This window comes from Brevibacillus schisleri, from assembly GCF_055685845.1.
Genome location: NZ_JBVNDM010000001.1, coordinates 793,015 through 908,357, shown reverse-complemented (window position 1 = coordinate 908,357; position 115,343 = coordinate 793,015). Strand labels below are relative to the sequence as shown.

99 protein-coding genes and 2 pseudogenes (2 of these 101 only partly in view) are annotated in these 115,343 nt (G+C 45.3%); 29 read left to right on the top strand and 72 right to left on the bottom strand.

Annotated elements, in window-relative coordinates; genetic code table 11:
- From ACUUHJ_RS04570 to ACUUHJ_RS04555, 4 genes are all read right to left on the bottom strand, one after another.
- Positions 1 to 459: the 5' end (the start) of an ABC transporter substrate-binding protein gene (locus ACUUHJ_RS04570; protein ID WP_472298360.1), read on the bottom strand. 567 nt of this gene lie to the left of the window's left edge; only the first 459 of its 1,026 coding nucleotides appear in the window; its start codon is at positions 457 to 459; the stop codon falls past the left edge of the window.
- A 117-nt stretch (positions 460 to 576) separates the two neighbouring features.
- Complete coding sequence (locus ACUUHJ_RS04565) at positions 577 to 2,157, bottom strand: helix-turn-helix domain-containing protein (RefSeq protein ID WP_472298359.1); 1,581 nt, start codon at positions 2,155 to 2,157, stop codon at positions 577 to 579.
- A 94-nt stretch (positions 2,158 to 2,251) separates the two neighbouring features.
- Complete coding sequence (fhuB, locus tag ACUUHJ_RS04560) at positions 2,252 to 4,312, bottom strand: Fe(3+)-hydroxamate ABC transporter permease FhuB (RefSeq protein ID WP_472301141.1); 2,061 nt, start codon at positions 4,310 to 4,312, stop codon at positions 2,252 to 2,254.
- 20 nt (positions 4,313 to 4,332) lie between these two features.
- Positions 4,333 to 5,352, bottom strand: coding sequence for an ABC transporter substrate-binding protein (locus ACUUHJ_RS04555; RefSeq protein ID WP_472298358.1), 1,020 nt, complete (start codon positions 5,350 to 5,352; stop codon positions 4,333 to 4,335).
- A 466-nt stretch (positions 5,353 to 5,818) separates the two neighbouring features.
- Between ACUUHJ_RS04555 and ACUUHJ_RS04550 the strand changes: the two genes are divergently transcribed.
- Positions 5,819 to 6,634, top strand: coding sequence for a DUF4097 family beta strand repeat-containing protein (locus ACUUHJ_RS04550; protein ID WP_472298357.1), 816 nt, complete (start codon positions 5,819 to 5,821; stop codon positions 6,632 to 6,634).
- A 213-nt stretch (positions 6,635 to 6,847) separates the two neighbouring features.
- On the opposite strand, the gene ACUUHJ_RS04545 is transcribed toward ACUUHJ_RS04550, so the two are convergent.
- The 8 genes from ACUUHJ_RS04545 to ACUUHJ_RS04510 form a co-directional block, all read right to left on the bottom strand.
- Positions 6,848 to 7,471, bottom strand: coding sequence for a hypothetical protein (locus tag ACUUHJ_RS04545; protein WP_472298356.1), 624 nt, complete (start codon positions 7,469 to 7,471; stop codon positions 6,848 to 6,850).
- Between the two features lie 222 nt (positions 7,472 to 7,693).
- Positions 7,694 to 9,571, bottom strand: a complete 1,878-nt coding sequence (locus ACUUHJ_RS04540) for an FtsX-like permease family protein (protein WP_472298355.1) — start codon at positions 9,569 to 9,571, stop codon at positions 7,694 to 7,696.
- A 13-nt stretch (positions 9,572 to 9,584) separates the two neighbouring features.
- A complete protein-coding gene (locus ACUUHJ_RS04535) occupies positions 9,585 to 10,352 on the bottom strand; it encodes an ABC transporter ATP-binding protein (RefSeq protein WP_289676185.1) in 768 nt (255 codons plus the stop codon).
- 146 nt (positions 10,353 to 10,498) lie between these two features.
- Positions 10,499 to 11,536, bottom strand: coding sequence for an ABC transporter substrate-binding protein (locus ACUUHJ_RS04530; RefSeq protein WP_472298354.1), 1,038 nt, complete (start codon positions 11,534 to 11,536; stop codon positions 10,499 to 10,501).
- Between the two features lie 159 nt (positions 11,537 to 11,695).
- Positions 11,696 to 13,147: a polysaccharide deacetylase family protein gene (locus ACUUHJ_RS04525; protein ID WP_472298353.1), complete on the bottom strand. Its 1,452-nt coding sequence runs from the start codon at positions 13,145 to 13,147 to the stop codon at positions 11,696 to 11,698.
- 144 nt (positions 13,148 to 13,291) lie between these two features.
- Positions 13,292 to 14,521, bottom strand: a complete 1,230-nt coding sequence (locus ACUUHJ_RS04520; RefSeq protein ID WP_289676182.1) for an efflux RND transporter periplasmic adaptor subunit — start codon at positions 14,519 to 14,521, stop codon at positions 13,292 to 13,294.
- A 20-nt stretch (positions 14,522 to 14,541) separates the two neighbouring features.
- Positions 14,542 to 17,673: an efflux RND transporter permease subunit gene (locus ACUUHJ_RS04515; RefSeq protein WP_472298352.1), complete on the bottom strand. Its 3,132-nt coding sequence runs from the start codon at positions 17,671 to 17,673 to the stop codon at positions 14,542 to 14,544.
- A 38-nt stretch (positions 17,674 to 17,711) separates the two neighbouring features.
- Positions 17,712 to 18,095 (bottom strand): MarR family winged helix-turn-helix transcriptional regulator, encoded by a 384-nt coding sequence (locus ACUUHJ_RS04510; protein WP_173610552.1) that lies wholly within the window; start codon positions 18,093 to 18,095, stop codon positions 17,712 to 17,714.
- 228 nt (positions 18,096 to 18,323) lie between these two features.
- On the opposite strand from ACUUHJ_RS04510, the gene ACUUHJ_RS04505 reads away from it, so the two are divergent.
- Positions 18,324 to 19,487: a sensor histidine kinase gene (locus ACUUHJ_RS04505; protein ID WP_289676180.1), complete on the top strand. Its 1,164-nt coding sequence runs from the start codon at positions 18,324 to 18,326 to the stop codon at positions 19,485 to 19,487.
- Between the two features lie 34 nt (positions 19,488 to 19,521).
- Entirely contained in the window at positions 19,522 to 20,229 is a 708-nt protein-coding gene (locus ACUUHJ_RS04500; protein ID WP_087350744.1) for a response regulator transcription factor, read from the top strand.
- A gap of 69 nt (positions 20,230 to 20,298) precedes the next feature.
- On the opposite strand, the gene ACUUHJ_RS04495 is transcribed toward ACUUHJ_RS04500, so the two are convergent.
- The 3 genes from ACUUHJ_RS04495 to ACUUHJ_RS04485 all read right to left on the bottom strand — a co-directional run bounded on the left by ACUUHJ_RS04495 (position 20,299) and on the right by ACUUHJ_RS04485 (position 22,104).
- Positions 20,299 to 20,775, bottom strand: a complete 477-nt coding sequence (locus ACUUHJ_RS04495) for a GNAT family N-acetyltransferase (RefSeq protein ID WP_472298351.1) — start codon at positions 20,773 to 20,775, stop codon at positions 20,299 to 20,301.
- Entirely contained in the window at positions 20,756 to 21,466 is a 711-nt protein-coding gene (locus ACUUHJ_RS04490) for an MBL fold metallo-hydrolase (protein ID WP_472301139.1), read from the bottom strand. The genes ACUUHJ_RS04495 and ACUUHJ_RS04490 overlap by 20 nt, the downstream gene beginning before the upstream one ends.
- A gap of 182 nt (positions 21,467 to 21,648) precedes the next feature.
- A complete protein-coding gene (locus ACUUHJ_RS04485) occupies positions 21,649 to 22,104 on the bottom strand; it encodes an SMI1/KNR4 family protein (RefSeq protein ID WP_472298350.1) in 456 nt (151 codons plus the stop codon).
- A 258-nt stretch (positions 22,105 to 22,362) separates the two neighbouring features.
- Between ACUUHJ_RS04485 and ACUUHJ_RS04480 the strand changes: the two genes are divergently transcribed.
- Positions 22,363 to 23,693, top strand: a protein-coding gene (locus ACUUHJ_RS04480) for an IS3 family transposase (protein ID WP_472298349.1) whose coding sequence is annotated in 2 segments (ribosomal slippage) — positions 22,363 to 22,750 and positions 22,750 to 23,693 — 1,332 coding nt in all. Because the reading frame shifts where the segments join, the coding sequence is not laid out codon by codon here.
- Between the two features lie 155 nt (positions 23,694 to 23,848).
- Here the strand turns inward: ACUUHJ_RS04480 and ACUUHJ_RS04475 are convergent.
- Positions 23,849 to 25,570 (bottom strand): amidohydrolase, encoded by a 1,722-nt coding sequence (locus ACUUHJ_RS04475; protein WP_472298348.1) that lies wholly within the window; start codon positions 25,568 to 25,570, stop codon positions 23,849 to 23,851.
- A 274-nt stretch (positions 25,571 to 25,844) separates the two neighbouring features.
- On the opposite strand from ACUUHJ_RS04475, the gene ACUUHJ_RS04470 reads away from it, so the two are divergent.
- Together ACUUHJ_RS04470 and ACUUHJ_RS04465 are read left to right on the top strand one after the other, a co-directional pair.
- Complete coding sequence (locus ACUUHJ_RS04470; RefSeq protein ID WP_289676173.1) at positions 25,845 to 26,279, top strand: MarR family winged helix-turn-helix transcriptional regulator; 435 nt, start codon at positions 25,845 to 25,847, stop codon at positions 26,277 to 26,279.
- Positions 26,280 to 26,281: 2 nt separating this feature from the next.
- Positions 26,282 to 27,898 (top strand): MDR family MFS transporter, encoded by a 1,617-nt coding sequence (locus tag ACUUHJ_RS04465; protein ID WP_199928713.1) that lies wholly within the window; start codon positions 26,282 to 26,284, stop codon positions 27,896 to 27,898.
- Positions 27,899 to 28,014: 116 nt separating this feature from the next.
- On the opposite strand, the gene ACUUHJ_RS04460 is transcribed toward ACUUHJ_RS04465, so the two are convergent.
- The 3 genes from ACUUHJ_RS04460 to ACUUHJ_RS04450 form a co-directional block, all read right to left on the bottom strand.
- Positions 28,015 to 29,345 (bottom strand): IS1182 family transposase gene (locus tag ACUUHJ_RS04460; protein ID WP_472301122.1). Its coding sequence is split into 2 segments (ribosomal slippage): positions 28,015 to 28,805 and positions 28,805 to 29,345, totalling 1,332 coding nucleotides; the frame shifts between segments, so codons are not numbered across the junction.
- 168 nt (positions 29,346 to 29,513) lie between these two features.
- Entirely contained in the window at positions 29,514 to 29,987 is a 474-nt protein-coding gene (locus ACUUHJ_RS04455; protein ID WP_472298347.1) for a pentapeptide repeat-containing protein, read from the bottom strand.
- A 51-nt stretch (positions 29,988 to 30,038) separates the two neighbouring features.
- On the bottom strand, positions 30,039 to 30,794 hold the full coding sequence (locus ACUUHJ_RS04450; RefSeq protein ID WP_289676169.1) for a metallophosphoesterase family protein: 756 nt from the start codon (positions 30,792 to 30,794) through the stop codon (positions 30,039 to 30,041).
- A gap of 321 nt (positions 30,795 to 31,115) precedes the next feature.
- On the opposite strand from ACUUHJ_RS04450, the gene ACUUHJ_RS04445 reads away from it, so the two are divergent.
- The gene (locus ACUUHJ_RS04445; protein WP_472298346.1) at positions 31,116 to 31,673 is read left to right on the top strand and encodes an RNA polymerase sigma factor; all 558 of its coding nucleotides are present in this window, start codon (positions 31,116 to 31,118) and stop codon (positions 31,671 to 31,673) included.
- On the top strand, positions 31,670 to 33,415 hold the full coding sequence (locus ACUUHJ_RS04440; RefSeq protein ID WP_472298345.1) for a DUF4179 domain-containing protein: 1,746 nt from the start codon (positions 31,670 to 31,672) through the stop codon (positions 33,413 to 33,415). Before ACUUHJ_RS04445 ends, ACUUHJ_RS04440 begins: the two co-directional genes overlap by 4 nt.
- A gap of 54 nt (positions 33,416 to 33,469) precedes the next feature.
- Here the strand turns inward: ACUUHJ_RS04440 and ACUUHJ_RS04435 are convergent, their stop codons facing one another.
- From ACUUHJ_RS04435 to ACUUHJ_RS04395, 9 genes are all read right to left on the bottom strand, one after another.
- On the bottom strand, positions 33,470 to 34,003 hold the full coding sequence (locus tag ACUUHJ_RS04435) for a GNAT family N-acetyltransferase (protein WP_289676166.1): 534 nt from the start codon (positions 34,001 to 34,003) through the stop codon (positions 33,470 to 33,472).
- An 11-nt stretch (positions 34,004 to 34,014) separates the two neighbouring features.
- Complete coding sequence (locus ACUUHJ_RS04430) at positions 34,015 to 34,632, bottom strand: TetR/AcrR family transcriptional regulator (RefSeq protein ID WP_289676165.1); 618 nt, start codon at positions 34,630 to 34,632, stop codon at positions 34,015 to 34,017.
- A gap of 157 nt (positions 34,633 to 34,789) precedes the next feature.
- A complete protein-coding gene (locus tag ACUUHJ_RS04425) occupies positions 34,790 to 35,314 on the bottom strand; it encodes a DUF6933 domain-containing protein (protein ID WP_289676163.1) in 525 nt (174 codons plus the stop codon).
- On the bottom strand, positions 35,311 to 38,502 hold the full coding sequence (locus tag ACUUHJ_RS04420) for a hybrid sensor histidine kinase/response regulator (protein ID WP_472298344.1): 3,192 nt from the start codon (positions 38,500 to 38,502) through the stop codon (positions 35,311 to 35,313). The genes ACUUHJ_RS04425 and ACUUHJ_RS04420 overlap by 4 nt, the downstream gene beginning before the upstream one ends.
- A gap of 58 nt (positions 38,503 to 38,560) precedes the next feature.
- A complete protein-coding gene (locus ACUUHJ_RS04415) occupies positions 38,561 to 39,709 on the bottom strand; it encodes an ABC transporter permease (protein ID WP_289676161.1) in 1,149 nt (382 codons plus the stop codon).
- Entirely contained in the window at positions 39,706 to 40,836 is a 1,131-nt protein-coding gene (locus tag ACUUHJ_RS04410; protein ID WP_472298343.1) for an ABC transporter permease, read from the bottom strand. Before ACUUHJ_RS04410 ends, ACUUHJ_RS04415 begins: the two co-directional genes overlap by 4 nt.
- A gap of 15 nt (positions 40,837 to 40,851) precedes the next feature.
- Positions 40,852 to 41,790, bottom strand: a complete 939-nt coding sequence (locus tag ACUUHJ_RS04405; protein ID WP_048031181.1) for an ABC transporter ATP-binding protein — start codon at positions 41,788 to 41,790, stop codon at positions 40,852 to 40,854.
- Between the two features lie 118 nt (positions 41,791 to 41,908).
- Complete coding sequence (locus ACUUHJ_RS04400) at positions 41,909 to 43,024, bottom strand: sensor histidine kinase (protein ID WP_472298342.1); 1,116 nt, start codon at positions 43,022 to 43,024, stop codon at positions 41,909 to 41,911.
- Positions 43,025 to 43,040: 16 nt separating this feature from the next.
- Positions 43,041 to 43,742 carry a response regulator transcription factor gene (locus tag ACUUHJ_RS04395; protein ID WP_289676157.1) on the bottom strand — a complete coding sequence of 234 codons (702 nt, stop codon included), beginning with the start codon at positions 43,740 to 43,742 and terminating at the stop codon, positions 43,041 to 43,043.
- A 265-nt stretch (positions 43,743 to 44,007) separates the two neighbouring features.
- On the opposite strand from ACUUHJ_RS04395, the gene ACUUHJ_RS04390 reads away from it, so the two are divergent.
- The 4 genes from ACUUHJ_RS04390 to ACUUHJ_RS04375 all read left to right on the top strand — a co-directional run bounded on the left by ACUUHJ_RS04390 (position 44,008) and on the right by ACUUHJ_RS04375 (position 47,834).
- On the top strand, positions 44,008 to 44,793 hold the full coding sequence (locus ACUUHJ_RS04390) for a class I SAM-dependent methyltransferase (RefSeq protein ID WP_472298341.1): 786 nt from the start codon (positions 44,008 to 44,010) through the stop codon (positions 44,791 to 44,793).
- Positions 44,794 to 44,939: 146 nt separating this feature from the next.
- Positions 44,940 to 45,551, top strand: coding sequence for a TetR/AcrR family transcriptional regulator (locus ACUUHJ_RS04385; protein ID WP_289676154.1), 612 nt, complete (start codon positions 44,940 to 44,942; stop codon positions 45,549 to 45,551).
- Positions 45,552 to 45,573: 22 nt separating this feature from the next.
- Positions 45,574 to 46,878, top strand: coding sequence for an MFS transporter (locus tag ACUUHJ_RS04380; protein ID WP_472298340.1), 1,305 nt, complete (start codon positions 45,574 to 45,576; stop codon positions 46,876 to 46,878).
- A gap of 95 nt (positions 46,879 to 46,973) precedes the next feature.
- The gene (locus tag ACUUHJ_RS04375) at positions 46,974 to 47,834 is read left to right on the top strand and encodes a copper amine oxidase N-terminal domain-containing protein (RefSeq protein ID WP_472298339.1); all 861 of its coding nucleotides are present in this window, start codon (positions 46,974 to 46,976) and stop codon (positions 47,832 to 47,834) included.
- Positions 47,835 to 48,138: 304 nt separating this feature from the next.
- Here the strand turns inward: ACUUHJ_RS04375 and ACUUHJ_RS04370 are convergent, their stop codons facing one another.
- The 6 genes from ACUUHJ_RS04370 to trpB all read right to left on the bottom strand — a co-directional run bounded on the left by ACUUHJ_RS04370 (position 48,139) and on the right by trpB (position 53,331).
- Entirely contained in the window at positions 48,139 to 48,381 is a 243-nt protein-coding gene (locus ACUUHJ_RS04370) for a hypothetical protein (RefSeq protein ID WP_472298338.1), read from the bottom strand.
- A complete protein-coding gene (locus tag ACUUHJ_RS04365) occupies positions 48,371 to 49,246 on the bottom strand; it encodes a radical SAM/SPASM domain-containing protein (RefSeq protein WP_289676149.1) in 876 nt (291 codons plus the stop codon). Before ACUUHJ_RS04365 ends, ACUUHJ_RS04370 begins: the two co-directional genes overlap by 11 nt.
- A 103-nt stretch (positions 49,247 to 49,349) precedes the next feature.
- The gene (locus tag ACUUHJ_RS04360; RefSeq protein ID WP_472298337.1) at positions 49,350 to 49,925 is read right to left on the bottom strand and encodes a GNAT family N-acetyltransferase; all 576 of its coding nucleotides are present in this window, start codon (positions 49,923 to 49,925) and stop codon (positions 49,350 to 49,352) included.
- A 119-nt stretch (positions 49,926 to 50,044) separates the two neighbouring features.
- Positions 50,045 to 50,707, bottom strand: coding sequence for a CPBP family intramembrane glutamic endopeptidase (locus ACUUHJ_RS04355; RefSeq protein ID WP_289676148.1), 663 nt, complete (start codon positions 50,705 to 50,707; stop codon positions 50,045 to 50,047).
- 71 nt (positions 50,708 to 50,778) lie between these two features.
- Complete coding sequence (locus ACUUHJ_RS04350) at positions 50,779 to 51,921, bottom strand: NupC/NupG family nucleoside CNT transporter (RefSeq protein WP_472298336.1); 1,143 nt, start codon at positions 51,919 to 51,921, stop codon at positions 50,779 to 50,781.
- 243 nt (positions 51,922 to 52,164) lie between these two features.
- Positions 52,165 to 53,331, bottom strand: coding sequence for a tryptophan synthase subunit beta (gene trpB, locus ACUUHJ_RS04345; RefSeq protein ID WP_289676146.1), 1,167 nt, complete (start codon positions 53,329 to 53,331; stop codon positions 52,165 to 52,167).
- 222 nt (positions 53,332 to 53,553) lie between these two features.
- Between trpB and ACUUHJ_RS04340 the strand changes: the two genes are divergently transcribed.
- Positions 53,554 to 54,879 carry an esterase-like activity of phytase family protein gene (locus ACUUHJ_RS04340; protein ID WP_472298335.1) on the top strand — a complete coding sequence of 442 codons (1,326 nt, stop codon included), beginning with the start codon at positions 53,554 to 53,556 and terminating at the stop codon, positions 54,877 to 54,879.
- A 201-nt stretch (positions 54,880 to 55,080) separates the two neighbouring features.
- Here ACUUHJ_RS04340 and ACUUHJ_RS04335 read toward each other — a convergent pair whose 3' ends face one another.
- The 4 genes from ACUUHJ_RS04335 to ACUUHJ_RS04320 form a co-directional block, all read right to left on the bottom strand.
- Positions 55,081 to 56,295, bottom strand: coding sequence for an IS256 family transposase (locus ACUUHJ_RS04335; protein WP_289673754.1), 1,215 nt, complete (start codon positions 56,293 to 56,295; stop codon positions 55,081 to 55,083).
- A gap of 115 nt (positions 56,296 to 56,410) precedes the next feature.
- Positions 56,411 to 56,845, bottom strand: coding sequence for a HEAT repeat domain-containing protein (locus tag ACUUHJ_RS04330; RefSeq protein WP_472298334.1), 435 nt, complete (start codon positions 56,843 to 56,845; stop codon positions 56,411 to 56,413).
- Positions 56,846 to 57,011: 166 nt separating this feature from the next.
- Positions 57,012 to 58,229, bottom strand: a complete 1,218-nt coding sequence (locus ACUUHJ_RS04325) for a macrolide family glycosyltransferase (RefSeq protein WP_472298333.1) — start codon at positions 58,227 to 58,229, stop codon at positions 57,012 to 57,014.
- A 281-nt stretch (positions 58,230 to 58,510) separates the two neighbouring features.
- Positions 58,511 to 59,305, bottom strand: a complete 795-nt coding sequence (locus tag ACUUHJ_RS04320) for a glycosyltransferase family 8 protein (RefSeq protein WP_173605867.1) — start codon at positions 59,303 to 59,305, stop codon at positions 58,511 to 58,513.
- Between the two features lie 326 nt (positions 59,306 to 59,631).
- Between ACUUHJ_RS04320 and ACUUHJ_RS04315 the strand changes: the two genes are divergently transcribed.
- Positions 59,632 to 60,717, top strand: coding sequence for a hypothetical protein (locus ACUUHJ_RS04315; protein WP_289676142.1), 1,086 nt, complete (start codon positions 59,632 to 59,634; stop codon positions 60,715 to 60,717).
- 107 nt (positions 60,718 to 60,824) lie between these two features.
- On the opposite strand, the gene ACUUHJ_RS04310 is transcribed toward ACUUHJ_RS04315, so the two are convergent.
- Positions 60,825 to 61,115 (bottom strand): immunity 53 family protein, encoded by a 291-nt coding sequence (locus tag ACUUHJ_RS04310; RefSeq protein ID WP_289676141.1) that lies wholly within the window; start codon positions 61,113 to 61,115, stop codon positions 60,825 to 60,827.
- Positions 61,116 to 61,285: 170 nt separating this feature from the next.
- Between ACUUHJ_RS04310 and ACUUHJ_RS04305 the strand changes: the two genes are divergently transcribed.
- The 5 genes from ACUUHJ_RS04305 to ACUUHJ_RS04285 all read left to right on the top strand — a co-directional run bounded on the left by ACUUHJ_RS04305 (position 61,286) and on the right by ACUUHJ_RS04285 (position 65,617).
- Positions 61,286 to 61,837: a hypothetical protein gene (locus tag ACUUHJ_RS04305; RefSeq protein WP_472298332.1), complete on the top strand. Its 552-nt coding sequence runs from the start codon at positions 61,286 to 61,288 to the stop codon at positions 61,835 to 61,837.
- A gap of 414 nt (positions 61,838 to 62,251) precedes the next feature.
- Positions 62,252 to 62,569, top strand: a complete 318-nt coding sequence (locus ACUUHJ_RS04300; RefSeq protein ID WP_472298331.1) for a hypothetical protein — start codon at positions 62,252 to 62,254, stop codon at positions 62,567 to 62,569.
- An 86-nt stretch (positions 62,570 to 62,655) separates the two neighbouring features.
- Positions 62,656 to 63,099, top strand: a complete 444-nt coding sequence (locus tag ACUUHJ_RS04295; protein ID WP_289676138.1) for a cell wall hydrolase — start codon at positions 62,656 to 62,658, stop codon at positions 63,097 to 63,099.
- A 171-nt stretch (positions 63,100 to 63,270) separates the two neighbouring features.
- Positions 63,271 to 63,573 carry a hypothetical protein gene (locus ACUUHJ_RS04290; protein WP_012684471.1) on the top strand — a complete coding sequence of 101 codons (303 nt, stop codon included), beginning with the start codon at positions 63,271 to 63,273 and terminating at the stop codon, positions 63,571 to 63,573.
- A gap of 508 nt (positions 63,574 to 64,081) precedes the next feature.
- On the top strand, positions 64,082 to 65,617 hold the full coding sequence (locus ACUUHJ_RS04285) for a thiol-activated cytolysin family protein (RefSeq protein ID WP_472298330.1): 1,536 nt from the start codon (positions 64,082 to 64,084) through the stop codon (positions 65,615 to 65,617).
- Between the two features lie 177 nt (positions 65,618 to 65,794).
- Here the strand turns inward: ACUUHJ_RS04285 and ACUUHJ_RS04280 are convergent, their stop codons facing one another.
- The 5 genes from ACUUHJ_RS04280 to ACUUHJ_RS04260 all read right to left on the bottom strand — a co-directional run bounded on the left by ACUUHJ_RS04280 (position 65,795) and on the right by ACUUHJ_RS04260 (position 71,700).
- Entirely contained in the window at positions 65,795 to 67,990 is a 2,196-nt protein-coding gene (locus ACUUHJ_RS04280; protein WP_472298329.1) for a tetratricopeptide repeat protein, read from the bottom strand.
- Between the two features lie 6 nt (positions 67,991 to 67,996).
- Entirely contained in the window at positions 67,997 to 69,193 is a 1,197-nt protein-coding gene (locus ACUUHJ_RS04275) for a hypothetical protein (protein WP_289676134.1), read from the bottom strand.
- Between the two features lie 172 nt (positions 69,194 to 69,365).
- Entirely contained in the window at positions 69,366 to 69,590 is a 225-nt protein-coding gene (locus ACUUHJ_RS04270; RefSeq protein WP_472298328.1) for a hypothetical protein, read from the bottom strand.
- A 257-nt stretch (positions 69,591 to 69,847) separates the two neighbouring features.
- Positions 69,848 to 70,501, bottom strand: a complete 654-nt coding sequence (locus ACUUHJ_RS04265; RefSeq protein WP_472298327.1) for a lysozyme inhibitor LprI family protein — start codon at positions 70,499 to 70,501, stop codon at positions 69,848 to 69,850.
- A 506-nt stretch (positions 70,502 to 71,007) separates the two neighbouring features.
- Positions 71,008 to 71,700 carry a hypothetical protein gene (locus ACUUHJ_RS04260; RefSeq protein WP_472298326.1) on the bottom strand — a complete coding sequence of 231 codons (693 nt, stop codon included), beginning with the start codon at positions 71,698 to 71,700 and terminating at the stop codon, positions 71,008 to 71,010.
- A gap of 67 nt (positions 71,701 to 71,767) precedes the next feature.
- On the opposite strand from ACUUHJ_RS04260, the gene istA reads away from it, so the two are divergent.
- Positions 71,768 to 73,270, top strand: a complete 1,503-nt coding sequence (gene istA, locus ACUUHJ_RS04255) for an IS21 family transposase (RefSeq protein ID WP_472298126.1) — start codon at positions 71,768 to 71,770, stop codon at positions 73,268 to 73,270.
- Positions 73,267 to 73,986 (top strand): IS21-like element helper ATPase IstB, encoded by a 720-nt coding sequence (gene istB, locus ACUUHJ_RS04250; RefSeq protein WP_092272886.1) that lies wholly within the window; start codon positions 73,267 to 73,269, stop codon positions 73,984 to 73,986. The genes istA and istB overlap by 4 nt, the downstream gene beginning before the upstream one ends.
- Here istB and ACUUHJ_RS04245 read toward each other — a convergent pair.
- Positions 73,983 to 74,729 carry a helix-turn-helix domain-containing protein gene (locus ACUUHJ_RS04245; RefSeq protein WP_472298325.1) on the bottom strand — a complete coding sequence of 249 codons (747 nt, stop codon included), beginning with the start codon at positions 74,727 to 74,729 and terminating at the stop codon, positions 73,983 to 73,985. The two genes, istB and ACUUHJ_RS04245, sit on opposite strands and share 4 nt — an antisense overlap.
- A 227-nt stretch (positions 74,730 to 74,956) precedes the next feature.
- Between ACUUHJ_RS04245 and ACUUHJ_RS04240 the strand changes: the two genes are divergently transcribed.
- The 3 genes from ACUUHJ_RS04240 (at position 74,957) to ACUUHJ_RS04230 (ending at position 77,078) form a co-directional block, all read left to right on the top strand.
- Positions 74,957 to 75,154, top strand: coding sequence for an aspartyl-phosphate phosphatase Spo0E family protein (locus tag ACUUHJ_RS04240; RefSeq protein WP_012684464.1), 198 nt, complete (start codon positions 74,957 to 74,959; stop codon positions 75,152 to 75,154).
- Positions 75,155 to 75,402: 248 nt separating this feature from the next.
- Positions 75,403 to 76,503 carry an HNH endonuclease gene (locus ACUUHJ_RS04235; RefSeq protein WP_472298324.1) on the top strand — a complete coding sequence of 367 codons (1,101 nt, stop codon included), beginning with the start codon at positions 75,403 to 75,405 and terminating at the stop codon, positions 76,501 to 76,503.
- Positions 76,504 to 76,568: 65 nt separating this feature from the next.
- Positions 76,569 to 77,078, top strand: coding sequence for an SMI1/KNR4 family protein (locus ACUUHJ_RS04230; protein ID WP_012684462.1), 510 nt, complete (start codon positions 76,569 to 76,571; stop codon positions 77,076 to 77,078).
- 867 nt (positions 77,079 to 77,945) lie between these two features.
- Here ACUUHJ_RS04230 and ACUUHJ_RS04225 read toward each other — a convergent pair.
- Positions 77,946 to 78,069 (bottom strand): annotated as a pseudogene (locus ACUUHJ_RS04225) (IS256 family transposase); the annotation flags it as partial.
- 418 nt (positions 78,070 to 78,487) lie between these two features.
- On the opposite strand from ACUUHJ_RS04225, the gene ACUUHJ_RS04220 reads away from it, so the two are divergent.
- Positions 78,488 to 79,000: an SMI1/KNR4 family protein gene (locus ACUUHJ_RS04220; RefSeq protein ID WP_472298323.1), complete on the top strand. Its 513-nt coding sequence runs from the start codon at positions 78,488 to 78,490 to the stop codon at positions 78,998 to 79,000.
- Between the two features lie 463 nt (positions 79,001 to 79,463).
- Here ACUUHJ_RS04220 and ACUUHJ_RS04215 read toward each other — a convergent pair whose 3' ends face one another.
- From ACUUHJ_RS04215 to ACUUHJ_RS04195, 5 genes and pseudogenes are all read right to left on the bottom strand, one after another.
- Positions 79,464 to 79,709: a hypothetical protein gene (locus ACUUHJ_RS04215; RefSeq protein ID WP_472298322.1), complete on the bottom strand. Its 246-nt coding sequence runs from the start codon at positions 79,707 to 79,709 to the stop codon at positions 79,464 to 79,466.
- A gap of 84 nt (positions 79,710 to 79,793) precedes the next feature.
- Complete coding sequence (locus ACUUHJ_RS04210) at positions 79,794 to 80,444, bottom strand: hypothetical protein (RefSeq protein ID WP_472298321.1); 651 nt, start codon at positions 80,442 to 80,444, stop codon at positions 79,794 to 79,796.
- Between the two features lie 1,327 nt (positions 80,445 to 81,771).
- Positions 81,772 to 82,590 (bottom strand): annotated as a pseudogene (locus ACUUHJ_RS04205) (IS3 family transposase).
- A 167-nt stretch (positions 82,591 to 82,757) separates the two neighbouring features.
- Complete coding sequence (gene rlmD, locus ACUUHJ_RS04200) at positions 82,758 to 84,215, bottom strand: 23S rRNA (uracil(1939)-C(5))-methyltransferase RlmD (RefSeq protein ID WP_472298320.1); 1,458 nt, start codon at positions 84,213 to 84,215, stop codon at positions 82,758 to 82,760.
- Positions 84,216 to 84,333: 118 nt separating this feature from the next.
- Positions 84,334 to 85,224 (bottom strand): diacylglycerol kinase, encoded by an 891-nt coding sequence (locus tag ACUUHJ_RS04195; RefSeq protein WP_173605884.1) that lies wholly within the window; start codon positions 85,222 to 85,224, stop codon positions 84,334 to 84,336.
- A gap of 141 nt (positions 85,225 to 85,365) precedes the next feature.
- Between ACUUHJ_RS04195 and ACUUHJ_RS04190 the strand changes: the two genes are divergently transcribed.
- On the top strand, positions 85,366 to 86,340 hold the full coding sequence (locus ACUUHJ_RS04190; RefSeq protein WP_472298319.1) for an ROK family glucokinase: 975 nt from the start codon (positions 85,366 to 85,368) through the stop codon (positions 86,338 to 86,340).
- 72 nt (positions 86,341 to 86,412) lie between these two features.
- Here ACUUHJ_RS04190 and ACUUHJ_RS04185 read toward each other — a convergent pair whose 3' ends face one another.
- The 7 genes from ACUUHJ_RS04185 to ACUUHJ_RS04155 form a co-directional block, all read right to left on the bottom strand.
- Positions 86,413 to 87,315: a DMT family transporter gene (locus tag ACUUHJ_RS04185; RefSeq protein WP_472298318.1), complete on the bottom strand. Its 903-nt coding sequence runs from the start codon at positions 87,313 to 87,315 to the stop codon at positions 86,413 to 86,415.
- A 67-nt stretch (positions 87,316 to 87,382) separates the two neighbouring features.
- The gene (locus ACUUHJ_RS04180) at positions 87,383 to 88,564 is read right to left on the bottom strand and encodes an ABC transporter permease (RefSeq protein WP_472298317.1); all 1,182 of its coding nucleotides are present in this window, start codon (positions 88,562 to 88,564) and stop codon (positions 87,383 to 87,385) included.
- Positions 88,564 to 89,292, bottom strand: a complete 729-nt coding sequence (locus tag ACUUHJ_RS04175) for an ABC transporter ATP-binding protein (protein WP_472298316.1) — start codon at positions 89,290 to 89,292, stop codon at positions 88,564 to 88,566. The genes ACUUHJ_RS04180 and ACUUHJ_RS04175 overlap by 1 nt, the downstream gene beginning before the upstream one ends.
- Before the next feature lie 28 nt (positions 89,293 to 89,320).
- Positions 89,321 to 89,791, bottom strand: a complete 471-nt coding sequence (locus ACUUHJ_RS04170; protein WP_472298315.1) for a hypothetical protein — start codon at positions 89,789 to 89,791, stop codon at positions 89,321 to 89,323.
- A 111-nt stretch (positions 89,792 to 89,902) separates the two neighbouring features.
- On the bottom strand, positions 89,903 to 90,241 hold the full coding sequence (locus ACUUHJ_RS04165; RefSeq protein WP_221866830.1) for a hypothetical protein: 339 nt from the start codon (positions 90,239 to 90,241) through the stop codon (positions 89,903 to 89,905).
- A 247-nt stretch (positions 90,242 to 90,488) separates the two neighbouring features.
- Positions 90,489 to 91,103 (bottom strand): SH3 domain-containing protein, encoded by a 615-nt coding sequence (locus ACUUHJ_RS04160; protein ID WP_472298314.1) that lies wholly within the window; start codon positions 91,101 to 91,103, stop codon positions 90,489 to 90,491.
- Positions 91,104 to 91,444: 341 nt separating this feature from the next.
- Positions 91,445 to 91,957: a hypothetical protein gene (locus ACUUHJ_RS04155; RefSeq protein ID WP_289676122.1), complete on the bottom strand. Its 513-nt coding sequence runs from the start codon at positions 91,955 to 91,957 to the stop codon at positions 91,445 to 91,447.
- Between the two features lie 319 nt (positions 91,958 to 92,276).
- Between ACUUHJ_RS04155 and ACUUHJ_RS04150 the strand changes: the two genes are divergently transcribed.
- On the top strand, positions 92,277 to 94,037 hold the full coding sequence (locus ACUUHJ_RS04150; protein ID WP_472298313.1) for an RNA polymerase sigma factor: 1,761 nt from the start codon (positions 92,277 to 92,279) through the stop codon (positions 94,035 to 94,037).
- 53 nt (positions 94,038 to 94,090) lie between these two features.
- Here the strand turns inward: ACUUHJ_RS04150 and ACUUHJ_RS04145 are convergent, their stop codons facing one another.
- The 6 genes from ACUUHJ_RS04145 to asd form a co-directional block, all read right to left on the bottom strand.
- Positions 94,091 to 95,752 (bottom strand): YcdB/YcdC domain-containing protein, encoded by a 1,662-nt coding sequence (locus tag ACUUHJ_RS04145; protein WP_472298312.1) that lies wholly within the window; start codon positions 95,750 to 95,752, stop codon positions 94,091 to 94,093.
- 19 nt (positions 95,753 to 95,771) lie between these two features.
- Positions 95,772 to 97,343, bottom strand: a complete 1,572-nt coding sequence (locus tag ACUUHJ_RS04140) for a YcdB/YcdC domain-containing protein (protein WP_472298311.1) — start codon at positions 97,341 to 97,343, stop codon at positions 95,772 to 95,774.
- A 133-nt stretch (positions 97,344 to 97,476) separates the two neighbouring features.
- Positions 97,477 to 98,913 carry an Asp-tRNA(Asn)/Glu-tRNA(Gln) amidotransferase subunit GatB gene (gene gatB / locus ACUUHJ_RS04135; RefSeq protein WP_016741203.1) on the bottom strand — a complete coding sequence of 479 codons (1,437 nt, stop codon included), beginning with the start codon at positions 98,911 to 98,913 and terminating at the stop codon, positions 97,477 to 97,479.
- 4 nt (positions 98,914 to 98,917) lie between these two features.
- Positions 98,918 to 100,390, bottom strand: coding sequence for an Asp-tRNA(Asn)/Glu-tRNA(Gln) amidotransferase subunit GatA (gatA, locus tag ACUUHJ_RS04130; RefSeq protein ID WP_472298310.1), 1,473 nt, complete (start codon positions 100,388 to 100,390; stop codon positions 98,918 to 98,920).
- 32 nt (positions 100,391 to 100,422) lie between these two features.
- Positions 100,423 to 100,713 carry an Asp-tRNA(Asn)/Glu-tRNA(Gln) amidotransferase subunit GatC gene (gatC, locus tag ACUUHJ_RS04125; RefSeq protein WP_007717539.1) on the bottom strand — a complete coding sequence of 97 codons (291 nt, stop codon included), beginning with the start codon at positions 100,711 to 100,713 and terminating at the stop codon, positions 100,423 to 100,425.
- Between the two features lie 714 nt (positions 100,714 to 101,427).
- Positions 101,428 to 102,273 carry an archaetidylserine decarboxylase gene (gene asd / locus ACUUHJ_RS04120; protein ID WP_472298309.1) on the bottom strand — a complete coding sequence of 282 codons (846 nt, stop codon included), beginning with the start codon at positions 102,271 to 102,273 and terminating at the stop codon, positions 101,428 to 101,430.
- Between the two features lie 156 nt (positions 102,274 to 102,429).
- Here asd and ACUUHJ_RS04115 point away from each other — a divergent pair, with 156 nt between their 5' ends.
- A complete protein-coding gene (locus tag ACUUHJ_RS04115) occupies positions 102,430 to 103,350 on the top strand; it encodes a PAS domain-containing protein (RefSeq protein ID WP_472298308.1) in 921 nt (306 codons plus the stop codon).
- Here ACUUHJ_RS04115 and ACUUHJ_RS04110 read toward each other — a convergent pair whose 3' ends face one another.
- From ACUUHJ_RS04110 to ACUUHJ_RS04080, 7 genes are all read right to left on the bottom strand, one after another.
- Positions 103,351 to 104,256, bottom strand: a complete 906-nt coding sequence (locus ACUUHJ_RS04110; protein ID WP_289676112.1) for an MraY family glycosyltransferase — start codon at positions 104,254 to 104,256, stop codon at positions 103,351 to 103,353. It lies immediately after the preceding gene.
- 154 nt (positions 104,257 to 104,410) lie between these two features.
- Complete coding sequence (pruA, locus tag ACUUHJ_RS04105; protein ID WP_012684430.1) at positions 104,411 to 105,958, bottom strand: L-glutamate gamma-semialdehyde dehydrogenase; 1,548 nt, start codon at positions 105,956 to 105,958, stop codon at positions 104,411 to 104,413.
- 276 nt (positions 105,959 to 106,234) lie between these two features.
- Positions 106,235 to 107,302 (bottom strand): CamS family sex pheromone protein, encoded by a 1,068-nt coding sequence (locus tag ACUUHJ_RS04100; RefSeq protein WP_472298307.1) that lies wholly within the window; start codon positions 107,300 to 107,302, stop codon positions 106,235 to 106,237.
- 41 nt (positions 107,303 to 107,343) lie between these two features.
- A complete protein-coding gene (locus ACUUHJ_RS04095) occupies positions 107,344 to 108,270 on the bottom strand; it encodes a WD40/YVTN/BNR-like repeat-containing protein (protein WP_289676110.1) in 927 nt (308 codons plus the stop codon).
- Positions 108,271 to 108,290: 20 nt separating this feature from the next.
- Entirely contained in the window at positions 108,291 to 110,306 is a 2,016-nt protein-coding gene (ligA, locus tag ACUUHJ_RS04090; protein ID WP_289676109.1) for an NAD-dependent DNA ligase LigA, read from the bottom strand.
- 48 nt (positions 110,307 to 110,354) lie between these two features.
- Complete coding sequence (pcrA, locus tag ACUUHJ_RS04085) at positions 110,355 to 112,703, bottom strand: DNA helicase PcrA (protein WP_472298306.1); 2,349 nt, start codon at positions 112,701 to 112,703, stop codon at positions 110,355 to 110,357.
- 101 nt (positions 112,704 to 112,804) lie between these two features.
- The gene (locus ACUUHJ_RS04080; RefSeq protein WP_289676107.1) at positions 112,805 to 113,605 is read right to left on the bottom strand and encodes a VanW family protein; all 801 of its coding nucleotides are present in this window, start codon (positions 113,603 to 113,605) and stop codon (positions 112,805 to 112,807) included.
- A 195-nt stretch (positions 113,606 to 113,800) separates the two neighbouring features.
- On the opposite strand from ACUUHJ_RS04080, the gene ACUUHJ_RS04075 reads away from it, so the two are divergent.
- Positions 113,801 to 114,850, top strand: coding sequence for a DUF418 domain-containing protein (locus ACUUHJ_RS04075; protein WP_289676106.1), 1,050 nt, complete (start codon positions 113,801 to 113,803; stop codon positions 114,848 to 114,850).
- Positions 114,851 to 114,908: 58 nt separating this feature from the next.
- Here the strand turns inward: ACUUHJ_RS04075 and mglC are convergent, their stop codons facing one another.
- On the bottom strand, positions 114,909 to 115,343 hold the end of the coding sequence (gene mglC / locus ACUUHJ_RS04070) for a galactose/methyl galactoside ABC transporter permease MglC (RefSeq protein WP_016741215.1). It continues 585 nt past the right edge of the window; 435 of the gene's 1,020 nt are visible here — the last part of the coding sequence; its start codon lies beyond the right edge, outside the window; it ends in the stop codon at positions 114,909 to 114,911.

Here is a 115,343-nt window from a genome sequence, read left to right as displayed (position 1 = left end):
AATCTTTTCATGACGTACTTTGTTCCCGATGATCAAATCAGGGCTCAGGCTTACAATCGCTTCGAGATTCGGCTGGTCTTCGAAGCCCAACACTTCTACACCTGTCATCTCATCCTTGATGTGAGGATACCAAGGATCTTCATCCCATGACTGTACAGCAGCGATTGGCTTAACGCCAAGTGCAAGCAAGGCTTCGGTACCTTCATTTGTTAAAATGACCACGCGTTCTGGTGTTCCCTTGATCGGAGTGGTACCCATTGCGTGTTTCACTTCACGTACTTCATTGGAATCGGCTGGTGCTGATGTTGGAGTAGCCTTAGTCGTCGTGCCCGATGCAGCTGGCGCTTGTTGAGCTTGGTTGGCATTGCCTCCACAACCGGCAAGGACAACCAGCAAGCACAGTGCGAAGAAGCTGGTCATGATGTGGCGCATGGTACGTAAACTGGTCTTACTTTTCATATCGAGAATGCCCCCACTTCTACTTATCAACTTAGTGATAATAATTATCAATTGATAGTATATAGAGACTCCTCTTCCTTTTCTATGGACGTGATTGTCTAATTCCCATGGACCAGATTACCCCTGTGCGACCTGGAGAAAATACGCTTTGCTCCTTTGAATCGTATGCTCCCTGCCAAACGGTCCCCATGGGTCCCATTCGTGATTGGCGGGATGGTACACTTTGTTCTCCCTCACCGCACGCATGTCTCTCCACAACGGGTTATTCCACAGTGCTGCCACATGCTCCCGTTCACTCCAGAACACGATGATTCGCTCCGGGTTTAATTCGATCAGGTCGTTGAGTGCATTTGGTTTATAGGCCGCGTGGGTCACATTCGGATCAGGCGCAAATCCAAGCTTGTGATAAAACAAATCAGCAAGGGCGTGCCCCTCTACACCATATAGGCGCACCTCATCCGCAAGGACGCGAATCATCGTCCATTCACCCTTGCGTGTAACCGGCAACAGTGCATCTCTTGCTTGTTTTTCCACGTTGTCGATGTGCTTGATGATTTTCTCTGCCTGACTCTCTTTCTTGAAGAGCGTCGCCAATCTGGTTTGGTAGTCAATCCAATTCGGATAACCGTCAAAAAAGACCGTTCCTCTTATTTTCTCCCAGTCTCCTGCCTCCCGATTGTGGAAAAAATTCATCCTGACAATCACATCAGGGGACAACGTTAAAATTTCTTTCGGATCGATCAACTGCTCTGCATTCAATGCTTTTGTCCCGCGCAGCTTTTGCTGTAAATAAGAAGGAAAGCCCGTCCTCGTTTCAAAGTAGTTCGGAAAGGAGGGGGCAGCAATCGGCTGAATTCCCATCGCAAGAAAATGATCCTGCAAAAACAGCTTGCTGACCACGACTACCCGCTGGTCACTTTGCTTCATATAAATTTGCGGCGACAATCCTTCGCGTTTTTTGAAGAGTCTACTAAAATACAGCTCATCGGTATAACCTACGTTACGAGCTACATCCTTCACGCTTCCTCCAGAATGGGCAAGCAGCTCCTTGGCATGCTCCATCCGCAGCCCAGTCAAATACTCCCCGGGTGTCATTCCCGTCACACGTTTGAAAGCACGGCAATAAGAGCTGGGGGTCAACCCCGCAAGACTCGGCAAGCTTCCCAATTCCAGTGACTCGCGGTAGTGTTTTTGCATGTAGACGATGGTCTCCTCAATCGCTCCAATGCCCTTTTCCTCTTTCTTTTTCTGTTCATCATAAACAACACCAAGCAGCTCGTAGAGCAACGCTTGGCTCCGCAAAAAAGAAGAGTAATCCCGTTTTCGTGTCAATTGCGAGAGCTCCTCCATTACCGTAAGAAATGAGGCGGGTGTAGAGACAGCCAAAACCTCGACTTCTTTCCTCGCAGGAGCGCTCTCGTGCTGATCGTGTCTTGCTTCCTCGTAATGCAGCCTGTATATGTGCAACGGCCCTGATTGGCACCGCAATTCTTCTATCTTCGTCGTCGGACGCAACAACAAGAGCTTTCCGGCGTCGAGCACCTGTTTTTGACCATCAACCGACATCTCTGCACTTCCTTCTGCCACATAGCAAAGGACATGGGTGTTTACCTCCACATGACGCAGGTGAAAATTTTTCAATCGCTGTTTGCGAAAAGCGGTCATCAAAAAGCCAGGATAATTTTGATTAATCGTCACAGACTCACATCCTTCTATCACCGGAAAATAGCAAGAAAAAGTAGACAAGCTGATTGCCAGAATCAGCCTGTATTTGACAAGTACTTGCCTACGTCTATTGTGAGGAACGATTCGAACGGAACATCAGCAAGAACAGATAGGGCGCCCCTAGCAACGCCACCACGACCCCCGCCGGAATATCTTTCGGAATCATGACGATCCTTCCTAGCAAATCAGAAGCAGCCAACAATACAGCTCCAAGCATGGCTGAAACGACAACTGCACGGCGATGATGGGGTCCAACCAGCATACGTGCTGCATGTGGAGCGAGAAGACCGATAAATCCTACGGCTCCGACACTGGCAACTGCCGCTGAAGCGAGCAACACGGCAATGACTGCCACAGACAACCTCGTCACCCGCACCTTTAACCCCAATCCAGTCGAGCTCTCGTCGTTAAATGACAAGAGGTCCACACGACGTCCTAACCACCACGCGATCGGTGCTAAAACGAGGATCGCAGGCAACAGGCGGCCTACTTCCATCCATCCCCGCCCGTATGTACTTCCTGCAAGCCAAGTGAGTGCAGGCGCTGCCAAGATCATGGAATGTACGATCAAGATATTGATCAAGGCGGCACCTGCGGCTGAAACCGCAATTCCTACTAGCGTCAAGATGATTGGATTGAGTCCCCTTCTCCAAGAAACTGCATACACAATCGCAGCAGAGATAATTCCCCCTGCAACAGCCCCAAGCGGCATCCAAGCCGAGAATTGAGGAAGCACGAGGAGCACGATAATCGCCCCTACACCCGCACCACTCGTGACACCGACAATCTGCGGATCAGCCAGTGGATTACGTACTGCACTCTGCATGAGACTTCCGCTGATCGCGAGTGCCACACCTGCCAACATCGCAGTCAACAGTCGCGGCATCCGAAGCTCCAACACCAATTGACTGTACATCTCGTTTCCTTGTCCCATGAAAATGGCGATGATCTCCGTCCAGGGCAGGTACAAGTTTCCGCTAGACAAGCTGAGCATCCAAACAACCACGAGCAGCACAGCAAGCATAGACACAATCAGCGGATACGAAACTTTGCGTTGTGCTCCACCGACACTCATCGAGCCTCCAGTCCCAGCAGTCATACTGCGCGAGACACGCAAAGCCAGCCAGATCAACCATGGGCCACCAATAGCAGCCGTGATGGCTCCTGCCGGAAGTTCACCATAATGATTGATGAACATACGTGCAATCGTATCAGAAGCCACAAGCAGCGCTGCCCCCCAGATGGCACATAGCGGCAGCAGCCATCTATGCTGGGTGACGCCTGACAATCGCACTAGATGCGGAGCCACGAGTCCGATGAAACCGATTGGACCGACCACACTGACACTAACGCACGTAACCAAGATCGCAATAAACATGGTAAAAAGCCGTGTTTTTTCCACCTTTTGCCCCAATGACCTCGCCGTTTCTTCATTAAGACTAAGTACATCAAGCTGCCTGGCCATGAAAAAGCTGACCAAAATCCCCGCTACAATCCAAGGCCAACTGAATTCTACACCCGACCAGTCATTTTGCTTCAGGGAGCCCGAGCCCCAGAGGAAAATGCCATTTGTCGTTTCTTCGTTAAACAAGATGATGGCACTCGTCAAGGAGGAGTACACCAAGGTGACGATCATCCCGGATAATGCCACACGCACAGGCGTGCCTTTTCGCCCGCCAGACATGAAGTATACGGTAACGGCTGCGAGTATTCCGCCCGCCATCGCAAATGGAAGCGGGTAGTCATGCAAGAATGATGGCCAAAAAACCATCCCGAACACCACGAAGAAATAGGCACCCGCATTTACGCCCAATGTCGTTTCCGAAGCGAGCGGGTTTCGTGTCACTGTCTGCATCATGGCTCCGGCAATCGCCAATGCTGCACCAGACAAAAGCCCCATGACCGTTCTCGGAAGCCTGACACCTTGTATCATATGGTGATCGGAAATGTCCTGCGGAGCAATAATAGCCTGTACAACAGAACGCAGAGAAATGTCTGCCATCCCCTGTGTCAAACTGACAAATGTAAGCACTAACAGAGCGACAAGTCCACTCCCTAACATCAAGAACAATCTCCAGCCCCCTCTTGGTGAGGAAGTGGCTGGAGTGATGTCAGTTCGTGTGAACATTTTATTTTTGGCTAAACTCATTATTTTACCAACAGATCAACAGCTTTATTCGCGAGAATCTTTGCAGACATGGTGCCACCATACGGCCACAGATCTCCGCCCAGCGCATAGACGCGATTTTCTTTCACAAAAGTAAGGCCGTTCCAAACTGGGTTGTTTTTCAATTGATTCTCAATCACGTTGTCATCATTTTGAATGATATGGAGGAAATTCGCATCCTGCAACGCTGGAAGTGCCTCCACATCTGCCAGTGTCATTCCTGTTTGCTCAAATTTCTTAGGCTTATACTTATTTGTCAGGCCAATATTTATCAAGATGCTTGCTGCTGTAGAGTTATCCGTAGACAAACGGAATTCTACCGCATTTTGGCTGCTGTAGCCCATCGCGAGGACAAATGGAACTTTATCTGCACCAGCTTTGGTTAGCTTTTCTTTTGCTTCCGCATAAGTCTTGTCGAGATCTTTCAAAGCGGCTTCGGCTTCTGCATTTTTACCCGTAATATCCGCAATTTGCTTGAAGATCTCGATCATTCGATCATACTGTGATCCCTGACCTTCAGCAGGATTCGTATCAAAAGCAATCGTTGGCGCAATTTTGCTCATTTCGTCGTAATTGGCCTCTACATTTCGTTTAATACCGATAATCAAATCTGGCTTCAACATCATGATCGATTCCAGGTTCGGGGAAGTACGACTCCCTACATCCACTACTTCTGGGGCAATCTCCACCGGGAGTTTGACCCATTTTTTCATATTTGGAATATCTGCAATCCCTACAGGCTGAATACCAAGAGCCAACAAATGCTCTGCTGAGCTCCATTCCAATGCAACGATACGCTTAGGAGTGCCTTTGATAGTCGACTCTCCCATCATGTGCTTCACTGTACGCACTTGCTCTTCTGCCGGTTTCGCGGCGTCAGGCTGAGCTGTAGCAGCTTGGTTGGAACCAGATTGTGCAGTTGACCCCGCATTGCCGCAAGCAGCGAGTAGCAGCATCGCAGACATAAATACAAGCATCACTGGTAGTTTTATAAGACGCATGAAAAAATTCCCCCTTACTTTTCTAGGTGTTACATCGAATGAAAAAGGATGATGGACATGATTTCCAATCAACCATTGATTATGATAATGATTATCATTATCTTTGTCAACGATGAGATGTGTTCAAAGTCTTAAAAAAATCTCCAGACTCAGAAAAATTAGTTTTAGACTAAACCGAATAATAATGAAACAGCAGCGACCTAAGACCTGAAAACCTCATGAAGTTGCTTAAAGTTGCTAACGGGAATCGTTAGAAATACGATGATTAATCATATTGCCATACGAGCTGTCCTTTTGGCGCTCTAGGTTTAAAGGCGGAGGCTCTTCTAGACTTAAGTCCAGTTCTTATTCAAGCCAAAGTCCGTTACCAAATCTTTCTGACCACTATACGATTAATGTACAAACGGATCACGTAATTTGAAATGACGATCTGTTTAGCATATGCAGAAGAAAGGAAGATAAACGTTTGAACAACAACATGAAGTTAGCAATGATTCTCCTGGCCGCTGCCAGTATCGGAATCGCTGGATGTACGAATGAATCCTCCGTCACTAGCACACAAAGTTCGTCCCAGCAAAACGCTTCTATACCGACGAACGCAATTGCAAATTCAGAAACATCGGACATTAAGAATGTCTCGAATGCAGTAAATGGGGATATTTCTCAAATAGATGTAACTAGCATTCATTCCCTAAAAATTCAGAGTAACGCAGCTATAGTTAAAGTCATAGGAGACAAACAAATCAATCAAGCAAAATGGGAGTTATCCAAGGGCAATTCAAAAGGAATGGATACCAACGTGACTACGTCAATCCAAGATGGAACATTACAGATTATGCTTAAACAGGAACAAAAGAAGTTCATAAATACGGATCCATTGCCATCCTTAACGATCCATCTTCCTTATAAAGACTTCAAATCCCTTGAGATAGATAATGAAGTTGGCGACATATTCATTGAGTCAGAATTGTCGGTCCAACATTTAAATGTGAGCAGCAATGCTGGCAATATCACCGTAACGGATGTCATTGGCAAGGAAAGCAGTAACATATCTACTAACCTTGGAAACGTCGAATTCGCTCTACCGGATCAATTAGCACCTCTATATGTAAGTTTATCAACAGAAATGGGAAATATCGATAATCAGGTTAATCTTGAAAAAGCAACAAATACCACATCGGTTGTTTCCAAAGAACTCCATGGATATGTGGGTGAGGCTCAATCCGAGAATGCAACGCTTAACATTTCCACACAAGTGGGCGAAATTCTATTCAAAAATTAAGTGTCATCATCGTACCAGGCTTGTCATAATCATGATCAGGCCTGGTATTGTTAGCATCCATTTTTAGATCAACGGACAGATGTTCATTGATCATAGAGTTTTAGACTGACTCATTGAACCCGTAATATCAAACCGCTGACTGTACGGATGAATAAACACTTCGTACTGAATCCGACGTTCTTCATGTGACTGCCTTATCTACAACACTATTTCCTAGAGCTCTTGCTTCTTCGTAGGAATAATCTCTCCCGTTTTCACATCTATTCCAATAGTGATAGATTGTTTGGGATCTTTTCCAGTAAACGTAAGGTTATATCTGCTAAATTTGCCTACAAAGTTGTCTACAATATTGGCACTTGAAATCACATAAGATTTTGCTTCTGGATGTGAGGCATAGAATTTATCTACCCCGGATTTTACATTTGGGTATGATAGAACTGTAGCAGCATCCAATGATTGTATGGTATAGCTAAGGTTCCCCGTTTTCGAATCTATTGCAAAGTGAAAAAAGTCTTTTGAATCTTTATCAAGTCTAATAACATACTTATCATACTCACCTTTTGAAACCACATCTTGATAAGCAATGATCTCATAAGATTTTGTTTCTGGAAACTGTACATAGACTTGATCGATTGCTGCTTTCACAGCCTTGTCGGCAAGAGCTTCGGAAGCTGAGAGCTTTTTGTAAGTTCCTGCATACAATTCTTGGTTTTGAGTTACAGTCTTTTGAGTTGGGGTTTCATTTGCACTTACTACTAAAGCACCAGATAGGGAAATCGCAGTAGCCAATCCTAAAGCTGCCAAACGTACGGATGTTTTTTTAAGGTTTATTTTCATACCAATTCTCCTTCACGTTTATGATTTCTTTCCTAGGTATAAGTTAGAAAAAACTTCTAAAATATATAGTGGGATAAACTTAAAATTTTTATTAAAGTTCTTTGGTCATGTAGCTTATCCCATGTTTTTGTCCCTTTAGCAAGTTTAATGGTCCTTTGCTTATAACGGTCCGTTTAGAAGACAAAAAATCCCCCTCTAATGAGGAGGATTTTTTCCTTAAAGCTACGCTTCTTTTGGCAACACAATTCCACGATAAAGCTGAACCGTAATGTAATAATAAATCGCATAGATCACAACGAAAATCAGCGTTGGAATCCAGATGTTCAGGTACGGATCCAAAAGGATGAACGAGAACATCTCCATACCGATCAATACGTGCATCAGACCGATGATCGCCGGGAAAATGAATACCATGAACAGCTCTTTATAGATCGAACCTACGAGCAACGATTGACGTACGCCGATTTTTCTCAGCATACTGTAACGATCTTTGTCACGGGAAGCACCGGACAAGATTTTGAACATCAGGCAGCTCGCCATCATCGCCAGGAATGCAATTCCGAGGAAGAAGCCCATGAACATCGTTCCGCTTGTGAAAATATACATCCCCGCATACGTGCTGTATTTGGAAGAAGTGTATACGTCTTTCGCTTCCACATTTGTGATAGACCCAATCAGTTGCTTTTGACGTTCATCCATTGCTTTTAATTCCTGCGTGTATTTCAAATAGTCGTCAACCTGAGCAAGGAGAACCTTGTGTTCACTTCCAGCAGTTTGCTCATACGTTGCCTGATCCACAACCAGAACAGATTTACCCTCAATCATCTGGTAGTTGATAAAGTTGGTGAATATCGCTTTGTCCCAATCCTCAGGAATAGCATCGTATTTACCTTTGTCATCTTTTGACGAACTAACGATATACGTCTCTTTCGGAATCGGATCAGTCACAAGTTTTGGCTTGTTGTCAGCAGAGTAATTTTGAATGCTGTTCGTGGAAAGCAACAACGGATTTGCCAACAAGTCTTCCTTCAAGTAGTAATACGCCTTGTCGTCGACTTTGTATCGATACGTATTTTGCTCCAGGACGTTCATTTTTTTCAGTGCCTCATAATCCGCTTCAACCGGATCATGCAGATTCACGTCATACACATGGAACACCGTGGTAAACAAATTGACGTTTTGCTGAAAGGCCAAGCCCCCTGCCATCGCCCCGACACCAAGCCCGATCAGCATGGCTACTGTACCGAGGATTTTGGTCAGGTTGTTCACCCGAAAACGCAGCTGAGCAAAGGTGAATGCGTTCAGCTTGCTGTCATTCAGCTTTTTATTTTTCTTCAAAGCCTGTACAAGAACTGGCAACAGCGAGATGAAAATCAAGTACGTCCCGATGGTGCATGAAATCGCCCCTACAATAAAGCCGAGTGCTTGCAGGTACATAAGCAAGTGCAAGCATGTATAGCCCAGAGCCAACAGGATCACGCCAAGGATAGCGATCAAAATCGCTCCGATTCCTTTTGACTTGATTTTGTCATTTTGTTGCTCAGCACGGATGAGAGCCAGCTCAGTTGCACGAGCCAAACGAGCCGCATTGATCGTAGATGTGATGATAAACAGAATGAGGAAGAATCCCCATGTCACCCAAACCGCTGGCAGATAAAAAGGATAGTACCCATCTGTCGAAATCTCCAGCAGATTCATGAGCAGGACGCCGATGCCGCTTGCAAGTGCAATACCAACCAAACTACCGATCACCAAGGAAATGATCCCCATTGTCAATGTTTCCAGGAACAAAATTTGGCTGATTTTCCCCTTCTTCGCCCCTAAGACCATGTACATTCCGAGCTCTTTGCGCCGTAGCGAGAGTAGGAATGAGTTTGCATAAAAAATATAGAAAATCGTGATAAACGCCAGCAGGAATGCCCCTACATTGAAAACGATCTGAATCGAAGAAATCATCGCGTTGTTTTTCGTGTAATCAGAATTGAGGGCAAGCGTCTGGAACATGTAAAAAATCGAAATGGAGATGACCAGACCCACGAGCAGAACCAAATAGTCCTTCATCATCTTCCGCATACTGGACAAGGATAGCTTGAAAAGCATGAAACGTTACCTCCTAGCGTACATCATGTGATGCACCTAGCTCGGCCAGTACATCCAGAATTTGTTTGAAAAATTGCTGACGATCTCCCGTACGTTGAATCTCGGTGTACAGCTTGCCGTCCTGAATGAACAAGATCCGTTTGCAATAACTCGCAGAAAAGGCGTCGTGCGTAACCATCATGATTGATACTTGGTGGTTCTCGTTCAAATCTGTCATCGTTTCCAGCAAGCTTTTCGCATTCTTCGAGTCGAGGGCGCCTGTCGGTTCGTCCGCCAGCAAAATCGCAGGATCATGCACAAGTGCGCGTGCTGCCGCGGCGCGTTGTTTTTGTCCCCCGGAAATTTGAACCGGATATTTTTGCAAAATCTCTTCGATCCCGAGTGTTTGTGCTACTTTACTTACTTTGGTGCTGATCTCTTTGGAAGGGACACCTTGCAGAGACAGCGGCAATGCAATGTTCTCATACACGGACAAATTCTCTAGCAGGTTGAAATCTTGAAAAATGAAGCCGAGCTTTTGCGAACGAAAATCTGCGAGCTGATTACGCTTCATCTGTGTAATGTTCGTTCCCGCAATTTCAATAAAGCCTTCTGTTGGACGATCCAGTGTGGAAATCACGTTGAGCAAAGTCGTCTTACCCGAACCGGATGGCCCCATGATTCCCACGAACTCACCTGTGTCTATGGTCATCGATACGCCTTTTAAGGCATGCGATTGGCTTTCACCTTTTGTCCCATATATTTTTTGAACGTCTTTCACTTCTAGTACAGCAGTACTCATTCTTACGTTCCTCCATTCTATCTATTGGCTAGCGCTCGTTATTTCTGTCGCTATTAACTGTAACCAAATTCCAGAATAGGAGCTATTGATGTTCCTTACAGTTTTCTTTACATTTTGTAAGGTTTATTACGTGAGACGAAAAAAAGTCATCCGGCGAGGGATGACTTTTCTTGTGATCTATTTTTTGCTTTGTTCTCTTCGTATCTTTTGATCAGCATATCTACGAACATATCAATCTGTGCTGTGATCGCGATTGGATCATAGCGATAGAATGTATCGTAATCGTTGTAGAAAATCTGATTGTTTTTCGCAGCAGGTGTGGCATTCCAGACTGCGGACTCCTGTAAGGTTTTCAAGGCTTCGCTATTTTTTTCCGGATTGTAGAAAGTCACGAACATGTAATCCGCAGCGTATTCTGGCAAGGTTTCCATGGACAGCTGTAAGGTTTGCTCTTTGGATTTGTCAGCGTGCGGCATTTTCAGCTTCAATGCATTGTACACGGTTTGACCACCGCGCCCTGCGTGATCGCCGAAGATCCACAAATCTCCTTTGTTCGTCAGCTCGTAGAGACCAACCGTTGCATTCTCATCCACGATGCCTTTCAGCTTTTCGCGCCCCTCGGCAGCCTTCTTGTCAAACTCTGCAATGAACTTGTCTGCCTTTTCTTTATCGCCAACCACTTCTCCGAACAATTTGAGGGTATCATAAATGTTTGTCGCCGTACCGTACGGAAGATAAACGGTTGGAGCGATTTTGGACAAGGCTTCATAATTGTCATCATACATGACAACGATGAGGTCAGGAGCCAGCTCTAATGTTTTCTCCACATTGATCCGCGGGCTACCCACGTCCTGCGCATTTTTTAATGGTTCAACGGTAAACGGGCTTTTAAAAGCTTCCGTCTCTGCACCGATTACATTTCCGCCTACTGCAATCAACTCACCTGCGTAGTAATCCGTCACAATACGTTGTGGCTTGTCAGGAATTTGAATCGTCCCTTTTGGTGTTTCGATGCTGCGCATTTTGTTCTCAGTAGGGACTGCTGTTGACTTGTCAGCTGGCTTGGAAGCAGAATCCGTTGCGGGTGCTTGCGTTGCCGTATTTGCTCCACTGCATGCCGTCAAAAAAAGCGAGAACACCAAAATGACAGCAAAGACAGCCTTTACTGTTTGGTTCATAAGCATAATGAGCCTCCCTTATGTACATTTGTAAGATAGATGTAAGTAACGTCATAATCGATATTGATTATCATTATCGATAAAACTATAACAAACAGTATTTTTACTGTCAATCGCCCGAGCTTTGCGAAAAAAAGCAAAAAAAATCCCTTTCTGAGAAAGGGATTAGTTGCCGGAGCGTCTTTGTTTGATCATATCGTCCATCTTTACAAAGGTGTATCCTTTGCTTTTTAGGCTTTCCAGTACAATTGGGAGTGCTTCAATCGTGTGGATGTCATCGAGCATATGCAGCAAAATGACACTGCCATTTTTCGTCTTGCTCATGACGCCATTTACGATATCTTGAGCGCTGTTTTTATTGTCCCAATCTAATGTGGTGACATCGTACAACGCAATGACCTTGTATCCCGTAGCTGCAATCACTTTGGCTGTGTGATCGTCTACTACGCCCGTCGGCGGACGGAACAGCATGACAGGCTGCTGTTGGATCGCTTCGGTAATGACCTGGTGTGCTTTGACCACGTCCTTCTGCAATTCTTCCGATGTCAGCGTCGTTATGACCGGATGGCTATACGAATGGTTGGCCACATCATGACCACTCTCCACCATCGCTCTCGCCAAATTCGGATTGTTCTCCACCCCTTTTGCCCGCAAGAAGAACGTTGCTTTCACATCATGCTCTGCCAAGATGTCTAATAGTTTCGTTACGGTTTTGTCGCTTCCCCAGTCGTCAAAGGTGAGCGCGATCTGCTTTTTATTTGTATCGACCTGAGAGATGATCTCGTACTCGGCATTTTCGAATTGTGGATTCAGTTTTGCTGCGTCAAAGCCTGGTATTTGTTCCAGCGGCTTGCGTTCACCGCCGTTTTTCACCATCTCACTGAGCGGGACAAACTGGTAGCCGATATCCGCTGCTGCCTTGGCGATCAACGGAATGGACGGAATCACCTCAGGATTGATGTCTGTATTGAGTGAGATAATGCTGCCTCTGGACATGTAGCGAGTTATGTAATCTCCAATGGTTTTGGCGTCTTTTTGCAAATCACGGTCCTTCGGGTTGATGCTGTAGCTGACGACCGCTTCCATCCCGAGATGGGCGGCTGCCAAACGAACGTCATCCGTCACATCACCAGATTTAGTTCTCACATAGCGAGGGGAAATACCCGTCTCGCGTTTGATTACTTCATTACTCAACTGGATCTCCTGATAAATTTGCTCGTAGCTGAGCTTGCTCATATCCAGTTGATTCAATGTGTTGTTCTGGATTTCATGACCGTGAGCCAAAATATCCTTGGCTATGCTTGGCTCCTCGGCGACACGCATACCCGGCAGAAAAAATGTTGCTTTGATCTTATGGGCATCTAGCTGCTCCAAAAGACTTTTCATCATCTTATCGTCGCCCATGCCGTTAAACGTCAGGGCCAGTTCCTTGCGCCCCGTGTATACATAAGGCAGCACCTTGCTTTTTTCACCCGTGTAACGAGTGATAGTCTGTTTCTTCTCTGTCTTCTGGCGCTCTGTGGATTCATATTTGCTCGCAAACATCGAGCATCCAGAGACGAGCACGACTGTCATGAGCAGTGCAATTCTTTTGCACAGTTTTGCAGATATAATCATGTATGACTCCTTATCCCCTCATTGCTCCCAATTGATCTTAGCTAAAATTATACTCTGTTTGGCATTTTTGGTAGAGTAGATTTTCTTTCCATTTCATAACAAAAAGAAGCGGATCTGCTCCGCCTCTTTTTCTTCCCTATTTTCTTACTCCTGAATACTCACCTTGCCGCCATCTGCAAGCAGCGTCTGTCCTTTTACCACGACTTTATCTCCATTCGCTAGGCCGGATACTACTTCAATCAACTCGCTTGTCGAGTTGCCCGTTGACACTTCCACTTGCTTGGCTATTTCCCCTTCCAGCTTGAACACGTATTGTCTGCCTTCACGCTCAAATACGGCCTTGCGAGGAATAACCAGTGACTTCGCTCCATCTGAGCTTTGCGGGAAGGTAACATTCACGACCATATCCGACTTCAATTCATGAGAAGCATTCGGGATTGTGATTTCTACTGGATAGGCTTTGAGCTGCGAATCCATGACCGGACTAATCGCCGTTACATTTGCATCAATCGTTTTACCTGTAGACTGCACGTTTACTTTGACGACTGTTCCTACTTTTACTTTCGTCACATCTGCTTCAGACAAATTCGCTTTGACCACAAGTGGATTCGTTTTAACGACGGTCACAATAGGTTGCTGGCCTGCCATCTGCCCTACTGCTCCGGTCACGCTTGCGACAAATCCGTCGATGGGGGAGACAACCTTTGCATTCGCCAGTTGCTCACGAGCATTTTGCAGTCTGACCTCGGACTCAGTGACACTCGCTGCCGATACTTGCACACCCGTTTTTTGTTTCGCGCCTTGCAGCTTCTGCTTTGCGTTATCATACGAAATCTGGGCTTTTGTGAGTGTTGTATTTACCTCTTCCATTTTCTCAGTAGCAATCGCTCCCTCTGCGAGCAGTTTCTGATTACGCTGTTGATTCAGTTTGGCGTCAGCAAGCGCTCGTTCTGCTTCCGTCAAATCATTTTGTGCTTCCACCAAGCTCTGGTTAGAGGTGCTGCCTGCTTGGGTTAAGTTCGCTTTTGCCACACGGAGAGCTGCTTCTTGCTCTCTTACACTGTTAGACAACTCATTCGTATCGAGTGTAAACAATAATTGTCCTTTTGTTACGGCCTGACCCAGCTTTACTGGGAGTGATGCAATTTTCCCGCTAGTTTTTGGTGACATTTGGACTTCTTCACTTGGTGCCAATTTTGCAGTCAGTCCAGCCTCCGATGTGACCACGCCTTGTGCGACCGTTGCAACCTGTACAGGGGTAACCGTTTCTGCTGGTGGGGCAGCAGTCGTCGCTGCATCCTCCTGGCTTGCGCAGCCTGTGATCAAGGTTAGGGAAAGTAACGCCACAATCGCGATTCTTTTATTTATGATCATGAATGGTTCCTCCTCTTTTCTCATGCATTTGTCGATTCTAACGTGGTAGTAATTTTCTTTTCCTGCTTTTGCTTGCGCTTGTTGCGTCTCTTTTGTCCCATCTCATCAAACCATACGGTAACCACAGGTACGAGTATGAGCGTGATCATGGTGGAGAAAATCAAGCCATACATGACGGTAGTAGCCATGGGCGCTTGCAGTTCTAAACCAGACCCAGCAGCAACGGAAAGCGGAGCAATGGCCATAATCGTCGTGAGGGTTGTCATCAAAATCGGACGCAGACGAGCAGGTCCTGCATGTAAAATCGCTTCATGTAGCTCCCAACCTTTTGCACGCAACTGATTGATCAAATCGATTAACACAATTGCATTGTTCACGACCAGACCGATCAGCAAAATGTACCCAATCAAAACAGATACGGTAATAGGTGTTCCTGTAAACAAAAGCCCCAATATGACCCCAGTAAGACTCGGAGGAACCGAGAACATGATGATAAATGGACTGAAAAGTGATTCAAACTGAGCAGCCATGACCATGTACACAAGCACGACGGACAAGATGATCGCGAGACCCAGATTCACAAAAGAATTTCCCATATCCTCGCTCTGTCCGCCCATTTCGATGGTGTAGCCGTCCGGAACATTCAGCTTATTGATGATATTCGTAACCTCCGTCGCGGCCGCTTGCAGGTTATCCCCGATAAAATCGCTTGTGACATTCACTTCGCGCGTCATGTTTTTGCGCTCAATCGATGGTGGTACTTCGACTTTGCTAATGGTCGCTACGGAAGTGAGGCTAATTTGAGCACCCGTTGGCGTGGAGATGCGCAGGTTCTTCAAGTAATTGATATCTTCCTTATAGTCTTTAGGCAGCTTGAGATTGATATCAATTTCATCTTCGCCCGTACGATACTGGGTAACCGTTTGACCTTGGAAAGAAGTTCGCACAGCAGAAAGAATTTCATTTGTTGTCAATCCGTACAAGCTCGCCTTCTCTGTATTGACCTTCACATCGAACTCCTGACTCATTTCCTGAACACTGGTAGATACGTTCATCGTTCCCGGTACCTTGGCTACTTCTCCTTTCACAATCTCGCTCAGTTCCGTTAAGACGTCCAGATCATCTCCGCGAATTTCAATCGAGATGGCTGCTCCGCCCCCCATACCACCGGAAAGGGATTTCACCTTGATATCTGCTCCTGCTATATGCTTGACTTGCTCTTGCAGGCCCACAGCAATTGCCTCTGTCGATCGCTGTCTCGTAGTAATCTCTCCTACGTGCAGTTCGATCGTTGCGTTATGAGAAGTAGATGCACCACTCTCTGAAATACCGTCGCCACCCCCGACCGAGGACTTGACCAATTTCTTTTCTGGCACTTGATTGACCACTTCTTCTACTTGCTTCATTACTTTTTCTGTTTCCGTCAAGACAGTACCCTTCGGCAGCTTGATCTCTACTTGGATTACTCCTTGGTCCATATCCGGGAAAAATCCTGCTCCGAGAGTGGGAACTAGCATCAATGAGCCAATCAACATGGCAAAAGCAGATCCAATCACGGTTTTTCGATGACCCAATGCCCATTTGAGAACCCTTTGATAGCCCTTTTCCACCTTATGGAATCCGATGTTAAACCAGGTTAGTGGATTGAAGCCTCGATAGTTTTCATGATTTGTATGCTCAGGGACAGTTTTTAACAGGCGAGCACTCATCATTGGAACCAGCAAGAAGGTGAAAACGAGTGCTGCGATGTGTGAGAAAACGACCGTCAATGCCAACGGTGCGAAAAGCTCAGCAACAATACCCTCTGTCAGTGCAATCGGTAAGAATACGCAAATTTGTGCCAATGCGGATGCCATCACCGCGGTTCCTACCTCTTTGGAACCAACCAATGCCGCTTCCATCATGCCTTTGCCTTGTTCCCGCTGACGGAAAATGTTTTCCAGCATAACAACCGCGAAGTCCACTAATGATCCCAATCCGAGCGTGAGACCTGCCAGGGAAATCAGGTTGATTGTTTGACCTGTCATATACATCAAGAGGAAGGTTGAGATGATCGATACAGGCAGGACAATGACCGCGATTAGCATAGACGACAGACTGCCCAAGAAGAAGAACAGCATGAGTACGCCAATCGCACCACCTGCCAAAGCATGTACTACCGTGTTGTCCACGGAACTCTGGATATAGGTAGAGGTATCGAAAACGATACTTGTTTCTACATTTGCTGGAAGCGTGCTATTAATCTTCTCCAGCTCAGCCTTTACGTCTTTTGCGATTTTGATTGTATTGCCGCCTGTGCCTTTCATCACGGAAATTCCCAGGCTTGGCTTTCCATCAATGTAGCTCAGATTGGTCACTTCTTTGATGGTGTCTGTTACGTTGGCAATATCACTCAATCGGATGAAGCTACCACCGACAGAGATCGGCGTGAGTGCAATGGTGTCCACATTGGTGAATTCTCCTTGCACGCGAATACTGGTCTTTGCGTCACCTTCCCGTATCGCACCAGCTGATCCGGATACATTGCTGTTTTCTAATGCTGCCTTTATTTGATCCAATGTCAGTCCATAGGCTGCTAGTTTGGCTGGGTCCACGATGATATCGACAATTCGCTCTTGCCCACCAGTGACCGTGACAGAAGCAACACCGTTAATTCGTTCCAAGCGGGCCTTAATTACATCATCCGCGATTTTTTTCAGTTTGTTGACATCTTGATCGCCAGTTACAGCCAGATCAATGATCGGTTGGCTTGTCGGATCAAATTTCAACACCCTTGGTGAACCAGCTGATTCAGGCAAGCTCCCTCGGACTAAATCTACTTTATCTCGCATATTCAGTGTGGCTTGATCCATGTCTGTTCCCCACTTGAAGTGGAGGATGACCGAGGAGGAGCCGTTCACAGAGGTTGATGTGACCTTGTCTAAATTCGGAACCGTGCCTAGTGCATTTTCGATCGGCTTGGTAACCAGCTTCTCTACCTCAGCTGGAGCCGCCCCCTCCACAGAGGTAACAACTACGGCGACCGGAGAAGTCAGCGATGGCATCAATTCAATAGCCAAGCGAGGAAAGGTAACCAAACCAAAAATGAAGATGGCTACGGATATCATAATCATCGTGACCGGACGTTTAATGGACAGTTCTGATAGATTCAAAATTTTCTCACCTCTTCGTTTGTAAGGAGCTCAGCGTATCAGCTCAGTATTTCCTTCTCCAAAATAAGCTCGCGCAAGGAATGCAGCGAAGCAGGTGTGCAAGCACTTCCTTCTTGACACGTCCAATTCGCTGGTACACGCTCCGTCAATGCTGCCCACACAATTCTCCGATCCGATTTATCACGAAATCTGCGCACCAAGTTCATCTGTTCCAGCCGACTAATTAAACCTGAGGTCGTACTATAGGAAAGATCAATCGCCTTGCTGATTTCTCCCATTGTTTTCGGGCTGATCGCAATTTGCTCCAGAATGAGAACTTGTTGCCAGGTGATATCACTTGAATCCAATGCTTGCATGGAAAGCGTGGAAAATACGGTGCTCGTTTCTCTTAGAATCTTCGCTAACTGAAACAGTTCGTTCATAAAAGCCTCCTACCCATTCTCTATTTTTCGGACTATCGTTTGGGATGTTCCCCTCCATAGATCAAATTGTACTTATACGATTCGTCCCCGAAGTCTATCAGGTAGTCAAAATGTGGAATTTGATTTTATCTATCCAGAGATAGAAGACCGTACACCCGGAGATAGACGACAGCGCATGCTAAAATGAAACTATAATGGGTACGTATACCAAGAAAGGAGGTTGTCTTCTTGAACGCTTCAGCTGCATCTTTCCGCTCCCGTTTCCTGCTCATTTGTTTTTTTGTATTGATCTCATTTTTTCTTATTCCAAGTGCATACATTCATGAGCCCACCATTCCATTTATCATCTCGATGATCATCATCTTCTGCTTCCTGCTGATGTTTCTCAGACCCAAAAAGAATTGGAAACCATTTCAAAAAGACATCGCCATTATCGTTATTGGTACCGTGTCATTTATAAAGGTTCTATATGTAGGGCAAGAGGTCGGTCTATCCTTGCCATTGGTAGCATTTATTGGATTCCATATCCTTGAACGCCGAGCATTGTACTATGCGATTTTTTTTGGTGCATGCTCCTTTTCTTACATGTTCTTTCAAAAAGACTATATGTTTGAGGAGGTTATCGGCTATGTCGTGACCTATGTCGGATGGTATCTCGGCGCACGAGGACTATCTCTTCAAAATCAAGCAAAGGAATCGAGTCAGCAGCATCTGAAACAATTGCAAGAGGCGCATGTTGGACTCCAGGAAGCTCATTCTGAACTTCAAGAGGCCTCTGTGAATACACTTCGTGCCGCTGTCCTTGAGGAGAGGACCCGAATCGCCCGCGATGTTCACGACGCCTTGGGACACAGTCTCACATCGTTAATCGTTCAATTGAATGCTTTGAAATACATGCTGCAAGGAGGACCGAGTGACGCACAGGAGGCTGTCCGAGACATGCTTACGGTATCTAAGCAAAGCCTCGATGATATACGCTCGTCTGTACATACATTGGCTGCAGACAAATCCTCTCTGGGAATCACACCACTGCGTATACTCTTATCACGAGCCCAGCAGCATACTGACATCAAAATGCAGCTGATCAGTCCCAATCCAGACATTCCTCTCTCTCAGCAGATGACTATTACGCTTTACCGGATTCTCCAAGAAGCGATTACCAATTCCATACGACATTCTGATGCAACAGAAATTTTCATCACGATTGAAAAAAAGCAAAACTACCTATTCCTGGCCATTTGGGACAATGGGAATATGACGAATCATCATCAAATCAAGCTCGGCTCTGGTTTAACAGGTATCGTAGAACAAACCAAGGAATTAAACGGAGACCTTTCCTATTCCATTCGAGAGCCCCACGGCTTTCAAATTGACATCAGCTTTCCGCTTTGATAAACAAATAGCGATAATACGGAGGAATGCCAGCATGGAAAATCAAAACAAAAAAGAGACCATTCGTGTGGTCCTGGTCGATGACCAAACGATGATCCGCCAAGGATTGGGATATGTCATCAAAATGCAGAAGGATATGGAAGTAAGCGGGGAGGCTTCCAATGGAGAAGAAGCCGTGAAGATCGTAGGGGAAATCATTCCTGATGTAGTCTTAATGGATGTACAAATGCCGAATATGTCAGGAATCGATGCAACACGCGAAATCACTCGACTCCATCCTTCTATAAAAGTATTAATCCTCACTACATTTGACACGTACGATTACATCGTAGACGGTATTCGCGCTGGTGCTGTCGGCTATATGCTAAAGGATTCCGATTCACAGGATATGCTGGACCTCATTCGTAGGGCCCATCAGGGAGAGGCACTGTTCTACACGGCTACAGCTGCCAAGGCTCTCGCGGAGGTTCTACAGTTTCAACAAAAGAATCACGAGCCTGACTCTGATGCTGACTGTGACTCTGCGCTTCCACCTCTTGTCATGTTTGATCAGCTGACCGATCGAGAGCGGGACGTACTTGAGCAGCTATCCTACGGTAAACGGAACGATCAAATTGCGCAGCACCTGCTTATCTCAGGTGGAACCGTCAAGACGCATATTCATCGGATTTTACAGAAAATGGGCGTAGAAGATCGTACACAGGCAGTTGCCAAGGCGATCCGGTATAAAATCGTGAAATAAGGAAGGAAGCGCAAAAAGCCCAAGCATTTTACATGCTTGAGCGTCGCTGCTACTCGGAATAGACTGCAGCTATTCTACACTCCGTTCCTTTTCGATTTCTACTTCCAACAACGGCAATGTTCTGCCCGGGAAAACGGTAGATGCGATTTCTCCTACGCGCTTTGCCCCTCTCGACAAGTAAAACGGTTCTGCGTACGGGTCGCTGTGGATGGTGATGACTGGGATATCCAGCTTTTGTGCCACCTCCACCATATACTGCCACAGAGCCTTTCCGTAACCTTTTCCAACTGCCTCCGGTTCCATGAACAAATAGCCTAATAGCCACTGCTCTTGCTCTGCATCCTTTTCCAAACTCATGAAGCCTTTGATGCTACCCTCGTCCTCTAACACATATACTTCCTGCGTCTCGATATAGGCAGATGATAGTGTCAGGTCATCGCGACAGGCCTTCATGAATTCATCACTGTACCCCCAATAAGCTTTGGAGCGATAGGCTAGCTCACTCAGTTCGCTTGCTTCTTGTCCTTTACCTCTGCGGATGTTCATCTGAATCCATGCCCTCCTTTGCTACGATTTCCGCTAGCCGTTGTTTGATACCCCCTGTACAAACGCCGCCGTGATAGGCAATCACTGTCTCTATATCGAACTCGAGCAGTTTGCGGATCGATTGCAGAGCTGTCGGTTGATCTGGCGTGAATTCGGGATTGAAGGGCATCAGTACCCCATCTTGTGCTGTAAGGGCGTCTCCTGAAATCAACGTCTTGCTGGGAATATGATACAAAGAGATGTGATCGGGGGAATGACCAGGCGTATAAATAACACGGATACCGCCACAGGAAGGGAGAACATCGCCATCCTGTAAGGCATGATCCACTTTTACCGGAGGGGCCAGTACCCCACTTTTGATCAAGGGTGTTTCTCCTGCCAGATACGGAATCGCTACCTCGTGAGCAACCACCTGTACGCTTCCTTTCTTTGCTGCTACTATTTCAGGCAAGCTGCCGATATGATCCCGGTCTTGATGGGTAATGATGATTTTCGTCAATTTTTCAAAAGGAATCGCTTCTTGCGCCAGTACGTTCTGAATCAGCTCCAATTGTCCGGGGATGCCTGTATCCACAAGAATGGCTTCATTCTCATCCCATAGCACTGCGGTGTGGACGACAAATGGATTGCCTCCCGCGTTCATCTCCAGTTTGATCGTTTTGATTCCTTTTGTTTGGGTCAAATCGGACACCTCCAGCATTTGCTTGAATCTGAATGTATGAATGATTCCCTAAAAGCAGGGGATAATCCTCTCCCTTCCCGTTTGTTGGTCCACAAGAATAGCCTTCAACTTGGAGAGGCTCTGCAAAAAAATGAGCCTGTAGAATCGCTTCTAAGGCTCGCTTCGCGTTTAGGGAGAGAAGTTCGTAATCCCTAATCCCTTTCCTTCAACTCATCCTGTAAAAACATCACTAAGTTATCAGCAATCTTTTCTGCGTACTCACTGACTTGCTGTTTACTCATTATCTCATAGTCTTCTTCATGATCGAACTTGACAATGGGGGTGTTATCTAACGTGTATTCTATCCCTTCTTTGCTTAGGTCAAAGCAGTAGGCATCTCCCAATGAGTTAGATGCAAAAACAATATACTTGTGTTTGGATACATCTCTTCCAGGAACCAATTCATAATTTTCTATCAGTACGTCGGCAATTGACCATATCCTTAAATCCCCTAAGTCGAATACTCTGGTTGCATTATATTGAGAAAAATAGTTCGTGAAATCTTCAGGCAAATTAAGTGACTCTAATTTTGCAATCTCTTCTTTTGAGGCTTGTACAAACTCCACACCTGTTATATGGCTAATTGTTGTCATGAGATCCTTCAACATCTGAAATGTCCCTCCTCCTTGACTACATTAAATCAATCAATTATTCATCAGTACACGGGTTGTCTCCTGCACCATATCCCGTAAAGCATGGTGACACCGTTTTTCGATGAAAATCTCTTGGTGGGGGTATCTAGTTGTAAGAAAAACGAGCCACTAGAATCGTAAAATGTACCCTATAGAGTAGACACTAAAAAAGTCACCCTATAGGGTACTTTCTTGTATAATTTTTTAAAAATGGCGATTGGGGAAACCTCATAAATGGTTAAAAAGATATTTACAGAGAATGAAATTAAGATACTCTCAAATAACCCTTATGTTAAATCTGTCAGTTCAAAAGGGATCACCTATACTGACGAATTTAGACGTTTTTTTGTAGCAGAAAATGAAAAGGGTAAACTACCAAGGGAAATATTCGAAGAATTTGGGTTCGATATAGATATGATTGGGATGAAGCGAGTTAAATCAGCAGGTAAGAGATGGCGTGCTGCTTACCGAAAAAACGGAGTATGTGGGTTAAGTGACTCCAGAAGGGGGAACTCAGGGAAATCTACTGAGAAAGAACTTACGCTAGAAGAGAAATATGCCAGGTTAGAGGCTCAAAATAATTTGTTAAAAGCGGAAAATGAGCTATTAAAAAAGATCCGATTCGCAGAAAGGAGGATGGACAAATAACCTTATCGGCTAGTCAAAAGTTTCTCCTGATTCGCATCATTATTGAAAAATACAGATTAAAAAATATGGTTCGCTATTTATGTGAGGTTGCTGGGACCTCACGTTCTGGCTACTATAATTATTTCTCTCAGAAATCTCAGGAACAAAGAAAGCAAAAAGAGAAAAAAGATGAAATCGCTAAGGAGATGGTATTAAAAGCGTTTGGTTTTAAAGGACGTTATAAAGGGGCTCGCCAAATCAAAATGACATTAGCGGGTCAATTTGACATGGTCTATAACGTAAAACGCATTCGTAGAATCATGAAGAAATATGGCATCTTGTGCCCTATCAGGAAGGCAAATCCGTATAGACGAATAATAAAAGCGACCAAAGAACACAAGGTTTTACCAAACTTATTAAACCGACAATTCAAACAAAATATACCAGGCAAAGTACTTCTGACAGACATCACGTATTTATTTTATGGCAACTCAAAGAAGGCTTATCTATCAACGATTAAGGATGGTTCAACAAATGAGATTTTAGCTTATAACGTTTCAAATCGCCTTACGTTAGATCTAGCTACTGATACCCTTTTAAAATTAAAAAGGAACAGAAAGATAAAGGTAGCAGAAGGTGCATTTATCCATTCTGATCAGGGTGCCCATTATACAAGTCCCATCTTTCAGCAACTAGTAAAAAAATATGGATTAGCCCAATCTATGTCCAGACGAGGAAACTGTTGGGATAATGCTCCTCAAGAATCGTTTTTTGGTCATTTCAAAGATGAGGCATATATTAAACCTTGTGAAACCTTGGATGAACTAAAACGTGAAATTAAGCAATACATGACGTATTACAATTACTACAGATACCAATGGAATTTAAAAAAGATGACCCCTGTACAATACAGAGATCACCTAATAAATGTTGCTTAGCCCTTTTTTAAAAGTGTCCTTTACAAAGGGTACATTTTATCGCTTCTACGGCTCGCTTCGCGTTCAGGGAGAGCTTTGTCCCCCCTAAATTTTTTGCTATTTTCCAAAACACCACTTTTACAGCAGCCTCAACAAGGACAACCGTTTTTCCCCACTTACTTTGCTTCCTTCTGACGATAGACTTCCTTCCCTTCAACCAAGGTCAGCACGACTTTCGCATCCTTGATTTGAGTGGCTGGAATTTTAAACAAGTTTTTATCGAGCACGATCAGATCTGCCTTCTTGCCGACTTCGATCGAGCCTGTGATGTCATCCACGTGGTTGGCGTAAGCACCATCAATCGTGAAGCTGGCGATCATTTCTGCAAGCGTCGCACGCTCGTCTGGGTTGGCAATTTTGCTCGGATCGGTTACACCCTCCTCGATCCGGGTAATGCCTTGTTGAATGCCGTGCAATGGATTGAATTCTGGCGTTACGATGTAGTCAGACGAAGAAGCTACATGCACCCCTTTTTTCAGGAAGCTCTTCATCGGGTATTCTTTTTCTGCGCGTTCGTGGCCCAAGTACGGTACTTCGATCTCATCGTAGTAGCCCTCTTCCTGCATAAACCAGAATGGCTGCACGATTCCGACTGCACCCAGCTTTTTGAAGCGCTCGATGTCTGTTTCATTGACAAGTTGCAAGTGAACAAGTGAGTGGCGAGCATCATGCTTGCCATTTTGTTTCTCAGCGAGCTCCATACCGTCTAGTGCAATGCGGGTAGAAGCATCCCCGATGGAATGGATGTGCAGTTGGAAGCCTGCCTTGTCTACTGCGGCTGCTGTTTGATTGTAAACCTCTGGCTTCCAGATTAATTCTCCGTTTGTTTCCTTATGGACATACGGCTTTTCCAAGTAAGCTGTGGCGCCTTCTACAACTCCATCCAAAAAGATTTTGACGGCGTTCACCTGAAATAGCGGATTTTGATTACGCTCACGGATTTTTACGAATTCTGCTATCTGCTCAGGTCCTTTTTCTGGATTCGCTGTCAACGCATTGCGGAAGCGGATGGTCAGCTTGTCCTCTTTCGCGAGCTCCTCGTACGCTTCCAAGACGTTCGGATAGCGCAGCATATCCGGGTCGCGCACTGTCGTTACACCGCGTTCAACTGCTTTTTCCTGGTAAGCTTCAATTCCGGACTTGTATTGCTGTACGGTGTATCCCCCGATTTTTGAAAGCACCAGATTCATTGCGCTTTCACGCAAGGTTCCAGATGGTTCTCCTGTTTTCGGATCGCGCTCGATAATGCCGCCTTCAGGGTTTGGCGTGCCCTTCGTGATTCCAGCCAGCTTCAATGCTGCCGAGTTCACCCACAAAGAATGTCCATCGTCGGAGGTCAGCGCGATTGGAGTCGTTGGTACGATTTTATCCAATACTTCCTTTCGCGGACCAATACCAGGCACTACCGGATTGCTCCAGCCGCGTCCTTGCAGTGCTGGTTCGTTCGGATGCTCCTTTACAAATTTCCCGATGGTCGCAACGTATTCCTCGACAGAGCCTCCGTCAAACAAATCAATGGAGTAAATGAGTCCCGTCGTTTTGCTTGCATGCGTATGACTGTCAATAAAGCCCGGCAATACCATTTGGCCTTTCAGATCGATTACTTTCGTATTCTTGCCGATGTGTGCTTTCGCATATTCATCTGCGCCGACAAAGACAATTTCATCACCGCGAATGGCCACGGCCTCTGCCCAGCTGTTCTTATTGTCCACTGTGTAGACCGCACCGTTCGTTAATACGACATCTGCTGGCTGTTTTGTCCCTTGGGCGGCAAAAGCCGACATCGGGCACATCAGCGCTGTAGCGAGCAATGCACTGGTTAATTTTTTCCCAAACACGTTAAAATCCCACCTATCTATTTATCTAAGATGAAAAGAATGCCAAAACTGATTGTAGCATCGCAACTCTGAAAATTCCATGAAGTCCGGTCGAAAAGTAGTATTTTTCCCCGATTTATGACGAAATTGATCACATAATGACTACCTGAATTGGTCAAATTGGTAAAAGGTTAATTTGACTCTCCTTCATGAATCGATGTATACTCATAAATGTTTTATGGGGTAAACATTTAACTCCATATATAATTAAGCAGTAAAAACAGGAGAGGGTACAATGCAAAGCCAAAACAATTTTGAAGAACTTTATATACAACTCCAACGAAAGGTTTCGGCAGAGTCACACAAGCGTCTGGACCCACTCGTATCAGGATCACAAGCGATGCTTTTGCGAATTCTAGATATGAGCGGCCCGCAGAAGGCATCTTCTATTGCAGAACGTATGAATATTACCCCCGGAGCCGTTACGAGTCTCGCTGATAAATTGATTGCTTGCGGCTATGCCACCAGAAATCGTGACAGTACGGATCGCCGCGTCGTGCAACTGGACATAACCGATCAAGGAAAAGATATCCTACGGCAATACAAAGCCGTGGTGAGGAGTACGATTGAACAGTTTTTTGCAGGCGTGTCTGATGAAGACAAACAGCACTTAGTCCGCATCTATCAACTAGTTCTGAAGAATATAGATCAACAAAGAGAGGAGCATTAAGATTGCAACAGCTAACAGAGAAAAAGAAAGTGACGATTATGATCGCGATTATTACGGCCATGTTTTTCGCCGCGATCAACCAAACCATTATCGGGGTAGCCATGCCGCGTATTATTTCGAAGCTGGGAGGCATGGATTACTATTCGTGGGCGATTACGATTTATTTGCTGACCTCAACCGTCGCTTCTGTGCTGGTTGGGAAGCTCTCCGATATATATGGAAGAAAACCGTTTATTTTGACGGGCATCGCGTTGTTTAGTATCGGAGCCTTGTTATCCGGGTTTTCTACCGATATTTTTCAACTGATTACGTATCGTGGCATTCAAGGGGCGGGTGCCGGGATCATCATGTCCACTGCTTTTACCGCAATGGGTGATCTGTATGAGCCTCGCGAGCGCGCCAAATGGGGCGGAATCATGAGTGCCGTCTTCGGTGTATCCAGTGTGCTTGGTCCTCTGATGGGCGGCTATATCGTCGACCATCTCGACTGGCATTGGGTGTTCTGGATCTTCTTGCCGATTGGCGTGATTGCCTTTCTGTTGATCATGATTCATTTCCCAAAAGTACCGAAGCAAGAAGGAGAGTCTGTCGACTACTTCGGCTCGCTGTTCCTGACACTCACCATCGTACCGATGCTGCTCGCCTTCTCATGGGCAGGTAATGGCCCAGGCAAACACGCTTGGGGCTCGTGGCAAATTATTGGCTTGTTTGCCTCCACAATCATTGCGTTGATCGTGTTCATTATGATTGAGAGGAAAGTAAAGACTCCCGTGCTTCCGCTGGGCTTGTTCAAAAACAGTATTTTTACTGTCTCTAATCTGGTCGGATTCTTCCTCAACGCAGGGATGATGGGCGCTATCATTTATGTGCCATTCTTTGTCCAAGGGGTCAAAGGCATCTCTCCGACGATGGCTGGTTATGTAGCGATGCCGATGTCGATTGCCATGCTCGCGACCTCTGCAATCGCCGGACAAATCATGACCAAGACGGGAAAATATAAAAAGATGGCGCTGGGTGGACTTCTCGTCATGACCTTTGGCATGGTGCTGATGTATTTCATGTCGCCAACCACACCGATTTACTTGCTCGTGATCTACATGATTATTCTCGGTTTGGGGATCGGGATTGCGATGCCAGTCTTCTCTTTGACGGTGCAAAATGCAGTCGCACCGCAGCAATTGGGTGTCGCTACAGCAACGTCGCAGCTTTTCCGCAACCTCGGTGGGACCATTGGAATTGCTGTCATGGGAACCGTCATGAGTGCCAGCATGACTGCGAAAATGACGCAACTGTCGGGAGCCATGGGTCAGGTGAACAATCCCGCAGCAGCCGATCCTGCTCTGGCAGAGAAGCTGTCGCTCTTTACGAATCCGCAAAATTTGTTGGATCAGCCGAAAATTGAAGCCACGCTGGCTAGTCTGCCACCGGATTTGCAGCCGCTGTTTACTCACATGCTGGATATGATCCGGGAAGCGATGAGCTATGGGATTACGACTACGTTTTTGACTGGGGCGATTGTAGCGGGTATAGCTGTCATCATCGCGCTGTTCCTAAAGGAAATTCCACTGCGTAGTGGGAAGATGGGACAGAAGCCGGAGGGCGAAGCAGGAAAGGCTTAATAGAGAAAAGGAAGAGGGCGCTTGTCCTCTTCCTCAGACTGAAGAGAAACCCCCTTTTGGGGGATTTCTTTTGGTATTGTTCCAGCACGAAGTGCTGAAAAAAGGATAGCCTGCACCTAACTTGCTTTCGCTAGGTGTAGTGCTATCCTTTTAATGTTTTGTACTGTTGCTGTCATCAATACTTGCTCTTGGACATTTTCGCGTCCTCGTAACCTACAATAGCGAAGCCCATGCAGTTCTTTAGCATCTGCAAAGCTTCGCTCTATGGTTTGGTATCTTAATCTATATAAATATTTCCCCGATTTACTTAAACGGTTCTGTCGAACCCATTCCTTACTCTCTTCCCAAACGTGCCTGCTTATCACCTTTTGGTGATTTTTAGATCGGGTACACTCAGAAAGCCTTGGACAAGTTTTACATATTTCTTTATTGGACTTATACATCCTGTATCCGTTTCGATCGGTAGTCGAATAAGTAAGCGTATGTTTTTGAGGACATGTGTACACATCGCACTCCAGATCATATTTAAAGCGCCATTTAGCAAAAAGACCTTTAACAGGTGTAAAGGCACGATGACCGATGACAGCAAATACATTTATATCGTGAAGTGCCTTGCAGATTGGAGTAGTTAAATAACCAGCATCTAATGCAATAGCTTCAATTGTATCCTGAAACCCAAACTTCTCGATTTGGAGATTCAGCCTATCTATGTAAGGAACGGAATCATGGACATTGCCAGCAGTGACATGGACATCGGTAATAATATTGTACTTATGATCGACAGTCCGGTGATCGAGATAGAAAAAGCCTTCGGGCTTGCTGTCTCGAACCATGTAGCCACTTTCCGGATCAGTGGTACTCATCTTGATTTCCTTTTCTTCCTTCACACCCTCTCTAGGCTTCAATCCTTTTTTCCATGTACCTCACGGTCTTCATTAATTGCTACCTCTAAATCTTTGAGATAGGCACGACTCGTTTTCTCGATGACATGCTTCTTAAATTTTCGTTTATTCGCATTTGCTTTAAGATGCGTAGAATCACTTATCAATACACGTCCAGCGACCATTCGATGCTGAATCGCCAAGCGAACAATTTCATCAAAAATCTCCTGAAAAACATTTGTATTTTTAAAACGGGTTCGACGATTCCAACTGATTGTTGTGTGATCTGGAACTCGATCTGTTAAAGAAAGGCCAAGAAACCAACGATAGGCGATATTAGTCTGGATTTCTTTTTCGAGTTGCCTCTCTGAGCGGATACCGTAAAGGTATCCAATGAAAATCATTTTAAATAAAACAATAGGATCAATGGAAGGTCTACCGTTATCCTCGCAATAATATTGACGTACTTTTTCCCGGATGAAGGAGAAATCTATATGTTTCTGGATGACTCTTAATAAATGGTCTTCTGGGACCAATTCATCAAGGCACACAAATTCGTAATGCATTTGCGGATTTTTATCATTGGAGGTAAGCACAATTATCACCTACTATAAAATGTAATTATAAGAATTATAACAAATTAACGCGGTGTCGTATTAAAACTAAGTGAAATAAAAATGGCTGTCGACTTTCTCGACAGCCTGAGGAAGAGGGCGCTTGTCCTCTTCCTTTTTTCATGGGGTATGGATTTGCTGTATGAGCCAATTTCTTGCTTCTTTTCCTGCAAGAATTTCTGGCTGCTCCAAGGTACCGATATTAATACTTATGATAGTAGCTTCTTCTAAACCGGTTACTCCTTTTAATTGCGCTCCTCTAAATAACACTTCTTCAAATGAAGAATCACGGATATCTGCATCCTTTAAATCGGCATCTCTAAAATCTGCCTGATAAAAGAGAGCATTTACTAATTTTGCCTTCCGCAAATCGACGCGCACAAACACCGTTTCGAAGCAAGAGCTTTTAACAAAGTTTGTCTTTTGTAAATTAGCATTTGAAAAGTCTGCATAAGACGCTTCGCCTTTGATGAAGATAGCGTTTTCTAAATTCGCTGATCGAAACGTAGAGGAGTATAGATGCGCTGCATAAAGATCTTTATCCTTTAGATTCATCCCGTCAAAAGTACTGGCGATCAAACGAGATTGGTCCAAAGGGTACTCTGCTACATCTATGGAGCGAAAATCTACTTCATCGACGACTAATTACAGCTCTGCTCTTCCCGTTCGGATCGCATACGCATAGTCTCTGCGCCCGTTTTCTTCCGCTCTTCTCGCTGCCTTCTCGAAATCATACGGAACCAATACATGCTCCACAAGCCACGAGCCGCCTTGCGGTTTTACCGTGACGTACTTGGCATGCGGGGTTTTCGATTCCATCGAATGCGGGTACGGCGTTTCTTCAAAATACGCAGGCAACCCGACACTCCCCGGATTTACTACGAGCTTCCCATCTGGGAGCCACACGGATTTGGGCACATGAGAGTGTCCGCAAAAAATGACTTTTTGTTGGATACCTGTCAGCTCAATCATTAGCGCATTCGCACTTTTGTCTTCTATTCCGTATGGAGCGACGTTCTCCAATAAATAGACATCATCGGCATAAGGTGTCCCGTGGCAAAATAAGAGATCATCCTGTGTCCATTGCTTTTGAAATGCCCCGATCCAGCTGAGCATTTCTTGTGTAAGCAGTGGTTTCACGTATTGGAAGGTAATTGACTCCATTTGCTCTCCCAGTAAATATCTGTCACAATTACCCATGATGTGGATGATTTCAGCTCGCTCCATCAAGAGCTCTGCTGTTTTGATCGGATCAAGCGGTCCGAATAAGGTATCGCCCAAATTCACAATGGTTTCAATTCCGCGGGAATCTATGTCGTGCAGAACAGCTTCTAATGCATAGGCGTTGCTGTGTACGTCAGAGATCACCGCGATGGAATGGTTGTTTTGGCTCAAGGTCATATACTCCTTTACGAAATTCGAAGCATCTATCTTATAGTATTACTGCAAAATTCTGTTGATTTCCTGCTTCATTTAAATGATGGCGGCGTACGTGACACATCAAGAGGATGCCCTTCTATCAAACGAAGAACGGCATCCTCTTCCTATGCCATTTTGAAAAATCATGAAAAAAGTTTGAGAGGGGTCCCCTCTCTTCATCGTCTATAGTAATGAACAGCAAAACGGTTTTGTCCGTTTTGTTTGACCACAAGCGAAAAACGTCGAGACGTTTTTCACAAAAAGGAAAGCTGCGCAGCACCTTTTTGCAAGGAGGTAACAAACATGCAGGACGATCGAGAGGTCATTGCGGAGGTTCTTCAAGGAAATAAAGAGGCTTATGCTCTGATCGTCAATAAATACAAGGGAAAAATCGCTTCGATTCTCCAGCGCACGCTCCATCATTCTCATGATGCCGAAGACATGGTGCAGGAGGTTTTTATCAAGGCGTACTACAGTCTGCCAGATTATAAACCCAATTGCTCCTTTTCTGCCTGGCTGTATCGAATCGCGATCAATCGCGGGATTGACGAGCTGCGAAAACGAAAGCGGATGCCTTCCGTAACGGAGATCGATGTCGAGGTCAAAGACGAATGTCCGATCCCAGAGGAAGATTATCTGGAAAAAGAACAGCGTCATGCTTTGCGACAGCAGATGATGACACTGGACAAGAACCATAGGGCGATTCTCGATTTGCATTATCTCCAGCACCTAAGCTACCGAGAGATCGGCAACAAACTATCTTTGTCCGTAGATACCGTGAGAATGCGCCTTTCCTATGCCAGGAAAAAGCTGCGAGACCAGCTAAGCAAGCCGGAGAAAAAAGGGGGCACCCCGCTTTGAATTGCCTTACGCAAAGACAGCTGATCGCCTACATGGAAGATCGTTTAACGCCATTGAACAAACGAAATGTCGAAAGTCACCTCGATCATTGCACACACTGCCAGCACCAACTGGAGCAATGGATCGATGAGCTGCACCAAACAGAAGAAACGATGTGGGAAAACTCCCTCTCACCAAATATGGATCAAAAGATTATTCAGATGCTCTCCCCTCATCCCGTGAGAGTATTGAACCCTGCAACCCCTTCACATCAACCACCCGCGTGGAAACAAAGGAGTATCACGATCATGAAAAGAATGACGCTTGCCGCTGCTGCACTAACCATCGTCGTTTCGGGAGGAATGCTCGTCTCCCCGACCTTTGCTAGTTATGTCCATGCTGCTTTTACGAACAGCCCAATCGGCAAGGCTGATCCTGTAGCACCTGTGAGCAATAGCTTCCTGCAAAAATTAGCGGACAAAGGAATTGCTCAAGCAGCCAAGAATGGATTCGCGCAGTCCGTTGATGTAAGTGCGACCGACCAAGGCCTCACTTTTACCGTGCATGAAGTGGTGGCTGACCCGCTGCGTATTAGCATAGCAGCTTCTTTAAAAGACAAGAACGGCAAGGCATTAGACAGCTTTATATCGGAAATGGTGAGTAGATCTAACAAAGAGCCACTTATCATCATCAAAGACAAACAAGGAAACATCCTTATACCCTCTAAGGAAAAAAATGCTCAATACCCCAATAAACAATGGGATCATTCCATGTTTGTCGATAATGGTGTTATGGTCTTGGATCGCGAGCTGCGAAGCTATTTTGATGATGTAAACAAGGTGCCAGACGAGCTGATCGTAGAGTTTAACATCAAGCAACTAGATGACATCAAGGGGAACTGGAAGCTGTCCGTACCTGTCGATATGAAAAAAGCAAAAGCAGCAATGAAGACACATGAAATTAACAAAGCCTACACGACCCCACAAGGACTCAAGCTGAACGTCAAACAAATTACGTTTGCGCCAAGCGGAGTGGAGATGGTCATTGATCGAGCCCTTGCTGCTAACGAGAATAACGCATACAGCTATGAGCTGGTTAACGACAAGGGCACAGTGGTCGCTGCTTGGGATTCGACTGCGGTTATTCATGAAGCCAACAAAAGAAGTAATGTGACAAGGGATGTGAAATGGGAGCATACTCAATCCACCGAAAGTGGAGCAAGAGACTTTCATTACTTCTATCCAATCGATGAAAGCCAAAGCCTTACCTTCAAGCTCGGGTCTGTTTATACAGAGGAATCCGCTAAGCTTAACGCCAAGTTGGACACCAATCGCCTCGAAAAGAAAGAAGGCATCACAGTGGAAGACCAGGGAGATCAGTTTACTTTCAAAAAAGATCAAAACGATCCAAACGAGGTCGTTGATTTTGAAGGCTATGACGGCCATCACCGCGTGAACGACGATGGAACTACCACGAAATTAGAAGGCTACCACCTGGCGTTCGAGGCAACTCTCGCTCCAGATGCTGCCGCTATGGGTCCCTATCAATACTGGACCATTACAGACGAGACCGGGAAAAAGTACGAAGACATCCAGTACTTAATCGATAAGACTGAGTATGAAAATGATCGGGCGATTTTTGGAGGTGTGATCTTCTTAGAAAACCTCACAACCCTGCCAAAGCAATTGATCATTTCATCCGAGAAACGAATGGCTGAACACAAAAATGTAGAGTGGGAAGTACCAATTTACTCCGGAAAATAAGGGCTCTTCATACGCAAAAGGCTGGTGGTACACATCGTACCGCCAGCCTCTTTTTCACGCGATATATTCCTGCTGCAAAATTCCCATGTGGACAATATCATGCCATTTCCCCTCTCGAAACAAAAACTGCCGCGAGATTCCCTCTTGCTTGAATCCGAGCCTCTCATATAGCTTGATCGCCCTTTCGTTAAAAGAAAAAACACGCAGCGATACCCGATGCAGATTCATTTCCAAGAATGCATAATCCAGCAGCAGCTTCATCGCTTCTCGTCCATACCCCTTTCCCCAATACTCCTTCTCCCCAATATCGATGATGCATTCCGCATTGCGGTTTTTCAGGTCGATTTGGATGAGAGAAGTAATCCCGATCGGTCGATTGGTTTGGCTGTCTACGATCATATAGCTCTTCGAGGAGCTTCCATGCAGAATGACCTGATTCACAAACCCGTTCGTATCTTCCCACGTATAGACGTCCATGGACGGATTCGTTGTCCGCATGACTTCTTCGTCATTTCTCCACCTGTGGTAGACGTCCACGTCCTCCCCCGTCATTTTTCTCAAATAGATTCTCTCTGTTTGAAACAACATTCGTACCCTCCTTATTGAGTTGGTCCCAGCATCGCTCTCAAAGAAAACAACAGTGCTTCCATCTGCACAGACACCTTCGTTTTCTCTGGGCCCAAATGCGCGGTATCCAGCATCAGTCCATCGATAACCGAGATGAAATAGCGAGCGATTGCCTCAGGTGGTAGCTGTGGCTTGAACTCACCTGTCGCTGTCCCATGTGCGAAGAAAGCTGTCAACACATCCACCATTTTTTCATAGCGAGTCGTGATGTATGGATAGCTCTGTTGCTTTTGCTGATCCTTCAGTGACAGGAAAAACTCTGAGTTGGCTTTGGACAGTGTTTGTTCGATTTTCTCGATCTCGCCCTGTTGCTTGTTAACCCATTTGATGATTTGCTGCCAAGACTTTTCGCCAGCAACAGGCGCGAAAAATTGTGCATCCTGTTGATCCTTGAATTGCAGCAGCTCCAAATATAAGTGCTCCAGGTTATCAAAGTAGGCATACAAGGCTCCTCGTGATACGCCAGCCTCGTCCATGACGTCTTGCATGGTGGCCCGTGTGTAGCCTTTTGTGATGAACACACGTTTTGCCGCTTGCAGCAGTTCGATTTTCTTTTTGGTTTTGTATTCGTCGCTTACTTTTGGGGCCATGGGGGTTTGGGTCTGCCTCCTTTAAGCAAAATATACATGAGTGTCGTTTTTCTTCGTAACAAAATTATAAACGACGTCATTGTCGTTTTTCAATAAATAAAAAAGAAAAAGCACCCTATCTACTCATGAGAGTATGTGGATGCTCGCCGTTCTTCCGTTATGTGTTAACCATCGATAAATTTTCTAACGCGTGTTGCATCGCATCGCGTGGAAATATTTGCGGTAATTTAGACATGGGATATTGATTCGACAGTCGATTGATTTGATTCAATTCCTCTTCACCGATTTGCCTTATGTTATTATCCATATCGTATCTTGCCAGCAAAATCATGTCGTTTAATTGACTAATAATGCTTCTGTCACTTGTCTGTGTGAAAGTAGCCTCACTAGCATGATGCAAATACTTCTGAATTAACGATTGCTCTATGCCATCCGCAATTAGATTCTCAGCGATTTTTTCCAAAAATAGTTGATCGAATCTTGTAAAGTCCGCTTTCTTTAACCCATAGATGATAAAATTGTACCTGGTCACATTATTCATCACCGCTACACATTTCCTGCGATTCAGTAAAATCATGTGAGCATGCCACCTGTATAATGGCTCTGAAACCATTTTCTCTTTATCGGATAATGTTACAGGTAGTTCCTCTGCCAGCTTTTTGGTGCATTGGATGGCAATCATGCCTGTTCACCTCGATGTTTTTCAGTTAACGCCTGATCCGGTATGACAAACGACACCGTTGTTCCCTCCCCCGGCTTACTCGTAATGCGCAAGCCCTTCCCATACATTTGCGTCAGTCTCCGATTCGTGTTGGACACGCCAATTCCGCCTCTTTCCTTCTTCGACAAGTCAAGAATTTGCCGCACAGTCGCTTCCTCCATCCCGATACCATCATCCTTCACCTCAAAAAGAGTGGCGTTCTTTTGCCGGACGATGCGGATATGGAGTGTTCCCCCCTCTATTTGGGTAAGAAGACCATGGTTGATTGCATTCTCCACTAACGGCTGAATGGTCAGTGGCGGGATGAGGAGATTGATACCAGGCTCAACCTCCCACACGATCTGTAACCGCCCGCCAAATCGTTCCTTTTCAATGTAAAGATACGCTTGGACGAGCTCCAGCTCATGGGAGAGTGCTACTTGTTTTCCTGTATTCAAAAAGTCAAAGCTGATATGCAAGAAGGCGGTAAACGCATCCCCGAGTTTACGCATCTTCTCCGTATCAATGTCACTCAACGCCATAATCGAGCTAAGTGTGTTGAACAAGAAGTGTGGGTGAATCTGTGCCTGCAAGTAGGCAGCCTCCATACTCAGTCGTTCATCGACGGTTTGCTTGAGTGTCGTCAACGACCAGACGCGGTATTTCAGCTCCATGCCATCGACTGGTTTGCAAACATAGTCATTCGCACCAGACAAATACCCGGTGTATACATCCTCAGACTGGCTGCGTGCAGTTAAGAGCAAGATCGGAAGCTCGGAAACAGAGAAATGCTCCCTGACCCTTTGCGTCAGCTCATAGCCCGACATATGAGGCATCATGACATCGATAATAAGTAAATCCCACTGCTCTGTAAAAAGCAGATCGAGCGCGTCTCTTGGCGATGCGCACGTAGTAATTTGATAATGCGAGGAGGAGAGCATTCGGTCCAGCACCCTTAGGTTAACCGGGTCGTCATCGATGGCCAATATGTTCGCCTTTCTTTCTACAAACGCATGCGCAGCCGTTTGCTGAATAGCCAAGATATCTGGAGCTTCACTCTGCCCCATCTGATTAATAGCCGTCACTTGATTGTTCTTATCAATCTGCTCCACATATTGGCTCTCTGCTGCTTTCATCTCATCTGTACTAACCACGGGCAGCCAGAAGCTAAATACCGAACCTTTGCCCGGTTCAGAGTCGACTCTTAGCTCACTATCATGCAGCTCGACTAGCTGTGAACAAATAGCAAGACCGAGGCCGATTCCTCCACCACCGTTCGTTGCTCGAGTTCCCTGTTCATACGGCAAAAATATACGTGCCTTGGTATGCTCATCCATCCCGATTCCTGTATCGGATACATAGATCGCCACCTGTCCGTCTACGTTCTCAGCAGAAACGACGACAGATCCTTCTTCCGTGAACTTCAGTGCGTTGTGAACAAGATTGAACAGAATCTGGACTAGCCGCTTCTCATCTGCCAAGATTGGCGGGATGGACTCTGGTATGTCCATTTTCAGTTGAACAGGCTTGCCTTCTACCATGTAAGCAAGCATGCTGATGATGCCGGAAACAACCGATTGAATATGCAACGGCTTTTTCTGCAACACGATATGCTTGTCCTGCAATCGTACGACATCTAGCAAATCATCCAGTAAATGCGACATTCTGCGGCTGATCGTGATTAAGAGCTCCATATCCTGCTTGCTCCGACCACCCATGACATGCTTTTCATTGTTGACGACAGTTTGGGCGATATTCAAGATGCCGTGCAACGGCGTCCTCAGTTCGTGCGAGGTATGGGCGAGAAACTGATCCTTGAGCTTGTCCGCTTCTTTCAATTGCTCCGTTAGCTTTGCTTTTTCCTCTGAATTACGAAAGAATCGCTTGAACCAGTAAGCAGAAAAACTGACAAGTGCAGCAATCAGGTCGAGCGGATAATACACGTACTTGATATCGATCATTTTATATTCCATGATGGCGGACCATATGACATTGGACAAAATACTCGTTGCAGCAATGAGCAAAAACACAGCGTCATTCTTTTCATGCATAAGCATGCGGCTGATTTTGAAAATAAACACCAACAACGGGCCAAAATAAATAATGACTAAAAATGGCGTTCCAGCTAATATATACACCCATTGTGCTGTTCCCAGTACGATGACTGCCGAATGAAGACTGAGCACCGAAAGATATGCTCTGAACGGCTTGGAGTATTCTTTCTCTTCCTGATCAGATAGATTCCTGACCAATAATATCATCAGCAGAGGCTGCCATATGTAGGCGAGCACTTCTACCTTGATCGACCATGTATAATCGATCGGGAGCCAAAGTAACAGCAGATTGTCATAATCAGAAACAGTCTTTATCCCTACGCAGGAAAGTAACAAAAAAAACACCAGAAACTCTTTGTGGCGGGCATTCAATACATACAGGATGCCTGCATACAAGCCATGAAGCAACAAGATGAGGAAGGTTGCCATCTGGAAGCCGATAGAATACCAACGTTCGGTATCAATAGCGGCCTGCGATCCGAAGTAAATCGATCTGACGATGCCTCCTTCAATTGGATTATGAAAGTTGGCCGTTCGGACAAGCACTTCAATGACCTTTGCATCACCCGCAATGTACGTAGCCGTGAAGGATCCCTTCTGTGGCTTGTACTCTTCCGCTGTTGTCGCAGGCACTCCGGCTCTGGCTAATATCTCTCCGTTAACCTCTACGGTAGAAGATGCCTCCACTTGCGGAACCCATAAGGTGTATGGCTGATTTAGTGGTTGATCGACCAAAATCCGTAAACGGTATGTACCATAGCCATACGTTGACGGAGAGTCTCTGGAAAAAGCGTTGCTCCAATTGCCAGGCACTTGAAGGTACTGTCGTTCGTCACTCGATGATTGCTTGAAATCTTCATGCGTGATGAAAGAATCAGGGTAAAACTCCCATTCCCCATCCAGTGAAATGGACGGGGAATTTTCAAAGTCCCACCCGCGCATATCAAGAACCCCTTGAATCGCTTGCGGATGATCTGGTGATGCATGAAACGAAAACCAAAACGTTCGAAGCCCTAGTAGAAATGCTAAAAACAAGAGAAGAATCAAAAGATACTTACTTATGAGTGCTTTAGAATGACTCCGATTATGGTTGCTTCGCTTTATCATAGTATGCATTTTTCGACACACTTCGGATTATCCCTTGTCAAATTGCAGTTCCACAGTCCTATTTTTCTCACACAAACTGTCTGCTATCGTTATTCCGCCCAAACCGATAGATGGCGATCAAGGCAAAAACCGTAGCGAATGCGAGCAGAATAGCGATGTTCAAATACAAGCTCCCCAGACTATACCCTTGTTGAAGCTTATTCACCGCATCGAGCAACCAATGCTGGGGCAAGAATGTTGAAATTTTGCGTACGGTGTCCGGCATAATTTCCATTGGAAAGAAACAGCCGGCCAGGAGGCATGACGGTACAATAATCAGGTTGGAAATCGCTCCAGCACCTGCTCTACTCTTCGCAAAGGCAACGGTCATCAGAGAAAGGGCGATAGCCCCCAGCGCAAACACGAACAACGGCAGAATCATTTGACCATACGAGACGCCTGCATCTATGCCGAAGACGTTTTTCATGACGAGCAAGGTCACGATGATTTGCAGCAGTAAAATAAGCATGTTAACGATAATATTCGAGAATACATAGGATCTAGCCGACATCGGCGAAGAAAGGAGGCGCAAAAAGGTGCGATTCTCTTTTTCTTTTAAAATGATCTCTGACATGTTCACCGCTGAAAACATCATGAACATAATGAGGAATCCAATCGATTGATTCGTCATGCGCGTCACGTTCGATGTGTCTTGAAGCGTTACCGTATGGAGCTTGTAGCTTTGCTCATGGTAGGCCGTATACAGCTTCGTGAACTTTGCCTCATCAGCCTGTGCCGCTTTTCCAATCGCGGCAAGATTGCCGATATAACTGTGCAGCATGGCCTTCACGTAGGCAGTTACCTGTTCACCCTTTACGGATACAATGTTCAAGTGTGCCGGCGCCCCATTTCGAACACTAGCGGCATACCCTGACTCGAAAACAATTCCGCTATCCAGCTCACCAGAAACGATTTGTTCGCGCATCGTTTGTTCGTCGATGACTGTGACTTTGACAGATTCCAATCTCTCGATAAACCGGATCGTGTCCTGTGTGATCACCTGGTCCCCGTCCTGATTGATAATTCCTACATGGATCGTGCCGCTACCTGCATTGCTGTACAGGGTAAGAGTCAGTAGAACCCCAGCGATCGGCAAACCCAAGTAGGTGAACCAGCTTTTTTTACTCCGAAACGTCTCCATCAGCGTTTTCCGAATTAGCCATAGCATTTCACTCATACGAAAGCACCCTCCCGTCTGCGCATCGTGATAACAGAAATGATGATGAACGCCGTAGCGATGCTCACATTCATCGCAATTGCAAACCATGCGTCTCTCGTATTGTCTGTGTAAATGATTTGCATCAGACCTGTATTCGCCCAGTGAAGGGGAGAGAATTTGGACAGGAGGCCGAAGAAACCAGTTGATTGATCAACGGGAAAATAGGCACCGCCTACAAAGGAGGCGACCTGCGTAAAAATATTGTTGATTGACCTTATCCCTTCGCCTTTGAAAAGAAAGCTGATCCCCAGACCCAGGCTGACGGCTAGCAGCACCTCTGTCAAAAGCACGAGGATCACCATTCCATAGTGGTTGCCCCAATCTGCCTGGAACACGAACTTGCTGACTAAGAACACGACAAACACGAAAAACAGATTGACGAACGTACTGCCGATAATTTTGCCAGTAAAAATGACACCTTTGCTAACAGGTGCTGCCATTAATCGTGTGGATGTTTTGTTCGCTCGCTCTCCGGTGAACAAATAACTCGCAGAGAACATCGAGTAGAGCGCAACCATCGTCGTCATCGCAATCGCGTAATAATCGATTGCCCCAGGCTTTTTATTGGGATTCAAGGCCGTTTCATGAATAAAATCATCACGATGTTCGATACCCTTGACTATTGCCGAACCCGATTCGGGATCTACCTGATAAGCTGCGGATGCGAGCGAGTACCGATCTGCAAAAACGGTTAGCATCCCCGCGAGGATATTGCTTCCTATCGCATTCTTGCTGCTTCCATAAAACTCAATCCCCGCATCGCTGACGACTGCGTACCCCGTATAGCGATCCGCGCGAACTTCCTCCTGCCCTTCCATGCCTGAACTTGCTTGCGCGACCTTCACTCCTTTATCACCCAATGCTTGGATAAACGAGTTCCACGCCGTAGATAATTGCGCATTCGTCCCGTTGCTTTTATACAGCAAGCGCATGTCTCCTACGGTCCTCGTATCGTCGAATGCGTTGGAAAGGGCGGAGCCTAATATCAGCATCAGGATGACGGGAAGCGCTAGCATAAACATAAACGTTCTTTTTTCGCGAAGGCTGGACTTGATTTCTTTTACAGCGATATTCCATATGTTCATGGCAAAGCCCCTCCTCTAGTCTCGCAAGTTTCGACCGGTTAAGGTCAAGAACACAGTCTCCAGATTCGGCGCTTGCTCTTCAACGGAGCGGATTTCTACCTGATCCTTGATGAATTGTTGAATGATCCGGTTCAGATTGTTGATCTCCGTTTTCGATACGATTTTGATCGTATTCTCTTCTTGAAGCACCGCATTCACACCAGGAATCGCCTTAATGCCTTCGAGGTTTAATGGTTCATCTGCTCTGACCCCAATCCAAATTTCCTTTGCGTCAGTAATAATCGCTTTTAGCTCCTCTTTCGATCCTTCTGCGATGACTTTTCCATGATCGACAATGGCAATGCGGGTGCAGATTTCTTCGACTTCCTCCATGTAATGGCTCGTATAAATGATCGTGCAGCCCATGTCGTTTAGCTTGCGTACCGAGTTCAAGATATAATTGCGTGAATGAGGGTCAATCCCGACAGTAGGTTCGTCCATGATGATCAGCTTCGGCCGATGAGCAATGGCGCAAGCGATGTTTAACCGACGCTTCATCCCGCCAGAGAAGTTTTTGGGAAAGCTGGTAGCTTTGTCACCGAGACCTACGAATTCAAGCGCCTCCTCCGTCCGTTCGCGAAGCAGTGATCCACGCAGTCCGTACAAACCAGCAAAAAACCTCACATTTTCATAGGCAGTCATATCCTCGTAGATGGCGATATCTTGTGGCACGATGCCGATGTTCATTTTGGCGAATTTGCTGTGCTTCTCAATGTTCTTTCCCAGCAGGGTAATCTCGCCCTTTGTTACACGCAACAGGGAGGCGATCATATTGATAGTCGTGCTCTTTCCCGCTCCGTTGGCCCCCAAAAAACCAAAGATTTCTCCTTCACGCACATTCAGAGACATATTGTCGACGGCGACGAAATCACCGAACTTTTTCGTTAACTGACGAATTTCCAATACATGACTCACGTAACTCACTCCCTTCGTGGTTATGTCTGCATTGTAATAAAAAAGGATGCCCCTATGTCAGTGCATAAGTTCATCCCTCGGCACATGAGATTTCTCATGTTGTTTCCCATGATTTTTTTCATTCGTTGCGATAAGGTAGCAGAGTGGTCACGCTAAAGCCTCGCGTACCGTCTACAATCACTGTTCCACCAGCGGAAGCGGCTCTTTCCTCCATCCCGAGAATGCCAAGCCCTTTTACAACCTTTTCTGCGCCGGTCCCATTGTCTGTAACCACTGCTTTAATGAATGTATTCAGCACCCGTACCTCTAGGGAAATCACTGTCGCCTTCGCATATTTGAGTGCATTCGTGACCGCTTCCGTCGCATTTTGCTGGATGATTTTCCACTGAATCGGTGTAATGACATCGATGTCCCCGTTAAAAGTAAGCGTGGCTGTCACTGTCTCTCTCGCAGACAGCTCATCGACAAACAACCGGAGTCGATTGATTCCCAGCTCCTCCGGCCGTGGCTTCACTTCCTTGAGTGTCACTCTGATTCGCTCCAGCCCTTCCTTCGATATTGCGATCGCATTGCGAAGTAGCTCGGATGCCTTGTCCTGATCAGTCGCCATCAGGAGTCGTGACGCTTCCATCTGAATGAGCGCACCTGCCACCGCATGCCCCACATCGTCGTGAATTTGTTGAGAAAGGCGATTGCGCTCCTCCAATTGAATCGTATAGGTTGACTGGCGGAAATATTCGCTGCTCTCGTTTAAGGAGCGAGTCAAGCTTTGTAAATCCTCCCTCAGCTTCTCCCGTTCTGCCTCTAATCTACGAAGCTTGTCAGTTAGCATGCTGCCACACCTATACAGTAAAAAGCTAAGAAAGGCCATTAGTAAGTACAAGGGAATCCATTCAGGCAAAACGATGAACAAAGGCAACAGCATACCTCCAAATACGACCACCCTCTGCTTACTCACCAAGAACACGAACTCCAAAATGTGGACTGGCAAGAGCAGCACAAATAACGGGTCCAACACAAGTGTACTTGCTACCACGAACACGATGGATAGTCCCATAAATAATTGCTTATGATTCCTCTTTTTCACAATGAGAATAGTGAGATTACCAGCCAAATACAACAGGTACACAAGAATTTGCCACGGATCCATTTCAGAAGTGGGATGAACCAGAAAAGAAGTCACGATGATAAACCCGAGCATCGCTGCCTTATTCGCCATTGTCCATAACTCCATCGGTAGTTACCTCCTTTCAGTCAGACATGTTCGTTTCGCCCGTCAAATAATAGATGGCGATCTGCGTACGGTGTTCAAGCGCTGTTTTATTCAAGATGGAAGTAATGTAATTCGCAACGGTTCCCTCGGAAATAAACAGCTTCCTGGCGATTTCTTTGTTCGATAGCCCTTTGGCGATCTGCTTCATGACATCGAGCTCCCGTTCCGTAAATAAGCTTTTGTCGATTTTGCTTTCGGTAGGGATGGCTGCTGTCGCTTTGGGAGACGGGGTAGTGGACATGGTATCCATCGCGTTCCTCCCTGTATTCAGGTTCATTTTGATCTTATCCAGAACGACATCCTGTAGCACATGATGGTTGTTATAGACACTCTTGATGGCATCTCGGATGCGGTTGGGATCATTGTTTTTCAATAAATAACCGCGTGCCCCCGCTTGAATGGCTTCGAGGACAAATTCGTCATCGTCAAACGTGGTCAAAATGAGTGGTCTGACTGTAGTTTCCGTAGTCAGTACACGAGTCGCTTCCACTCCATTCATGTTCGGCATCCGAACGTCCAAAAGCGCAACGTCTACCTCGTTCTGTTTGCAAAACGTCACCGCCTCGACCCCATCCTCCACACTCCCCACTACTTCAAACTCCGCAAAGCTCGTCAGGATGATTTTCATGCCTTCCCGTATAAACGAATTGTCGTCTGCGATCAACACTTTGATTTTCAAAGCAGCTTGCCTCCCGTCGAACAAACCCTCGACCGCATAAAGAGCGGACGTATATTTTTTCCCAATATTACCACTGTCCTGCTTTGCTCCACAATTGTAGAATCTCGCCCCCATGGTTCTTACTTTCCAGTCACAGATGGAAAAATTAACACGTCGAAAATATATAGACACGAATCATATGTGTCAGTATGATATATTACCTAAGCCCTCTTACCAACCTATCGGGGCCAATTTTTTGAATGGAACACTCTATGGAGGGGAATTTGTGGAAACAGCACAACTAAATAAAACGGCTTGGAACACTGGGGCTTACCAAGCGTGGCTGAAACGCTTTGGAACCCCTGCCGAGGCAGCGGTCAAAATTCAAGAAGACCCCCAAAAGCGAATCGGCAAAGTATATGAGCACATGGGCGACATTCGCGGCAAAAAGATTATCAATTTACTCGGTTCAAATGGAAACAAAGCCGTTGCGCTCGCCTTGCTGGGTGCCGACGTGACCATCGCCGATTTTTCTTCTGAGAATGAGCAGTACGCCAAAGAACTGGCTGCATCCGCCGATGTTGACCTGACTTACATCGTTTCGGATGTATTGCAGCTCCCCCCAGATGTATTGGCTGGTGAGTATGATCTCGTTTTTATGGAATTCGGTATTCTTCATTACTTTTTGGACTTAACCGAATTATTCCAGGTGGTCAACTCGCTCCTGCGGAAGGGCGGCGTGCTCGTCCTCCAAGATTTCCATCCGGTATCTACAAAACTCATCTCCTCACGCGGAACGACTGCGAATATCCGCAAACATAAAGTAACAGGCGATTATTTCGATACCTCGCTTGAGGAAAAGGACATTGCTTTCTCCAAATTCCTCTCGAACGGCACAAATGTCGCTGAATCCAAAGTATTGTTGCGCAATTGGACATTAGGAGAAATTGTTACGGCCATTGCGAGCAAAGGGCTGTGCCTAAAAATGCTGGAAGAGCTACCGAATCTCTCCTCGGAGGTTTTTGACAAGGGAATCCCGAAAACCTTTACGATTATCGCCGAGAAATTATAATGGACGTTTGCCATCATCTTATTACATTCCTACTACCGAACAGAGGAGGCTTTCCCTTCTCTTTTTCTTTTACATACTTATAGACTGACGGTCAGTCATATGGTAATCTTTACCCAACCACTTACTGACAACCGAAGGAGGCGCCGATGAAAAGAATCGTGAAAGACCCCACAACACGGCGAGCAGAAATATTGGAAGCCGCCGGAGAGCTATTTCGAAATCAGGGTTATGTCCATACAACCGTGGATGCGATCATTCAAAAGGTGGGCGTAGCGAAAGGAACCTTTTATTACTACTTCAAATCAAAGGAAGAAATCCTTGAAGCATTTGTCCACTCCATGGTCGATACGCTTTGCGAGGAATATAAAAAAATCGCAGCTGACTCTACCTTATCCGTCATGGAAAAGGTGCGCCAGATGCTGCGTAGCCAAAGCTACCATATCGACAAGCAAGACGAATGGATGGAAAGCTTGCATCGCCCTGAAAACAGAGAGCTTCACGAGCGCCTGAACATCGCCATTATCTTAAAAATTGCTCCTGTCCTTGCGCAAGTCATTGAACAAGGAAATAAAGAAGCTGTCTTTCATGTCGAGAATGCTTTGGAGACCGTTCAGTTTCTCCTCGCTGGCTCGCAATTTTTGTTGGAATCGGGCATTTTTCATTGGGAGCAAGCGGAGCAGACAAAACGTCTACAGGCCATGCAGGTGATTATTGAACGGTCACTAGGAGCTGCCCCGGGGTCCTTCTCGTTTCTATAATGGCTGAAAAGGAGGAAAGACAATGAACGCTCATGATAAAGCCTTTCGCCGATTTCTGATCATTTGGTCAGGGCAGTTGCTTTCTGCTATCGGTAGTGGTCTTACCGCTTTTGCCTTGGGTGTCTTTGTTTTTCAGCAGACCCAATCTACCATGAGCTATTCGTTCATCATTCTCTTCTCTTTTCTCCCCTCCTTCCTTTTACTCCCCTTTAGCGGGGTGTTGGCAGACAGATTTGACCGCAAGAAAATGATGATCATTGGCGATATTGGCTCCATAGCTGGTATCTTGTTCATCTTGCTTGCCATGCTGTCCGGGCGTATGGAATTATGGCACATCTATTTGGGGGTCGGAATCAGCTCGATCTCTGCCGCTATCCTAAACCCAGCCTATAAGGCAGCCGTCTCCGATCTGGTTTCAGAAGAGATGTACGCACAGGCAAGCGGGCTCATCCAACTGGCAAGCTCCGCTCAATATCTTATTTCCCCACTGGTTGCAGGGCTTCTTCTCAGTGCTTTTGATATCCAGCTCGTCTTACTTATCGATATGATGACCTTCCTTTTAGCTGTCGGCGCCGTGCTGATGATTATGAAACACGATACCACTCCCCAGAAACATGAAAGACAAAGCTTTTTTCGCGAAATGTCTGAAGCCTTCCGCTATCTCCTTTCAAAGAAAGGCGTTTTCTTGTTCGTTCTGTTAATGTCTGTCGTGTGCTTTTACATCGGGCTGCTGCAATCGCTTTTTGGGCCTATGATGCTGACATTAACTGATTCCAAGACGCTTGGTATCGCCCTCTCTGTATCTGCATCGGGTATGCTCGTCAGCAGCCTTTTGATCGGACTCTTCGGTATGGGAAAGAGAAGGGTATTCATGCTGTCCCTCTCTCTCGTACTTGCTGGCTTGTTTTACGCCTTGATGGGTGTATTTACTTCCGTTTGGCTGATTATGGTTTTTGGCTTCCTCTTTTTCATCACGCTTCCCTTTGTGAACACCAGCCTCGAGGTTCTCATCCGAACGAATGTAGAGAATGAACGGCAAGGCAGAGTGTGGTCGATGATCACGGCTATTTCACAAATCGGGTTCGTGCTGGCATTTGGGTCGGCAGGATTTTTGGCGGACCATGTATTCAATCCGTTGTTTGATCCAGATCAATTGCTGGGCCAAACGGTCGGACAGATTATCGGAACGGGGGCAGGCAGAGGAATTGGCTTTTTGTTTATTCTCTCTGGCGTACTTGTGTCGCTACTGGGAATCGTAATTGGGCGTGTGAGGAAAATACGGGATTTGGAAGGAATGTCACTGCAAGGGAACTATTCCCGCAAATAAAAATATTTTCTTAAAACCTATGCAACAAATTCATATTTTCCTCCGTCTTGAATGTCGAGTTCAAGAGACTTACACCTAGAAGGAGGAAGATTCAAATGAAAAAAGCAATATCTACTTCGTTGGTTGCTATTCTACTCGCAACCAGTGTACCTGCTGCTCTGGCGGCTGACCTGGAAGGAAAAGGAAAAGAGAACGGTAAGCCCGAAGTAAAGGCAGAAGTAAAAGATAAATCGAAAGAAACTTCTGTCAAAGAATCTGATACCGATACAGATAGCGACGATGAGAACTCAACCGAAGCTAGCACAGAAACCAACATCAAAGACGTAAAGTTAAAAAAACAGCTAATCGAGCTTCGCCAAGAGCTCAAGCATACGGCTGAAATCACGGAAGATCAAAAAGCGAAATACGAGCAACTGGTAGCTGATCTGGAAAAAACCACTGACAAGCATGGAGCTTTGGACGTACAGCTTGAGCTTCTTCAGCGCACGTACCAAAAAGGAGACCACACACCCTTCAAAAAGCTTGGAGAACTCCTTGAGGATACAGGCTCGACAGAAGTGAAAGCATTCGTAGATGGAAAACAGGTAAAAGCGGATGTGGCACCGTTTGTAAAGGGTGGAAGAGCTTTGGTGCCTGTGCGTGCGATCAGCTCCGCATTGAAAGCGGAAGTAAACTGGAAGCCAGAGACTCGTAGCGTCGAAATTACGCGCGGCGAAAAATCGATCACGCTGTACCTCGATAAAAAAGAAGCAACTGTAGACGGGAAAACCATTTCTCTGGACACTGCACCTGTCCTGAAAAATGGACGTGTATTCCTGCCTCTTCGCTTCATCAGTGAACAACTGAACGCGAAAGTAGAATGGCAAGAAGAAGGCAAAATCGTCATCATTGACGACCTTCAAGCCCCTAAAGAATCCGAGCAGGTTACAGACGCCAACGATACATCTGCAAAGTAATACAACAAGAAGTCTTCATTTAGCATAGAAAAAAGATAGTGGTTCTCATTGGCTCCTCTTGGCTATGAGATCCGCTATCTTTTTTTATGTTTACCATCACTTTTGCCCATGAGTTTGTGGGGGGATAGCGGCATCCGCCATTTTTCAATGCCTGAAAACAAGCTTTTATCCCCTACAGTTCGTCCAGTCATGTCCAAGCGGCATTCATAAAATATGGTATGAACACGAAGGAGGTGGATGTATGTCTTGTGGTTGTAAGGATCGAGAAAAAAAACACGGGATTGAAAGCGATTGTGATACAGACTTAGACAAGGATTTCGATAGAGACTTGGACGAAGATTTTGAACGAGACCATGATCGTTGTGGTTGTCGCCGCCGCCGTCGTCGTCGCTGCCGGTTTTGTTCCTTCTTCCGTCGCAGGCGTCGCCGCTGTCGTTTTTGTTTCTTCCGCTGTCGTCGTCACCGCCGTTGTTAGTGGTGAAGTTTTAAAGGTGAACGAAACGTCCGAATCATTTGACCCGGACGTTTTGCTTTTTCTACGCTCCAAACCTCTGGCGGTACCCGCATCTTCTACATAATTCCTCGACAGCTTCCCTGCGAGAGAATCCCTCAATCAGATTATTGGCCCGCTCGCCATCCACAATGTCAGTGAACGAAGTCTGATTGATATTCCCCAGATTAATGACCCCTTCCCCATCGAGACAACACGGTACAACGGTTCCATTTTCGAGAATCGCCGCTTGCGTGCGCAGTCCATGGCAAAAGCCTTTTCCATCATCTTCAGGCGCTGTCAGACTCGGCCACTGGAATTCGTAATCTTGGTTCAAATAAACGCGGTCATCGATTTTCACCCCGCTGCCCGGCACTACTTTTTCTTCGATCCGATAGTCCAGTCCAAACTCTTTCTCAATCACTTCGAGTGTCTGGCGGTTTCTACTCTTTTGAATGTTCGTAGCGTTATCCTGTGTCAAATTCCAGAGACGGAAAGAAAAAATCACCTGATGCTCCTGCGCTTCCCGAACAAATGAAAGAATTTCGCGCAAATAACCTTCACGGTCGGTTGAGCCGATATGTCCGTCAAAGCTGTGAAGCGAGAAATTCATTTGTCGGAGCGCAGGCTTGCCCAGCAATTTATGCCGATTTTTTGCAATGAGCGTACCATTCGTGGTGATATTGACCTTGAAGCCTTTCTCATGGCTGATATCGAGCAGCTCATCAATTTTGGGGTGGAGAAGCGGTTCCCCTTTGACGTGCAGATAAATGTAATCAGTATGCGGTTTGATCTCATCCAGCCTTTTCGCAAAGTCTTCTACTTTAATAAAACTTTTACCGCGTTCCGTTGGCGGACAAAAGGTACAGGCGAGATTGCAAACGCTGGTGATTTCTATATAGACTTTTTTAAAGTTTTTCAAGATGTTTTCCCCATTCCAGATGCCTATGATTGATCATACCCATCATAGTACCATAGGAGGGCTTTTACAGGTAACGGTGTATTCTGGTGGTTTGGACGAAATCTCACGTTCCTTTTTCATAGTCCTCTTTCAGCATTCCGTAAATCTCCAGATCCACAATCCCTTTGCCCGACCACAGCGTTGCTTGTCTAAGCGTTCCTTCCTTTATGAAGCCATTCTTCAACAATACTTTTTTAGAGGTCTCATTTTGAGGCATCACTTCCGCCTGTATTCTGTTGACGTTGACATCCATGAACAAAAAGTGGAGCAATAGGCTTACTGCTTCTGTCGCAATCCCTTTTCCCCAATGCGCTTCAGACAAGAAGTAGCCAATCGTCACCATGTTTACCTTTTGATGAAAGTCGAAAGCTTCCATAATACCAAGCAAGTGATCGGGGTTATCATTGGCGAATATCCCCCATTTGATCTTGGATTTTTTCAAATAGTCTCTCTCAAAATGCCCGATCATGCTTTTCACTGTCGCTTTATTATGCTTGGGGATAATCCCGCAGTATGTAAATACATCGTCATTGCTGTAGATTTCAAATACTTCGTCCAAATGCTGCTCTTCGATTTTCTTCAAGGTGAACCGATCTGATTTTAGAATGGGAAACTGGTTAAACAGTACGTCAACGTTCATGATTTCAGCTCCATCTTTTGATATTCTTTACCTTCTTAATTTTTCCAACAGGGCTCCTTTTCCTTCTTATCCACCTAATAGAAAAAAGGTATGGAAGCTCGCCTCCATACCCGCGTCATTCATTTCAAGAATAGTAGATAGACCGCCATAATCCCTGAATCTGCAAGGATATGACTGACGATTGAACCCATCAGTGAGTTGCTCTTGTCTCGCATATATCCCCAAATCATTCCCGCTAAAAAGACTGGCAAAATCATCGCGATATTATACGGCCAGCTAAACAAAGGAATGATGGAGAGGAAATGATAGAGGCTGTAAAACAATGACGTCAGCAAAATCATGGTTCTCTTTGTTCGTCTTCCTTCCAGCTTTTTAAATACATATCCTCTCCAGTAGATTTCCTCAAGAAACGGATTGATCACGAGCAAAACAAGGATGAGCCAAACGACAAGATTGCCTGAGAAATCCCATTGTACCAATAAATTTTGCAGATCATCCTTATCAAACAAAGCGCTGTGAAAGAAATATCCTGCAACAATCATGGTGAGAAAGAAAAGAAGTCCAGTCCAAATGCCGTGATACATATTGGGGCGGTTGATTCCCAATCCCATTTGCCTGAATGTGTCCCGCCATGTGTTTCCTTTCAAAACGATCATGTCTACAAACGGAACCGCAAACAGCCACCCGTAAAACAGCAAAAACGTGACTGGGACGCTACTCATGACTTGTAATCCCAAAAAGATCATGATCGTTGGCCCTAGAAATAACAGAACATGCTTCATCGTATCCCCACCAAATCATGGCTTGTTTTTACTAACAAGATTGTAGCGAGGAACACCAAAAGCGAGTAGTACTAACTTCGCGTAGTACCAAAAAAACGAGGGCATGGATCACTCAAGCCGCCAATGACCATAGCCAGCGCAGCCAGATTGGCAAATCCGCAAAGGGCGAAGCTGATGATCACCACACTTTTTTGCGACAAATTCGCAATCTCAGGGGCAAAAGCTGTGTAGGCAACAAACTCGTTGAGGACAATCTTTTGCCCGATGAAAGAACCAGCCTTTAGCACTTCCTCCCATGGCACCCCGATCATAAAGGCAATCGGCGCGAACAGGTAACCTAAAATATGTTCGAGCGTCAACGCTTGTACTCCCACTAACCCGCCAAGCCAGCCAATAATCGAGTTCAGCAAGAAAATCAACGAGATAAACGCGAGCAATAACGCACCGACACCAGCAGCTACTTTTAACCCGTCCGAGGCTCCACGAGCAGCTGCATCGATGACGTTCCTGGACTCTGTATCTTTCATGACTTCCACATGTTCCACTCTATGTGGCTGCTCTGTCTCCGGCATGATAATTTTCGCAAGCAACAAACCACCCGGCGCTCCCATGAACGCTGCTGCCAGCAAATACTCAATCGGAACACCAAGCATCGCATACCCACCGATAACCGAGCCTGAAACGCACGCAAGTCCACCTGTCATTACAGCAAACAGCTCGGACTTGGTCATTTTTTCAATATAAGGCTTTACGACAAGTGGCGCCTCAATCGGACCCAGAAAAATATTTGCAGAGGCTGACATGGATTCGGTTTCGCTCGTTTTAAGCACCCGAGACAAAAATCCACCAATTATTTTCGTAGCCCACTGCATAATACCAAGATAATACAGGATCGAAATCAAGGATGAGAAAAAGATAATAATCGGTAATACTTGCAGCGCAAATGTAAAGCCTACATTCTGTGCACCCAGTATCCCGCCAAACAAGAACTGAATTCCGGCATTCGTCGAATTAATGATGCTTTGAACAATCGACGCCAAGTACTCCAGAAGCTTTTTCCCAAAATCCCATTTCAGTACGACCAAAGCAAAAATAAACTGAATCGCAAACGCACCAATGACCGTCCTCGGATGAATCGCTCTGCGATTTTTCGAAAACGCAATCGCTATTATAAAAATCCCCAGGATGCCGAGAACTCCCCATATGTATTGCATGAACATATCCTTTCTGTATCGCCAGCTCTGTCGATTTCGCAAATTCTGTCATGTAGTAGATGCAGTTAACTGTTGCACCTTTACAAGATCACTATTGCCAACAAATGTTGTCGTTAATACATCCCAAGCAGGACCCTTCAAAAAACAATACTAAAGTTTTACTAAAAAAATATATAACTACATTAAAAAAAGTGATCAATAGACGAAAAAGAGGCTATCCCTTCCGGACGGCCTCTGCATCTTTTATTTGTTTAACAGATGGAAAACTTGCTCTACGTCTTTGTCACCCCGTCCTGAAAGGTTAATAATCAGGACCTGCTCCGGTGAAAGCGTGGGCGCCAACTGCAAAGCATATGCAATGGCATGGGCGCTTTCCAAGGCAGGAATGATCCCTTCTGTTCTCGATAGTTCTTGAAAAGCCGCCAGCACTTCTTCATTCGTCACCGTGTAGTATTCCGCTCGTCCACTTACTTTTAGCTGGCTGTGTTCTGGGCCAATACCCGGATAGTCTAGACCAGCAGCAATCGAATACGTTTTTTGAGGCTCCCCATTTTCATCTAGTAACACCAGGCATTTAAAGCCATGAATGACGGCTGGAACCCCTTTGGTCAAGGTAGGTGCCTGATCTGGCTCAACACCAATCAGACGAACAGATGGTTCCTCTATATAATGGGCAAAAGCTCCAATCGCGTTACTGCCACCGCCAACAGCAGCGATAACCGCATCCGGCAAACGACCTTCTTTTTCTAGGATTTGTCGCTTGGATTCTTCACTGATAATCGATTGGAAATACTTTACCATCGTTGGGAACGGATGCGGACCAACCGCAGATCCCAATAGATAGAACGTGTTCTGATAGTTTTGTACCAAATCATTCAGCGCCTCATCAACCGCATCCTTCAACCTTCCTTGTCCTTTGGACACCGCTATCACTTTTGCCCCTAAAAGCTCCATTCGAAATACATTCAGGGCCTGTCGTTTCGTATCCTCCGCGCCCATATAGATCACGCATTCCATACCAAACATCGCGCAAACCGTCGCGGTAGCAACTCCATGCTGTCCTGCCCCAGTCTCTGCAATAATACGCTGCGCACCCATTCGCTTTGCCAGTAGGATTTGACCGATAACATTATTGATCTTGTGGGCACCGGTATGGTTTAAATCTTCTCGCTTTAAATAAATTTTGGCCCCGCCAAGTTTTGCCGTTAAATGCCGAGCAAACGTCAACGGATTCTCACGACCTATATATTCTTTCAAATAATACTTGTACTCTTCGATAAATTCCTCGTCATCTTTATACCTTTCGAATTGTTCAGCCAAATAGTCCAATACTTCCTGCAATTGTGGAGGTACAAAGCTCCCTCCGAACTCCCCGAAATATCCCTTTTTTGTCTGTTCTGTCAATGACATGCTCATCTCTCCTCAGCTATAACTAGTCCTTAATCCTTCCTTGCATTTTATAAGATCAAAAGAGCCCGTGTCAAAGTTAATTTTCGATTATTCTGAACTTTGCAGTCGCATCTTATATTGGTACTTTTTACAAAACAAATATTTTACCTTCATATTTTCCCAATATAGTTCGGGTAGTCTAACAAAAGCGGTTTACTACGTCGTTTTTTCATTCGGAGGGATATGATGAAGATTCACTTTCAAAAGAAAAGCTTGCTGATCGCAACAATCACGGCTCTATCCTTGATCGGAACACAAGGGGCAGGTGCAACTCAAAATGTAACGGAAGCACCCGTTGTAGCCGAAATTCATGAGTGGAAAAATCCTCCTGTTCTCGCTGAAGGTATTAAAGAAGGCGGTTTCTCCGGTCTCGTGCATCTCCCTAATGATCCTCCTTCTATCTTTTATACATTGGCTGACCGTGGACCAAATGGGCAATACGGCAAGGACGAGCTGCGTACGTTCCCTGACCAAAACTACACACCACGCTTGTACAAAATCAAAGTGGAGAATGGAAACATTCACGTTTTGGAAACCATCAAGCTGCGTTTGCCACAGGTCAAAATCAACGTTTTTACGAAGACTGCCTATATCAGTGGATTGCCGAACCTCGCTGGCCCTGATGAAGTTCCCTACGATGTGACGGGAACAAAAAAGATTAGTTACGATCCAGACGGTTTAGATTTGGAAGGCATCGCTTACAACCCGGTGGACGATACGTTTTGGTTATCCGACGAATACCGACCATCCATCATTCAAGTAAAGCGTGACGGCACGATCCTGGGCCGCTATGTACCAAAAGGCTCCAAAGAAGCCTTGGTTGCCGCAGGTGCAAAGATGGAGATTTTTGATACGCTGCCAGCCGTCTATTCCAAGCGCATTGCAAACCGTGGCTTCGAAGGTGTCACCATCTCGCCAGACGGCAAGTTCTTGTACACTTCGATCCAAAGTCCGATGGCACTCCCTGATAAAAAGACAGGCGAAGCCTCCCGTAATCTACGCATTTTAAAGATGGATCTCGCTACCAAAAAAATCGTAGGCGAGTACATGTACATCGCAGAGAACGCGAAAGACTTCGTAAAAGTGAAACAGAAAGACGTCGTCATCAGCGACTTGGCAGCACTCAGTCAGGATGTTTTACTGATTGACGAGCGAGACAAAAATGCCGGTGCAAACGCACAAATTAAGCGAATTTACAAAGCAGATTTTTCGAAAGCAACCAATTTACTCGGTACCCCAACAAGTGAGCATGACTTCGAAAAACTCACCGTCGCCCAAGTGAAAGAAAAAGGAATTGTGCCTGTTTCCAAGGAATTGCTGGTGGATGTAGCCAAGCTGAATTATCCGCATGAAAAGCTGGAAGGATTAGCGATTGTGGATAAAAATACGATTGCCATTGTAAATGACAATGATTTCGGCGTTGAAGGCTATGACGAGAAGGGCAAGATTAAAATCAACAGCAATCCAACGCAGATGTATGTGATTAAAGTGGGTAAGGATTTGAAATAAGAAGCAAAAGAAGAAGTCCTGCACTTCGGGTCTGTCAAGATTTTTGTGTAAACTCAATCAACCGATATATGAAAAGGTTTCATCCCCCTAATTGGGACCTCTTTTTCGAAGCCAATAGAGTCAAGGGCGTAAGGCGAAGCGAACCCTTGACGCATTGGTGGAGAGAAAGATAATCCCTTCGGGGATGAAGCCTTTCATTTGTTACCGAATGTACGGCTGTACTCGATCTTCAAAGAAAACGGATAGCTGCAAGAGAATCTGTCCCCAGTTCTGGACGCGTCCCGTCCACTTTCGCAGAACATCCATGGTCACGAGATATAGCATCTTCAGAAGGGCATCGTCTGTGGGAAACATGGCTTTTCCCTTTGTCACTTTTCGGAGCTGTCGATGATAACTCTCGATGACGTTGGTTGTATAGATCAGCTTTCGAATCTCTGGGGGATATTTAAAGAAAGTCGCAATCTCATCCCAGTTATTTCGCCAGGAACGAACCATCAAGGGATATTTACTGCCCCAGGCTTGTTCAAATTGCTCGAGTTCTTCCAATGCAGCTTGCTCCGTTGGAGCCTTATAGATGGGTTTCAGTTCGGACGTAATCTTTTTTAGATCCTTATAGGAAACATACTTGATGGAGTTTCGGATTTGATGGATGACACATTTCTGAATCTCCGTCTTCGGATAACATGCTGAAATGGCTTCTGTAAAGCCTCGAAGGTTATCGACGCTCGTAATGAGAATATCCTGCACTCCACGATTTCTCAGTTCATTGAGTACATGCAGCCAGAATTTTGCTGATTCATTCTCCCCAATCCAGATCCCGAGCACATCTTTATGACCGTCAAGGTCAATACCAATGACCATATAGGCGGCTTTATTGACGATAGCTCCGTCCTGTTTTACCTTAAAGTGAATGGCGTCAAGGAAAACAACAGCATAAACCGCTTGTAAGGGGCGATTTTGCCACTCTTTGATCATCGGTACAATCTTATTCGTTACATTGGATATGAGCGTTGGTGAGACTTCGATGCCATAGAGCTGTTGCAGATGGTCTTGGATATCGCGTGTGGATACGCCTTTGGCATAGAGGGCGAGAATTTGATCTTCGATCCCTGTCACATTGGATTGATGTTTCTTTACAATGTTCGGCTCAAAATCACCCTCTCGATCTCGAGGGACTTGGATGTCAACATCCCCGTACTCAGAACGGACGGTTTTCTTGCTATACCCATTGCGGCTGTTGGTTGTCCGCTTGTTTTTCATGTCATGCTTGGCGTATCCAAGAGAGGACTCGATTTCAGCTTCCAGCATTTCTTGGATCGTGTCTGCGAATAGATCCTTTAACGCTGACTGCACGTCGTCCACTGACTTCATGTTTTTCTCTTTGATCCACTGCTTGATCTGCTCTTTTGACATCATAAAAATCTCCCAACCTTTCTACTCCTAATTGTAGTTTAGAGGTTGAGAGTTTACACAAAATATTTTACAGACTCTGCACTTCCAAAAAGTAGCAGGACTTCTTCGATCCAAATAACTATAACGCCGCCCAGGTGTTTTCCAGCCACTGATCAAAATCAGCACCTTTTTCTCCCTCGTACGTATCATAGATATCGCTTCTCATTTTTTGCAGTTTCTCTTTGAATTCCTCGAGCGTATGATCTTTTGGCAAGCTCTTCTTAATTCTTACCAAGGCTTTCGTTGCGCCTTTGATCAAGTCGCCTTTTTTCTGAGCAGGTAATCGAGCACCTTCCCCAAATGCTTTCAGTTTTTGAAAAGCAGTCTCTTGCACTTTGTATACCGTATCGTTTTCCATGATTCTCGTCAGTAATTTCATTGTTTCTTCATGCTTCCACTGACCCAATTCTTCAACAGCCTCTAAACGCTCTCTCCAATTAGACGTTCGATTGGCAGCTTTTTTTAATTCCTCAAAATTCGGAGGAAACTCATTTTTGATTACAATATTATTCATCAATTCTATCTCCTTCTGACTATCATCCTTCTATTATGGCACTACATCATATGAATAACACCCCCTGCTCACATATAAATTCCTCGAAAAAAGTGTGGAGAGCGAAGAAATTATAGTAAAAAAGCTTCTTGCCGCTCATGATGATGAGGCAAGAAGCTTTTCATTTTTAATTCGGCACGGAATACAAAGACATGATACATCTTGCAGCTTCTTGGTATCCGCCAGCGTTACGGAAAGAGTCCCCTACTTGTATCGCGTGCTGTTTATACATCGATTCGTTCAACACTTGCAGCAAAGCATCCTTCAATGCTGTCGGTGTGAGCTTTCCCCTATCTAACATAATACCCGCTCCCAGCTCCTCCACCCGCTTTGCCACAATCGGCTGATCGGAGCTTAATGGAATCATGACGAGGGGCACATGAAAATAGAGAGCCTCACTCGTACTGTTCATTCCAGCATGTGTAATAAAAGCATCGGCCTGCTGGAGCACTTCCAGTTGCGGAACGTACGGCTTAATGATGAAGTTGGGTGGAATATGTTCTCCAAGAGACTCCAGCTCCGTATCTCTTCCGCAAGACAGTACGAATTGAGCCGGAATATCTTGAAAGGCTGCAAAACACAGTTTGTACAATTCCACATCTTTGGTCAAAATACTGCCCATGGAAATGTACACGACCTTATCGTATGAAGCACGTAGCTTTTCAAACGGAAACGGAGGAGAATCAGGGCGCGAAGTAATCGACGGTCCTGGAAAAATGTAGCTATCGTCCAGTTTGTCAGCATCTGGCTGGAATTCACGGCTGGTAAAAACGATCTTCATGTCCCCATACTGACGGGTAATATCCTCAATGGCAGGGACGGCTACGTTGCATATACGAGCGATGCTCTGTGCAGTTTGCGTCACTCGTTCATAAAGTGCATCCACATCGACATCATCGCTCGCATCAAGCACTCCGACAATTTGACTGAGCGGTTCAGCAAAGGCGAAATTGGTTACCGAGCAGATCGTCGGGATTCCTAACTTCTCCCCTAAAATTGCCCCTCCCCACCCAAACAAGGAGTCAAAAATCAGGTAATCAAATGATTCGTTTTCTATCTGCCTGAGAATCTCGGGAATGTGGGGTTCAATAATACCTCGCAGCATAAAATCGTTGAAATGAAGAGGGTGTCTGAACTCTGTTGGGTTAAAACCTAAATCACGAGATACTTGTTCATCCTTGTGATAAGCGCGGAATTGCGCCCCAGTCTGGGCAAGCCTATCCCGATATTCTTCTGAACACATATAGACGACTTCTTCTCCGTTGTCGACTAGCTGCTTCACTAAACCCAATGTAGGATTTACGTGACCATCTGCTGGAATCGTAACATACAATACGCGTGCCACTCACTCCACCTCCAAAAGAATATTCATTTAGAAAATGTTTCCATTTTATTATAGGTCAGATGGTTGGTAAAAATGGTTAAAATCCAAATATTTCATAATTTGTTCAATATTTTATATGAAGATGTTTAGTATTGTGCATAAACCCATATGTCAAATGATTTCAGGAACCGGCTTGTACATCCAAGAGTTTTTTAAACGCAAAAATCCCTTCAGCCATCATTTCTCCATGTGAAGGGATTCCATCCATATTATTTAATTAACAAAGCCCCGAAAGCCCGGTCCTACAAGGAGTTTAACTTCTTTACTTTTTTAAGATATTTAAAATACTCCTCTCGAAGCGGATGCTTTTTACTCAACCACGGTTTGCTATCTTCCCCTGTGTAGTGAATAATGGCCGGATCTATTCGCAGGTTGCTTTTATAAAGATGTTTGGACTGATAATTCCACTTTGTGTCAAGTTTAAGCCAATTATCATGAAGAATCGCATTCATCGGATCTTGACTGGGATACCGAATAATGCCTTGGTTCTTTCTCATGTAATCCATAATCTTTTTTGTGATGTTATGCTCTCTCCATTTTTTCAAATTCATGACTAATACTCCTGCATTAAAGTAATCACAGTCATCCGGAATAGCCAGATCGGCATGTCTTAGCTTGTTTAATCCTTGCCAAGAATCTATCACCGCTGCAAGGTAATATTGATCAACCTTTGTGTTCCATAATGGAGTGATGTCTTTTTTAATAACGATATCACTGTCCAAATAAATCACTTTTTCAACTTCTTTATCCAGCAGGTCTGGAATAGAAATTCGATGATAGGTTTCCTGCGTTAGATGATCACGGACGAGGAATCCATCATATAGGGTCGGATCAATAGTGACATATTTAATTTGAGCATGGAATCGTTTCACAGTTTTCGTTAAGATGGATTTATTTTCCCCAGAGACTTGACTGTCAATAACGTGAACGATGACTGGGTTTTTCGAAACCTTATTTTCAAAAAGGGAATATAACATGACTGCGAGATGTATAGCAAAACCATCATTAACGGCTGTTACAATATGAATCGTGCCCACTATTCTCCCACCCCATATCCTAATTGAGCTATATATACACACTATTCATGGACAGCGTTGGTTTGTGTGATGAAAATACCCAATTATTTCTAGATGGGAGCACAATTCACAGCTACACCCCTCCGCTGATGCCGCTTTTTTCTGTGTTCGATCAGAAAACCGTTATACGACTAGAGCATGTTCCATCCATCCCCATAAAATATATAAGCTGTAAGAGCGACTCGAATTCGGCAATGACCTTATCCCATAAGTGGCGGTATGAGGGTAATTTGTCCAAGCTTCAGACTGGGCACAAAGAAAGTACCTATTTAAAAGGGTGATGAAATATGATCTCCTTTGTGGTTGGCAGAGGGATGGGCCATCTCGGTAGATGCATTAGCATATCGGAAAAATTGCAGCAGCACCATCTTCCCATTCATGTGTTTGCCTTTCGTGAAACACATGGCTATTTATCGAAAAACCTGCACAATGACGTCCAATTGAAAGCCTTTAAATCCAAAAAATTCGAGGATGGTAAACAAACCACACTATTAATAAATGATTGGCGCTCCGATGTGCCTCGATTTCGCAGTGAGGGGAAAGTGAGTGGAAACACAAAGCTCGTGACCCTCTACCACAGTGACTTTATTATCGGTACTAATGATTCAGCTCCTATGCGGGAATACAAAAATCGCATTGTAGAAATCGCCAATGAATCCGATATCTTTTTGCACATGAACCTTATACCGCCTAAGCAGACCCATCCGCAAATGAACTGCATCTATATCCCGATTCCTTTAATCACCAGAGAAATCAGCCAATCCCCACAAGAAGTGCGACGCATGTTAGGCCTTCAGCAGAACGAGTCCTTTATTCTGGTTCACATGGGCGGCGGACTCGCTAACCGTTATGAACAGATCGTGAAGTGGTATGATCAAATAAACTCACTTGCTGGCCGCTATCGATTTGTTGTCGCTGGGCAATTGGCAGATGAAGATTACCAGTTCGATGAAAGAATCATCAAAGCCCCGCTCATTCCGAATGGCAAAAATCTAGTACAGGCGGCCAGTCTTGTCATTAGCAAACCGGGCATGGGCATTTTAGGAGATTGCATCTCTACAGGAACCCCATTGCTTTTCCTTCCGCCGGATGATGCAGAACGCGAGCAAAAAATAGATATGCTAAGAGAAATAGTCAACAGTGATAAGGTATCGATCCAGGAACCGGAAGAGATTGTACCAAAGATTGAGTATGTGTTAGCAAATAAAGAGGTCATTCAAAAAAGATTTAGCCTTATCCCTACCAACGGCGCTGAGGTCGCAAGCAAAATTATCGAAATGGCATACCGGATCCCGCTATCGAAATTGGCAAAAAGACAGGAAGACCTCCTGCGCTTGACGCCGTATAGCTCCTTTGGACATAAGGGCGGATGACTTTGAAGCAAACAAGGAGGACTGTCTTAGGTAGAAGAGCAATTTCTACTTAAGACAGTCCTCTTACTTGCGCGTTGTTCTGTAATCACTTTCGTACACTTCATTCGCTAGCTCTCTGCCCATTGCTTAAAAAACGCAAGTATTTCATTCAGGTTTTTCGGACCACCAAATGCCTCAAAACATCCTTCTTTCAATCTGCAATGTACCCAATCATTCTCGGTTCTATCTACAACATAATTCTCAAAGGGTCTCTTGTTCTCCAAGGGCGTTTCTTTTAGGTTAATCTTTATCGACCATCCTGGATTATCAATCGTACAGATCGTTATTCCATAACTATGCTCCCAGTTTCCATCACAATTGGATGAGTAATAATTTTCTAACCACTTTATCAAATGCATTGCTGAATCCACCCCTTCCAAGATTTTTTAAGAGCTAATGCGTTTTACCTGCGCTTGTTGTAATATAATTCCATCATTACATCCTTGAAGGTAACCCTTACGTCGAACCAAGATAGGTTCTAAAGCGCACCACAGTGATTGATTCGGTGAAATAACTCTGGAGGCATTACATGTATAAAATCCAACAAGTAGTCCTAGTAATTGGTTTCCTTATGTATTCTCTTACTCCGGTATTTTCTAATAAGATAGATGTTACATCTAGGACTGCCTACGAGAAATACAGCCCGCAAGAATCTCAATCTAATGCACAAGAGTTTCTAGCCCATATCCTAAAGAATATCCATGAAGGAAACTTGGGCAGTGATATCGCTTTCCCTATAACAAAAGATGAACTGCAATCAAAATTCGGTATTAACGAAGACGAATATTTTTCACTAAATGAGCATATCAACTATTTCGAACGCAATGGATATAGATATATGCTTTCTAAATACAAAGGCAAGGAACATCTAGTTGTTATACAAACCCAATTTGAATCATTAACAAAAAAACAGATTTTTAGTATTTTCGGTGAAAAAACGTATGGGGATCATAAGAAGAGATTTGAAATAACCTATAAAATTGGTAATTTCATGGTAATGTTTTTGAATACTGACCCGGATAATCGGATCGACTACAATGCCATCATGCTTTCATCACGTACTCCCTTCGATCGCTCTTGATCAGCTTGAAGCTTTTACATCAAGAGCAACATTGTTCCACCCTCCTCGTAACTAATGTGAGAAGTTACTTAAAAATCAGTAGTAAGGGAGTTTGGCAAATGGTTTTCTGTCCTTTTTGTGATGGTTACGGCATTATTTACAAAGCAAAGGTAATCTCAACTAGCTCAGTAATTTTTATTTGCGATGAATGTGACACGATGTGGGACACCGATGAGATTCTTGCTGAGAATTGCCTTAATTTCAAAGTGTTCATGCAACACTTTGGCTTAAAGGGGCTTTGGTCAGAGCTAGATGAGGCTGGTGTTTATTACCATAAGTAAACATGCCTCACCATTTGTTAAATATAGACCACGCAGTTTTCTGGCTCTTCTTGTCCATCCCCTCCCTATTTAATCAGGTATAGGAGATGATCTAATGAATGAAGTAAAGAAGATCGCTTATAAGAAATTAATTCATCAAGCTTTCCTAGACCTAAAAAACAGTGGTACTTATGACAAAGTTACCTTTGACAGAAATCTCCGCATAGCCCATGCATTCCATAATCTCGCAGAGTTTATCGTTGTAGATTTCGTTGACTTCAATGAAGATGAATTTTGGGCTTCAGTCGGCGCATTAGCCTCTCAATTTGATTTGCACCATTACAGAAAAATTTTCGATGAGGCTGTTATGGACCCTCTTCACTCTTCATCATCCTCCACAGTGAAAGGGTCGGGAAGTATGTCCACCGATTAGTATTTTCTTGTAGAGCGATTTGAAGCGTAACATATTCGCTACATTTACAATATGATGTGCCTAGAACAATCTAAAGAGGTGAGCCGATGGCAGTCGTAAAAGCCAGGAACAGTGATATTGACATGTTGGCAAGGTTGCTTCGAGCCGAAGCTGTAGGTGAAGGCGAAATGGGTATGCTCCTTGTGGGGAATGTCGGAATCAATCGAATAAGAGCGAATTGCTCCGATTTTAAAGGACTACGGACAATTCCTCAAATGATCAACCAGCCACATGCGTTTGAAGCTCTACAACATGGTATGTTCTACCAAAGGTCTAGAGATAAAGAACGCCGTCTGGCACGACGGGCTGTGAATGGGGAGCGCCATTGGCCTGGCAAATTCTCCCTCTGGTATTTTCGTCCGGGAACGGCGCAAAATCCCCTGCCTTGTCCGCCGACCTGGTATAATCAGCCGCACGTGGGACGATACAAGCTTCATTGTTTTTATGAGCCGACCGCAAAAGAATGTCAAAATGTATATAATACTTTTTAGTGTTATGGACGAAAATAGCTCAGACATTACACTGCCCCATGCGAAGAAAGGGGCAGTTTTTTTATATGCTCGTGCGGATCACGATAAATATTGGCTATGTGGTCTACCCAATCATTGTTTTTCGGTTGAACATACAATGTTGAGAATTCATTGTAAAAGGAGTGATTTTTAATGGCATTTAGACCACCTCTAGGGCCACCTCCGGGTCAGCCGCCAGGAACACAGCAAGTACCACAGCCGCTAACTCCTCCTCCGTCGTTCATCCCCCCACAACCCGCTCCCTTTAGAATTGATCCAGGGGCAATTGAAGGTTGTTTGTTCCGTTTTACGTATCTTTGGCTTGCAAATGGAGAGCAGTTCTGGTTTTTCCCCGTTTTTGTAGGTTCTAGATCAATTGCAGGCTTTAGATGGACGGGGAGGACTTGGAGACGAACTGGATTTGATTTACGGTTAATTATTGCATTTACATGCTAAGGCGCAACTCTCTTCTCCTTTGCACCGATTCGATGCACACGATACGCAGCCTTTGAATTTAGGAGCACAAGCCCCAAATAGATTCAACCTGCGCGCGATTTCATGGGCTGCACGATCTTTGTCGTTAATGTGCAGCCTATTTATGCTGCGTACAATAATTGAAACTTTTGTAATCTCTCTGGCCTTCACTCTCGTTTCACACGATTCATCAACCCTTTATCTCCATAACTAATTCAAAATCAAGCTCCCAATCGTACATGTAGAGATGACCGTAACTACTCACCCGAATTGCCGTTCTAATCAAACGGTATTTTTTTGTACGCTATTTGTTAAATTGCTTCCTTGAACGGGATTAGAAAACGTAAGGAGTCGGTGCCCCACGATATACTTTTCTGGTTCAGTCTAACGATTCTTTCGGAAACTGCCGATATATTTAGTATTCCAAAAAATATATTTAATGGGAGTATAATGATTGGCGTTATGCTCACATCTCAAAGGGGAATATCTTATGAGGATTCGAAATCATACTAGAATTTTAAAAGTACTCGCTAGTTTATCTGTTATTTTCGCTACTGTAAATTATCCAGTTATCTCCTTTGCCGAAGCGGTTGATTCTAGTGAAGTCAGTGAAACAAGTAACGCCGATGACATTAATACCGGTATAGCAGACTTGGACTATGATAATGACGAAGTTTTAGCAGTAAGTGGAGATGAGATAGATAGTTTTGTTCCAAAAGAAGCACTCAACCCACATGGTAAGTTTATCGTCGTAGAACGCAAGAAAAAGTCACTTTCCACTTCTCCAGTAGATATTTCCATTATTGATTCTATGGCTAATCGCACGTACCCAGGTGCATTACAACTTGCCAATCAAGCTTTTGCAGAAAATAAACCGAGTGTATTACTGGTACCAAGAAAACCTTTGACGATTAGTATTGATTTACCAGGTTTGAAAAAAGAAAATTCCATTACTGTGGATAATCCAACATACGGTAGTGTGTCTGGAGCAGTAGATGAGCTTGTATCTAAATGGAGCGATGAGTATTCAGCAACACATACTTTACCTGCGCGATTGCAGTATGCAGAATCAATGGTTTATAGCAAATCTCAAATTGGAAGTGCCCTGAATGTTAACGCGAAATATCTTGATTCTACATTAGGAATTGACTTTAATGCGATTGCTAATGGAGAGAAAAAAGTGATGATCGCGGCATATAAACAAATATTTTATACGGTAAATGCGGAACTGCCTAACGATCCATCCGATCTTTTCGATGATAGTGTTACTTTTAAAGATTTAAAACGCAAAGGGGTAAGCGACCAATCCCCACCTGTTATGGTATCGAATGTAGCATATGGTAGAACCATTTATGTGAAATTAGAAACAACCTCTAAGAGCAAAGACGTAAAAGCAGCATTTAAAGCATTGCTTCAGAATACTGGCAATGTAGAAACGAATGCCGAGTACAAGGATATTTTTGAAGACAGTTCCTTTACAGCTGTAGTATTAGGCGGAGATTCACAAGAGCATAACAAGGTCGTTACAAAAGACTTTAGTGAAATCCGGAATATCATCAAAGATAATGCGGAATTTAGCCTAAAGAACCCAGCATATCCAATTTCCTATACCAGTGTTTTCTTAAAAGATAATGCCATTGCTGCCGTTCATAACAATACAGATTATATTGAGACTACCGCTACAGAATATTCAAAAGGTAAAATTTCTCTTGGCCATTATGGCTGGTATGTCGCTCAATTTGATGTATCCTGGGATGAAGTTTCCTATGATAAAAATGGGGAAGAAGTACTCACACATAAAACGTGGGAAGGCAGCAACCAAGACAGAACAGCTCCTTTCACTACAGTCATTCCTCTGCCACCTAATGCAAAAAACATAAGGATTTTTGCGAAAGAATGTACCGGCCTTGCTTGGGAATGGTGGAGAACCGTTATTGATGAGTACAACATTCCATTATCGAGTGAGATTAAAGTTGAGATTGGCGGAACGACATTAAACCCGACTGGTGGTATTACATTTAAATAGTTGTGAAGAGAAACGGCTGAAATCCTTTTTAACGAGGACTTCAGCCGTTTTTCTTTTTCTTATTCCTATGCAGGGGAACAGAGAGGGTTTCACCTCTCTGTTATGCCAATACCTCTCAATTTCATCTCAATTCACTACTCCTCCTAAAAAGAAGTCCCTTGTCCACAAAATATTTCATTATTTCGAAACGAACAGGGAGGGTAACAGTTGCATCATTTCATCCACATGCGGTGATTCTCCAAACATGAGATGCTTGTTCCAATCTTCCGTGCCAAGCTCCCTATCACCCATTTTGATAAAACACAAGCCTCTCCGATAGTAAATATCTTGTTCGTCTGCATCAGAAAACGCTAAGGCCTCTGTATAATCGGAAATGGATAATTGCCACTCCTCCTGTGCTTCATAGACCCATGCACGGTTGTAAAGGACGGTTGCATTTTTCTCTAGTGCAATAGCTTCAGTTAGATCAGCTATGGCCCTGTCATACTCCCCCATCTCATAGTACAGGACAGCCCTATTTGTCCAAGCGGCCATCATTTCCCTATCCTTGTTTAGGGCAGCGGTAAACGTTTTTAGTGCTTGATCATTATTGCCATCCGACATTTCAATTAATCCTAGTGTACACAGGAGCCGCGCATGATCAGGCTCTATTTCTAAACCGAATTCAGCATCTTTTCGGGCCATTTCGAATTTCTCCATTTGATACAATAATGTAGCTCTGTTAAGTAATCCATCAAGATTTTCGGGTTCTATATCAAGCAAGTAGTCATAGTCCGCCATTGCTTTCTCCACATCTCCAAGACGATTGAAGGCAGTAGCTCGATTGAAATAAACCTCTGGAAACGGAGGACTAAGCTTTATCGCTTGGTTATAATCTTCAATGGCTTCATCCAGTCGCCCTATTCGGCTATAGAGGTTTCCACGATCAAAGTAATATTCTGGATAATTGGAATCAATCTGTATCACTTGGCTAAATGTTTCAGCTGCTTCTTCAAACCTTTTTAAAGCTACGTAAATCAGCCCTTTATTATGAAGCAACACCGAGCGATGCAACATATGTTCATCAGGAGCAAGAGTCTGATTTAACCTTTGCCATCCTTCCGTAACCAATCGAAGCGCTTCTTCAGGATTATCCATATGTAACTCTACTAAAGCCAATCCATTTTGGTTAAATACTTGTTGAAATGCACGTTCTTTTTCATCTTCAATCCATTCTGCCAAATCAATGGCTTTTTGTATCCACTCTCTCGCCTTCTCGTGTTCTCGTTCCCGGTGATGCCTCGTATAGTACATCGAAAATCCATATGAAATTTGCATATGAACTCTAAAATCATCAGTGTTTGCGTACACTTCTCCTAAAAGCGTCGGTATATTATCAGTTTCACCCAATGCAGCCAGAGACGTAGCCATTTTCATTGTAAAATACCGGCTATTATCAAATTCGCTGCTCCAATTCGTCAGTTTCCGGCCACGTAGGCTCATATCGATAGTCGCATCGTAAAAACCCATGTTAATGCTATAACTAACTGCTTTAAACAACGCCTCGCTTGCTGATTTCTCAGAAGTACCGCGCTCCAGATGAAACGGAATGGCGCCTAAGTGCAGTGACCACTGCTCTTCTTTTCTAAGAGATTCTGCCCGCTCTTCGTGAAGGCTCTGACGAATTTCAATAGGAGTTGCTTCATAGGCGAGCAATTCCTGCTCACAATCTGATGTGCAGTCAGAAAATATGTATCGTTTCGTTAGCTCAAGTCGCTGTTCGTCAGATAGATTTACTATCCCCCTATCTTGTTCGATGTCAGAAAGAATAGTAATAGGCTCCGTATACGTTTGTAACGCCTTTTTCAGGGCTTCCTTTTCCGCTATTTCACTTGAACTTACGATCACCTGAATCAGGTCAGACTTCGCACGACGCAGAAGTGTACTTATAAATTCTGCATCAAGTTGATCACAGGCCTGCACATTTTCAAAAACCAGGGTCAATTTTCCCATTCGTTCCCGATTCGCTAATGCCAATAATAGATCGATCAAACCATTCGACATGCGAAGTGTACGCAATTTCGAATAATAACGTGTTCTCTCTTTCGGAATAGCAAGAGAGGTAAGTGTTTCTACACTAACAGGAATGACTGCTTTCAGTTCTGGTGCTATGGATAAGATCTCAATACAGTGTGATAAAATCAGGTCTGGCCATTTCGAATAAGCTTCCGGAATAATCTGGCGCAGAAGGTCACCAGTACCTGTATAGGGTCCTCGGAGATTGCAATGACAATTGCTGACATAACATGTGGAGTATTGCTCTTCGAAGTACTTCTTTTCTCGGTCGCTGCGCCGAGATCCAATCAGCCATTGGTGTGTAATCGATTGTTTCATTTCGACTCATCCCCTCTGTTCCATTGATAAATTCCGAATTTCCCTTTTGTTTCTACGCTCTTTTAGGTATAGATAAAATACAATTGCATACTGGATTCCCGTTATAGACAAGAAAACAACGGAATCCCAGAATTTCATATCTTCTCCTGTAAATATGGAGAGAAAAATATTCGTTAAAAGTTGAATAGCGACCGGAATCATATAGAGTATCATTCCTGTCATCATCATCCAGCCAGTTGCGTAAAAAAAGCTGTACCATCTTGCAACCTGATGATCCCGTTCCGTATACTTGGACATATCGACCATCTTGTTCTTTTTTCCAATTAGTCCATACCATATATTTTTCAAATAGGAACGTGTAGCCTCCTGAAGATTTACACACCCCAACATCGTAATCATTAAATAATAGATATCTGTTTGAAGATGAAAATAAAATTGCCAGAAGAAACGCAACAGTGTTGTAAATGCTAGTCCCATACAATATGCAGCTATGATTGTCTTCTCACCTGTATTTATCCAAATTGCACCAGCAACGATCACCAATAAGGAATACCACAAAATATCACCGAACATTCCAATTAAAAAGGGAAGAATACGCTTTCGTTTTGGGAATCCCCAAATACCAGGCATGGAAGAAGTGAAGACCAAAAAGTACATTCTTCTGCCTATACTTAGTTCTGACGGGATACCCAGTCTTCGTCCGGCAAGCATGTGCATCATTTCATGAAACAAGATCCCTGGAATCTGACCGATCGTCATGCCAAGAAAAATCACCATGGCGTAATCGGAAAATAAGATGCTTTGTCGACCCGGGCGAATCTGTGGATATTGGTATAACAACCACAAGGCACAGGTTATGATGACACCATAAATCAGCCAACCAAGTGGAGAAAAAGCTAGCTTACCCAACCATTGCCCCGATACTTTCTGCGCTTTCGTTTCCTTTTCCTCAACATCACAAATAAATGTCAGGTCGCGTAATGTCTGCAAAAAATCATCCATGTCCACTTCATCGTGATAGGTATCTTGATACCAGGAATGAGCTTCGGCAACCCCCATGCCCTCTTGCAGTTTTCGTACAAGTGCTGCTCCATCCTCAGGAAAAACAGCAAACGTATCCGTTCCAAACCGCCCAATCAGGACTCCTTGCTTATCCTCCAGAAATGTTAACGGGTGTAATTGGATCATGCGATTTTCGTTCATGACTTTCCTCCCGGATGTTGTCATGCTATCTTCATAATTGAAAAAGAGGGGCAAATGCCCCACTTTTCCATGTTACTAAAAAATCTTTATGCTTCCATACAAGTGCAGTCGTACATTGTGTTAGCTACTGAAGTCAATTTTACAGGCTCGGTTTTTTGCACAGTAATTTTTTTCATAATAATGCCTCCGATAAATTGTTATTTATACCATATTCGCGAATGTATGGTATATACTGGTAATGATAGCTTGTATTTTTCTGACTGTCAACAATCTTTTGATTTTTTTGAAAATAAAATATTTTCGGTAAAAATACAAGAAAACGAAGGTAGCTTTCATCTGCCACCAATTTTTCTATTTTTGCGATTCCATTTATTTTAATGCTTTTCCCATCTCCCACATTACTCCACCCTTTATATCTTAAGAGTCTTATCGCTTCCATTATGAATCAAATTTATTACTAAATAACCCTTCCACATTTAGGAAGGGTCTAGACACCAATGCTTCTTGCTTTCATTTTTCCGTACTAACAGTGTACAGCACTCCACATGTGACGAGTAGACAGTAGGGGTGGTAGCCCCGTAGCGTGAATACAGTGTTATGCGCCGTTACTGTCTTCGAAGCATCACCTAAAAACCTTTGATCAAGATTCCAACTCTATTTTTTACTTTGGTATAAAAACTCAATTTCACGATCTAGCAAATATCGATATTCAAATAGTTGCAATGTTCTTTCCCTAATTCTCTCCCGTATAACCCTGCCTAGGCTTACCGATCCTTGTGATCCAAGGTAACGATTATCAATAAATGTCTTCTCTACAAATTTTGTTTCCCTTAGATGATACTGTAACCATTCTTTCTGCGATTCAATTAGTGCTTCTCTTGGTTCTCTATCCAACTTAGAAAGAAGCTTTTTATATATTTGATTCAACTCTTTATCCCAAATCTCTGTATATTTGCTTTCCAAAGCCCCCCATCCCAATGTTGTAATTATCTCTTTGGAATTTTGAAGTTCATTAAATTCCACTTCATAATCATGATCGATAGGATTTCGAAGTATTTCATCATAAAATTCTCCTTTCGATTCATAGTTCCCAATGTTCATGGATAACACTTCATTGTTAGAAGGATCTGATCGACCTTCAGTTATTTCTTTCGATTCTGTTCCATTACCTGTACTCACTACATCAGGAGGCAGTTCCGAATTCATTATTGATTTAGTTTCGCCGTTCAAAGTAGTCGATTGACTACTATTTTGACAAGATGAACACATTATCGTAATAAAAAGTAATAAGAGTATCTTACCTTTCATAAATTATCTCCTTAACTATTATCTTTACTATTTACCGGTAATGGCGCATATCCTAGATTAGCTCTCGACAGATGCATCCTTTTCGTCTCAGTAGGTATTGTTGATAATTTGTGCCGAGAAGATGAATAAAAGCACCTTGGCAATAATTGTCAAAGTGCTTTTGTTACACAAGAACAAAGCATCCGATTTTACCACCCTGGGTCAGTACCATAGGAAACTACTTGAGAATGGTTTGGAATGTTTTGCACCTCATTTGCTTGAATAGTTAGAGGCACAGCAACTAAGAACACCGTCATAAATATATGCATGAGAAGCCTGTTCATCACTTTCCCCTTTGGATTTCGTTTATTAATGTCCGGGATTATCCGAATATAACTTTATAGTTTTTATTGGAGAAACGTTAGTTCCATGTTCAATTTCATTCCTAACATTAGGAGTAGTTACTGTCAAGACAGAGAACGAGATTATAACAGAACAGGTTACAATATTCATTACTAACTTTTTCATCATTCATCCCTCGCTTCGCTTTCCTTATATACTTCATTATATACTTCTTTCAGATTTCCTATAAGTTCCAATTTCATCATTTCTTCATGTGTGTAATGATGAGAATGTATCTCATTGTAACATTGCAAAATACTTTTATAATCACTTATCTTAGCGTAATACAATATACTATTTAGATAAGCCTCCATTCCTTCATCAAAACAACCCCTCTTAACCAAAAATCTGCCTTTGTATTTGTAGTACCTTCCTAGTTCGGAATATTGATATGGATCGGTGTACTGAAGTAATAATTTACTCTCTTCTGACCCTAGAATACTGCTAATTGAATCAAGATCATTGACTTTAAATAAAGCTTCCAAAAGCATATTTACTCGATGTAAACGATTACTATCAGTTACTTCTTCTACACACTGATACAACATAGGAATAGCAACGCTATATTTCCCTGTCCGAGATAGAATAATGGCGCGGTAAAACTTCAACCGTTTAATAATCTGCGTGTACTTCAATTCTTCATAAATATTCAGGTGTTCTTCCAAGTTACTATATTTTCCTAAGAATAGGTATGAGTTGCATATAGCTAATGCAACCTGTTCTTTTAATGTATTACTTGTCTTATCTTCGAGATGTGTGTTTGGCAAAATAAAAGTACACACTTTGGCAACCGAAAAGTGCAGACCATTTCCGAACATGAAAAAAGCCTTGCCAGCTAACTAAACAACCCCCTACTCTTCTATTTGCGGAACAGATAGGAGAGGGATGAAAGGAATGCTGGCAATGGCTCAACAATACTATATCAAATACTTGCGGGACGTAAAAGATCAATCGATCTCCCAGATAGCAGAACAAACTGGTGTTAACTGGAGAACAGCAAAGAAATATGCAGATTGTTCGGACTGGAACAAAGAAGAGTGTCCTCTTCGAGGAAAATTCCCTATTATGGAAGCTTATCGTGAGCAAGTGGATACTTGGCTTATGGAAGATCAAACCCGCCCCAAAAAGCAGAGGCACACGGCAAAACGTATCTATGATCGCCTTGTTTCCGAATTTGGCTTTGCAGGATCAGATCGTACCGTACGGTACTATGTTGCCAAGCGGAAGTTAGAACTGCAAATCGAAAAATCGGAACCTTATATTCGTTTAAAACATCCAGGTGGAGAAGCTCAGGCGGACTTTGGAACATTTCAAGCAATTATTGGCGGTGAACTGGTAGAGCGGAAAATGTTGATCCTCTCCTACCCTTACAGCAACGCGGCATTTGTTTTTGTTACTCCGAAGGAGAACACCGAGTGTTTCTTGGAAGGGTTACGGCGGTTATTTGAGATGAGCGGCGGAGTGCCTAATCGAATCTGGTTTGACAATCTTTCAGCGGCAGTTGTATCTGTAGGAACCGATGGAAAGAGAAAGCTTACAGACGAATTTCAACGATTTGCTCTTCACTATCGCTTCCAGCCTGTATTTTGTAATCCAGCTCAGGGAAACGAAAAAGGACATGTTGAGAATAAAGTTGGTTATGCACGAAGAAATTGGTGTGTTCCATTACCTGTAGCCAATGATTTGGAACAACTACAGTATGTTATCAATCAGCAAGCCTTTGAGGATTTGAAAAGACTCCATTATGCGAAGGGAGTCTTACAGCAAGAGCTTTGGGAGCGAGAGAAAATCAAGCTTTTGGAACTTCCTCTCGTACCTTACGAGGCTTTCCGTTTAGAATCCGTAAAAGCCAATGGATACGGTGAAGTTCTCGTTGATCAAAAAACGTTAAAGGTTCCATCTATCCGTTCTCACGAACGAGTATGGCTGAAGTATTGGTGGAACAAAGTAGACGTACTAAATGACAGCTATGAAGTCCTCATTTCACTACCAAGGGGATATATAGACGAGCCGATCCCAATTGATCTGCAAACGCTGTTGGAGCCACTTTATAATAGGCCGAAGGCTCTCGATTACAGTTCTGTCCTTGCTTTGCTTCCCAGCCAAACAAAAGCTTTTCTTCAATCTGTGGAAGGAAAAAGTCGCAAAGCAAGAATCGGCTGGATCATTCGAATGCTAAGAACATACCAAATTGAGGAGATCGAAAGATGCCTTACGCAAGAAAAGCAGGATGATGTGAGTCGATTGGAGCATGTTCTGTACCGTTTACGTCATCCAGAGATAATCCCAACACCTATGAAAGACAATCGAACACCGTCTGTTTTCGTTGGGTATCAGCCAGATCTTTCGAGATATGATCAACTTCAACGGACGGAGGTACGAAAATGAGAGAAGAATTACGTCAACTATGCAAGCAGATGAGATTAGCACATGTCATGAATATCTATGATCAAGTACCGTTTGAACACCCAACTCAGTTTCTTCATGCGGTTCTATCAGCGGAACGAAGTTCCCGTGAGCAGGGAAAAATCCGACGATTGTTACAGAAAGCAAGATTTACGCAAATAAAGACTTTTGAAGGGTACTCTTTCGAGTCGGTTTCGCTACCTGAGAGTGTAACGATTGAGGAATTGAAGAGAGGCTCGTTTGTAGAACGAAAGGAAAATGTTATTTTGCTGGGTGCCGTAGGCACAGGAAAGACGCATCTGGCCACGGCAATTGGTGTAGAGGCGTGTAAACAGGGGAAAAATGTGAGGTTTTATCGGGTTGCAGAGTTGGTTTCCATTTTGCAAACCAAGTTTCATGCTGGCAATCTACCGAGATTTCAGAAGGAATTAATGGATGCTGATTTACTAATCTTAGATGAGTTAGGATTTGTTCCGTTTCACAAGGATGGTGCTGACCTACTTTTCCATCTAATCTCAGAATGTTATGAGCGAATCAGTGTCATTGTTACCTCGAATTTGGAATTCAGCCAATGGAATACGGTTTTCGGAGATAACCGTTTAACCGCTGCCTTGATTGACCGTCTTGTGCATCATGCTCACATCGTAGCTTTCACAGGAGAGAGTTATCGCCTTCGGCATGCTCTTTCCCACCGTTAATAATAAAAATTTAGCCTGGCAAGGCTATGCACAAAATGGCTGCCGAACTCTGCACTTTTTACTTGCCAAATACAGAGATGACCTGTTTTCCCCAGTTCAATACATTTGTTATAGTCCTCAATGTTATGAGCATGAAGCGCCATTCGATAATAAAATGTAATCTTTTCGTCATGGGATAGGAAGTCAACATAGTGTAAAATTTCCTCCCCATTGCAAAAGGTTTCCTTTAGTTTTTTGAGATCATTTCGTTCAATTAGATATCTCTTAAATAAAGCTTTTGCAATGTATTTCGGCTCTCCGCACTGTCGTGCATAATTTGCGATGACCTTAAAGAGAGCTAAGCGTATTTCGTTATTTATTGCTATTACAGCAGTCGAATCAGAAAAGTTATACAGTCGCTCTAATGCCTTCTCTATCTTTTCATTCGGCGATTGGAGAATTTTCAATGATACTCTTTCCACTAATGAAGAATATTCACACTGAATGACCTCTTGAAGAATTTCAAATAACGTCTCAATCCTAGTCTCATCCTCAAGGTATCCTTCAATAATTTCTTCATACGAGTACGGAAATAGAGCGGCTATCGACTTCACTGTTTTAAATTCAGGGCGTTTTGTCTCTCCGCTCTCAATCTTTTGTAGTACGCCCCTACTTACACCAGTTCTATCTTCTAACTCAGCAAAAGACAAGCCATTATTTCTTCGGCTCTCAGACAACATGTCCCCAATTGTTTTCTTTTGCACTATATCCCTCCACAACACAAACTTCCTTTTTTTTACAATGCAATCGAGTAGGATTATAGCAAGTTGATGTTTGCTAATTCAACAAAAACAAACAGACATATTTCGACTGAAATTTGCGAAAATCATCGAATAATGTCAAATGTATCAAGGATAATTTTTCCATAGTTTTTTTGATATAGGTGCTATAGTGAAAAAAGAGGGGGTGAGACTATGGGGGACTGATAACGATGGTTGAATGGCAAGAAGTAAGCAACGAAGACCTTACACAAATCATCAAGAATCTACAATATCAGCTTAAAGAAGTCTTCAAACAACAGGGCAAACTGACAAACTCCGATGTGTTGAAGATAAGTCAAGAACTGGATGAGTACATCTTAGAGTACCAACGAAGAAATCTTACTAATCAGAAAGGAGCCAAATTGTAAAAGTGAATGGACTTGTTTTGAGAAAGCGGATCAACAAGAAAGGACGTTCCTCCTATGCTTCCCAGCAACAGGAACGCCCTTAATAGGAGCTGCTTGAAACTCCTCTTTTTAACTCTATCACGAGATGTTCAGATTCGGAAGAAGGAGATTCTTACGAAATAGACCTAAAAAACATAGCGGAGCATTTGCTCGAAGAACTCGGATAATTAATTTTAGAGAACAATTTTTAAAGAGGAGTAAGGATGCCTATGAAGAAATTCAAAAGAGTATTTGTGCCTTTTGTCGTGTTCTCATTGTTAGTTGCTCCTATGTCAGTCTTGACGCCAGCATCTGCTGAAAGTATACAGGAAATTGCCGAGACAGAAGAAGTTGTTGATTTCGAAAACCTTCCCATACAACTGGCGGAGGGAGTAACACTAGAGGAATTGGCAGAGGCCATCAATGAACCACGCATCCTTGAAAGCAAAAACGTAACGATTATAGAGAGCAGCACAGCGGATGAAGTCATCGGGGAGCGTCAAATGGTGTTCAGCCCCAATGCAGCAGCAGTTGAAAAAGAAGACGATTCTAAATTTGACTTCGGTGTCTTTACTTACGACGAAGCTGCCGAAGCCGATGAGGCTAACGAGGTTGATGAATCTGACATGAATCAGGTTAGAGCCTCTAAACCGATGAGTGGGTATCCTAGACCTGTTGGAGTGTTCTTTGACCACTTCATGACAGCCGACTGGGCAGGCGGTGATATATATTCGAATGTTAAAGTATCCGCCGTGATCGGTAGCGTGTCCTCTGTATCGGCTACTCACTCTATCACTCGCTCAGTAACCAAGGACGGGAAATATCGAGTAGAAAGAATGAATAAGCCATATTGGAGACTCCCTTACGTCAATCTAACACAGGATAGGGTGCGTGCGAATGCAGAGACTTACTGGTGGTCAGGTGAATTTACCGGCACTGTTTCATTCCAGAGTGGTAATTCCGCACCTATCGACACATTGAAGGAAGTAAAAAGTATCCTGACTAACAATAAAGGCGAAATTTACCCTGATTACGTCGATCCGCAGTCAAACATCAAGTTAATTAAACCGGACGCTGACATGGTGCCTCAGAAGAGAGAGCGAGATTCGGGGTATAGAAAGGACTTCGAGAGACGTTACGTTGGTTACTTCGGTCAGCCTCAATATTTCGCTTGGGATGATGTTGAAATCCATCATATGATTCCGCTAGAATATTATGGGGAAAACGATTTCGACAACCTGATCCCTCTACTCAAAAAGGATAGAAAAAACGATTACATTCTGCCACATAGGGAACTAACTGAATGGTGGGAGAGTTACCGAAAGAATTGAGAAAAATGGACTACCGTTTGTGGGACGGTAGTCCGTATTTTCATTAGAAAAGGTGTGAATACTCCGTGAGCAATTCTTTTAACCGTATTTTAGACAAGATCAAGGGAAGAAGAGAGCAACTGAACGGTGATTTGCATATTATCGGTGAAGAATTTGAGTTTGTTTTTCAAATGTCTACTGACTCTGCCGCTGAGTTAGAGAAGCTAAAGTCATTTGAGCTACCCGAGGATTATGTGAGCTACTTCTCACAGTACAACAGAGCCGTATTATTTCGCGATTTAGAATTTGGCAGCAGTCTCTTCACGATATTAGACCCTCACAATGTTATTGAATACTGGAAGGGATACAGCATCGATCACCCTTACTATCCTATCGCATGGAGCAGTCACTCTTTAGGCTGTATATGCGTAGATCAAGACCGACTAGACAGCGGAAACGGCTACCTCACATGGATTGAATCGATGGACCCCGACAACCCGATTGACATTGATCTGACATTTACAGAATGGTTGGATAAGCTCATCGAGCATGAGGGGAAGGAATTCTGGATTCCGTTCCATGAGGAGGAAGAGTAGGAAAAAAGGACGCCTTTTATAGTGCTTAGGATGAATCGGACGACTAATGCATGACTGCCAAAAAGCTGGGACTAGCTCTTAGCTTTTTATGTAAATTGGGGGTAATCCCAGCGCCGCTTTTGGCCCTTGTACGGAAATATTTAAAACTTCTTAATAGCAATAGTTTATACTTTCTCTCCTATGCACAGTCGTATTTGTCCCCTCTGTCTCTTTTGCAAAGGAATCTCATGCTCAATCCGCCGCAAAGTATCCCGTTAACGCATACACCAAAAACGCAGAAACCATAGTAGATACTACGTGGAATAGCCCTGACATTCTAGAAGATTCAGGTAAGCTGGGAGTATCGTGCTAGTTTTCCGGTTGAACAAGATGGAACAATTAAAGTAGATCATAGGGTAGTGAATTAGTCGAGTTAAAGACTAAGAAGAGAAGTCTTATAAGGCATTTTTTGTTTTTGGTATAATTTAGGTGAGTAAAAGAGGGTGGTAAAGGAATATGAGCGAAACCGTCTTTAGTTTCATAGAGCTGCTTGAAATTGCTGGAGGCATATTCTTTTTCAGTTTGTTTAGGTATGGATTAAGTAAGCATAATGCCACTTGGAAGTTTATTATTCTTGAATACTTTGTTATTGTTATGAGCATTTGGATTATAAAATCGTTGGTGAATCTTATTTTTGGTTAGGGGAACATGTCTGGTGATAAACGAGATACATACAAGACATTCCGAATAGATGCACCTATTCAGTTACTTGGTAGCAGCCATGACCCACTCTCTACTTTCAACGGATAGTGTTTCATTTGTAGTAGGTAGCACATTAGCACAAAAAAAGGGTTCTCCGCCCCACTTTTTCAGTCCGCCAATCCATCTCCGCTTATTTTTGGCGACATGCTTGGGATACCCAAGAGTGGACTCAATATCTCCTTCGGGCATTTCGGATCGTTTCTGCAAACAATTCCTTTAACGCTGATTTCACGGCGTCTACCGACTTCATATTCTTCTCTTTGATCCACTGCTTGATCTGCTATTTTGACATCACAAAAATCTCCCAACCTTTTTAAAACTAATTGTAGTTTAGAGGAAAAGCAGAGTATCCTCGCAAGCTTGCGAACAACTGGGTGAGCGATAATAACTTTAGAAATAATTTTATAGATAACTACGAAAAAAACTATGGTGTCGCTCAACACTTTGGCTTGGGATGAAGTTTCAATCCATCATATGATCCCGCTAGAATACTATGGATCGAATGATATGAGTAAGTTGATTCCTCTTCTCAGATATCCGAACAGCAACTCTAACATCCTGTACCATGATGATGTCACTGACTGGTGGAGAAGTTATCGCAGAAATTAACGTAAAATTGGGCTGTCATTCAATTGACAGTCCCTATTCTCATTGAAGGATGTGATCCTGTGAGTAATCCTTTTGAAGCCCTCATTAGTAAGATCAGGGGAAGTAAGACAAGTGTAGACGGGAACGTTCATATCAAAAACGAAAAATATCAATTTACATTCTACTTCTCGAACGAGTCTATCACAGATACAAAGGAGAAATTAAAATCGTTTGAGTTACCAGAGGATTACGTCTGTTTTTTAAGCCGCTACAAAAGTGCAACACTATTCAAGAGCGCCAAGCATAACTCTGGGGGTTATGATGTGCTAAGTACCGAACTCGTCATTGGGTACTGGAAAGGCTACAGCATCGACCATCCTTACTATCCTATCGTTTGGAGTGATATCTCAAATAGCTGTATATGTGTGGATCAAGACAGAATACATAGTGGCAAAGGTTACCTCACATGGGTTGGATCGATACTACCAGACGATACTATCGACATAGACCTGACGTTCACAGAGTTGCTGGAACAACTTATTGAGCATGACGGAATTGAGTTTTGGGATCGACCCATTGAGGAGGAAGAGTAAGAAAAAAGGGGGCTGTCTAAAAAGTCCCTAAAAAAGTAAAGAAGGTGGGGAAAACCGTTTCGTTTTCCTCATGTAAACGCTCATCAAAAAGTTGACCATTTTTGGGGCAAACGCTCATATCCGAGTTGATCACCTGCGTTAACCCCCCCTTGCTACGTAAGTCCTTGACTCTCCTCGGCTCAGTAAAAAAATAGCTAATAGGTGTGAAAATGATGATGTGTGTTCAGCCTGTCAGGTGGGTAACTTTTTGTTGAGCAATGTGGTCAACAATTTAGCGAGCGTTCACAGAGACTGCTGCAAAAATCGTGGTTTTCGAAAAACCAATGATTTTAGGGGGACAAATATATGTCTCCCTAAACGTGAAACGAGCCTTAGAAGCGAATCTAGGCTCGTTTTTCACTGACTGTTTAGGTGTTCTAAAAAAAGTGGACTTTTGCAGGACATTTTAGCATCCCATTGATAGTTAAAAAAGGAAGTATTGAAAAATAACAAACGCATTCACGCCTATATGCGTAAACAAAGCTGTTTGGAATTTTCCTGTCATGCCTTTTTCTTGTCTATAGTCTAAAAATAGAGAGATAGCGGAAAAAGATAGTAGAAGCGCTATCAATGCTACCTCGATTGTATTCACAAATGTGTTATTCCTTATTGCAACCATCAACGCAACTCCTAAGATGCCATGAATAATGAAACGGATAAGTAAGAACATTGTTTTCCTCCCCTTCACTAAATCAATAAATAATCGGATGGCAATATCTTACACACCCATCCGATTATTTTCGATTTTAAAACATTATGCTGGATATATTTTTATAGTATGAAAATTTGATGGGTTAGTTCCATGAAATGCATCAAGGTATATTCCATTACCTTCATTGGTTCTGTTAATCTTTGCCAATGTAAGAACCCCAAAACCGACAATAATACCAGCAGCCCATCCAGGTACACCAAGATAGGTTAAAACACCAGCAGTTATCGTTCCACTAGCCCCAACTTCCATCGCACGACGTCTAATATCTTCACATAGTTCGTCAGAGAAGTAGATCCGGTAACCCCACCAAAACAATTCATAATCCCAATATTCACTAGTGTCAATTGCAGCTAAAGATTGTTTTTTTACATCTTCACTTAAAACTAAGGTATTACCTTTTATCTTTAAGTCTTTTCCGTGTTGATCAACGGCAAAATTTGCTTGTTTGATAAGAGCTTCTGCCTTTCCTAATTCCTCCCTATTCAAATTTTCCTTTGCCTTAGCTGATAGTGAAAATTTCTTCGTTTTGGAGTCGATTTTTACATATTTATCGACCTTTTTGATAAAGGCTTCTTCAACTTCTTGGAAAGACACATTTGCATTTTGCTCAGCTGCAAAACCCGCCACCGGCACTGAAGTCATGATTAATAGCGCACTCATTGAAACATAAATCGATTTAGTTACCTTTCTCATTATACGTCACTCCTTGATAATTTTGGAATTATTTCCTGAAATTAAATTACCACTAATTCCATTATTTAACAAATAACTTTGCATAAATGGTAGTAAACGGAACCTCAATTGAGAATAAGCTGATTGAATTGAAAAATTGCTTAGATTAAAGCACCCAGTGATGGTCAGAAATCATCTCAATGCGTCGCGCGCTGGCTGTCGAGGCTACGAATTTATTAATCAGTGCCAATCTATGAGAAAATCCGCGATCCCGAGGGGAGGGATTTTCTTCATTTCAAATACCTATCCATGTAATCCGAAGTATAAATAAACTGAGTTCCCCCTGCGATCATGTACCGTTTCAGCTTCTCGCGAAACAAGCCAACTCAACAACAAACGCTTGGGTACTCCCTAATGACCGATTCCGTTTCGCCCTTCCATGAAATATCGGATTCCGGAAGTCGAGATTATCCGCAATCTGTATCAAGGTTCCATACATGCCCCGGGAATGAGTCGATGCCACTCGCGGCAGCTCCACGTGCGTTTCCCTCCTGATCTCAATTCAAAATCGGTCGAAAATTAAACATCATTCAGTACACTGCACACTGAGAGACCACTACGCTGTCACGAGAGGATATGTAGCGTTGCATAACGCCATTAACAATGGATGTGACGTCACCGCGCTTTATCGTCCCATCAAGAGCTGCTCTGACAAGTTTCTGATCGTCTAAGTTTACTATCCGTCCTGCCCCTATCTCTTCGGCCTGTAGACGTCCACGGCTGACTGAAACTACTTGAGAGTAGCACGCCAAAACTTAATACTGCCAGCAGCTAAGAGACATATCCTAAACCATTCTTGTTCGAAATCCTCTTCCTTTCGAATAATAGGTCTCCAGAGACGCATACCAATTTGCGGAAATATATACAGTCCCCTCAGTTCCCAGTGATCTCGGTCATATGGGGATATTTTATGGATCTCTTCGACCAATTTTTCTACCTTGATATTAAAAACATCCAACCCTTTAAATGAGCACGTATAACAATTTTCTGTATCAGAGGTAACTTCTATAAAATTTGCTTTTCCCATTGGCATTGTACTCTATGTGAAAGTAGAGGGCAGATTCAATCTGTTTAGAGTAAGATTGAATGAATGCTTCCACATCTTCCTTACAACTATACAACTAGAGAAGTCCCTCTGAAACGCTGATGTATCATGAGTTTCGATATTAAAAATGGGGTGTCTCTCAGTCGGAAAAATCGACTTTTGAAACAGCCCCTTCTTTATTTCCACTTACCAAGTCCAAAACTCTTTTCCATGTGCAATTATTAATGGATTGTCAATAGTAAATCAGACAACTATTTTAAGGGCTTCTTGGCGATACTGAACAGGCGTCATATAGCCTAATGTCCCATGAATACGATGCTTGTTAAATCAGTTCACGTAATCGTATAATTCCAGCTCCAGATGACGAAGACTCTGGAAGTTCATCTGGTTCACAAACTCTGTTTTCATGACCTTGTAGGTGGCTTCAGCCACAGCGTTGTCGTACGGACAGCCTTTCATACTTAGTGATCGGCCGATTTCAAACGTCTCCAAGAGCTCATCCATCTTTTGATTTTTGAACTCGCTGCCACGGTCGGTATGAAACCACTCAATCTGGCGTAAATTGCCTTGTACCGTCGCAAAAGCGCGGGAAATCAGTGCAGCGTCCTTGTTTCGACCCGCACTATGCCCAATGATCTCTCGATTGAACAAATCAACCAGCACACAAATGTAATGCCATCGGTTCTGGACCTTTACATACGTCAGATCGCTAGAGCGTCTTCGTTCGGTTGTTCTTTCGCTTCATAGTAAAACGTACTTCTTGCGATTTGTAGGACGTCGCACATTGCTGATACCGAGTATTTATCAAGGTTGTTCTGGATGATAGCTACTTTCGTCCCATGATCAGCGCGGCTTGCTTTAAAATATCGTTCTCCATTTTCAAACGCTGGTTCTCTTTTCGCAAAGCGATCAGCTCATTTTCTTCTGAAGAGCGATTGTTCTTCTCCTTGAAGGAGCCTGTTGTTTGAGCCTGCTTGATCCAGCGGTCTAAAGCGGAGGCTGTGAGGTCATATTCCGCCACAATCGCTGCTCTGGATTTCCCTTTTCATAGAGTCCTACCATTTGCTTTTTGAATTCTGAAGTAAAGGTACGTCGTTGTTGTTTTGGCCACTGTAATAATCTGCAGAACTATGCTTAATTAGGCTAGTCCTTGCTCATGTTTAACACCAATACCCATTAACTACCTCTGTGCCAATCAAATCAACAAGCTGTCCTAATGAAAATGCTCTCTATTTATATGGTTCTTGGGCAACTGTACTAACCCTAACCAACAAAGCCACCGACTCCACATGCCCCGTATGAGGAAACATATCCACCGGCTGCACTTCCTTCACTGTGTAACTGTCAGAAAGCACCTTCAAATCCCTCGCCAACGTAGAAGGATTACAAGACACATAAACCACCCTCTCCGGCTGCATCTCCAAAATCGTCGTCAACAACGCCTCATCACAGCCTTTACGCGGCGGGTCAACCACTATCACATCTGCCCGTATGCCCTTCTCCTTCCAAGCAGGAATGACAACCTCCGCAGGCCCTGCCTCAAACGTCGCATTCTCCACGCCATTCAACTGCGCATTCCGATTCGCATCCGCAATTGCTTCCGGCACAATCTCCACACCGTACACATGCTTGGACTTCTGCGCCAAAAACAGCGAAATCGTCCCGATACCGCAATACGCATCAATGACCGTCTCCGTACCAGTCGCACCCGCGTACTCCAACGTCTTATTGTACAGCACCTCTGTCTGAGCAGGATTGACCTGATAAAACGAACGCGCCGAAATAGCAAACTTAATCGGACCGATATAATCGTAAATCACATCGCTGCCCCAGAGCGTCACGGTCTTTTTGCCAAAAATAACATTGGTCTTGTCCGGGTTGATGTTCTGCACGATACTCGTCACGCCAGCGACCTGAGCACGAATCGCTTCCACCAGCTGATCTCGTTGCGGAATCTGCTCTTCCGTCGTTACGAGCACGACCATGACTTCCCCCGTCTTGACGCCCACCTTTACAACCACATGACGCAGCAAGCCTGAATGGCGCACCTCGTCATAGGCCGTGATATTCAGCTTGGTCGCCGCCTGCTTCACGACTGCCACCGCTTCATCATTCACCTGATGTTGAATGAGGCATTCGTTCATGTCGATGATCGAGTGGGATTTCTCCGCGTAAAAACCGCCGACCAACGCCCCGTTTTCCTCGCCGATCGGTACCTGTGCTTTGTTGCGGTAGCGCCATGGATCGCTCATGCCGAGTGTCGGGTGAACGGTAATCGCGCCATCCCCTTCGACTTGGAAACCGCCAATGCGCCGCAGGTTGTCCCGCACGATTTGCTGCTTGTGTCGTAGCTGCTCCTCATATGCGAGATGCTGCAACGAACAGCCTCCGCAACGGTCGTACAGCGGACAGGGCGGCTGGAAGCGATGGGTACTTGCTTCTACTACTTCCGTCATCTTGGCAAAGCCGAAGTTTTTCTTCACATGATCGACACGCGCATGAACCCGCTCTCCTGCAAGTGCGCCATCCACGAACAGCGTATATCCTTCAATCCGGCCGACTCCTGCTCCTTCGTGGTTCAGTCCGGTTATCTCCACTTCCACGGTTTGTCCGACACGTACAGGGACGTCCAGCTCCACTTTGGCTGTCGGGTGCGGACCGCGCCGCTTCTTTGTTGTCTTCGCCACTATCTATTGCTCCTTTTATCTTGCTCTGTAGGTTTTCGTTTTCGCTCCAGGAAACATGCAGGGATGCACAGCGAAAAGCGGCATCCCCACGGCTATTGCTATTCATTTTACTATCTTCTTACGGGACGAACAACTCGATATGCCCCGGCAATGCTTCCACCACGCAAGGCAGCTGTCCGCCCAGCTCACCGTCCAGATTGAGCTGAACCTTCTCTCCGCCCGGCGAAGTGGCTTTGATGTAATCTGCCTGGAAATACAGGATGTTCGGGTCCTTTAAGTGCTCGCCGCGAACTGCCTGTGTCGCCAAGCGAATAAACTCCGCAATATTCATCTTTTTCACGACGATGACATCCAGCTTACCATCTGACAAGTCCGCATCTGGGGCGAGCCTGTCGAAGCCGCCTACAGATCGGCTATTGGCGATGAGAAACACCATGATTTCTTCATCCAACAGCACCTCTTTGCGGCTCTCCAGACGAACACGGATCGGGTGCAGCGAAGGCAGCTTCTCCAAACCTTTGACGTAATACGCCATTTGGCCGATTAGCGTTTTCAGCTTGCTTGGGACCTCGTAGGTCAAATTCGTCAGAGAGCCGCCACCTGCGATATTCATAAAATAGCGGTTATTGATGCGTCCCAGGTCAATGCGTTTCTTCTTGCCCTTGGTGATAATCTCCGTTGCTCGTGTGATCGATTTCGGTATACCGACCGCCCGGGCAAAATCATTGCTTGTTCCGCAGGGGATTATTCCAAGAGATGGGCGTGCTTTGTGCTCTGCCATCCCATTGACTACTTCATATATGGTTCCATCTCCACCAGCGGCCAAAATGACGTCAAAACCGCGAGCTACTGCACGAGCAGCTTCTTCTGTCGCATCATCTTCCCCTCTGGTCGCATGGCATGAAGTTTCATATCCGGCCGACTCCATTAAATCGAGGATTTCCGGCAATCGCCGACGCACGATCTCCCGGCCGGAGCTTGGATTGTAGATTAATCTGGCTCGTTTCAAGGCAGATACCTTCTTCCTTCCCTCGCTCACGGGGGTACTCTCTTCCATCATATCCTGTATAGCCATTTTTGGGAATCGCTATGCTCCATATAGCGTGATAAGATAGAAAAAGATGGAAATCAAGGGATAGGGGAGACGCTTGTGAAGAAGATCATCGTGGGAGTAGATGTGGGTGGCACTGCAATCAAGATGGCTTTGATTACGCCAGACGGCGAACTGGTTACAAAAATGCAAGAACCGACGCCAGTTGCGGACGGCGAGGATGGCATTTTGCAAAAAATCGTAGACATGTCTCATGATCTTCTTACGCAGCATGACTATTCTCTTTCACAAGTCTGCGGAATCGGTGTAGGCGTACCCGGACCCGTCGATGGCGGGAAGGGAATCGTCTTCCAAGCGGTGAATCTTCACTGGCGCCAACCCGTTTTATTAAAGGAAAAATTGGAAGCCCTTACAGGTCTGCCAGTCGCAGTCGACAACGATGCCAATGTCGCAGCCCTCGGGGAAATGTGGCAAGGTGCAGGCCAAGGTGCACAAGACCTCGTTCTCATTACACTCGGCACAGGTGTAGGTGGAGGCGTCATTTTGAATGGAAAGGTCATCCATGGCATCAACGGTGTTGGCGGCGAAATCGGTCACATCACGATGACCCCGGATAGCGGCGCCCCTTGCAATTGCGGCAAAACAGGTTGTCTCGAAACATATACGTCGGCGACTGCCATCATTCGTGAAGGGCGATTTGTCGCTACCAATGGATCAAGCCCGGTGCTTGCCGCTGTATTAGCCGCCAAAGGAAACATTGCCGCCAAGGATGTCCTCGAGGCAGCCGTAGCAGGAGACACAGCAGCTCTCGCGATTATCGATCAAGTGGCACTCTATCTCGGTCTCGCTCTCTCTCATTTGGCGAATGTGCTCAATCCTGCTAAGTTTATGATCGGTGGAGGCGTGGCTGCAGCAGGTGACTTCCTCTTTTCCCGAATCCGCGAATCATTCAAACGCTTCGTTCCATTCAGCTATGTCGTCGAGTCCACAGAGATCGTTCCGGCCAAACTCGGCAATGATGCGGGGGTGTACGGTGCGGGCTGGTTAATCCGCTCACAGATGCACGAATCCTGATCGGGTCACATAAAATGAATGGACGCTCCTGCACGTGAAGCCTCACAGCAAGAGCGTCTTTTTGGTATAGCTTTATGAAGAAGCCTGCTTGGGTGCCAGCTCTGGCTCCCCGCCTTTCCCCGAAACAATCAGCGCAGCACCGCCGAGCACTGCACATCCCCCCAACAACTGAAGCAAGCTAAAAGCTTCGCCAAACAACAACGCCGAAAACCCAAACGTGACAACAGGCTCCAGCGTGCTTAGCACCGACGCTTTGGTTGACCCAATTAGTTGTAAGCCGCGGAAAAAAAAACTGATGGCGACCACCGTAGAAAAAACGACGATCCCCAAAATCGCCCACCACCCTTGTACCGCAAAAGACAGATCGACCCCTCCGTCTTTTAGCGCAATGAAAAAGGTAGAAATGGTAGCAAACAGGGCGATGTACGCAGATGTTACATAAGACGAAACACCTTTTACCACACGATTCCCCACCACAATATATACGGAATAAAACAGCGCCGCAGCAAGAGCCAACAATACGCCAACCGGCTGAATCCCGCCAAATGACAAGCCGAGCACCAGTCCAAGACCGACGAGTGTAATCAGCATGGCGATGACAGTCTTTTTCGTCAACCGCTCTTTCTCGACGAAGTAGCTCAATATGGCAACAAACACCGGAAATGTATACAGCAGCAAGGCCGCCATGGAGGTCGGGATGTACTGTACCGCCGAGAAAAAGCTAAGGGATTGCAGCGTGTACAAAATCCCGCCGAGACAAAACATCGCGAGCACCTGTCTTTTATCCAAGCGAAGTGACTCCTTGCGCCAGAGCAACAAACCAAAAAACAGGGCAGTCGCCAATAAAAATCGCAAAAACAAGAGCGTCGAAACCGACACACCCGCTTCATAGGCGTACACAGCAAAAATAGACATGACGCCAAAACCAGCAGCCGATCCGAAAATATATAACACACCGACATACAGCGGATTCACAACATTTCACCAGCTTTCTCGAAATGACAGCGACAAAAGAAGCAACAGGGCAGGTTCATTTCCGTGTTCAGTGCTTTAACCCCGCTCCTTCTCTGCGGAATATGCGCGACGCGAGAAAAATAGTGAAAACCACATAGACAAGCAGGGAGCCAATCCCCAGAAGCACATGCATCGGGTCGACCTTGCCGTAAAACACTTCCTTGGACAATGCGATGCCGTTGAACACAGGCATCACGTAATAATGTGCAGGGATGTCGACCGGACTGACTGGCATCAGCATGTACGAGGGGACCATCGCCAAAAATAGGACAGCACTCATGTACGTCTGTCCTTCTTTAAAAGACTTGGCAATCGTACTCAAAACAAGCTCCAACCCTGCAAAAAGCGCCGCCAACAACAAAATAGTCACGATAAGCACCAACAAAGTGACAGGCGAGAAGAACGCGAGTGTAAAATGATCTCCTTCCGTCGCCATCGGTCCCAGACGCATGGCCAAGGTGACAGAAATTAGCGATGCTACTGCCCCCATGGTACTCATCGTCATGACAGCCAACAGCTTTGCCGTGAGGATGTGCTGGGCTGCAATCGGCGCCGTCAACAGCGATTCGAGCGTTCCCCGTTCTTTTTCACCGGCGACGAGATCATTCGCTGCGGCCATTCCTGCGGATGCGAGTGAGACTACCAACATCAACGGAATGATGCCAGCCAGCATCCCTCCAGACTTCCTTTCCTCAGAGGCTGCATTTTGAAAGGTGGAGACAATCGGCTGAATCGTCTGCTCAGACAAGCCCGCTTGGTTCAGCCTTTTCGCTACGACTTCCTTGCTGTAAGCCTCTACTGTCTGCTCGAGCAACGTACGGGCATAGACAGACTTTTGATTAGTCGAGTCATAGGCAACCGATAACTGCGCTGTTTTTCCCGCCGCGATCTCTTCATCGAAACCAGCCGGGATTGTCAAAATAGCGCGCAGCTGACCTGCTTGCAGTGCTTGCTCCGGATTGGACGGCTCCAGAATTTGAACAGCGGGATTTTTTTGCAAAACAGCAATCAACGAAGATGATCCTTGCACAGCTAGCGGGATGTACTCCCTCGCTTCTTTTTCCACATTGCTATACGACGTCCCCAGTAAAAAGAAGACGAACGGAATGACGAGCAGTGGCACCAGTAGTGTCCCCATCCACGCCTTGCGATCGCGAAACAAGTCCATCAGCTCTTTTTTGAATACGGTCCAAACGACATGTGAGCCCATCAGCCCTCGCTCCCTTCCACGACAGCCATGAAAATGTCGTCCAGATCCTTTGTCCCAAACTCCTCGCGTAAAGCATCCAATCCCCCGGCGAACCGCAGCTTGCCCTTGTGCATGAGCGCAACTCTTTTGCACAGCTTGTTAATCTCGCCCATGTTGTGACTGGAAAATAGAATCGTCTTCCCCTCTTCTTGCAGCTTTCCGACCATTCTTCGAAAGATTGTGGCAGCCGTTACATCCAGTCCTGTCGTCGGTTCATCCAGCAAAATGACATCCGGATCGTGTACGAGCGTCCGGGCAATCGCTACCTTTTGCCTCATTCCCCGGGAAAAGGCACCCACTCGCCTGTCTAAAAAAGCGTCCATCTCAAGCATCCGGCTCAGACGGAGGGTCCGCTCCTCAAGCCTCGCTTGCTCCAAACCGTAAAGACGACCGAAATACGCGATATTTTCCCGCGCTGTCAAACGGCTGTAAAGACCCACATCTCCCCCGAACAAAATACCGATTCTGCGGCGCACTTCAAGCGGTTGCTGCCGAACGGAAAACCCACTAATCTCGATATCTCCCTCAGTCGGGCTCAAAACCGTCGCCATCATGCGCATCGTCGTTGTCTTACCCGCACCGTTTTCGCCGAGAAGTCCATAAACCTCGCCTGCCTCGACCCGAAACGATACATGCTGGACCGCTGCGATTTCCTTGAATCGCTTGCTAACATCCTTGACCTCAATCAACAGCAGCCCCTCCTCTCCCGTATTTTCACTAGAATCGTACCTTCAGTAAGTACGACGCCCGCTTTTCTCCCATAAACGTCACCTGTACAACACCCGTCCGCCCGCGCAAAACCCGGGGTATGGCGCCAGTGACCTGAAATTCCCGCCGCTTCTCATCAACTCGCGCGACAGACACGGAGCCTGGGGGCGAAAAGACCTTGTCGCCTTCCAGTGTGTAAAACGAAAGGGTGATTTCCCCCGCTTGCCCGTGGGCTTCTCCCGAAAACCGGATGATCTCCATCATTCCTGACACCGCTAACACTCCCGTGAGGTCAAAAAGCGGGTGACGCAGATTCGCAAGCGTCTGTCCTTTTTTCCAGTCCTGCAAAAACGCGTCAAACTCCTGTACAGCAACCATCCACGCCGTCGAGGATGTCGTAGTCGTAGGGACATGCGAAGACATTGTACCAAACACAAGCGCAGAAGACGTCATCACCAGTGGCAACCAAATAGAAAACATGCTAATTCCCTCCAATAATTGGTTGCTCTTAGCATGCCCTCATAAAAGTTACCCGTATGTGCCTTTGGCGAATCAGAATCTTTTGACTTCAAGAACGGTGACTCTCGTATCCTACAGCGGATACCGCTCTTTCCATTTGGTCAGGGAAAAGCCTTCAAACAGCGCGACGAAAGCTTCCGTATCGTTAATATAATGACGGGTTTCTTTTACCTCTGGATGCTTTTCAAGAAACAGAGTCGCTACTAAATGGCTGACAGGAACACCTTCTGCCTCTTGATCGTAAATGCCCCGCTCAGCAAGTACTTTGCCAAAATAACGCACATAAGTGACGGTTATTGTTTTTTCTTGACCGTTTTCTTGCCACGTAGCAATGGAACGATCAAATGTATCAGACGGTGAACCACCTTTTCCAGGTGCCACACTTTCTCCTGCAACAGAAATGAGCTTCATGTACTTCCATCCTCCTTTTTCTTCCTGTACGTTCATTATAGGGGAGAGTGGAAATTGTTACAAATCGGTCGGTTCGTTTTTTGACACCCTTTGCACTACGTAAGTATTCCCTCATGGATATAGACCCCAATCATCGTGTACCCAGCTTTTGCCATTAGAAGCAGCAATCGTCCACTACTAGCTAAAAAAAGATGCCAGTAAAAAAAGACTTCGCTTTTCAGCAAAGTCTGCTAATAAATTGCGTATTTTATTTCGGGGTGTTAACTGAAACATCCTTGCCATCAACATATGCAATTGCTACTTCATTGCCGATAGTTACATACACCTGATACCATCCCGCAAATAGATAATCACTTTTCACGACAGTACCATTTTTTAAATTAGCAAAAACTGCACTATTTCGATCATTCGGATGTCCATAAGCTATTGCGCCGTTTTTGCCAACCACAAGTTCTACTGCTGATGGTTTTGCTTTAAACATTTCAATATAACCTTGAAGAATTCTATCCTGAACCTCTCTGCTTACTGGAGGCTTACTTATATTCTCATTTTGTGGTTGATCAATTTGTAATTTTGTATCAAGAGGAATAAAAGAAGTAGAGGTTATATTGCTAGAAACATAACCAGATACTAACTGATTATTCTGGGTAAAACTAACTTGATACCATACTCCTGTCATGCTCTTCGGCGTTAAAGGAGTGCCCTTCGGTAGCGAAGTTATTGCTTTTGATTCTACGTTCGGGTTTGCAAAAACATATCCCTTATCTGTAGCGATATAGAGGACTTTAGGAAGAGGTGCTTGTTGTTTCGGTTTCGTTTTGTTATTACTCCTATCTTTCTGATTTTCTGTTTTCTTTTTCACAGATTGACTAGATTTTGGTTTACTTTGAGATGATTTAGGTTTAGATACTGATTTTTTCTTGCTTTTACTGATTTTATAAGAACTATGACTCTTTTTACCGCCTCCACCACGTTTAGCGTCAACAACATCAGAAACACCAAATATAAGTAGTGAAAGAATAATTGCAACTTAAGAGATTTTCTTTATCATTTCTGCTCCCCCTAATAATATTTAGAAGGAAATTATAGTTGAATTATACATATATTTCAATATACTCCAAAAAGATTTATGAACAACCTAATAGGAAATCCTTTATTTGAAACTTATCTTGTCTGAACAATAACAGAGTAAGTTCAAATAAATTAGTTGGGGAGCACTTCATTATTAATTACACCAGACTTCAATTCCTGCCATCCTTCAATTCCTGCTTCATTTATTAGGTTAGAAAGTTTGCTACTATCATACTTATCAAAGTTATACTTTTCATTCACTTCCACATGTTTCGCATATAGTTTACTGTCAGTAGTAATGACATACAAATAGTTTTGACTCTCTGCAATCTTGCCATCTCTCATAAATTCAAAACGAAGGAGATAGACTCGGTCAATATTACTAACTGTAATTTTCTGGTCTTTTTTCCCTTCATTTATCCATTTGTAAATTTGTTCGATTTGCATTTTATCTTCGCTAGATTCTATTAATTCTGGTTGTGGTTTATTTGACCCATTCAAATACGCTTGAATCCATATCTGTGAAGGTGCTTTTTGAGATTCTTGCGTTACTTCTATTGGTGTATTTACTGATTGAGTCCCATTGCACCCAGAAATAAGGACTGTTAAAAGAGAAAAAACTACTACTCCAATAAATTTATTCATGCTACCCTCCTAAAAGAATTACACTGCGACAAAAATACTTTTCCGCGGCAATCTTTAATTACCAGAACATGTCATAACATTTTAGCAAATACATATCACCTTTATCCGTAGCGCCGTTGCCTGGTTCTGTAAGAATATATACATAATGCTGCAAATCAGATCCGTTATTCGATCCTATTAGAAAACTACTAGGTTTCTTTGTCTGTTGCACTTCATTTATCGGTTAAAAAACTCCAAAAATTTTTTCTCATCCCGTGTCAGAAAATCCGTGAACCAGAAGTCTACACAGTAAATCAACAAATCACGAGGAGTTTTTGCGATGGATCACTTGATAATCAAGCCTAAGACTCATGAGGAACACACCGAGATAGAAGACGAGGCTCTGGTAGAGCAGGCGAAAGCCGGAGATCAGGAGGCGTTTAGCGAGCTGGTCAGGCGTCATCGCTCCAAAGTATACGGCTATGCTCGGTCGTACACACAAGAAGCCTTTCTCGCCGAAGACATCGTTCAGGATGCTCTCATTCGCGCTTTTTTGCACCTGGGAACGCTTGTGGACAGCCGACGTTTCCTTCCTTGGCTGCATCGGATTGTGCGCAATCAGGCGTACACACGGCTTTCGAAGGGTTCGCAAAAAAGAGAAACCCTCTTCTCGAGTATGGGCAAACAAACGCCTGAGCAGGAACCGACTGACTGGGAGGACCTCGATAGCATCCTGCACAGGCTGGGACGATCTTGGTCACACTCTGCGCAGAACACCAATCCCGAAGAGGTCATGGTGCGGCGTGAACTGTTTGAGACGATCAGGAGCCTGCTGTACTGCCTCAATCCTCGGGAGAGACGCATTGTGGAATCTCATTTTTTTGATCATTTGGCCCCTCATGAGATCGCCCACATGTTCCAGATGTCCCAGGCGAATGTCTATCAAGTGCTATCGCGTTCTCGCAAAAAACTGATTCAGGAAAAAACTCGTGTCGTTGTTGATCAATACATGAAGACGAGAAAGGTTGCGGGGATTATGAAACAAGCAGTATTGAATAAACCAGAAGCATTCACGATGCCTACTTGGGTTACTTGCGCAGCGGCACTATACGGAATGGTAGAATCGACCGAACGAAAAATGTCTTTGCCGATGATACTTGGCCTGAGCGGCCATGCCTTTCGCCTGACGATCGTCCCTGGAAATATTCATATTGCGGGCCCGACAATGTTTCACTTTCAACGAGTCTTGCAGCAGGGTTTGAAAAACATGGGCTTTGAATCTCGTGCCGTCACCTCGTATCATCTTTCCTGCGAACCAAGCATGAATGCCAATCAAGTAGAACCTTCGCTACTCAGCCAGGAAGCACGCCAGAAGCGTCAGCTGTCTGTCCTCTTGCCGGAAGCGTTAGAGCTGGTTCACCGCTCCATCGACAAAGGGCATCCTGTGCTTGCTTGGGATCTGTTCATGCCGGAGTTCGGCTTGATCTACGGCTATGATGATGAAAAAAGAGTGTTTTACGCAGGAGACAACTGCCGAAACGACAGTACCATTCCCTATGAAAACTTGGGGCGGGGTATCGTCGAGGAGTTATTTGTCCTTGCCATCGACCGTGCGCTTCCGATCGACCAACGCACGATGCTTACAAATGCTCTCCACTCTGCACTCGTTCATTATCGTGGAGAAGAGCCGCAGGACGCGTGCTGCGTCAATGGTCTAGCGGCCTATGCTGCTTGGCAGGAAGCCTATGAAAAGGGAACGGTTGAGCCGAATGGCAACGCGTATACGACCGTGGTGAACGGGGATGCACGTCGCTACGCCTCTCTTTTCTGGAGCGAAATCGTTGATACGTGGACTGATTCTGTGTTTGATGAGGTTCGTCCCCTGATGAAAGAAGCGGCTAACTTGTACGGGGCGATTGCCGATGACTTTGACACGTTAAGCAAGCTCTTTCCGTTCCCGGCTGGAGGCGAGCCGAATGATACAGAGCAGGGCAAGCAGGCAGTTGCGTTGTTGCAGGCGATTGAGCGAAATGAGAGTGCTGCCGTATCGGTACTGGAACAAATACAGGCGGGACTCACTGCAAATCAGGCATCCACATAAAAGGGATAGAAAAAAGAACGCAGTCAGAAAAGCTGCGTTCTTTTTCGTTCGAATTATTCCTCGTATTCGCCCCATTCAAGTGTGCCTTTTACAGCATCTACGTAAGGCCAGCTCTTGCTCTTATCAACCGTATAGACAAGGGTGAGAAAAGGAGCTTGTTTGCCTTTGTAGGTTGGCCAGAAGTAGGACAGCTTTACAGGGAGATTTTTGGCTACGATTTCAGCAGCTTGTTGCTCCGTTACGGATGGCTTCAGGATGGGAAGAGTACCCTCTTTTTCCGGCAAATTCACAATGAAAGTAAATACTTGTCCACTCTCTATATCAACCTTCATCCAATAGTAACGGTCGAACACAGGCAACCCATCGTGCAATTCATAAAAAATGAAGGTATACGCTCCTGTTCCTGTGTCCTCCTCCTCCTCTTCACCCTCTCCTTCATTCAACTCGATCATCCAATCGGCCAATTTCGGCTGTTTATATGGATCAAATATCTCAACCTGCCATTCAGTAGAGGATTTAGCGGCATATGGCTCGATGAAGGAAATTGCTTTTTTCAAGGCTTCTTCTTTCGATAAGGGAACAGGCAAGCTTTTTGTTTCCATAAAAATATCCGCACTAGTGACCGCTCCCGTAGAAGCATCCACCGAAATGGACACGTCTTCATACCCAAACTCATCGCTCCAGGAATGTATGATCTCACCATCAACTTCTCCTGTGTTGTATTCTGTGAACATCACCTTCGTATCCACGTCAAACAAGCCCGCGACGACTTTTTCTCCATCTGCCCTGCTTTTGACAATAAGCGGCTCTCCTTTTGGCGATACCGTAATATTCTTCAGGTTGTCAGGATTTCTTTTTCCATTCCCGGCTAATTCAGTTCCATGAGTGAAGTCAATCTGCTTTCCTGTCACGGCATCGATGTAAGCGTTATTCATCCATAAGTATTGCATGCCCGGCTTGGCATCTTTCCCTTCCAGCACATAGCCCAACTCAAGACGATCAGGAGTGAAAAACTGCTTTTTGACAGCTTCTGGTGTCAGTGCCGTTTTCGGATCTGGAACCTTGGTCTCTTTCAAATCAAGTAGCTCACTGGATACACCCAAGATATGACCAGCATAATCCGTCGACACATATATGCCCATCCTATTCCCCAATACCTCCAGCCCATTTAGTTCAACTGGATAATAAACGGAGCGGTATATTGTTGAGTTATCAGTCAAATCTTCAGGGTCTTCCTTGTTAACAGCTTTGGATAATGTAGGCGAGCCTACTTGTTTTCTTTTGTCTGCCCCTAATAACTCAAGCACTGCTTTTTCTGCCCGTTGCAAAATAATCTCGTCTGTCGCAATTTCTCCTTGCTTCCAAATATGCAAACTGGCGCTGTACATGATCAACTCACCTGTTTTTCTGTCAAAGACAACAATGGCACTCATGTCATTGGATTCGGGACTTTCCAGATTGAGGTTTAACAGATTTTCATCCATCTCACTTTTCACAATCGTTCGTTTCGTCAACGTTTTCAATGCAGGCTCCAGTTTTTCTAAAGCAGCTACGATCTGAGTGGCCCTCTCCGGGAGCTTTTCCTCGCTTTTTGTAACAGTTGCAATGTGGCTAGGATGGATTTCAGGACTTGCAGCCATGGCTGTTCCACTTGTTGCTGGCAACATCATTGCTATTGTCAATGCGATTGCTGTGCGTTTTCCATTTCGTTTCATTAAATCTCCTCCTTCTTTCTTAATCCTCGTACTCTCCCCATTTAAACGATCCGTTTACGGCATCTACAGTTGGCCAGCCTTTGCTGGTATCGAGCTTGTAAACGAGAATGGGTGCATTCTTCTCTCCTGAGCTCGACCAGATATAGGTCAACTTGACCGGTACCTGTTTGGAAACAATATCTGCTGCCTGTTGGGCTGTTACAGATGGTTTGAGAACAGGATATTTACGATCCTCTGCTGGAACTGATGCCACGAATTCAACGACTTTTCCCTTATTTGGATCAATTGCTACTCCGTAGGAATACTCCATGAGCGGTATCCCATTTTGTTTTTCGAGAAATAAAAAGCCATACTGCTCGACGGATTTCTTGTCCTCTTGCTTGATTTCCTCATACATCTCGACTTGCCACTCGGCTTTTTTAGCATAAGGCTCAAGGAACGTAATCGCCTTTTGCAAGGATTGCTCCTTTGTTAGGGGCACTGAGAGATTTTCGATATGTGCCCAATTTACGTATCCGCCGATATCACCAGTCACTTCGTTCACCATAATAGAGGCCCGATTATAATCGATAGGGTTCGACCAGTCATAAGTGATTTCACCCTGCTGTTCGTCTTTTCGATAGGTTGTATACAGCTTCTTGGTATCAACCCCAAACAAATTCTCTAAAATTTGCTGATCCGTTGCGTCTTTTGCAATGAATGGCTTCCCTTGGGGTTTCAAGGAAATGTCCTTGATATCAGATGTATGGAGTTTTCCATCCCCTTCCCCTGCTCCCCATTCCATTTCGATCTGCTTTCCTGTCAATGCATCAAATACTGGTGACGTCCTCATGGTATATTCAATACCGGGTTTCCCATCTGTTCCTTCCCATACATAGCCATAACGAAGGCGTTCGGGCGTAAATATTTGCTTCTGGATCTCTTCTTTTGCCACAGCTTTTTTCGGATCTGCAACCTGTATCCCCGTCAAATCGAGCGGTTGAAAAGATAGGCCTAACAAATGCCCGCCTGAATCCATGTCCACATCGATACCAAAGCGCGTTTCGTCTATTTCCAGACCATTTAACAGAATCGGAAAGTACACATTCGGGTATATAAACAACTGTTCTTCACCGTATACTGTTTTCGACAATTGAGGCGCATCTGTCATTTTTCGCTTCTTTTCTCCGAGCAACTCTTGCACAGCTTTCTCAGCTTTTTGCACGATGGCTTCGTCCGTTACCTTTTCATTCTCCTCCCAAATGAATTCAGAAGCCTCGTAACCTAGTAATTCACCGCTCTGGCGATCAAAAAGCAGATATGCACTCATTTCGGTATCGTCAGGATGGCTTATATACAAATCCACTTGATTTTCATCGTAATCAGAAATAACGACCTCTCGGAACGTCAGAGCTTTTAAGGCAGGCTCCAGCTTCTCCAGTGCAGCGACAATCTCTACCGCACGAGCAGGCAGCTTGACTTGTTCTTTGGATGGGTTTTCAGCATTTTTCAAAATCATTTCCGGACTTGCAGCAAAAGCCTGGGCACCCGTTCCCAGCAGCATGGTTGTCACTGCAAAAGCAGCCGTCGCACTTTTCCATTTTTGTGTCATGAACATTTCTCCTAATCAATTATGATGATAGCTATGCATTCTATCTTACTTTTTTCCCACTATTTAGCATAGATCAAAACACAAAAAAACAGCACCCTCCCCTTACAGAGAAAGTGCTGTCGTATGTTTTGCCCTACAGGCTGTTCAATACTTCCTGAATCAACTTGTTTACCATTCCCGGGTTTGCCTTCCCTTTGGTTTGCTTCATGACCTGTCCAACGAAGAAAGCAGCTGCTTTTTCGTTTCCGGACTTGAAGTCTGCCACGGCTTGTGGGTTGGAATTGACCGCATCGACGACGATTTGACGCAGGGCGCCTTCATCGCTGATTTGGACGAGTCCTTTTTCTTCGACGATCTGCTTCGGCTCTTTGCCGGTCTCCACCATCTCTTTGAAGACGGTTTTGGCGATTTTGGAGGAAATGGTTCCGTCCTCGATCAGCTTGATCATCTCACCCAAGCCTTTTGGTGTCATTTTCACATCAGCAAACACCAGGTTGTTGGCGTTGAGGTGTGCCAACAGGTCAACCATCAGCCAGTTTGCTACTGACTTCGGCTCTGCTCCTGTTTTCACAGTCTCATCAAAGAAATCAGCCGTCTCCTTGGAGATCGTAATGACTCCGGCATCATCCTTAGACAAACCAAACTCGTTCACATAGCGTGCCTGACGAGCATCTGGCAGCTCTGGAATGGTTGCGCGAACCGCTTCAATCCACTCCTCGGAAATCTGCATGCGAACCAGATCCGGGTCTGGGAAGTAACGATAGTCGTGCGCTTCCTCTTTGGAACGCATCGTCAACGTCTTCTTGTTCGCTTCATCCCAACGGCGCGTTTCCTGAACGACCTTCCCACCGGAAGAAACTACCTCTGTCTGGCGCTGTACCTCGTACTCCAAGCCCATTTGCACGTTGCGGAAGGAGTTCATGTTTTTCAGCTCGGCCTTGGTTCCGAATTCTTCTTGACCATACGGACGAATCGATACGTTGGCGTCACAACGCAGGGAGCCTTGTTCCATGCGAACGTCAGATACTTCGGTGTACTGGATGATCGCTTTCAGCTTTTCCAAATACGCACGTGCTTCTTCCGGTGTGCGGATGTCCGGCTCGGAAACAATCTCGACGAGCGGTACGCCGACGCGGTTGAAGTCTACGAGAGACTCTCCGCCAAAATCGCTGTGCGTCAGCTTGCCCGCATCCTCTTCCAGATGCAGACGAGTGATCCCAATGCGCTTCGTCTCACCGTTTACTTCGATGTCGATCCAGCCATTGTAGCCGATCGGCTGGTCAAACTGCGAGATTTGGTACGCTTTTGGGGAATCCGGATAAAAGTAGTTCTTGCGGTCGAACTTGGTCTCGCGGGAAATCTCGCAGTTGAGGGCGAGTGCTGCTTTCATCGCGAACTCTACAGCTTGCTTGTTCGTTACAGGCAGTACACCTGGATGTCCCAAGCAGATCGGGCATGTATGTGTATTCGGCGGTGCACCAAATTCAGTCGGGCAGCCGCAAAAGATTTTACTGTTGGTCGATAGCTCGGCGTGAACCTCCAAGCCGATGACGGTTTCGTACTTGCTCATGCTCTTACCCCCTCACCCATTCCGGTTTGCTCCCGTAGAAGCCTGCGGTTTGCTCATACGCATGGGCTACGCGCAATACGGTGGATTCGTCAAATGCACGACCTACGATCTGCAAACCGATCGGCAGACCGTTTTTGGAGAATCCGCACGGCACGCTGATTGCTGGCAGACCAGCCAGGTTTACAGGAACGGTACAAATATCCTCCAGATACATTTTCACCGGATCATCTACGTTTTCGCCTACTTTGAAAGCCGTAGAAGGCGTCGTTGGGTGCAGGATGACATCGTAGTCAGCAAAAATGCTGTTGAAGTCCTGGATGATCAGGGTACGCACCTGCTGCGCCTTTTTGTAGTAAGCATCGTAATAACCAGACGAGAGCGCGTAGGTTCCGAGCATGATGCGACGCTTCACTTCTTGACCAAAACCTTGGCTGCGGGATTCCTTGTACAGCTCGATCAGGTTAGCCGCATTGTCTGCACGCACACCATATCGAACGCCGTCAAAACGAGCCAGGTTGGACGAAGCTTCAGAAGAAGACAAGAGGTAGTAAGCTGGCACTGCATATTCCGTGTGCGGCATGGAAACCTCGCTCCATGTAGCACCCATGCTCTCCAGCTGCTTCAATGCTGCCAAAACAGCATCGCGAACCTCAGGGTCAATCCCTTCTCCGATCAACTCTTTCGGTACCCCGATACGCAGACCTTTTACATCTCCAGTCAATGCGGACAAGTAATTCGGTACGTCCACATTGGCAGAGGTAGAGTCGTATTCATCATGTCCCGCAATCGCTTGCAGCACATAGGCGGAATCCTCAACGTTTTTCGTCACAGGCCCGATTTGATCCAGCGAGGACGCAAACGCAACCAGCCCGAAACGGGAGACGCGTCCATATGTAGGCTTCAAGCCGACAACGCCACAAAAAGCAGCTGGCTGACGGATGGAGCCACCTGTATCAGAGCCAAGTGTGTAGTAAAAATGACGTGCAGCCATTGCCGCCGCTGAGCCACCAGAAGAGCCTCCCGGAACGTAGTCGGTGTTCCACGGGTTTTTCGCTGGGAAAAAGCCGGAATTTTCGTTGGAGCCGCCCATCGCAAACTCGTCCATGTTCAGCTTCGCAACGATAACCGAGTCGGCATCCTTCACCTTTTTGGAAACCGTCCCGTCATGGACAGGATCGTAGTTCGCCAAAAATTTACTCGCGCAAGTCGTGCGAATGTCTTTTGTAACCAGGTTGTCTTTCAGTCCGGCTGGCAAGCCGTAGAGAAGACCCAGCTCCTCATTTCCCTTAACCAGACGCTCGTCCAATTGACGAGCATGAGCCAAGGCTCCCTCTTCATCTACATGTAGGACGGATTTGATTTCTCCGTCATGCTCCTTGATGCTAGCGATGGAAGCCTGCACCAGATCCGTTACCGAAATCTCTTTTGCGCGCAGGGCGCTATGTATCTCAGACAATCGCTTGTCAAACAGCGACACAGTGGGTTCCTCCCTTCTCGTTATCCAATAGGTTATTCGAATACAGCCGGTACTTTAAACTGTCCGTCTTCGTGATCCGGTGCGTTTTTCAGCACGTCCTCACGCGGCAGGGACGGTCTGTTTACGTCTTCGCGCATGACGTTTTTCACGTCTGTCGCATGGCTGGTTGGCTCAATATTGGATGTATCGAGCTCATTCAGCTTGGCTGCAAAATCGAGAATCGCATTCAGGTCTTTTGTGTACCGCTCCGCTTCTTCCTCAGTGAGCTGCAAACGGGCCAAATTAGCTACGTGTTCCACTTCTTTGCGAGTAATGGCACTCATTCTTTCCACCTCCGAATCGTATCACATAACTTTGATCTTACTTGAAAAGAGCAGGTTCAGTCAATTTTCACGGGGATTTCGACAAGGAAAACAAATAATGTTTTCGGCAAAAAAATATTGATCGATTATTAACTAATAAAACTTTGTCTGGCTGTTGTGGTGGGGAGGAAACAGGAGAAAACGCTCAGATTCTTGTCCCACCCGCTGAGGGATTCACTGCCCGTCTCCATGAAAAAAGCGAAACCGCGTCCAAAGTAGTCCTTTCAGGATGTATTTCAGAGGTGGACGCTTAAGAGCGTGTTTCGCTTTTTCCATTCCGTCTCGGTCGGTGTACCAAAGATCTTCGCTGTTTTCTCCTGTTTCCTCTACCAGCTATCGTGCTAGTCGGATTTTAAAAGCCTTAAAAGATTGATGAAATGCAATCAGTAACGCTAGAGAAGAATATTTCCAGACGTAGCGACTTGTGGAGTCCTACCGAGCGGAGAAGGGATTCGCGGGCAAAAGAAACGCAACCGTGCCCATACGACGTAGCGGCTACCACTTTTGCGTTTCCCCGCGAATCCCTTCGGAGCGGGCAGTCCCACCCCTCAGCGGGACGGAGCACTGAGCCTAGACTGGAAATATTCTTCTCCCCACCGCAGCCACTTCTTCATCTCCTAAGAAAAAACAAGTCCAAGGCATTTGCCCTGGACTGTGAACTCTTCTTCTCGTTCGCTATTCCGCCTTTTTTGTCGCGAGTACCTGCCCCATCAAGAGAGACTTCCCTTTTTCAACGCCTGTTGCCCATTCGAGCTCGTTGGACTCCAACAGCAAAATGACGGTGGATCCAAATTCGAACCAGCCCAGCTCCGAGCCTTTTTCATAACGAGGTGTCCCAGCAATCTTCTCGTGGGTTTGGCGACCGTGCTTGATATTCGTCGTAGCTGTGTTGTAGCAGACCTTCACGCTGCCTACAAACAAGGCTCCTACTTTTACCAAAGCCATATCGCCCAAGCTATCTGTTTTGATGTGAGTTACCAAGCGTTCATTGCGAGCAAACAAACGGTCTACGTTTTCAATCCCGAGCTTGTTAACGGGATAGAGTCTGCCAGGCAAATAGCAGTAACTGCTCAAATCGCCCGTTACTGGCATATGAATCCGGTGGTAATCCCTTGGACTCAAATAAATGGTGATAAATTTACCACCGTAGTAACGCTTGGCCTCTTCCTCCGAACCGCCTAGCAGCTCACTCACACTGAAATCTTTTCCCTTTGCTTGAATCAAGGTACCTTCGCAAATATCCCCTAGCTGCGAGACAGTTCCATCTACCGGACTAACGATGGTATCTAGACCAGGTGCAATTGGTCTCGCTGCGGGCTTCAGGCGTCGGGAGAAGAACTCCTTCAGCGTTCGGTATTCTGATGCCGGCTTTTCTATGATCGACGTATCAATTTGATAGTGCTTTATGTATCGTTGAATGGCTAATCGACTAAAGGGAGTAGCGGTAATTTTGCCCATAGTCCGTGACATCGCGTTTTGTGGCAAGCGATGGATGAGACCTGGGAGCAGCTTTTTGCCCATAAGAAATGCTCCTTCGTAAAACAACAATACCCTTACTTTACCACTTCTGCTAACAGCCAGTAAACCCCGCACTATTACCAGAGGTTCATCATTTTCTTCGGCAGTCTTGCTATACTATAATCATTTTAAGAAGCCACTTATCAGGAGATATCGGTTATGATGAAGAAATTCGATATTACTACACTTATCAGTCAGCATGGTGATATCCTAACCAGTCTATTCGATCATATGTCGGACATGTTCTTTCTCATGGCTGTCGAACAAGATGCGGACGGGGAGTATCTGTTTCGCTATGTTTTGATGAATCCATCCGCTATGCACGTCGCCCTATTGAGCGAGGAAGCATACGGAAAAACGTTTGACGACGTGTATCCTCATGAAAAAGCCAGCTTATTGCAGCACATGTACACACAAGCAGTAAAAAGCGGGAGTCCGATCCACTTTACTGCGAATGGTGACATCATTGGCGAATCCATTCTTTCTCCTGTCTACGATAGTAATGGTGTATGCACACATGTCTTTTCCATTACCCGCGATGTTACTGAGCGCACAAACCTGGAGTCACAGCTGGCCTATATGGCGTATCATGATGTGCTTACGGGATTGCCGAACAGGCGCCTCCTCTCCGAAAAGCTCCAGCAAGCTCTACGTGCTGCCCAATCAAAAGAAGAGATGGTCGCTGCCCTCTATTTGGACTGTGACCGCTTTAAAGAAATCAACGATACATGGGGTCACGACACAGGCGATTTGTTTTTGCAAATGCTCGCTACACGCCTCAAGTCATCTGTTCGAGATGGCGATATCGTCGCACGGCTGGGTGGAGACGAGTTTGTCATCGTCCTAACCAACATTCACTCTGAACGTCAGGTTGAAAAAATTGCAAATCGTATCCTGCTGGCGACGCAAGAGCCTTGGATGATTGAGGACCGGACCATACCGTTTTCGACAAGCATAGGCATTGCCCTCTATCCGGCATCTGCAAGCGAAGCTGAACAATTGTTGAGCAATGCAGACAAAGCACTTTATCAGGCCAAAAAGACAGGGCGTAATCGTTTCTTTTTCTTTGACCCCATTTGATTATTGACTGTAAAACAAAGACACTGCCAAAACGGAGAACAGCAAGCTCACCATATACAAAATGATGACCGTCTGCTTCGTTGACAACCCCCGGGACATGAGCCGATGATGAACATGTCGGCGATCCGCTTGGTACATGGGGGAGCCTGCCAAAAGCCTACTGATGATGACCTGAACTGTGTCTACGATGGGCAAGCCTACTGCCAGGACAGTCACGACTAATGAAATGATCGTAGCCCCTTTCATCGTTCCTTCCAACGAGATCACGCCGAGAGCGAATCCCAGAAACATCGATCCCGCATCACCCATAAAAATTTTCGCCGGATAGAAATTGAAGCGTAGAAAAGCGAGTGCAGCACCTGCCAGTGCAACTGCCAATAATGCTGTTAATTCTTGACCTTTGAGCATCGACAAAAAGAACAAGGTCACCGCTGAAATCGCGGTAGCACCGGCAGCAAGCCCGTCGACTCCATCCAAAAAATTCACCATATTGATCAAGCCGACGATCCACAGCACGGTCATCAACAGGGAAACAAGGATTGGAAATGAGATATACGTCCCTTCCTCTCCCCCCAGCCACATCAAATTGACTCCCCGAAAGCGAATATCCATGAGGAATGTCATCATCGCTACCAGTAACTGCACCATTAGCTTCGGCAGTGCCGGAAATTCTTTTTTCTGCGACTTGTACGCATCGTCTAACCATCCAATAGCCACCAGCATGGCCCCACCAACTGCCAAAACTGCAACGGTTTTTTGCGCCCCTGCAAAAAAAGTTGACACCAGCAAGAGACCGACAAACATCGCCAAACCACCAGATAATGGGATCGGCCTGCTATGTCCCTTTCTCCCCTTTGGCATATCCAGCAGCTTTGTTTTCCAAGCCAGCCAATTTGCTGCCGGCATCAACAAATACACAACAAAAAACGAGGAGAGTCCTGACACGATATAAGTAAACAGCTACCCTCACCTGCTTTGCCCATCATTTTGTCTTTAGTGTGGACAAAATAGGAACAAAAAAGCCGCCCCTGTAAAAGAGGCAGCTTTTTTATTGTGTAGCTTACAGTTTTTCGGAAACCATTTTTGCTTGTGTGAAGAGGAGGAGGTAATCTGGTCCACCCGCTTTGGAGTCTGTACCGGACATGTTGAAGCCTCCGAATGGATGTACTCCTACCAAAGCGCCTGTGCACTTGCGGTTGAAGTACAGGTTACCTACGTGGAACTCTTCGCGAGCGCGCTCCAGGTTCTCACGGTTGCGGCTGATGACAGCCCCAGTCAAGCCGTACTCAGTGTTGTTCGCAATTTCCATTGCATGATCGAAATCGTTAGCTTTGCAGAATGCTACCACTGGGCCAAAGATCTCTTCTTGCATGATGCGAGCTTGTGGATCTACATCTGCAAATACAGTTGGCATGATGAAGTAGCCGGATTCTGGACCTTTTTCGCCACCTGCAACCAGTTTGCCTTCTGTTTTACCAATCTCGATGTACTCGAGGATTTTGTTGTATGCTTTCTCGTCAACCACAGGACCTGTGTAGAAATCGTTGGTTCTGATGTCGCCCACAGTCAGTTGTTTGGTCAGCTCTACTACGCGGCCCAGTACTTGGTCGTACACGTCTTGGTGAACGATAGCACGGGAGCAAGCGGAACATTTTTGACCAGAGAAACCGAATGCAGAAGCCACGATGGACTGTGCAGCCAACTCGATATCGCAGTCGTTATCAACAACGATGGAGTCTTTACCGCCCATTTCAGCAACCAGACGCTTCATCCATTTTTGACCTGGACGATGTTTCGCAGCCAGTTCGTTGATACGCAGACCTACGTCACGGGAACCTGTGAAGCTAATGAAACGAGTCAGGTTGTGCTCTACGAGGTAATCTCCGATTTGGCTACCGGAACCTGGTACGAAGTTTACAACACCAGCTGGTACGCCAGCGTCTTCAAGAATCTCCATGAATTTTGCAGCGATTACTGGAGTGGTAGAAGCAGGCTTCAATACGACTGTGTTACCCGCTACGAGAGCTGCTGTCGTCATACCAACCATGATCGCAAGAGGGAAGTTCCAAGGCGGGATAACGATACCTACACCGAGTGGAACGTAGTACAATTCGTTGTCTTCATCAGGGATACGAGGCAGATCATGGCGCTGGGACAGCTTATCCATTTGACGGCCATAGTATTCCATGAAGTCGATTGCTTCTGCTGTGTCAGCGTCAGCCTCTGCCCAGCTTTTTCCTGCTTCTTTTACGAGCCAAGCAGAGAACTCATGCTTACGGCGACGCATGATTGCTGCTGCTTTATACAGATAGCGGGAACGTGCTTGTGCAGGCACCTTTTTCCATGTTTCGAAAGTGCTAGCAGCTGTTTGGATCGCTTTCTCAGCCAGTGCTTGGTCAGCCTGGGAAACAACGCCCACTACTTGTTCTTTATTAGAAGGGTTGAAGGAGTTGGATTTCTTTTCAGTTGTGATGCGTTCTCCGCCGATGATAAGCGGATACTCAAGGCCAAGCTCACTTTCTACCTTAGCGAGAGCTTCTTCAAATGCCTTTTTATTTTCTGGCAGACTAAAATTGGTAAACGCCTCGTTTTTGAATTCCACTTGCATCTTGTGACGCCTCCTTATCGATATCTTCCATGTTCGGATCACTCATAAAACATATGCAAGGATCATACCAACAAAACCATTTAAAGCTCGACTCTATTAGTGTTTGCATTTTTGCGGAAAAATCACCGACAAGATTCAAAAAGCATCTCGAACACTTTTGTGCACACACCGTTCAACATTTCACACATTTGTTCAACCTGTTATTTTTTGTGTACAAAAAAAACACCCGACCTCCTCACCTTCTCAGGAGATCATTCGGGTGTTTTATGCTTTTCCTTATTGTCTGTAAATATGCATATACGGCTCTCCACTTGTCGGTCGAATGTAGATCGACAATGGTTTGTTCATCGACTGTACATACAGGTTGACGTGAACGCTTTTGTCGAAGAGCTGATTGATGCTTCCTGCGGCAAATTGCGTAAATTGCAATGCCTCTGTTCTGGAGTCAAACTCTGCAGTGGCGGTAATCGTAATCTCAGTGAGCTTGCCGTCCATGAAACGTCCCAGACCAGTCAACCCGATATATTCAGGGAAATAGCCCTTCGATTGGCGCATGAGCTTGTCGTACTGCAACGACTGCTCTGGGTATTTCTGCTCAACCTCTGAACTCGGGAACAGGAAATATTCCTCTTCGATCGGCAGCCACTTGGATATCGTTGCTTCATTCGCCCCTACTGTTCCTGACATGATGAAGTGCCCCGGCACCAGAGTAGAATTCACTTCCGGTACTTGATACATCAAAATCAGGATCGGAACTTCCGGACTGGTTGCACGTACAGACTGCACGATACGCGCTGCAACCTGCTGACCTTTTGCTTGAAGTTCTTGTGGCGTGTACACCTTGTCCTGACCGGTTGCATCCTGATAATTCGGCGAAAGAGACAAGCCCAACACCATGCCAGCAAGGCTCTTATCCTTCTTGCTCAGGTAATCATGCTCCAATACGTGCACGAGAATTCCGTTTTTCTTTTTCCCGTTGGCCCCAGCCGTCTTTTCCTGTGCAATCCACTGGGTAACTTGCTCTTTTTTTATCACTTGACCTTCTTGGAAATAATAATCGGACGTCGGGTATGTCTCCCGAGCAAACTCCATCAAGCCTAATTCAAGGTGACTGAAATCGACGCGATATTTCGTATCAGCAAGCATTCCTCGTGTCTGGTTTTGCTTGTACGGGGTAACGCTTCCGTAGTAATCCTCGGATACTTCCACTACCTCCGACAAGGACGGTGTAGTAGGCTCAGGAGCTTTGTCCTTGCCCCCAGGTATCAGCGAGCAGCCAGTCAATGCCATCACAAGAAGTATAGCTGTCAAGAACCTGCATCCTGCCAAAAACTTCACTTTCATAGATTACTCCTTTTCGTATCCAAAGGTGGGCGATGTACGAATCATTCGTTCCACTTGATCCATCGATTGTCTTCAAGCTTGTAGATCAATGCCGATTCGCCAATTCCCACCCATTTTGTATCCTCGCCACCTGAAGCAATGACAATCAGCTTTTCTGGTGAACGAGCATCCAGCAACCGCCATTCGCCCTTGATTTTCTCATAGATACCTTTTTCGGTTGCGACAGCGAGAGTACCAGTTCGTCTGTTAATGGCGAGCGAATAGATCTGCTGTGCTCCGGGAATCTCCTCTGTCTTCCACTGCCCCTCTTCATTATAGAGCAAGCTGAATTGGGCCGCTACATAGAGTCGGTCTTGTTCGGGATCAAAGTCCATGGCAAATACTTCCTGGTCCATCGGCTGCCACAGACTCCAAGATTGGGCCCCGTCCATCGATTGATAAATGCCTTCTCCCGAGACAAAGGCAAACAGACGTACTTCGTCTCCTTGGCGATTCCCTACAAAGCTGGTGATATTCGCTGGCTCTGGTAACCCCTTGTTGACTGAAGTCCATTTTTTACCACCATCTGTCGAATGAAGAACCCCATCAATTCCACCGACAAATATTTGCTTCGGATCATCCGGGTCCACAAACCACCCTTCAATCGCATACTGCTCTAAATCTGTCGAGAGAGATCCCCACGTTCCACCGCCAGCTGAGCTGTACAACCCTGCATTCGTACCAACCCATACTTGACGAGCGTCATCGGTCATCATCAGATTGTGAATGGTTGCTCCCAGTTCCAATACGTCCTGATAGGTCAAGTTCCCTTGTAGAGCAGCAGCTGTAACTGTTGGAGGATTCGCATTGATCTCTTTACTGCCAGTACTGCTGTTATTTCCACAGCCAACCAATTGCAGCATGGCTACTACACCGATTCCCCATTTCAGGAAGCTATTCATGCTCTTCACGTCCCTTCCCTTGCTCATCCGTTGTCGCCACCGTTTTCTTAGGCGTTGCTCTCCAATACTTGCAGGAAGCCTGCTTCGTCCATAACAGCTACGCCTAGTTTTTCTGCCTTCTCCAGCTTGGAGCCGGCTTTTTCACCTGCAATCACCAGGTCTGTCTTTTTGCTGACGCTGCCTGTTACCTTGCCACCCAAGCGCGCAATCGCTTCCTCTGCCTCCTGCCGCGACATTTGCGTCAAGGTACCGGTCAAAACGATTGTTTTGCCTGAGAATGGGAGGTCTGCGCCACTCTCAATGCGGATTCCTTTGTACTCCATGTTTACTCCTGCCGCTCGCAGTCTCTCAATAACTGCCTGTGCCTGCGGCTGTGCGAAGTAGTTCACGAGACTCGCAGCCATTTTCGGCCCGATCTCATCGATTTGCGTAATCTCTTCTTCAGATGCCTGCATAATGGTATCGATATTGCCAAAATGCTCCGCGAGAACACGTGCCGCCTTGGCTCCGACCAAACGAATGCCAAGACCGAACAATACGCGCTCCAGCGAGTTCTCCTTGCTCGCTTCAATAGCCGCAAGCAGATTATCTACGGATTTTTCACCCATGCGCTCCATGCCCAATAGAACATCGCGCTGCTGGTGCAAATAATACAAGTCAGCGACACTGTGGATGATACCGTCGCGAAACAGCTGGGCCACGACCTTTTCTCCCAAGCCGTCAATGTTCATAGCCGTACGGGACACGAAATGAATCATGCCTTCACGGATTAGGGCCGGACACATTGGATTGATGCAACGCAGAGCCACTTCTTCCTCCAAGCGTACCAGCTCACTCCCGCATTCAGGACAATGCGTTGGCATAGCAAATGGCACTTCATTTCCAGTACGACGCTCTGGCAAGACTGCGATAATTTCCGGGATAATGTCCCCCGCTTTTTTGACGACAACATGATCGCCGATAAGGAGGCCTTTTTCCCGAATAATGTCTTCGTTGTGCAAAGAAGCACGCTTCACAGTCGTACCTGCCAAACTGACTGGCTTCAATAAAGCAGTCGGGGTGACATTCCCTGTACGCCCCACAGATACTTCAATACCTTCGAGAATCGTAACCGCTTCTTCGGCAGGGAACTTGTATGCGATGGCCCAACGCGGACTTTTCGCAGTAAAACCAAGCTCTTCCTGCTGAGCGTAACTGTCGACCTTGATCACCATGCCGTCGATTTCATAAGGCAAATGAGGACGTTTCTCTGTCCAGCCCGCAATAAAAGCGAGCAGTTCATCGACGTCGTCAAATACACGTCGCTCCTGATTCACCATGAAGCCGAGCATCTCCAGCAAGTCAAGCCCTTCACTGTGCGATTCCACTGTCTCCCCTTGCAGATCGCCAATGCCGTAAATAAACGTATCGAGTTGACGGGATGCGGCAATTTTTGGATCAAGCTGACGGAGCGAGCCTGCTGCGGAATTGCGCGGGTTGGCAAATAGGGCTTCTCCACGCTCCTCGCGTTCCTTGTTTAGCTTTTCAAATGCTCCCTTGGACATGTAAGCCTCACCGCGAACCTCAAGGGTTAACGGCTTCGTCAGCCGCAAAGGAATGGAACGAATCGTTTTCAGGTTTTGTGTGATGTCTTCGCCTGTTGTTCCGTCTCCACGAGTAGCTCCGCGGACGAACAGCCCATTTTCATAATGTAGCGATACGGCCAGACCATCAATTTTCAGTTCAGCTACATATCGGACAGCCTGACTGCCAACGGCTTGACGCACCCGGCGGTCAAAATCCCTGATGTCCTCCTCATTAAAGGCGTTGCCGAGACTGAGCATCGGTGTCTTATGAACGACCTTTTCAAAGAAGGGCAGCGGTTCTCCCCCTACACGCAAGGAAGGAGAATCAGGAGACTGCAAATCAGGGAAGCTTGTTTCAAGCTCCCTTAGCTCCCGCATCAATTGATCGTATTCTTGGTCAGAAATCTCAGGTCGATCCTCTTCATGGTAAAGACGATTATGCCGCTCAATTCGTTTCGCTAATTCTTTAATTTTTGTTTCCGCCGTCAATCGATCCATTTCGTTCATCCTTTACTTTTGCGATTGGCCTGTATTTGCATTTGCACATTATCCTTTTTGAATAGGGGCGAACTTCGCTAAAAGCTTTTTTATGCCAGTCGGGCTTGGGAAAGCAATGTCGAGCTCCATGTCGTCGCCTGTTCCTTTTACTTTGACGACTGTACCGTTGCCCCATTTGCCATGTGCCACTCTGTCGCCAACCTTCCAATCAACGCCTGCTCCCTGACCATGTCCAGGCAGTTTTTCACCCGCCGGACGGGTAAATGTAGCAGGTGTGCTGCTTGGGGTTCTCTGACCACTGCCAAATTTCGGAGCAGAGCCTGCTTGTGAGGAGGACGCTCCAAATGGTCTCGCTCCCGTGTCACGTCCGAATGCACTGCCATCCCGCTGTCCAAATGCACTACTGCGTCCACCGCCAGAGAAGCCTCGGTCCGCTGTCGCTGGATTTCCTTCCAACAGCTCAGCCGGAATTTCTTGCAGGAAGCGAGACGGCGCATTCACATTCGTCCGTCCAAACAACGTCCGCATACGGGCACATGTCATGTACAGACGTTCCTCTGCCCGTGTAATTCCCACGTAAGCCAGACGGCGTTCTTCCTCCATCTCGGCATCGTCAAACAAAGAGCGGCTATGCGGGAAGACACCTTCCTCGCAACCTACCAGAAACACCACAGGGAACTCCAGTCCCTTGGCGCTGTGCAAGGTCATTAATACAACCTGTCCCTCTGCCGGTACTTCCTCCTGGGCACCGTCATCTCCCAAGGAATCGATGTCTGCTACCAGCGCGAGGTCTGTCAGGAACGCAAGCAAGCTCTTGTCTTCATTTTTGCGCTCGAACTCCTGGGTTACAGACAGGAACTCCTCGATATTCTCCAGACGAGCCTGTGCTTCCAGCGTTTTCTCTTCTTTTAAAGAATCGCGGTATCCAGAGCGCTTCAGCACTTCTTCCACCAGCTCTGTCACACTCAAGTAATCGGTCATTTGCATCAAATTCGAGATGAGATCATTAAAGGACAGGATCGCATTCGTCGTGCGTGAAGGCAGCCCCATGTAAGCCGTCTCCTGAATCGCTTGGAAAAGGGACTGACCATTTGCGTTCGCATACGCTTGTAGCTTGTCTACCGTCGTATCCCCGATATTTCGCTTCGGTACGTTAATGATGCGCTGCAAGCTGATATCGTCATCCGGATTGGAGATGAGACGCAAATAAGCCAAGATGTCCTTGATCTCTTTGCGATCGTAGAACTTGGTTCCGCCGACAATGGTGTACGGCATGTTCGATTTGATGAAAACTTCCTCGACCACACGAGACTGTGCATTCGTCCGATACAGAATCGCGAATTTGTCGTAGCTCTTGTACTGTGCCATCTGCTTGCGAATCGTATCGACGATAAAGTACGCCTCATCGTGCTCGGAATCACCCTGGAAGCACATGATCTTGTCGCCGCCCGGATTCTCGGTCCAGAGTTTCTTTTCTTTGCGCAGCTTGTTGTTGGCAATGACTTGGTTTGCTGCCTGCAAAATCGTTTTGGTGGAGCGATAGTTTTGCTCGAGCTTGATGAGCTTGGCTTCGGGATAGTCTTTTTCAAAGTTTAAAATGATCGAGATATCGGCACCGCGCCATTTATAAATACTTTGGTCAGCATCCCCCACGCAGCAAACATTTCGGTGCTTGTCTGCCAGCATGGAAATCAAAAGGTATTGCGCCCGGTTTGTATCCTGATACTCGTCAACGTGTATATAGCGGAATTTCTTTTGATAAAACTCCAATACTTCCGGCACTTCTTTAAACAGACGAACTGTCGTCATGATCAGATCGTCGAAGTCTAGCGATTGGTTGTTTCTCAGCTTTTTCTGATAGGCCGTGTAAACCCTTGCTGCCACTTGTGCAAATGGATCGCCCGCAAGACGCGTATAGGTTTCTGGATCAGTCAGCTCGTTTTTCGCTCCGCTGATCGCAGCCAAAATCGAACGCGGCTCATACTGCTTCGGATCGATGTTCAACTCTTTTAAACATTGCTTGACGACAGACAACTGGTCACCCGCATCCAAAATGGAAAAGCTGCGATTGATGCCGAGTCGGTCGATATCCCTGCGCAAAATCCGCACACACAAGGAGTGAAACGTCGACAGCCATGCATCCTGCGCTGCCGCTCCGCCAATAATGGCAGCCACACGGTTTTGCATCTCACGCGCTGCTTTGTTGGTGAAGGTGATCGCCAAAATGCTCCAAGGCGCTACTTGTTTGGCACTGATCAAGTATGCGATACGCTGTGTCAGTACCTTAGTCTTGCCACTACCCGCACCGGCCAAAATCAAGACGGGGCCTTCTGTTGTAAGGACTGCTTCCCGCTGCTCAGGGTTCAGTCCTGCTGTGATACGATCTGCAAAAGACATATGTATAAATCCACCTTTCCACGTTCCCTAGACGAAAGCATATGTTCCTATTTTCGCACAGATCGCAGTGGAGTTCCAGTTCGTATCCCGAACAGGAAACATCATCCTTTCGGTAGCAATGGCTCGTACATCAAATAAGCCCGATTCTCCGTCAGCCATTCTTGCTCCACCCGTTCTCCTTCCAGCGTGTAGACATCTCGATACAATTCATTTTTCCGTTCATACCCTCCCCAAATCGAAGGAAGGATCTCATGTTCTTTCTCGATAATGACATACGTCCGTGTCGGTGGCATGTCGGAACGCCATTCCCCTACCAAATGTGTATCGGTCAGGTAGACATGCAGTTGAAAGGGCTGTCGCGTCTGGTTGGCGATTTGCAAATCCAAATAGTTATAGAAACAAGTCGCTCCACTCCCGAACGGCTGTGTCCGATTCGAGTCAGGAAAAACATCGAAGCTATGACGATGTCGTTCCGTCACTGTCAACGGTGTATGCAGGGTCATCCAGTACAGCAGATTCGAGAGCTGACAAAGCCCTCCACCAACTCCGGCCGTGACGCGTCCCTGCGAGAGCAGCATCCCCTCTACATAGCCTTTGCTACGGGTTGGCTTGCCAATCTGCTTCCAATACGAAAAGGATTCCCCCGGATGGATGATCAATCCGTTCAGTCGTGCAATGGCCAGCCGCAAATTAATCACTTTGTTGTGCTGCATCCACATCTCCACGTTCTGTAATGGGCGTAACAAAATCGTTTGATGAGAATAATGGACATAGCGCAACCACTCGCTTCTTTTCTCATAAGCGAACCTCGTTCTACCAAATGTCCATTGTACATACCTTTTCCAACGAAAATAGGCCATGCCCGCTGCCAGACGCCACTTTCCCCGTGCGATTGGTTTCATTGCGCACCCCAACTTCCTGATTATTACAATAGACGCAGGAATTTGAGATGAAGTTGCGGTCGAATACGGGAGATCCCCCTCACTTCTTACACTTTTGTAAGCGAGACGTAAGCAAATGCCATTTCCCTCCATCCCCGGTTGAGTTAGGATAGGAGAGGTGCGTGATCGGGCGACGAACAACAAGAGAAGGAAGTGATGAGATTGAAAGAAAACGCACCTACGTTAAACCAACGAATTGATACAGTAGATACTGTACGGGGCTTCGCCTTAATGGGTATTCTCCTCGTCAACATCGTGGCATTGCTGTATGCGCAAACACCTGAGCTAGGAAGTGTAGACCACTGGCTGTTCCAGTTTTTCAATTTCTTTGTGGAATCTCGCTTCTTCGTGATCTTCTCGTTCTTGTTTGGCGTAGGCTTCTATATTTTCATCAGTCGAGCAAAAGAAAAAGGGGCCAATAGCACCGTTTTGTTCATTCGGCGTCTGATTGCCCTACTCGCTCTTGGCTTTGTGCATAAAATGTTTCACCCTGGTGAAGCACTTTTCATCTACGCTATTTTCGGCTTCATCTTACTGCCCTTTTATCGATTGAGGGCGCGAACCAATCTGATCATCGGCCTTATTCTGTCTATCCTTGTCTGCTCTATTGGCTTTAAAGCGCTTTTGGTGCTCCCCTTATTTATTTTGGGACTCGCTGTCGGGCAATACGGGGTCTTTCAAGATATTCCGAAATTTTTACCCGTGATTAAAAAAGTGCAGGGCGTGACCTTCGTCCTTTCGTTAATCGGCTTGTTTATCCAATACCGACTGACTCCAGCTGATCTAGCAATGAGTGGGGCGAATGCGGTTGTAGACGATACCGTGTCAGAAGAAGCCCTCCAGCAGTTGATGAACTACACGATTGCCTTGACCTCCACTGGTCTTGTCATGGCTGCCTTTTACACGACGACCCTGATTCGGTTGCTGCAAAATAAATTCGTCCAGACCATCCTCTCTCCGCTGACCAGCTATGGGCGTATGGCTTTGACAAACTACGTCGGACAAACCGTATTGATCCTTGTGGGAGGCTGTGTGTTCGATTGGTTTGGCAATCTCGGCTACCTGCAAACGACACTGATCTGCCTCGGTATCTACGTGGTGCAAATGGTAGTAAGCGTACTCTGGCTGTCTGTCTTCCGCATGGGGCCACTTGAGTGGGTCTGGCGATTATTTACGTATATGAAAATCACACCGTTGCGAAAATAAACAATCAGAGACCCCAGAAAAAGCTGCCTTGGTTGACAGCTGATCCGGGGTCTCGTTTTTATTTTTTCGCCAAGTATTTACGAATGTCAAAAGCAACGGCTGCCACAATGATGAGTCCTTTGATAATGAGCTGCCAATACGGGCTGACTCCAATAAATGTAAGGCCGTAGTTGATGACGCCAAAAATAAGGACACCCGCAAGCACACCTGGAACGGTACCAATTCCGCCAGACGTCGAGACTCCCCCTACCACACAGGCTGCAATGGCGTCCAGCTCGTACATGTTACCGTAGTTGTTCGTCGCCCCACCTGTCCGGGCTGCCTCCAAAACACCACCGAGTCCATACAGGGCACCCGCAATGGCATAGATCATCATGAGGTTGAAAGCGACGTTGATCCCGGAAACAGTGGCGGCCTGCATGTTGCCTCCGATGGCGTACATGTTTTTACCAAGCCGTGTTTTGTTGAAAATCACCCAGACGATAAACGCAAC

What these genes read in the sequence shown, in the direction of transcription:
- ACUUHJ_RS04275 (WP_289676134.1), bottom strand. Translation starts at nt 69,193, where the DNA reads ATGAACGAAAATCGCATGATCCAATTACACCCGTTAACATTTCTGGAG.
- ACUUHJ_RS04080 (WP_289676107.1), bottom strand. Translation starts at nt 113,605, where the DNA reads ATGAAACCAATCGCACGGGGAAAGTGGCGTCTGGCAGCGGGCATGGCC.
- ACUUHJ_RS04410 (WP_472298343.1), bottom strand. Translation starts at nt 40,836, where the DNA reads ATGAACATATGGAATATCGCTGTAAAAGAAATCAAGTCCAGCCTTCGC.
- ACUUHJ_RS04240 (WP_012684464.1), top strand. Translation starts at nt 74,957, where the DNA reads ATGGTTGAATGGCAAGAAGTAAGCAACGAAGACCTTACACAAATCATC.
- ACUUHJ_RS04525 (WP_472298353.1), bottom strand. Translation starts at nt 13,147, where the DNA reads ATGATTATATCTGCAAAACTGTGCAAAAGAATTGCACTGCTCATGACA.
- ACUUHJ_RS04095 (WP_289676110.1), bottom strand. Translation starts at nt 108,270, where the DNA reads ATGAGCAAGGGAAGGGACGTGAAGAGCATGAATAGCTTCCTGAAATGG.
- ACUUHJ_RS04380 (WP_472298340.1), top strand. Translation starts at nt 45,574, where the DNA reads ATGAACGCTCATGATAAAGCCTTTCGCCGATTTCTGATCATTTGGTCA.
- ACUUHJ_RS04555 (WP_472298358.1), bottom strand. Translation starts at nt 5,352, where the DNA reads ATGCGTCTTATAAAACTACCAGTGATGCTTGTATTTATGTCTGCGATG.
- ACUUHJ_RS04155 (WP_289676122.1), bottom strand. Translation starts at nt 91,957, where the DNA reads ATGAATAAATTTATTGGAGTAGTAGTTTTTTCTCTTTTAACAGTCCTT.
- ACUUHJ_RS04500 (WP_087350744.1), top strand. Translation starts at nt 19,522, where the DNA reads ATGGAAAATCAAAACAAAAAAGAGACCATTCGTGTGGTCCTGGTCGAT.
- asd (WP_472298309.1), bottom strand. Translation starts at nt 102,273, where the DNA reads ATGGGCAAAAAGCTGCTCCCAGGTCTCATCCATCGCTTGCCACAAAAC.
- ACUUHJ_RS04400 (WP_472298342.1), bottom strand. Translation starts at nt 43,024, where the DNA reads ATGGAGTTATGGACAATGGCGAATAAGGCAGCGATGCTCGGGTTTATC.
- ACUUHJ_RS04310 (WP_289676141.1), bottom strand. Translation starts at nt 61,115, where the DNA reads ATGCATTTGATAAAGTGGTTAGAAAATTATTACTCATCCAATTGTGAT.
- ACUUHJ_RS04305 (WP_472298332.1), top strand. Translation starts at nt 61,286, where the DNA reads ATGTATAAAATCCAACAAGTAGTCCTAGTAATTGGTTTCCTTATGTAT.
- ACUUHJ_RS04210 (WP_472298321.1), bottom strand. Translation starts at nt 80,444, where the DNA reads ATGAGAAAGGTAACTAAATCGATTTATGTTTCAATGAGTGCGCTATTA.
- istB (WP_092272886.1), top strand. Translation starts at nt 73,267, where the DNA reads ATGAGAGAAGAATTACGTCAACTATGCAAGCAGATGAGATTAGCACAT.
- ACUUHJ_RS04350 (WP_472298336.1), bottom strand. Translation starts at nt 51,921, where the DNA reads ATGCAATACATATGGGGAGTTCTCGGCATCCTGGGGATTTTTATAATA.
- ACUUHJ_RS04385 (WP_289676154.1), top strand. Translation starts at nt 44,940, where the DNA reads ATGAAAAGAATCGTGAAAGACCCCACAACACGGCGAGCAGAAATATTG.
- ACUUHJ_RS04430 (WP_289676165.1), bottom strand. Translation starts at nt 34,632, where the DNA reads ATGGCCCCAAAAGTAAGCGACGAATACAAAACCAAAAAGAAAATCGAA.
- ACUUHJ_RS04140 (WP_472298311.1), bottom strand. Translation starts at nt 97,343, where the DNA reads ATGACACAAAAATGGAAAAGTGCGACGGCTGCTTTTGCAGTGACAACC.
- ACUUHJ_RS04425 (WP_289676163.1), bottom strand. Translation starts at nt 35,314, where the DNA reads ATGATTGCCATCCAATGCACCAAAAAGCTGGCAGAGGAACTACCTGTA.
- ACUUHJ_RS04150 (WP_472298313.1), top strand. Translation starts at nt 92,277, where the DNA reads ATGGATCACTTGATAATCAAGCCTAAGACTCATGAGGAACACACCGAG.
- fhuB (WP_472301141.1), bottom strand. Translation starts at nt 4,312, where the DNA reads ATGTTCACACGAACTGACATCACTCCAGCCACTTCCTCACCAAGAGGG.
- ACUUHJ_RS04165 (WP_221866830.1), bottom strand. Translation starts at nt 90,241, where the DNA reads ATGAAGCTCATTTCTGTTGCAGGAGAAAGTGTGGCACCTGGAAAAGGT.
- ACUUHJ_RS04110 (WP_289676112.1), bottom strand. Translation starts at nt 104,256, where the DNA reads ATGCCGGCAGCAAATTGGCTGGCTTGGAAAACAAAGCTGCTGGATATG.
- ACUUHJ_RS04300 (WP_472298331.1), top strand. Translation starts at nt 62,252, where the DNA reads ATGAATGAAGTAAAGAAGATCGCTTATAAGAAATTAATTCATCAAGCT.
- ACUUHJ_RS04280 (WP_472298329.1), bottom strand. Translation starts at nt 67,990, where the DNA reads ATGAAACAATCGATTACACACCAATGGCTGATTGGATCTCGGCGCAGC.
- ACUUHJ_RS04420 (WP_472298344.1), bottom strand. Translation starts at nt 38,502, where the DNA reads ATGCATACTATGATAAAGCGAAGCAACCATAATCGGAGTCATTCTAAA.
- ACUUHJ_RS04180 (WP_472298317.1), bottom strand. Translation starts at nt 88,564, where the DNA reads ATGGGCTCACATGTCGTTTGGACCGTATTCAAAAAAGAGCTGATGGAC.
- ACUUHJ_RS04360 (WP_472298337.1), bottom strand. Translation starts at nt 49,925, where the DNA reads ATGAACGTTGACGTACTGTTTAACCAGTTTCCCATTCTAAAATCAGAT.
- ACUUHJ_RS04495 (WP_472298351.1), bottom strand. Translation starts at nt 20,775, where the DNA reads ATGAACATCCGCAGAGGTAAAGGACAAGAAGCAAGCGAACTGAGTGAG.
- ACUUHJ_RS04450 (WP_289676169.1), bottom strand. Translation starts at nt 30,794, where the DNA reads ATGACCTTGAGCCAAAACAACCATTCCATCGCGGTGATCTCTGACGTA.
- ACUUHJ_RS04335 (WP_289673754.1), bottom strand. Translation starts at nt 56,295, where the DNA reads ATGATGTCAAAAGAGCAGATCAAGCAGTGGATCAAAGAGAAAAACATG.
- ACUUHJ_RS04485 (WP_472298350.1), bottom strand. Translation starts at nt 22,104, where the DNA reads ATGTTGAAGGATCTCATGACAACAATTAGCCATATAACAGGTGTGGAG.
- gatB (WP_016741203.1), bottom strand. Translation starts at nt 98,913, where the DNA reads ATGAGCAAGTACGAAACCGTCATCGGCTTGGAGGTTCACGCCGAGCTA.
- ACUUHJ_RS04170 (WP_472298315.1), bottom strand. Translation starts at nt 89,791, where the DNA reads ATGTTTTCTATTTGGTTGCCACTGGTGATGACGTCTTCTGCGCTTGTG.
- ACUUHJ_RS04100 (WP_472298307.1), bottom strand. Translation starts at nt 107,302, where the DNA reads ATGAAAGTGAAGTTTTTGGCAGGATGCAGGTTCTTGACAGCTATACTT.
- ACUUHJ_RS04265 (WP_472298327.1), bottom strand. Translation starts at nt 70,501, where the DNA reads ATGAAAGGTAAGATACTCTTATTACTTTTTATTACGATAATGTGTTCA.
- ACUUHJ_RS04535 (WP_289676185.1), bottom strand. Translation starts at nt 10,352, where the DNA reads ATGAGTACTGCTGTACTAGAAGTGAAAGACGTTCAAAAAATATATGGG.
- ACUUHJ_RS04295 (WP_289676138.1), top strand. Translation starts at nt 62,656, where the DNA reads ATGGCAGTCGTAAAAGCCAGGAACAGTGATATTGACATGTTGGCAAGG.
- ACUUHJ_RS04290 (WP_012684471.1), top strand. Translation starts at nt 63,271, where the DNA reads ATGGCATTTAGACCACCTCTAGGGCCACCTCCGGGTCAGCCGCCAGGA.
- ACUUHJ_RS04315 (WP_289676142.1), top strand. Translation starts at nt 59,632, where the DNA reads ATGATCTCCTTTGTGGTTGGCAGAGGGATGGGCCATCTCGGTAGATGC.
- ACUUHJ_RS04075 (WP_289676106.1), top strand. Translation starts at nt 113,801, where the DNA reads ATGAGATTGAAAGAAAACGCACCTACGTTAAACCAACGAATTGATACA.
- ACUUHJ_RS04445 (WP_472298346.1), top strand. Translation starts at nt 31,116, where the DNA reads ATGCAGGACGATCGAGAGGTCATTGCGGAGGTTCTTCAAGGAAATAAA.
- pcrA (WP_472298306.1), bottom strand. Translation starts at nt 112,703, where the DNA reads ATGTCTTTTGCAGATCGTATCACAGCAGGACTGAACCCTGAGCAGCGG.
- pruA (WP_012684430.1), bottom strand. Translation starts at nt 105,958, where the DNA reads ATGCAAGTGGAATTCAAAAACGAGGCGTTTACCAATTTTAGTCTGCCA.
- ACUUHJ_RS04470 (WP_289676173.1), top strand. Translation starts at nt 25,845, where the DNA reads ATGCAAAGCCAAAACAATTTTGAAGAACTTTATATACAACTCCAACGA.
- ACUUHJ_RS04145 (WP_472298312.1), bottom strand. Translation starts at nt 95,752, where the DNA reads ATGAAACGAAATGGAAAACGCACAGCAATCGCATTGACAATAGCAATG.
- ACUUHJ_RS04355 (WP_289676148.1), bottom strand. Translation starts at nt 50,707, where the DNA reads ATGAAGCATGTTCTGTTATTTCTAGGGCCAACGATCATGATCTTTTTG.
- ACUUHJ_RS04260 (WP_472298326.1), bottom strand. Translation starts at nt 71,700, where the DNA reads ATGTTCGGAAATGGTCTGCACTTTTCGGTTGCCAAAGTGTGTACTTTT.
- ACUUHJ_RS04330 (WP_472298334.1), bottom strand. Translation starts at nt 56,845, where the DNA reads ATGAATAATATTGTAATCAAAAATGAGTTTCCTCCGAATTTTGAGGAA.
- ACUUHJ_RS04510 (WP_173610552.1), bottom strand. Translation starts at nt 18,095, where the DNA reads ATGAACGAACTGTTTCAGTTAGCGAAGATTCTAAGAGAAACGAGCACC.
- ACUUHJ_RS04285 (WP_472298330.1), top strand. Translation starts at nt 64,082, where the DNA reads ATGAGGATTCGAAATCATACTAGAATTTTAAAAGTACTCGCTAGTTTA.
- ACUUHJ_RS04115 (WP_472298308.1), top strand. Translation starts at nt 102,430, where the DNA reads ATGATGAAGAAATTCGATATTACTACACTTATCAGTCAGCATGGTGAT.
- ACUUHJ_RS04545 (WP_472298356.1), bottom strand. Translation starts at nt 7,471, where the DNA reads ATGAAAATAAACCTTAAAAAAACATCCGTACGTTTGGCAGCTTTAGGA.
- ACUUHJ_RS04520 (WP_289676182.1), bottom strand. Translation starts at nt 14,521, where the DNA reads ATGATCATAAATAAAAGAATCGCGATTGTGGCGTTACTTTCCCTAACC.
- ACUUHJ_RS04215 (WP_472298322.1), bottom strand. Translation starts at nt 79,709, where the DNA reads ATGTTCTTACTTATCCGTTTCATTATTCATGGCATCTTAGGAGTTGCG.
- ACUUHJ_RS04435 (WP_289676166.1), bottom strand. Translation starts at nt 34,003, where the DNA reads ATGTTGTTTCAAACAGAGAGAATCTATTTGAGAAAAATGACGGGGGAG.
- ACUUHJ_RS04340 (WP_472298335.1), top strand. Translation starts at nt 53,554, where the DNA reads ATGATGAAGATTCACTTTCAAAAGAAAAGCTTGCTGATCGCAACAATC.
- trpB (WP_289676146.1), bottom strand. Translation starts at nt 53,331, where the DNA reads ATGTCATTGACAGAACAGACAAAAAAGGGATATTTCGGGGAGTTCGGA.
- ACUUHJ_RS04415 (WP_289676161.1), bottom strand. Translation starts at nt 39,709, where the DNA reads ATGAGTGAAATGCTATGGCTAATTCGGAAAACGCTGATGGAGACGTTT.
- ligA (WP_289676109.1), bottom strand. Translation starts at nt 110,306, where the DNA reads ATGGATCGATTGACGGCGGAAACAAAAATTAAAGAATTAGCGAAACGA.
- ACUUHJ_RS04235 (WP_472298324.1), top strand. Translation starts at nt 75,403, where the DNA reads ATGAAGAAATTCAAAAGAGTATTTGTGCCTTTTGTCGTGTTCTCATTG.
- ACUUHJ_RS04530 (WP_472298354.1), bottom strand. Translation starts at nt 11,536, where the DNA reads ATGCTTATGAACCAAACAGTAAAGGCTGTCTTTGCTGTCATTTTGGTG.
- ACUUHJ_RS04540 (WP_472298355.1), bottom strand. Translation starts at nt 9,571, where the DNA reads ATGCTTTTCAAGCTATCCTTGTCCAGTATGCGGAAGATGATGAAGGAC.
- ACUUHJ_RS04375 (WP_472298339.1), top strand. Translation starts at nt 46,974, where the DNA reads ATGAAAAAAGCAATATCTACTTCGTTGGTTGCTATTCTACTCGCAACC.
- gatC (WP_007717539.1), bottom strand. Translation starts at nt 100,713, where the DNA reads ATGAGTGCCATTACTCGCAAAGAAGTGGAACACGTAGCTAATTTGGCC.
- istA (WP_472298126.1), top strand. Translation starts at nt 71,768, where the DNA reads ATGAAAGGAATGCTGGCAATGGCTCAACAATACTATATCAAATACTTG.